Raw genomic sequence first — 111,770 nt, forward strand, 5'->3', positions numbered from 1 at the left:
GCGAGTTATTGCCCGAAGAGAAAGATTGGCGGGATGCTTGACTACAATTCTCTTCTGCTCGCCCTGGGCTTTTCGGCGACCTGCATGATGGTCACCCTTCTGGGGACCTGGGTGTCGCGCCGGACGGATTCCTTCCTTCTGACGCTGGTCGTTGCACTCTGCCTCGTCGTTTCCGGCATCTTCATCTACAGTTCCTATACCGTCCGGGCCAACCCTCTCACGGTCTCGATCGCCTACGTCTTCCTCATGGTCGGCTTCAGCACGATCTATGCGGCCTCGGTCCAGTTCCGCACCGGTGTGAAGCCGTGGAGGCTGGCGGCTATCTTCTCGATCGCCACGGTCGTGCCGGGCCTTCCCCTGATGGCCGGCGGTCTCGACGGGTTGGGTTTCATCTTCATGAACATCGCGACCGCCCTGCTGCTTATCGGCACGGCGCGCCAATACTGGCTTGCGCGGGAGGAAGCGCCGGGACCGCTGAGCTGGATGGCGGTACTCTATGTCGTGAGCGGGTTTTCCTTCGCCCTCTGCGCCGCCGTATTGATCGCCGAGGGGCAATTGGTTCTCGGCCATGCACCGGATAATTGGGCGGAAAACCTCAATATCGGCATCTGCATCGCTGGCATGTCCGGCATCGGTGCTCTCTCGCTCGCATTGCATCAGTGGCGGCTGGCCGCCCATCATCGCCGTGAGGCAAATACCGATTCCCTGACCGGGCTCTTGAACCGCCGGGCGCTCTTCGACCAGCATGCCAGCCGCACGATCGGCCCGTCCACCGCCGTGATCGTCTTCGACATCGACCGCTTCAAGTCCATCAACGACCAACATGGTCATGCCGCCGGAGACGCCGTTCTCAAGGTCTTTGCCGAAGAGCTGATCGCAGGCACGGAGGGCAGGGAGACCGTGGCGCGGCTGGGGGGCGAGGAGTTCGCCATGATCCTCGCCAACACGATGCCCGGCCGGGCCGAGCGGATCACCGGCGATATCGCCCGGCGGTTCGCGGAGCGGCAGATCGCGGCGGGCGAAGCGTGCTTCCGCTGCACCGTCAGCGCCGGCATCGCCTTCGGTACGCCGGAAAGGCGGAATTTCGAAGCCGTTCTCAACCTCGCCGATAGCGCGCTCTACGAGGCCAAGCGCGCCGGCCGCAACCGGGTCGAGATCGCCGGCTTCCTGCGGTCGGTCGAAACGGCGGAAACCCGCACCTCCGCCTGACACTTGTAGGGTCTGGCGTCCGCCGCCGCTTGCTGCTATTCGCGCTTAGTAGGTGAGCAGAAGGAGCGGGCGCATGATCCAGACGACATTTCCCGAACGCGGCGTTATGGCCGAACTGATGGCAAGGATGCTCTGGGAAATCGGAGCCGTCCATTTCAGCGCGGAAAAACCCTACAAGTTTGCCTCAGGCATGATGAGCCCGGTCTATATCGATTGCCGCAAGCTGCTTTCCTATCCGCGCATCCGCTCGGCGATCATGGATTTCGCGTCCGCCACCATCATGCGCAATGCGGGTTTTGAAAAATTCGACTGCATTGCCGGCGGCGAAACGGCCGGCATACCCTTTGCAGCACTTCTGGCGGAGCGGCTCAGCCTGCCGATGATCTATGTCCGCAAGGCTCCGAAGGGGCATGGCCGCAATGCCCAGATCGAGGGCCACATGCCGGAAGGCGCGCGCGTGCTGGTGATCGAGGATCTGACGACGGCCGGCGGCAGCATGTTCAAGTTCATCGATGCGGTCCGCGCCGCGGGCGGCGTCGTCGATCACGGCATCGCTCTCTTCTACTACGATATCTTCGATGAAGGCGCGCTCCGCTTTGCCGACGGCAAGGTGAAGCTGCACTACATCGCCACCTGGCGGAACGTGCTTGAAGTGGCCAAGGAGCAGAAGCTTTTCGACCAGAAAACCCTCTCCGAAGTCGAATCCTTCCTGGATGCGCCGCTTGCCTGGTCGGGTCGCAACGGCGGCATAAGCGAGCTTTCGCTCTAGATATTTTACAAAAGCTCGTTTAAGCGATGAAGCCAGCCAGGGAGCATGGCGGGAGGACTTCGGATGATCTTGTGCTGTGGTGAAGCTCTTATCGACATGCTTCCGCGCGAAACGACCGCGGGCGAGAAGGGCTTTGCCCCCTATGCCGGCGGCGCGGTGTTCAACACCGCGATCGCACTTGGTCGGCTGGGCGTTCCCACGGGCTTCTTCACCGGCCTTTCCGACGACATGATGGGCGATATCCTGCGCGACACGCTGCGTAACAGCAATGTCGACTTCAGCTATTGCGCAACCCTGTCGCGACCGACGACGATCGCCTTCGTGAAGCTCACGAATGGCCACGCCTCCTATGCCTTTTATGATGAGAACACCGCCGGCCGCATGATTACCGAGGCCGATCTGCCGGCGCTCGGCGACGATTGCGAAGCTCTGCATTTCGGCGCGATCAGCCTGATCCCCGAACCTTGCGGTTCGACCTACGAGGCATTGATGAAACGCGAGAACGCCGCCCGCGTGATCTCGCTCGATCCGAATATCCGGCCGGGTTTCATCAAGGACAAGGCCTCGCATCTTGCCCGCATCCGCCGCATGGCGGCGATGTCCGACATCATCAAGTTCTCGGACGAGGATCTCGCCTGGTTCGGCCTCGAGGGCGACGAGGATACGCTCGCCCGCCATTGGCTTCACCATGGGGCCAAACTGGTGGTCGTCACCCGCGGGGCGGACGGCGCCATCGGCTACACCTCAGGCCACAAGGTAACGGTGCCGAGCGAACGCGTGACGGTGGTCGATACGGTCGGCGCCGGCGATACTTTCGACGCCGGCGTGCTGGCCTCGCTCAAGATGCAGAACCTGCTCACCAAGGCGCAGATCGCAAGCCTCACCGAGGATCAGATCGCCAGCGCCCTGGCGCTCGGTGCCAAGGCGGCGGCGGTTACTGTTTCCCGCGCTGGCGCCAATCCGCCCTTCGCACGCGAGATCGGCCTCTGATCCCGCATAGCAGCTGACACATCGATGATGCGCTCAGGTGGTGCCGGCTTTCCGCGCACTGCTGCGGCATTGCCGCCGTTTCCCTAGCCTCGCAGGCCTCTCACAAAAACGTGTGTCCCGGCATCGTAACCAATGCCGATCGACAGCGAACTACCGATCGTGTGCCATCCGGTACACGAGAGGAGTCCATGAGAGGCAAAATCATGTCAACACGTTCCATAGTCACAGCATCAGTTCTGGCGACTGCTGTCGCGTCCGCATTGTCGTCGCTGGCGTTTGCTGCGCCGCTATCCGAGGCGGCGGTCAAGGCAGCAATGGATGCCGGAAAGGAAAAATGCTTCGGCGTCGCCCTTAAAGGCCAAAACGATTGTGCGGCGGGTCCCGGCACGACCTGCCAGGGCACCTCGACGGTCGACTATCAGGGCAATGCCTGGAAATTCGTGGATGGCGGCACCTGCGCCAGCATGGAATTGCCGGGCGACCGCAAGGGCTCGATGACCGAACTGAATCGCGATCTGCCGGCCTGATCATTGCAACCGGGAAAGTGGAGGTACTGATGATGCAAGCGAGCAAGCGAACGGTTGGGTCCGATGTTCTTCGCTTTCCCGACTATCCTGTCCAGGGGCTGGCGGGAACCAGCTTCAAGCCGGAACATCTGCCGGCGATCCTCGCTGAGGGATCGAGGCATGGGTTCTTTGAGGTCCATGCGGAAAACTACATGGGGGCTGGCGGGGCGCCGCATCTCGCCCTGTCGAGGATACGGCAGGATTATCCGGTTTCCCTGCATGGAGTATGCATGTCGATCGGCGGCCCAAGGCCTCTGGATCGGGATCATTTGGCCCGGTTCAAGGGCGTGGTCGACCGTTACGAGCCGGCGCTCGTCTCCGAACATCTGGCATGGTCCACCCACGATACAACGTATTTCAACGACCTCCTGCCGCTGCCTTACAACCGTTCCACGCTGGAACTGGTCGCTAGCCACATCGATCAGGTCCAGGAGACGATTGGCCGAAAAATCCTTCTTGAGAACCCGTCGAGCTATCTGGTTTTCGAGGAATCGACGATGCCAGAAACCGAGTTCATACGACAGATTTCGGAGCGGACCGGCTGCGGTCTCCTGCTGGACGTCAACAACGTCTTCGTATCCGCCGCGAACATAGGCTCGTCCGCCATGGAATATCTTGCGGATTACCCTCTGAATTTGGTCGAGGAGATACATCTTGCCGGCCATTCGGAGCAGGAGACGGAGGAGGGCGAGCTCCTTTTGATCGACAGCCATGACGGACCCGTGTCCGATGCCGTCTGGAAGCTCTTTGAGATCGTCATCGCGCGAAGCGGACCCATTGCGACACTGATCGAGTGGGACAGCGCGGTGCCCGATTGGCCCATTCTGCACCGGGAGGCGATAGCTGCGCAGGCGATACTTGATCGCGGCCAGCACATTGAAATGCCTCATGGAGACGCCTATGCGATTTCCCGCTGAGAACCCGGCCATGGAAGAAAAACTCGATTTCGCCGCGTATTTCGCAGGGGGCCTGCTGGATCCTCATCGCGAGATTCCGGAATGCGTTTCGGATCCAAGAGGTAAGTCGGCCGAGCGACGCTACAATATCTATCGCAACAACGTAATCGTCAGCCTGATCGACGCTCTTGCGGCAATCTTTCCGGCAACGCAACGCATCACCGGCCCGGAGTTCTTTCGGGCGATGGCCAGGTTTCATATCCGCGCTACCCCGCCCTCGTCGCCGCTGCTCTTCGAGTACGGGCATGACTTTCCGGCGTTCATCGAACGCTACGAGTATGCCCGCGATATGCCTTGGCTTGCGGACGTGGCCCGTTTGGAGCGCGCCTGGCTCGACGCCTATCATGCGGCCGATGAGCCGCCACTCGCAAAAGAGGCGCTGTCGCAGGTTCCGCCGGAACTGCTGGGCTGCTTGCGTTTCAGACGGCATCCAGCAGCGCGTCTGGTTTGCTCCAACTATCCGGTGGTGGACATTTTCAATGCAAACCGGAGCGATGCCGCAGTCGGCAAGATAGCCGCGGCCACCGCACAAAGTGCCCTGATCACGAGACCTGCCTTCGACGTCGAATTACGCGGCCTTCCGAAAGATGCGGAGGTCTTTCTCTCGCGCCTGTTGGAGGGTGGTTCGCTGGAGGTGGCAGCCGCTTCAGCCTTCGAGGTCTCTTCCGAGTTCGACCTGGCATCGACCATTTCCATGATGATCGAGGCCGGAGTTTTCACCGCAACATTTCCGGGAGAAGTTCAGCATGGCTATTGAAGCAAAAATCAACACTCGACCGGACCAAACGGGAGTCGCTGCGGCAATCGGATGGGTGAACGGGCAGATTGCAGGAGTGGCCTTCCCATCACTCACTCAGTTTGCGCTACGCCTTGCTTTAGGAGTGCCGTTCTGGCGCTCGGGTATCAACAAGTGGGAGGGTTTCCTGCAACTGAACGACGTTGCGGTTCTGCTCTTTGCCTCCGAGTTCAGATTGCATCTGCCGGGCGGTCCCTATTCTTACCCGTTTCCGGCAGCGACGGCCTTTCTTTCAGGTTCCGCTGAAATTCTGCTTCCGATCCTGCTTGTGGCTGGACTTTTCACGCGTGTCGCCGCGGTAGCCTTGCTCCTGATGACCATCATCATCCAGTTGACCGTACCTGATGGCTGGCCGATCCACCTGACCTGGGTGGCAATGGCACTTGCGATCATGGCATGGGGGCCTGGCAGATGGTCGCTGGACCACGCCCTTTTCCGCCGAAATGCCTAATGGAACCAAATAGAGGCGAAGCCCGCGGAAGGGCTTCGCCTCCCGCGTTACTTCGCCAGCGTCGCAAGCACCGCCACAAGCCCCTGGGTGGAGCTGTCATGGCCTTTGGCGCTCTCCGTGCCCTGAACGACCGGCAGCAGTCCCGTCGCCAGTTCCTTGCCGAGCTCGACGCCCCATTGGTCGAAGGAATTGATGCGGAAGAGCACGCCTTCGACGAAGACGCGGTGTTCGTAGAGCGCGATCAGGCGGCCGAGTGCGAATGGCGTCAGCTTGTCGTAGACGAAGGTGATGGACGGCCGGTTGCCGGTGAAGACGCGGTGTGGCGCGATGAAATCGGCCTGCTTGTCGTCCATTCCCTTCGAGGTGAGCTGCGCCTTGGCCTCCGCCAGCGTACGGCCCTTCATCAACGCTTCGGACTGCGCCAGGCAGTTGGCGATCAGAAGTTCGTGCTGGTGGCGCAGATGCGGCTCGAAACCGTTTGCGGCGATCATGAACTCGGCGGGAATGATGCTCGTGCCCTGGTGGATGAGCTGGTAGAAGGCGTGCTGGCCGTTGGTGCCCGGCTCGCCCCAGACGACTGGTCCGGAATTGCCTTCCACCGGCGTGCCGTCGATCGTCACGCCCTTGCCGTTCGATTCCATGTCCAGCTGCTGCAGGTAAGCGGGGAAGCGCAGCAGGCGCTGGTCGTAGGGGAGGATTGCGCGGGTCGGGTAGCCCAGAACATTGCGATGATAGAAGCCGATGAGGCCGAGCAGCATCGGCAGGTTTTCACGCACGGGCGCGGTGCGGAAGTGGTTGTCCATCGCATGCGCGCCATCCAGGAACTTGCCGAAGTTCTCCGGACCGACTGCGATCATCAGCGGCAGGCCGATCGCCGACCAGATGGAATAGCGCCCGCCGACCCAGTCCCAGAAGCCGAAGACGCGTTCGGTTTCGATGCCGAAGGCGGCAACCTTGTCCAGCGCCGTGGATACGGCTGCGAAATGATGCTTGACGGCGGCCTCGCCGAGCTTGTCGGCCACGAACGCGCGCGCAGACGCGGCATTGGTCATTGTTTCGATTGTCGTGAAGGTCTTCGATGCGATGATGAAAAGCGTCGTTTCGGCTTCGAGCAACTTCAGCGTATCGGCAATATGCGCGCCGTCGACATTCGAGACGAAATGCGCCCGCGGGCCGTCATGGAAGGGGGCGAGCGCCAGCGTCGCCATCACCGGACCGAGATCGGAGCCGCCGATGCCGATATTGACGACGTCGGTAATCGCCTTGCCGGTCGCGCCCTTCAATGTGCCGGACCGGATGCCGTCGGCGAATTTGCCCATGGCCGCCAGAACCGCGTTGACCTCCGGCATCACATCCTTGCCGTCCACCAGCACCGGCGTGTTGGAGCGGTTGCGCAGCGCCGTGTGGAGAACCGAGCGCCCCTCGGTGAAATTGATCGGTGCGCCGGAGAACATCTCGTCGCGTTTGCCGGCAACGCCGCCGGCTTCCGCAAGCTTTTCGAGAAGAGCCAGGATCTCGGCGTTCACCGCGGTCTTGGAATAGTCCATCAGCAGGTCGTCGAAGGATGCGCTGAATTTATCGAAGCGGCTGGAATCGCCCGCGAAGGCGGCACGGATATCCGTAGCTTTGGTAGCGGCGGCGGTGGATTTCAGCTCTTGAACGATGGCCTGCATGGCTGCTCCTTGCATTCCGGGGAAGGATGCTGGGGAACCTATTCGCTTTCTGGGTCAAATCAAGGCACAAGAGGCTGCGAGGAGCGTTTCCTGACGAGGCTTGAAGAGAGAGGTCCCGGCAGGTATATTATAGGAGTGGCAAGCGGAGTTCGCGCTCCGCTCGCCGTTTGCTTATCTGTTGAGCGTTACCCGGACGGCGACTGACCAGCCCGTCCGGGTTCTCCTCAAGGTAAGCGCGATGCTAAGCGGCCGAAACCACATCACATCACCTCCATTTTCGAAGGCAAGGCCTCTGCCAAGGTCGGTGCGGCCCATCCTCACCGACACGCCGGCTGGTCGCGGCGCATGCTGCTTTCGCCCCCGAAAACGGAAGCGATAGCAGCACACTTCATGGTTGTTTGCAATTGGCGGGTGAGCTACCCGCGCAGCTCGCGCCGGAGAATCTTCCCGACATTCGATTTCGGCAGTTCGCTGCGGAATTCGATGAAGCGCGGCCGCTTGTAATTGGTGAGATTGGCGGCGCAATGGGCCTTGAGATCGGCCTCCGTCAGGTTCGGGTCCTTCCTGACCACGAAGAGCTTCACGGCCTCGCCGGAATGCTCGTCGGCAATGCCGATCGCGGCGCATTCCAGCACGCCGGGATGCATCGCCGCGACTTCCTCCACCTCGTTCGGATAGACGTTGAAGCCGGAGACGATGATCATGTCCTTCTTGCGATCGACGATCTTGGTATAGCCCTGGCGGTCCATGTAGCCCATATCGCCGGTGCGGAAAAAGCCGTCCGCGGTTATCGCCCGGGCGGTCTCGTCCGGCCGGTTCCAGTAGCCGGCCATTACCTGCGGACCGCGAATGCAGATTTCGCCGATATCCCCCAGCGACACCTCGTTGCCATCGTCATCGCGGATGGAAATCTCGGTGGAGGAGATCGGCAGGCCGATCATGCCGGTGAATTCGGTCGTGTCCAGCCGGTTCGCGGTGGCGACCGGCGACGTCTCGGAAAGCCCATAGCCCTCGGTGATCGGGCAGCCGGTCATCTTGTACCAGCGCTCGGCCACCAGCCGCTGCACAGACATGCCGCCGCCGAAGACGAGGATCATCGAAGAGAAATCCAGCTTCTGGAAATCGGCATTGTTCATCAGCGCATTGAACAGCGTGTTCAGGCCGGGGAACACGTGGATCTTGTACTTCTGGATCTCCTTGACGAGCGCCGGGATGTCGCGCGGATTGGCGATCAGGATGTTGTGGCTGCCGGTCGCGACCCCCATCAGCGAGTTCACTGTCAGTGCGAAGATGTGGTAGAGCGGCAGCGCGCAGAGGAAGGTCAAAGCCTCCGGCCGCGGCTTGTTCAGGAAGGCGGTGGCCAGCCAGATGGCCATCTGCTCCTTGTTGGCGAGCAGGTTGCTATGGGTCAGCACGGCGCCCTTGGAGACGCCGGTCGTCCCGCCGGTATATTGCAGGAAGGCCACGTCCGAACTCGAAACCTCGACCGGTTTCAGCGTCTGCCGCGCGCCTTCGGCCATGACCTGCCTGAAATTCTTGGCCGAGGGAATGGACCACACCGGAACGAGCTTCTTGACCTTGCGGACGACGAGATTGACGATGTGGCCCTTGAGGCCGAGCATGTCGCCCATGGTCGCGACGACCACATGCCGGATATCGGTTCGGGGCAGCGCTTGCTGCACGGTATGGGCGAAGTTCTCGAGCACGAAGATGACCTTGGCGCCCGAATCCTTCAGCTGATGCTCGAGTTCGCGCGGGGTGTAGAGCGGATTGACGTTCACCACCGCGACGCCGGCGCGCAGGATGCCATAGACGATCACCGGGTTCTGCAGGATGTTGGGCATCATCACCGCCACGCGGTCGCCCTTTGCAAGCCCCTGCGCCTGCAGCCAGGCGCCGATCTTGCGGCTCTCGGCTTCAAGCTCGCGGAAGGTGAGAACTTTCCCCATGCTTGAAAAAGCTGGGCGATCGGCAAATTTTGCGCAGCTTTCCTCGAAAAGGGCGCCGAGGGACTGGTGGGCAAGTGGCGGAATCTCGGCCGGCACGTTTGGCGGGTAGGAGGCGAGCCAGGGCTTGTCGGATGCGCTGCCATCCATGCGCGCGGGCAGTTCTGTCATAGTGTTCCTCCTCCTTGTTTTTAGCCTTTCGGCGAGCTTTTCGCGGTGAAGTCCTCCACTTTGCCGCGAAAACCAGATTACGCCATGCCCCTTCTGCTTCCAATAGCAGGTTACATGATTTCAAGAGCTATATAACCTTGACGTAAACGTCAATATAGCGGTGCACGCCAGTGACTGCCAACCATCGGAACCATCACCTGAGGAGGACGTTTCCCGACGGTAGCGATCACAAGCAAATCACAAAGGAGGAACACCATGGTACATCATGAACCGCGAGCCGGGCAGGACCCCTATGTCAAGGATACGCCGATGCTTATCGCCAGCGACAAGGTCGAGGGCACGGCTGTCTACGGAGCCGATGGCCGAAGGATCGGCTCGATCGAGCGCATCCTTCTCGAAAAGCGCGGCGGTCGCGTCGGCTATGCGGTGCTGAGCTTCGGGGGCTTCCTTGGGATCGGCGATGACTATTATCCGCTGCCCTGGGAAAAACTCCACTACGACGAAGAACTCGACGGCTATCGGATCGATCTGACCAAGGAGCAGATCACCGGTGCGCCGCGCTATCGTGATCGGGATGACGAGAGCTGGTATCGCGAAAACGACCGGACGATCTACGATTACTACGGCGTGCCTCCCTACTGGATGTAGGCTGAATGAACCGGGTTTCGGAGGCTCCGCGAGCGCGGGGCCTCTTTTCGTTTGCTTAAGCCTATTCTGGCAAGCTCGGTTCCCGCACAACCTGGGGCCGGAGAGCGGGAAATGGGCATGATGAGCGACCGCGGCGGCGGTGTCCGAGATCTGGAACGGGAGGATCTGCCCTCCGTCGCCCGGCTTTTCCAGAAGACATTTCGAAATTCCGAACCTCCGCGGCCTTCGATGATCCAGTATTTTCGGGAAGTCTTCTTCGAACATCCCTGGTACGACGAGGAGATAAGATCGAAGGTCTTCGTCAATGCCGCCGGCGAAGTCGAAGGCTTCATCGGTGTCTTTCCCTCGCGGCTCGAATGGAATGGCAGGCCGATCCGTGCCGCTTTCGCGGGCTCGATGATGGTCGAAAGGCCGGAGCAGAACCCGCTGGCCGGAGCGCGCCTCCTGCGCGCCTTTCTCACCGGTCCGCAGGACCTCTCCTTGACGGAAACCGCCAATTCGCTTGCGCTCGGCATGTGGCAGAAGCTCGCCCTGCCGCTGGATATTGCCTACAGCCTGAACTGGTTGCGCGTCCTGCGTCCCGCGGCAACCGCCGTCCAGGTCATGGAGCTTTCGCTCGGAGCCGCCCGCCTTCTGAGACCGGTCGGCCGGCTTGCGGATGGCATCATGGAAAAGACCGGCCTGTCCACTTTTCGCGCTCCGGAAATCCAGGGCGGGCGCCGGGCGAATTTCTGGGATGCCTCGCGCCAGGAATTCGCCGAGACGGTGCTGAAGCTTGCGGATACCTTCCCGCTCAGGCCGCGTTGGGACAGTCAGTCGCTGCAATGGTTCATGGACCAGGCCGAGCAGAAGCGCCAATATGGCAAGCCGGTCTGGCGCATCGCTGAGTCCCGCAGCGGAGAACTTGTCGGCTGCTATGCCTATTTCGGCAGGCCCGGCGGCATCGCATGGCTGCTACAGGCGCTGTGTTCGCCGGTCGTCGCCGGCGATCTCGTCGAGGACATGTTCGCCCATGCGGATGCCGAGGGCTGCGTGGCGATCCGCGGCGCCGGCCATCCCTGGCTGACGCCGGAACTCATCAGCCGCAAGACCATGTTCTATGGCAGGGCCTTCTTCGTCGCCCATGCCAAGGATCATGCGCTGCTGGAGCCGGTCCGCAGCGGACAGGGCCTCATCAGCGGCCTTGCGGGGGAAAACTGGATGCGGCTGATCGGCGATACCTTCGACTGACCTTAGCCGAGCATGGTCACCGCCGGGCTGTGCAGGTACTCGGCCACCTTACGTTTCGAGGCGATGTTGCGCCACACGGCGTCCACCTGTTCGGGCGTAAGTCCGGCCGCGATACCCACAGCTTCGCGGGAAATCCCGTTGTCGAGGCCGTATAGGCAGAGATCCATACGGTCGTAGGAGATCGAGAAGTAATATTCGTCCTGCCCCTGCGGCAGAGACCAGGTATCGGTGGTGGGTGGCCGGCGGCGGATTTCGGCAGGCACGCCCAATGCCTCCGCAAGCTGGTAGACCTGGCTCTTGTAGAGATGGGCGATCGGCTTGAAATCGGCCGCGCCATCGCCGTTCTTGACGAAGAAGCCCTGGTCGTATTCCAGCCGGTTGGGGGTGCCGGCGACGGCGAAGTTCAGACGGTCGGCGTGATAATATTCGATCTGCTTGCGGGTCCGCTGCTTCATGTTGGCGGCGGCGATCATGCCGAGATAGACCTCGAGCGGCATGCGGTGGCGGCTCTGCTCGCCGGCGGGATTGGCGACCACCAGCCAGGAGATATTGTAGCCGCGACCCGCGAGCGCGTCCTCCAGCACCACCTTGCAGCCCCAGCCTTCGCCAAATTCCGGCACCACCTGGCGGATGAAGCCGTCGCGCCGGGCATAGCAGCCGGCGGCGGCGAGCGCGGGGCCGATATCCTCCAGCACGGTATCGACACCGACAGCTTCGGCAAGTGCACGACCCAGCCGCAGGCTTTCCGGATCGGAATCATGCTCCGGCATGAAGATGCCGGTCACCCTGTTCTGCCCGAGAGCACGGGCGCAAAGCGCCGCGGTAACGCTGGAATCGATGCCGCCGGAAAGGCCGAGCACGACGCCGCGTTTGCGAAGCCCTTTCAGCACGGTTTCCCGGATCCAGCCGCAGATGCGCTCGATCTCCGCCTCCGCATCGAGCTTCAGCGTATCGGCCGAAAAGTCTTCCGACTTCACGGCAAGCTTCACATTTCCCGTCATGCGGCATTCCCCCGTAATGTCGTTGCGTTGCCGTCTTCGGCGCTGAGGCGGATTTTCCCGGTCGTCGTCCTGGGCAGGGCATCGCGGAATTCGACGCTCTTCGGCACCATGTAATCTTCGAGCTGGCGGGCACAGTGGCGGATGATCTCACGTTCGCTGAGCAAGGCATTGTCCTCGAGCACCACATAGGCGCGGATCGCCTGGCCGAAATGCGGGTCCTCGATGCCGCCCACAGCCGCCTCGCGAATGCCCGGCAGAGCGTAAAGTGCGCGCTCCACCTCCTGCGGGCTCACCTTTTCGCCGCGTGTCTTGATAATGTCGTCGCGGCGGCTGACGAAATAGAGAAAGCCGTCGCTGTCCTCGCGGAAGAGATCGCCGGTATGGAGCCGCCGCCCATTGGCCGCCGGCGAGAGATTGAGGACGCTCGAAAGCTCGTCGCCCCAATAGCCTGCCATGACATGCGGCCCCTCGATGACCAGTTCGCCGATCGTGCCCGGCGGTACGGGAAGCCCTTCCTCGTCCACCACGAAGGCCCGCGTGCCGGGAATGGCCTTGCCGACCGAAAGCGGCCGGCGGGCAATTTCCTCCGGCGGCAGATAGGTGCCGCGCAGGCACTCCGTCTGGCCGTACATCAGGAAAATCTGCGTCGTCGGAAGCAGGTGCCGCAGCCGTTCTGTAAAGGCTGGCGGCATGGCGGCGGCCGCGCTGGTGATATATCGCAGATGCGGCAGGAAACCGGGCTCCAGGTCCTTGATGCCGGTAATGAGCGCCGCCATCGACGGCACGAGCGGGAAGCCGGTCGCTTTTTCCTCCGCCAGCCGCTCCAGGATTTTCCGGGGGAAGGCGAAGCTTTTTTCCAGCACCAGCGTTCCGCCCACCATGGCCATGGTCACGATCTGCGTAATGCCGTAGCCGAAGGAAAGCGGCAGAACGCTGAGCACGATATCGTCGGCGGTGTTGCCAAGATAGCCGCGGATCGAAAGGCAGGCGGCCTCCACATTGGCGTGCGAAAGCATCACTCCCTTGGGCCGCCCGGTCGAGCCGGACGTGTGGATCAGCAGCGCCAGCGTTTCCCCGTCCTCCAAGGCCGGCAGCTCTGCCGATGGCGTCACGGCCAGCAGGTCTTCGTAACGCAGTGTGCCATCCGGCAGCGCCTCCGCGCCGGCCACAATGACGAAAGGCCTCGTCCTGGCGAGATCAAGCGCCGCTTCCGCCGTGGCAACGAGCCGCGCCTGCGTGATGACCGCCGATGCTTCGGTACTGTCGAGGATGGCGGCGAGCTTTTCGGCCTTGATCGTCGGGTGGAGCGGGCAGGGCACGGCGCCGGCCTTCCAGGCGGCGAAGAAGGTCACCACCGCCTCATGGCCGTTTTCCAGCAGCATGAGGATACGCTCACCCGGCCGGATGCCGAGATCGATCAGGCTGCGGGCGAAGCGGTCGGAGATCTGGTCCAGTTCGGCATAGGTCAGCTGTCTGCCGCCGGCCACCAGCGCGGTCTTGCCGCCGAAGCGCCGGGCACTGTCCCTGAGCCTTGCCTCTATGCGCATCGCCCGGCCACCGTTTCGAAGGTCAGGCTGCGGCGGGCAGCTTGGAGGCCAGATAGCCGGTCATGCTGTCGATACTGTCGAGGTTTTCCGGAATGATCTCCTCATCGGCGACCGTGATGCCATAGGTCGTTTCCAGGAAGGCGATGAGTTCGAGGACGCCGGTAGAGTCGATCACCCCGCTTTCCAGCAGCGACTGGCTGTTGGAAACCTCCGCATCGGCGCGAAACAGGAAATTCTCGGCGATGAATTCGCGCACGGCGGCCTCAAAGCGTTCGGTCATCGAACAGTCCTCTCCAAAAGAAATCGTCCGCGCATGCTCATGCCGGTGAAGCGGCAAATACATGCGCGGCTTTTTACTGTGTTCATCTTGCGCGACAGTCCTGAATCTTTCGCTAATCCATCCCGTTTGTTTTGAGGGATTCCCGATTTTGCATCCAAAGACGCCCTCGCGCGTTGTTTCGCGAACTCAGTCAGCCGGGACAGGCATGAAGATCGCGACCTTCAACGTGAACGGCGTCAACGGCCGCCTCGATCTCCTGCTCGAATGGCTGGAAGAGGCCAGGCCCGATGTCGTCTGCCTGCAGGAACTGAAGGCGCCGCAGGAGAGGTTTCCCGCCGCGGCGATCGATAGGGCAGGCTACGGTGCGGTCTGGCACGGGCAGAAGAGCTGGAACGGCGTTGCGATCCTTGCCCGCGATGCCGATCCGATCGAAACCCGCCGGGAGCTTGCCGGCGATCCCGAGGACAGCCATAGCCGTTATATCGAGGCGGCAGTGCGCGGCGTTCTCGTCGCCTGCCTCTATGCGCCGAACGGCAATCCCGCACCCGGACCGAAGTTCGATTACAAGCTGCGCTGGTTCGAGCGTTTCCTCCTCCATGCGGCCGCACTTCTGGAAACCGGCGCGCCTGTGGTGCTTGCCGGCGATTTCAACATCATGCCGACCGATCTCGACGTCTATGCGCCGGAGCGCTGGCGGGACGACGCGCTGTTCCGGCTGGAGGTCCGCGCGGCCTTCGCAATGCTTCTCGCGCAAGGCTGGACCGATGCCATCCGCACGCTCCACCCGGATGAACGCATCTACACGTTCTGGGATTATTTCCGGAACGCCTGGGGCCGCAATGCGGGTCTGAGGCTTGATCACCTGCTTCTCAGCCCGTCACTCGTGCCGAACCTGCGGAGCGCTGGCGTCGATCGGCATATGCGCGGGCGGGACCGTGCCAGCGATCATGCGCCCGCCTGGATCGAACTCGATGCTGTCTAAACGAGGCTGAGCGCCATTTCCGATTGGGTCATCCTGCTCTTGCGCCAGCCGATGCGGCGCATGAACCGATCGAAGAGGCCTTCCGGCAGGTTCTCGATGATATAGAGCTTGCGCCCGGGATAGAGCCCGGCAATCCCATCGGCCAGTGTCCGCCCCATGCCCTGCCTGCGGTATGCGGGATCGACGGCGAGGCCGTAAAGCCGCACGTCCTTGCCGCTGTCGTCCAAGAGCGCCGCCGCCTTGCCGTCGAAGGTGAAGCCCTTCAGCGGCGCCGCCCCCTTGCGGAAGCAGCGGGGATCGGTCTGCCAGGTGGGATTTGCATCCGCGAAGCGCTGGAGCATGTCCACCGCCATCTCGATGCCGCATTCGGCGGCTCGTCCCGCCTCCTGTGCGGCAAGCTTGCCGCTACGGCCGAAGCCCACCAGCTTGCGCGTCACCTCAAAGCCGAGGCCTCTGTAAAGTGCAGCGGCGCGCTCGTTGGAATTGATGACTTCCAGCACGAGCTTCCGCTCGCCGCGCTTTCGTGCCGCTTCGATCGTTTCCAGCATCACCTGCCGCCCGAAGCCCTTGCCGCGGATCGACGGGCCGACGCCAAGCGCGCTGATGCGGGAGATGTCGCCACGTCTCGCCACGAGCAGGATGCCGGCGGGTTTTTCGCCGTCGAAGAAGACTTCGCTGGCATCTAGGTCGATATCCTCGCGCTGGATGCGGAGGCGCAGCGCTTCCGGCTTTACGTTCACTGGCACCACATAGCCGGCGAAACCCTCGGTGAAACCGGCGGCGGCTTCCTCCAGGCTGCAGCCGGAAAGAAGGCGGCTTGCGCCTGACACTCTATCCATGTCCGAGCTCCTCTCACAGGGCGTTGGAAGGACTGCCTTTCTCGAAATTCTCGATATTGCCGACCACCTGCGCCCAGAGCGCCTGCATGGCCTCATCGCTCGCCCAGGCGACATGCGGGGTGACGATTACGTTCGGCCGCTCCAGCACTTTCAGCAGAGGATTGTCAGGGGCCGGCGGTTCTTTGGTCAAAACGTCGAAACCCGCTCCGGCGATGAGGCCTTCGTCGAGCGCCTGCACCAGCGCTGCCTCGTTCACCAGCCCGCCGCGCGCCGTGTTGATGATGAGCGGCTTCCGCTTCATCCTCTGGAATTCCGGCATGCCGATCAGGTCGCGCGTCGCAGGCGTCAGCGGCATGTGCAGGGTGATGATGTCGGCCGTCTCGATAACCTCGTGGAAGGGCGTGTAACCGGTCTCGATCGAGCTGGCGTCCTTGCGGGCCGCGAAGACCGGCTTTATGCCGAAGGCCTCGCCGATCCGAGCCACCGATTTGCCGAGCGCGCCGCGTCCGAAAATGCCGAGCACCGAGCCGGATAGATCGCGGATGGGATGATTGAAGAAGCAGAACTGGTTGGCGCGCTGCCACTCGCCGGCGATCACGTCCTGCCGGTAGCCGGTGATCGAGCGCCTGAGCGCGAAGATCAGCGCGAAAGTATGTTCCGGCACGGTGTTGACTGCATAGCCCCGGACGTTCGAAACGGTGATGCCGCGCTCCTTGGCGGCGGCAAGGTCGATCACGTCGTAGCCCGTCGCCGTCACGGCGATCATCTTCAGGCGGCTCGCCCCGGCAATCGCATCGGCCCGGATCGGCGCCTTGTTGGTGACCGCGATATCGGCATCCGCTATGCGCGCGGCCACGTCCTCGGGAGCCGTCTTGCCGTATTCCACCCATTCATGGGGAAAATCCGGCCGGTCGATCGAAACCGACGGGCCGATCGTGTCCCGATCCAGGAATACGATTTTCAGCATTCTCCACCCCGCATCACCGTCTTATGCGGTCGATCTGTAGATCATCCAGAAGAGACAGGAAATAGGGGAACGGCTTCGCGGCCTGTCTGGCTGGTGGGGAAGATGGAATTGGAGAATGGTGCCGCTTACGTGACTCGAACACGTGACCCCATCATTACGAATGATGTGCTCTACCGACTGAGCTAAAGCGGCCCTGGCAGCGCCGGGGGCCGGGCTGCAATGTGATGCGGCTGATACAGGCAATGTCTTGCGATTTCAAGATGGGATTCGCCTGTAAGAATGATTTTCCCGATGAAGGCGGTCATCCTCCGAATGCCCGTCAGGTGACAAGCCGCTTGCGCGCCGCGAGATATTCCCGTTCCAGCCGGTCCACGAGCGCCGAAACCGGAACGATCTCGTTGACCGCGCCCACGCCCTGGCCCGCGCCCCAGATTTCCTTCCAGGCCTTGGCGCCGGTCGTGGCCTTCTCGAAATCCATCTTGGAGGGATCGGCAAGCGGCAGGGCGTCCGGGTCCATGCCCATCGCCCGGATCGAGCCTTTCAGATAGTTGCCGTGGATACCGGTGAAATAGTTCGAGTAGACGACGTCGGCCGCATTGCTGTCGACGATCATCTGCTTGTAGCCGTCGATGGCGCGCGCCTCGTCGGTGGCGATGAAGGGCGAGCCGATATAGGCCATGTCGGCCCCCATGGCTTCCGCCGCCAGGATCGCCCCGCCCGTGGCGATCGCCCCGGCAAGCAGCACCGGCCCGTCAAACCACTGGCGGATTTCCTGCACCAGCGCGAAGGGCGAAAGCGTACCGGCGTGGCCGCCCGCGCCGGCCGCCACCGCGATCAGCCCGTCGGCGCCCTTGCGGATCGCCGAATTGGCGTGCCGGTTGTTGATGACGTCGTGCAGCACGATGCCGCCATAGGAATGCACCGCCGCGTTCACCTCCGGCACCGCGCCGAGCGAGGAGATGACGATCGGCACCTTGTATTTCACACACAACATCAGGTCGTGTTCCAGCCTCTTGTTGGAGGTATGGACGATCTGGTTGACGGCAAACGGCGCCGCCGGACGCTCGGGATGGTTTGCATCATGGGCGGCAAGCTCTTCCGTGATCATCGCCAGCCATTCGTCGAGCTGGCTTTCCGGCCGGGCGTTGAGCGCGGGAAAGGAGCCGACGACGCCCGCCTTGCACTGCGCGAGCGTCAGTGCGGGGTGCGAGATGATGAACAGCGGCGAGGCGACGACCGGCAGGCGCAGCCTCTCTTTCAGTACCGGCGGAAGCATGGCGGAATGAACCCTCCCGAATTACGTTTACGCAAACGTAAGAATGACTAGCAGATGCATCGCTCCACGAAAAGCCGGTGGAAAAAATTCTAGTGCGCCGCATTGCCAACAACATCGCCGGCTTTGTGCTTTCAAGGCGGGGCCATGGAGGGTACGGAAAAGCTTGCGGAAAATGCCTCGCGCTTGCAGTTCCGCGGAGGAAAGATTAACCAATCGTGAATGTCCGTGATCCTGCGGAACACGAAGAGAAGAATGAAGGACCGGCAGTGAGCGGTTTGGAAACGGCCATCAGGAATGCGCTGGAGCGTTCGGACCGGACGGACGCGGAGACCCGCGCCCGTATCTATCAGTCCGCGCGCGAGGCGCTGGATGCGGGGTTGCGTAAGCAGGGCGTGACGGATACCCAGGTGGTGGCCGCCCAGCGGCAGCGGCTGGAAGGAAAGATCCGCGAGATCGAGATGGAGGAGCGAGGCCGCGTGGCGCAGCCTGTGGCGCCGCAACCGCCCGTTCCGCAGCAGCCTGCCGCTCAGTTCTCCGTCGATCCGCCCGTGGCGCCTGTCACCAGGGTGCCCGAGCCGCATGGAGGCGTGCTCCTTGGCGGGCAGACCCGCGACGCGAGCCCGAAACCGGCAGGTCCCGCCGCCGCACCAGTACTCGCACCCGCCGGCGATCTCGGCAGCCTCGGTGCCGCACGCCCGGAACGGGCAGAGCCGGCGCCGGAACCGAAGGCTGCCGACCGCAAGAGAAGCGGGCGTACCGCCGATCGCGACCTCGATGTTCCCCCCGAACGGGCCGCCAAGCCGCGCCGCCGGCGTGGCTGGGTGTCGCGGCTTGCGGTCTGGGGCCTTTGCCTTGCCGTTCTCGGCGGTGCTGCCTGGTGGGTCTACAGTTCCGAGATCGTGCAGGGAGTGATCCGGCAGGCCACCAATGCCGGCGGGCAACCGGCAACCGGCAACGGCGCGCCGGAACTCGATCCGCAGCAGGGCTTTTCCGCCGATTGGGCCGAGGTTTTCGTGCCGGAGAACATGGCGGCACTTCAGCCGGCCGCTCAGGCGAGGCTGGAAGCCGTCGCCGCTTCGGAAGGCCCGGCTGTTCGCATCCTTTCCGCTACGCCGAACGAGGCCGGCGATGTTGCGGTCCAGGTGCCGGTGGAGCTCCTGAGGGAGATGGCCGGCAAGAGCTCGACCGTTGCGTTGACGCTGCAGTCCGGCGCGAACCGTTCGGTGCACCTGGCGGTGCGCTGCGATTTCGGAAGTCTCGGAGACTGCTCGCGCCACCGCTTCACCGCAACGCAGGAAAAGACGGACGCTCTCTTCCAGGTGAGCTTCGATCGCTCGCTCGTGCCCAACAGCCCCGGCCGCATCCTCATCAATACGGGGCTGGACGGCCCGGACCAGCCGCTCCTGCTCTATTCGGTCCGCATCCTGCCCGGCCAGTAAGCCCGGTTGCCAGGTAAGCCGGTTACTTGAGGAAGCCCAGTTACTTGAGGAAACCAGGGCCCGTTCCGAGAATCTTGCCGTCGATCTCGCCGATCGCCTGCTTGTCCTTCCCCTCGTAGTCCAGCGAGCGGAGAATGTGGCGGATGACATTGATGCGGGCCCGGCGCTTGTCGTTGGCCCGCACCACCACCCAGGGAGCCTGGTCCTTGTGGGTCCTTTCCAGCATCACGTCGCGCTTCTCGGTGTAGTCGTCCCACTTGTTCAGCGCGGCGATGTCCATCGGCGAAAGCTTCCACACCTTCAGGGGATCGTGCCGGCGGTCGTGGAAGCGCTTCAGCTGCATCTCGCGGCCGATGCTCAGATAGAACTTGTGGAAGAGAATGCCCTCATCCACGATCGTATCCTCGAAGCGGGGCGTTGCCTTCAGGAAATCCTTGTACTGCTGGGGCGTGCAGAACCCCATGACCGGCTCTACGCCCGCGCGATTGTACCAGGAGCGGTCGAAGAGCACGATTTCGCCGGCTGTCGGGAAATGCGCGATATAACGCTGGAAATACCACTCGCCGGCTTCCGTCTCGGTCGGCTTGTTGAGTGCGACCACCCGCGCCGAACGAGGGTTGAGATAGGCGTGGATCGAGAAGATCGTGCCGCCCTTGCCGGCCGCATCGCGGCCCTCGAAGAGCGCCATGAGCCGCTTGCCGGTAGCCTTCAGCCAGAACTGGACCTTGACGAGCTCGATCTGGAGTTTTTCCAGTTCCTTGTTGTATTTGTCCTTGTCCATCTTGTCGTCGTAAGGGTAGTCGCCCGAGGCGAGCGCCTTGTCCTCAATCCAGCCGGGAAGCTTGGGGTCGTCGATGTCGAAGAGGCGCGTCTTGCCGCCGATCTCCAGTTCTACCGTTCGGCTCTGGCCGCTTGCATCCATGATTGTCCTCTCCCTTTCTTCCTCGATGGCGGGCGCCGCTGCCCCGGCCTTACCGGGCGTTTCGCGAATGCAATTTATACTCTATCCCCACTCGGACAATGTATATCTGTCATGATAGGGCTATATGAGCGCCCGTTCATCGGTCGAGATGTGGGATTGCGGCTTTGGAAAGAGTGCTGACGAGATGGCGGCAGGCCGGGAGGGAGTTTCTCCTCCATTTGGCCGAAAGGGTGGAGAGGGAACGGATTCTTCTCCTCCTCGTCTCGCTCCTGGCATTGCTGGCTTTCGTCCTGGGGCTGACGGGCATCGAGGCCGCGCTCGGCTGGCTTTTGCTGGGGACGGCCATTCTCGCCCGCGCGCCCGCCGCCGAGCCTGATGAGGCGCCGGCCGTGGAGCCTTTCGAACCGCGGCGGATTTCCGATCCGCTGCCGGATGTCGCCGCAACGCTCGGCGCACTCGATGCGCCCGCTTTCGTGCTCGGCCGCGATGCGACCGTTCTCTTCCAGAACCGCGCCGCCGAAAAGGCGTTCGGCACCCTGCCGCCCGGCTCGCATATCTCCGCCCGGCTCCGTTCGCCGGGTATTCTCGACATGGTGCGCGAAACCATGGCGACCGGCGAACCCAATCAGATCGAGCATTCCGAGCGCCTGCCTTCCGAGCGGGTCTTCGTCCTGCGGATCGCCCCCATCGAGCTTGCCGAACCGCCACCGACGGCGGGAAAGCTCTATCTCCTGTCCTTCCGCGACGTATCGGAATTGCGCCGCATCGACCGTATGCGTTCGGATTTCGTCGCCAATGCCAGCCATGAACTGCGCACGCCGCTCGCATCCTTGCGCGGCTTCATCGAAACCCTGCAGGGGCCGGCGCGTGCCGATCCTGCCGCGCAGGATCGCTTTCTCGGCATCATGCTCGATCAGGCCACCCGCATGAGCAGGCTCGTGGACGATCTGCTTTCGCTCTCGCGGCTGGAGCTGAAATCGCACATCGCTCCGGATGAGAGCGTCGATCTGGTGCCACTGCTCGGCCATGTGAGGGACTCGCTCGTGCCCTTGGCCGACGATCTCGGGGTCGAGATCCGCATGCATCTGCCCGAAGGCAAGGTCGAGGTGCTCGGAGATCGCGACGAACTCGTTCAGGTCTTTGAAAACCTTATCGAGAACGCCTGCAAATACGGGCAGGAGGGAAAGGCCGTCGACGTGTACCTGCGCAACGACGCGTCTCAGCCCGTCGAGGTGAGCGTCGTCGATCAGGGACCCGGCATTCCGGCCGAACATGTGCCGCGCCTCACCGAGCGGTTTTACAGGGTCAGCGTGGCCGACAGCCGGTCCAAAAAAGGCACGGGATTGGGGCTTGCGATCGTCAAGCATATCCTCACCCGCCATCGCGCCAGGCTGCTCGTCAGGTCCGAAATCGGCAGGGGAACGGACTTCACGGTGCGCTTTTGACATGAAACCGTGAAGGTTCCACGGGTAACTGAAATTTTTACTTATAAATCAAATGCTTATGTTGTCACAAATGTTTCATCGAACTGACATAAAAGGGAGATGCAACAGCGGCTAAGAGAGGCGAGCCGAAGTGTCGGCGAGAGCGAGAGCCGGTAACGGCCGCATTCACACAAGCCCATAATGGGAGATTTCTGATGAACATCGTGAAACTTTCTGCAGCAGCCCTCGTGGCCTCCGTCGCGTTTGCCGGCGCTGCCGCCGCGCGCGATCAGGTCCAGATCGCTGGCTCCTCCACCGTTCTTCCCTATGCAAAGATCGTCGCAGAAACCTTTTCCGAGACTTTCCCGGACTTCAAGGCTCCGGTCGTCGAGTCCGGCGGCACCGGCGGTGGCCTGAAGTCCTTCTGCTCGGGCGTGGGCGAAGGCACGATCGACATCGCCAATGCCTCGCGCGCCATCAAGGCAGACGAGCTGGCCGCCTGCAAGGCAGCCGGCGTGGCCGACGTCCAGGAAGTCAAGATCGGCTATGACGGCATCGTCTTCGCGACCGACGCCAGCAATGGCGACATGAAGATCGAGCCGAAGGACCTCTACACGGCTCTCGCCGCTGAAGTGGTCGTCGATGGCAAGCTCGTCGCCAACCCCTACAAGAACTGGTCCGAGATCAACCCGACCCTGCCGAACGGCCCGATTGCCGCTTACATTCCGGGTTCCAAGCACGGCACCCGCGAAGTCTTCGAAGAGAAGATCATGGCTGAAGGCTGCAAGGAAGCCGGCGCGCCGGAAGTCATCAAGGCCGCCATCACCGATGCCAAGCAGGCTGCCGCCAAGTGCGTTGCAGTCCGTAAGGATGGCGCGGCTGTCGACATCGACGGCGACTACACCGAAACGCTGGCTCGTATCGCCGCCAACAAGACCGGCCTCGGCGTATTCGGCCTGGCTTTCTATGAGAACAACAAGGACAAGCTGAAGGTCGCAACCGTTTCGGAAGTCGTTCCGACGACCGAAACCATCGCCAATGGCGAATATCCGGTTTCCCGCCCGCTGTTCTTCTACGTGAAGAAGGCTCACCTGGGCGTCATTCCGGGCCTCAAGGAATATGTCGAGTTCTTCCTGTCTGACGACATGGTCGGCCCCGACTCTCCGCTGGCGGAATACGGCCTGGTTGCTGCTCCCGAAGATCAGCGCGAAGCTGCTCGCGCTGCCTTCGAAGCAGGCACCACGATGTAATCAACAACCCGGCGGGCGCCTTGACCGGCGCCCGCCGGGTTTTGCCGGCTGCGGCACGATAAAGATCTCAAGTATTGTCATCGCCGGCTGTGCTCCGGAAACAGCTATTGACGCGCCATGGCATCGTGAATGTCGGCGCATGGCATGCCGAGGAAGCTTCTTATGAATACTTCGATCCTTTTGCTGATCCTGGCGTTGATCGGCATTGCCAGTTATCTCGCGGGCACGCGCCGGGCGGTTGCGCTTGCCGGAGGCCGTTCGTCCGACATGCATTCGCGGCCGGGCTATTACGGTTCCTATGTCCTGATCTGGGCGCTTCTCCCGGCAGCTCTTGTTCTTGCCCTGTGGTTGGCCATCAGCCCGCTGCTCGTCAACTCGGCCGTCCGCAGCGAATTTCCCGAAGAAGTGCGTGCGCAGCCGCAAGCGTCCCAGAGCCTCGCTTATGGCATGGTCAGCACGATCGCGCGCGGGCTGCAGGTTCTGACGCCCGAGGAGCGGGAGCAGGTGACGGCGGGTACGGCGGATGTCCGGCCGCTTCTGGCGAGCAGGGGCGTGGCGATCGCCGGCGATCCCGAGCCCTATATGATGGAGGCTGCGCAGACCCTAAATGGCCTGAGTGCCACGAGCCGCTTCGGCATGATCGCCACCGTGCTGGCTGTTGCGATCGGCGGGCTGCTGCTTGCCTATCGAAGAATCGCGCCCCGTTTCCGCGCCCGTAATCAGGTCGAAAAGGTCATTCTCGGTGCGCTGGTCGTCGCCTCCTCCATCGCCATCCTGACGACCGTCGGCATCGTCTTCTCGATGCTGTCCGAGGCGATCCAGTTCTTCACCATGGTGCCGGCCTCCGAATTCTTCTTCGGCACCGTCTGGGACCCGCGCTTCGCGGCTGCCGGCGCGGCCGACTCCGCAGGCCAGTTTGGTTTGATCCCGCTCTTGGCCGGCACGCTCTATATCGGCGCCGTGGCCATGGCGGTCGCCGTTCCGGTCGGCCTTTTCTCGGCGATCTACATGGCGGAATACGCATCCCCGCGGTTCCGCTCGGTGGCAAAACCGCTGCTCGAAGTGCTCGCCGGCATCCCGACCATCGTCTACGGCTTTTTCGCGCTCACCACGGTCGGCCCGTTCCTGCGCGATATCTCCGCGCAGATCAACGAGCTTGCGACCGGCAACTACCAGAACTTCATCCAGGCCCAGAGCGTCATCACGGCGGGCTTCGTGATGGGCATCATGCTGATCCCCTATGTGTCCTCGCTTTCGGACGACATCATCACGGCGGTCCCCCGCGCGCTCCGCGACGGTTCGCTGGGGCTCGGCGCCACCAAGTCGGAGACCATCAAGCGCGTCGTGCTTCCGGCGGCCCTGCCGGGCATCGTCGGCGCCATCCTGATGACGGCCTCGCGCGCCATCGGCGAAACCATGATCGTGGTTCTTGCCGCGGGCGTTGCCGCGCGCATGCAGTTCGATCCCTTCGAGCCGATGACGACCGTGACGGTCAAGATCGTCAGCCAGTTGACGGGCGACCTCGAGTTCACCTCGCCGCAGACGCTGGTTGCCTTCGCACTGGGCATCACGCTCTTCACCATCACGCTCTGCCTCAACATCTATGCGCTCTATATCGTCCGCAAATACCGGGAGCAGTACGAATGACCGACGCAATCACTCCCGCAGCGATACCGGCCAGCGCGGCACCCCCGCGGCGCGATATCGGCATCAAGCGCCGCTACGCCGCCGAGCGACGTTTCCGCGCCTATGGAATTGCGGCCATTTCCTTTGGCCTCCTCTTCCTCTTCCTGCTCCTGTGGTCGGTTGTTTCGAAGGGCTATACGGCCTTCCAGCAGACCACGATCACCATTCCGGTGGAGTTCTCCGAGCAGATCATCGATCCGGATAACGAGCGGCAGACCGATCCCCGCAAGCTGATGACCGCCAACTATCCGAACGTGGCGCGCAACGCGCTCGCCAAGGTACTCGGAGTTTCGACCGATGACCGCGCGGCGCTTCGCGAGGTGAACGGTCTGATCTCGGACAGCATCCGCACGCAGCTCCGTGATATGGTCATCGCCAATCCGGCCATCATCGGCACCACGCAGACCGTTTCCCTGCTTGCGCACGGCAATGTAGACTCGATCTTCAAGGGGCAGGTCGATCTGACGGTCGGCGAGCAGAACCGCCGTATCAGCGATCGCCAGGTCGGCTGGATGAACGAGCTTTCGGCGAGCGGCGCGCTCGCCAAGCAGTTCAACGCCGGCATCTTCGTGAACGGCGCCTCCAGCCGTCCGGAAGCCGCCGGCGTCGGCGTGGCGCTGATCGGCTCCTTCTACATGATGCTGATCGTCCTGGTGCTCGCGCTGCCGATCGGGGTTGCCGCCTCGATCTATCTTGAGGAGTTCGCCCCGAAGAACAGGTTCACCGATCTGATCGAGGTGAACATCAACAATCTCGCGGCCGTTCCCTCGATCGTCTACGGTCTTCTCGGCCTCGCCGTCTTCATCAACTTCATGGGGCTGCCGCGCTCGGCTTCGCTGGTCGGCGGCCTCGTCCTGACGCTGATGACGTTGCCGACCATCATCATCGCCACCCGCGCGGCGCTGAAGGCAGTGCCGCCGTCGATCCGCGCTGCGGCTCTCGGCCTCGGCGCGTCGAAGATGCAGACGATCTTCCACCACGTGCTGCCGCTCGCCATGCCAGGCATCCTGACCGGCACGATCATCGGCCTTGCGCATGCGCTCGGCGAAACTGCGCCCCTGCTCTTGATCGGCATGGTGGCGTTCGTGGCAAACTATCCGACCACGCCGCTCGATCCTTCGACGGCGCTGCCGGTGCAGATCTACATGTGGGCGAACGAGGCGGAACGTGCCTTCGTGGAACGGACCTCCGGAGCGATCATCATCCTGCTCCTGTTCCTCCTGGTTATGAATGTCGGCGCAATTCTCTTGCGGCGCCGGTTTGAGCGGCGCTGGTAGAAGGAGTAGACACGATGAACATGATGTCGGAAGCCGCAGTTGAGAAGGCGTTGGAACAGAAGATGAGTGATGTTTCCCACAAGATGATCGGCAAGGATGTTTCTGTGTATTACGGCGAGAAGCGCGCGCTTTTCGACGTGAACCTGAACGTCCGGGAAAATACGGTGACGGCGCTGATCGGCCCCTCCGGTTGTGGCAAGTCCACCTTCCTGCGCTGCCTCAACCGCATGAATGACACGATCGAAAACTGCCGGGTGACGGGTAAGATCACGCTCGATACGGACGATATCTACGACAAGGAAATCGATGTCGTCGAACTTCGTGCCCGCGTCGGCATGGTCTTCCAGAAGCCTAACCCGTTCCCGAAGTCGATCTACGAGAACATCGCCTATGGTCCGCGCATCCATGGGCTTGCCAGAAACAAGGCGGATATGGACCAGGTGGTCGAGGCGAGCCTGCAGCGTGCCGGCCTCTGGTCGGAAGTGAAGGATCGCCTGCACGAATCCGGTACGGGCCTTTCGGGCGGTCAGCAGCAGCGTCTTTGCATCGCCCGCGCCGTCGCCGTCTCGCCGGAAGTCATCCTGATGGACGAGCCCTGCTCGGCGCTCGACCCGATCGCCACCGCCAAGGTCGAGGAACTGATCCACGAGCTTCGCGCCAACTACACGATCGTCATCGTGACGCACTCCATGCAGCAGGCTGCGCGCGTTTCCCAGCGCACCGCGATGTTCCATCTCGGCCAGCTCGTCGAGGAGAACGATACCGACAAGATGTTCACCAATCCGGATGACCAGCGCACCCAGGATTACATCATGGGCCGCTTCGGCTGATCGGGCGCTGGTGGTGACCCCCGAATTTTGAGGATAAGACCATGGCTTCGACACATATCCTGTCGGCTTATGACGAAGAGCTGAAATACCTGACGCGCCGCATCTCCGAAATGGGCGGCCTTGCCGAGCAGATGTGCGCGGATGCCGTCCGCGCGCTCGTCAATTCCGATACGGCGCTCGCCCAGAAGGTCATCTCGGACGACGTGATCCTCGATCACGCCGAGCGGGAGATCCAGGACAAGGCGATCGTCACGATCGCCAAGCGCCAGCCGATGGCCGCCGATCTGCGCGAAATCGTCGGCACGCTGCGCATCGCTGCCGACCTGGAGCGCGTCGGCGATCTCGGCAAGAATACCGCCAAGCGCGTCATCGCGGTTCAAGGCACCGGGGTCCCGCGCAAGCTCGCCCGCGGTATCGAGCACCTTTCCGAACTCGCGCTCGTTCAATTGAAGGAAGTGCTCGACGTCTTCTCCAATCGCTCCGTGCAGAAGGCCGAGGCCATCCGCCAGCGCGACGAGGAGATCGACGCGATGTATACGTCGCTGTTCCGCGAACTCCTCACCTACATGATGGAAGACCCGCGCAACATCACCACCTGCACGCACCTCCTGTTCTGCGCCAAGAACATCGAGCGCATCGGCGACCATGCGACCAACATTGCCGAGACCATCTACTACATGGCCACCGGCGCCCAGCCGGAGGGAGAACGTCCGAAGGATGACACGTCGAATACCGTCGGCGCAGTCCTGACCAATGAGTGAATGCTGACGGAGTAGAGGTGAGAATGCAGCCCAAGATCGTGGTCGTGGAAGACGAAGAAGCGCTGAGCGTGCTTCTTCGCTACAATCTCGAAGCCGAGGGCTACGAGGTCGATACCATCCTGCGCGGTGACGAAGCCGAGTTGAGATTGCAGGAACGTGTGCCGGACCTCCTGGTCCTCGATTGGATGCTGCCGGGCGTTTCCGGCATCGAGCTTTGCCGCCGGCTGCGCATGCGGCCGGAAACGGAGCGGCTTCCGATCATCATGCTGACGGCCCGCGGTGAGGAAAGCGAGCGGGTGCGCGGCCTCGCGACGGGAGCGGACGATTATGTCGTGAAGCCGTTCTCGACGCCCGAACTGATGGCCCGCGTAAAGGCCATGTTGCGTCGCGCCCGCCCGGAAGTGCTCTCCAGCGTCCTGCGCTGCGGCGATATCGAGCTCGACCGGGAGACACATCGCGTCCACCGCAAGAGCCGCGAAGTGCGCCTCGGTCCGACGGAATTCCGCCTCCTGGAATTCCTGATGGCATCGCCCGGCCGCGTCTTCTCGCGCTCCCAGCTTCTCGATGGCGTCTGGGGGCACGATATCTACGTGGATGAGCGGACCGTGGACGTGCATGTCGGCCGCCTGCGCAAGGCGCTCAATTTTTCCAACATGCAGGATGTCATCCGCACCGTCCGCGGCGCGGGCTATTCCATGGAGGCTTGAGCCTCGCCCGGCTGCTTACAGCGGCCGGGTGTTTGACTTGAAGCCCATGACGGACCTTGCCCAGAATTCCGCGCTCCGGATCATCGTCGGGGCGTGCTCGGGGTCGTCGGCAAGTTCGGCGAGCTCGGAAAGCCGGTGCATGCCGGAAAGGACCGCGACCCGCTTGCGGTCGATCCTCCGTCCCGTCTCCGCCTCGTAGGCGGTAATGATCCGCTCCGTCAGGTCCGATGAGACGAGATTGGAATAGATGAACTCCTGGTGCAGCGGTCCGAAGCCGGAATCGGCGAAGTCGTAGATGCCGTTCAGTTCCTGGTGCTCGTGGTCGAAGGCCATGTTCCAGCCATGGCCGTCGAAAAAGCCGTAAGTCTCGCCGTAGGGGTCCGGCTCCAGGGCTTCGAAAGCGTCGATTGTCGAGGCACCAAGCGCGCGCAGTTCCTCCGGCAAGGCGGGCAGGGCCTTGGCGCGGATTTCGGCAGGCGGGAACCAGGGCTTGATGGGCCTTGCGCCGGCCTCGGTCATGCGCCGGTCGTCGATCCTATGGAGCTCCGCATAGAAAAGCCCGAGCGCCTGGCCGAGTTTCTCCCTGGCCGCTTCGGGAAGCGCGTCATATTCCGCCGTCACCAGATGCTCGCCCGAAAGCTTTTCGTGTCTCGAGAAAAGCGGCGGGCTGGGGTGGATGCGTAAATCCGGCACAGGCAGCGAAACGGCGTGCCGGATCACCGCCAGCAATCCGGCTTCGCGCAACAGCCCCTCTTTTCCGGCCTCGTGTCGCGGAAACTTGAAGATCCAGCGATCGTCGACATCCACCGCCACGGAATCCCACCCGGCCATGGCGAGCCGAAAGGAGGAGCCGGCGAGATCGGGAAAGGCCGCGATGATAGCGGCGCGGTATGTGTCGAGGTCGGTCACTTCCATCTTTCAGGTCCCTTGCAAGTCCTCGAAAGAAAAAGCCGTCCAAACGGGTTTGGACGGCTTCGATGTCGCATTCGGTTCGGTAGTGCCAAGCTTAGAGCATGTCGCGCAAAAGTGTGAAGCGGTTTTGCGAAAACGACATAAGCAAAAACTTAGGCCCGGGCCGCTGCCTTGCGGCGATCATGCACTGGCTGGTAGGCAAGGCGGGCATGATAGTTGCAATAGGGCGAGGAATCCGGGCTGTCGCAACCGCAGAAGTGGAAACCTTCCTTGAGCGGGTCGCCGACCGGCCATTTGCAGGTGCGTTCCGTCAGCTCCGTCAGCGAGAGCCTGCGGGAGATCGGCACCACCACGTTGCGCGCGGGGATGAATTCCATCTCCTCGGCCGTATCGATCTCGATCTCTTCCTTCAGCATGGTCGCGCCGACAGCGCGGGCAACCGTGCGGGTGGTAACCCGGGACGCATAGTTCGGAGCGCGCGGAGCGGATGTGGTGCGCTTGGTGGCGCGGTTCGTGGCCACGGTGCCGCCGGCCTTTGCGCGGCCGGGCAGGCTGAGCCGGTGAACCTTGCCGATCACCGCGTTGCGGCTTACTCCGCCGAGCTGCGCCGCGATCTGGCTTGCGCTCAGGCCTTCCGACCACAGTCTCTTGAGTTTCTCGACGCGTTCGTCTGTCCAGTTCATGCCCGTTCTCCGCCTTTGGACGTTGCCGGCAGGCAGAATCCTTCACCCTTGGCTCGAAGTCATTCGAGCCAGCCACTACATCTATACGTTGGGTGACTAGTTCCGCCGCATGCAGTCTAGTAATTGATGTTTAACCTAGTGTGAGGCTGACTCCGTGGCAAGAGTCGGAGGAATCTGCGGGAATCGATTTCGGGGTTTTCCCCAACTTGCTTTCGGGGAGAGTCTTTTTTGTCACAGGTGGCGGTTGCGGCATGTGCCGCCGATAGCCCGAAAATGCCGAGCTTTTATTGACATCAATCCCCGAAATGGGGATAGTGCCCGCGCCGCCCTCCGGGCGGCATTTTTGATTTTTTTGCCACCGAGATCGCCTGATACGAAACGCGATTGCCGAAGGAGAAATGTCGCCATGGCCGAAGCCGCGCTCTACGACACCTATGCACGGGCGCCTCTGCGCTTCGAGCGAGGCGAAGGGGTCTGGCTGTTCACGGAGACGGGCGAGCGCTATCTCGATTTTGCGGCTGGCGTCGCGGTGAACTCGCTGGGCCACGCCCATCCTCACTTGGTGGAGACCTTGAAGAGCCAGGCGGAGAAGGTCTGGCACCTGTCGAACCTCTATGAGGTTCCGGGCCAGGAAACGCTCTCCCGCCGGCTGACCGCCGCGACCTTCGCGGATAAGGTCTTCTTCACCAATTCCGGCGCGGAAGCCCTGGAATGCGCGATCAAGACGGCGCGCCGCTACCAGTATTCCAAGGGGCACCCGGAGAGGTTCCATATCGTCACCTTCGAGGGCGCCTTCCACGGCCGCACTCTGGCGACGATCGCCGCCGGCGGTCAGGCGAAATATCTCGAAGGCTTCGGCCCGAAGGTCCAGGGCTTCGACCAGGTTCCCTTCGACGATCTCCCGGCTTTGAAGGCGGCTGTCACCGAGGCGACCGCGGCCATCCTCATCGAGCCGGTGCAGGGCGAGGGCGGTCTGCGCACGGTTTCCAAGGATTTCCTGCGGGCGCTGCGCGCACTTTGCGACGATAATGGCGTTCTTCTGATCTTCGACGAGGTGCAGTGCGGCGTCGGCCGCACCGGCAAGCTCTTCGCCCATGAGTGGGCAGGCGTGACGCCGGATATCATGGCGGTCGCCAAGGGTATCGGCGGCGGCTTTCCGCTCGGCACCTGCCTCGCGACGGCGGATGCCGCTTCCGGCATGGTCGCCGGTACGCACGGCACGACCTATGGCGGCAACCCGCTCGCCATGGCGGTCGGCAATGCTGTCCTGGATGTCGTGCTGGAAGATGGTTTCCTCGATCACGTCCGGGATGTGGCGCTGGTCTTTCGCCAGGGCCTGGCAAGCCTCAAGGACCGCTTTCCGGATATCGTGGAGGAAATCCGCGGCGAAGGGCTGATGCTCGGCATCAAGGCCAAGGTGCCGTCCTCCGAACTCCTGCTGGCGATGCGCGACGAGCACATCCTCGGCGTTCCGGCAGGCGACAACGTCATCCGGCTTCTGCCGCCGCTGGTGGTAACGGCGGAGGAGGCTCGCGAGGGTCTTGCCCGTATCGAAAAAGCGGCGGAAAAGCTCTCCGCCGCCCGCATGAAGAAATCGGCCTGAGGGCATTCGGAGGGGAGCATTTTCTGTTCCCTCTTCAAGGGAACAATTGGAAATGGCAGCACCGAAGCACTTTATCGATCTTTCCGCCATGTCCTCGCCGGACCTGCGCTCCATCCTCGAGGATGCCAAGAGCCGCAAGCAGGCGACCAAGGCGGGTACGGCTGAAAAGCCGCTGGCCGGCAAGATGCTGGCGATGATCTTCGAAAAGCCTTCCACCCGCACCCGTGTCTCCTTCGATGTCGGCATGCGCCAGCTCGGCGGCGAGACCCTCTTCCTGTCCGGCACGGAAATGCAGCTCGGCCGGGCCGAGACCATCGGCGATACGGCGAAAGTGCTTTCGCGCTACGTCGATGCGATCATGATCCGCACCACCGATCACTCCCGCCTCCTTGAAATGGCGGAGCACGCCACGGTGCCGGTCATCAATGCGCTGACGGACGATACGCATCCCTGCCAGATCATGGCCGATATCATGACCTTCGAGGAGCATCGCGGTCCGATCGCCGGCAAGACGATCGCCTGGACCGGCGACGGCAACAATGTGCTGCACTCCCTGGTGGAAGGTTCCGCCCGCTTCGGTTACCGCATGAACATGGCCGTGCCGATGGGCTCCGAACCGCATGACAAGTTCCTGAACTGGGCGCGCGACAACGGCGGCGATATCATGCTCTGCCATGATGCCGAGCGCGCCGTCGAGGGAGCCCATTGCGTGGTCACCGATACCTGGGTGTCGATGAACCAGGAGCACCGGGCGCGGGGCCACAACATCTTCCAGCCCTATCAGGTCAACGACGCCCTGATGAAGCATGCGGACAAGGACGCCCTCTTCATGCACTGCCTGCCCGCTCACCGCGGCGAAGAGGTCACCGACGAGGTGATCGATGGTCCGCAGTCGGTGGTTTTCGATGAGGCGGAGAACCGGCTGCACGCGCAGAAATCCATTCTCGCGTGGTGCTTCGGCCTGGTTTGACCCTGGGTTTGGCCGCGTCTTGAATTTTTTGGCCGCAGGTCCCATCTGACGGCTTTCCGAACCCGCCGTGCTTGGAAGAGCCGGCGGCGTTCCATCAATCGACATCGTCGACCCTTTTTCGTGCCGCTTGGCGGGTTCCGCTCGGCTTTGCGCATGTGTAAAACTCGGATTCGGGTCGGCGGCAAGGAGTAGAGTCATGGCGGAAGCGACTGTGGAACTGAACGATCTGAACCTCGCCGGAGACGACCGTGTCGTTCCCTTTCAGGTTGAGGGGCTCGACGTGCGTGGGCGGGCGGTGCAGCTTGGGCCGCTGTTGAACGCGATCCTCGGCCGTCACGATTATCCGCCGCCGGTTGCGCGCCTGCTGGCCGAGGCCGTGGTGCTGACCGCGCTTCTCGGCACGTCCCTGAAGTTCGATGGCAAGTTCACGGTGCAGACCAAGGGCGATGGCCCGGTCGATCTGCTGGTCGCCGATTTTTCCACGCCCGATGCCCTGCGCGCCTATGCCCGCTATGACGAGGAAGCGCTTGGCACTGCCATCGAGGAGGGCAAGATCTCCCCGCCGGAGCTGCTCGGCCGTGGCGTGCTCGCCTTCACCATCGATCAGGGGCGGGGCATGCAGCCCTATCAGGGCATCGTGCCGCTCGACGGTTCCTCGCTGGAAGAGATCGCCGGCGTTTATTTTCGCCAGTCGGAGCAGATCCCGACCAAGGTGCGCCTCGGGGTCGCCGAGCTTTTCGATCGCGATGAGGAAGGCCGGCCGCGTCATAACTGGCGTGCCGGCGGCCTGGTCGCGCAATTCCTGCCGCAGGCGCCGGAGCGGATGCGCCAGCCGGACCTGCACGGTGGGGACGGCGACGAGCGCGATAGCGATCTTGCGACCGACGATGCCTGGGCGGAAGCCAGCACGCTGGTGGAAACCATCGATACGGATGAGCTGACGGACCCGCAGGTCGCGATCGAACGCCTGCTCTTCCGCCTGTTCCACGAGCGCGGGGTAAGGGTCTATGAGCCGCAGACGGTCCATGACCGTTGCAGCTGCTCGCGCGAGAAGATCAAGAGCGTGCTCGAAGGCTTCACGGCCGAAGAGATCGAGGCGAGCCAGGAAGACGGCCAGATCGCCGTCACCTGCGAATTCTGCTCGACCACCTACCGCTACGATACGGCGGAATTCGCCGCCGCGTGATTTCCAATGGCGGCGATGATGTGTGATTGCCCCTCACCCTAACCCTCTCCCCGTTTTGACGGGGAGAGGGGACTTGCCCCACGACCCCTTGAGGACACGAAGATGGTGCGGCATATCCCTTCTCCCCGTCAAAACGGGGAGAAGGTGGCGGCAGCCGGATGAGGGGCGTTCTTCTGTATTCCGGTCGGAGAAGAGAACTGTCACGGTATCCTGCACTCGAAATTCGCTCCGTCGTTCACATCTCCGGTGCCGGAGTATTTCGCCACCTGCGGATAGGGGCATAGCGGCCGGGTGCGGATCGAGCTGCCGTCCTTCATCTGGCTCGCCTTTATCATTTCCGGCGCCTTGCCGTTCTCCACCCAGTCCATCAGCGGCGTGAAGGCGTCGAACCTGTCGGTGCCGTAGCCCTCGCGGCAATGGAACATGCCGGGCACCATGAAGAGCCGGTAGAATTCGGCCGCCTTCTCCTCGCCCATCTCCTTGCGCACCGCCTCGTAGTAGTTGACGCCCATCATCGGGTTCAGCGCCGGATCGGCCCAGCCGAAATAGCTGATCATTTTTCCGCCGCGCTTCTGGAATTCGCTGAGGTCTGGATCGGTCGCATTCAGGATGTCGCGGATCATCCCGATCTTCGAATATTCCTTGTCGAAATCGAAGGTCTTCCAGTCTATGTCCTTTCCGGAAGCCGGCAGCAGCGCCATGTTCTTGAGAAAGGTCTCGCCATAGGCGAGCTGACGGCTCGGGCCGTCCTCGGAAACGATCCACAGATCCCAGCCGCTTGCGCCGGTTCCGTCCAATCCCTCCGTGCCCCATGGGATGCCGGGAAAAACCGTCTCGCCGTTTATCTTCACGCCTTCGGCAAGCGTCTTGATCGTCCCTGCCTGCGCCGGGGTGAAGCAATCGTTGCCGCCGGCCTCGCAGATCTTGAGATCTCGTTGAGGGTCGAAATCGCACTGGCGCGGGTCGGCGATCAGCCCGTCCGTCACCCCGTCTATGGCGTCGCATTTGTCCATCACGGCCTTGGCGAGTGCCGGAAGCTGCGCCTTGCTGATAGGCGCCTTCTCCAGCACGCGGGCATTCCATACGCCCCAGACCTGGGTATTGGTGAAATCGAGCACCGGCGCGCCGGCGAGAATCCCGTCGAAATCGCCCGGATAGCGCTGCGCGGCCATCAGCCCTTGCCGGCCGCCGGTCGAGCAGCCGTCCCAGTAGGAAAAGGCCGGATTGCGGTCGTAGTAGCGCGCGGCCATCGCCTTTGCCGTCTGGGCGGTGACGTGCACCGCGCGGGAGGCGTAGTCGATCAGCAGGCTCATGTCCCCGGCGAACTCGCCGAGCCTGTAAGTTGCGGCATCGTGCCCGGTATTCTGCTGCACCGTGAGGAAGCCGCGGGAAAGGGCGGCGTTGCGGGTGGCGATGCGCGGGGGCGCTGCAAGATCCTCGCCCGCATAGCCGCCATTGCCGAACATGTAGAGCCTGCGGTTCCAGTGGTCTGGCAGGGTTACCTCGAAGCGGACCTGCGGGCGGATATAACCCGTCACCTGGCAATGGCCGGGAACATCCGGCGTCTCTTCCACATGCGCAGCCTTGATCGCAGAAATATCGGGGAATGTGGCATTGTTGAGCATCGCACAGGCGATGCGCGGCTCGACCGAGGCAGCGGAAAACTCCCCTCGGTCCTTCTGGTCGATGAAGCTGCTTCGGTTCTGCGCCAATGAAGGCGTGGCGGCGGAGAGTGCGAGAAGAGTGCAGGATGCCAGCAGAAGGGATCGTCTCATCGGGGCTCCTCCCAAAGACCGTGCGTGAGATCTTCAGGATGCCGGTGAGTTCATGCGGCGACAAATAATAATATGGAAGCCGTCCATAAGGAGACGGTTATCGACGGTGTTCAGTTCAGGACCCGCAGCAGGCCGGGGCTGTCGAGCGAGAAGGCGGGAATTTCGACGTCGAAGGTCTCTCCGCTGTCCGTCACCATCTGATAGTGGCCGAACATCATGCCGGAGGGTGTGTCGAGCGGGCAGCCGGAGGAGTATTCATAGGAATCGCCGGGCTTCAGCCTCGGCTGCTCGCCCACCACGCCCGGCCCGTCCACCTCGTCCACCTGGCCGTTCTGGTCGGTGATATGCCAGTAGCGATGCGTCAGCCGCACGGCGACGGCCGAGTGGTTCTCGATGACGATATGGTAACCCCAGACATAGCGGCTTTCCTCCGGATTGGATTGCTCCTCCAGATAGTAAGGCTCGACCGCCACTTCGATGTCTCTTGTCCGGGCGCGATACATGCGAAACCTCGAATGCTCGTGCTTCTGGTATCCCGCAAGAGCGATGGAACGTCAATAAAACTCGCGGGTGGCGCGCCGCCGTTCTGTCGTTGTTGATAACCGGGAGAGTTAACGCGGGGTGATGCGCTTACTCTCCCGATATCATTGCCCCGGTCAGGCCGGGATTTTGGCAAGCGCCTGGGCGAAATCCTCGATCAGGTCCTGCGTGTCCTCAATGCCCGCCGAAAGGCGCACCGTGCCCGCCGAGATGCCGAGTTCGGCGCGGGCCTCGTCGCTGAGGTTCTTGTGCGTCGTGGTGGCCGGATGGGTGATCAGGCTGCGCGTATCGCCGAGATTGTTGGAGATCGTCGCCACCTTCAGCGCGTTCTGGAGCGCGAAGGCCGCCTCCTTGCCGCCCTTGAGCTCGAAGCAGATGAGCGTGGAACCGCCCGTCATCTGCCTGGCGATGATATCTGCCTGCGGATGGTCCTTGCGGCCCGGATAGGTGACTTGCGCCACCTGCTTCTGCTCGGCCAGGAAATCGGCGATCTTCGCGGCGTTCTCCGTCTGCTGCTTGACCCGAAGCGGCAGCGTCTCGACGCCTTTCAGAAGCGTCCAGGCATTGAACGGCGACATGGCCGGCCCGGTATGGCGGAAATAATCGTGCAGGTGCTCGTCGATCCAGGCCTTGTCGGAAAGCACGACGCCGCCGAGGCAGCGGCCCTGGCCGTCGATATGCTTCGTCGCCGAATAGACGACCACATGGGCGCCGAGCTCCAGCGGCCGCTGGAAGAGAGGGGTCGCGAAGACGTTGTCCACCACCACCTTGGCGCCGATCTGATTGGCGAGCTTGGCGACACCCGCGATATCGATCACTTCCAGGGTGGGGTTGGTCGGGCTCTCGAGGAAGAAGACCTTGGTGTTCTTCTGGATCGCCCTTTCCCAGTTCCCGAGATCGCGGCCATCGACCAGCGTGCATTCGATGCCGTATTTGGGGGCGAGCGTCTCGACCACCCAGCGGCAGGAACCGAACAGCGCCCGCGCCGCCACGATGTGGTCGCCCGCCTTGAGCTGGCAGAGGATGGCGGCCGAGACGGCGGCCATGCCGGAGGCGGTGGCGCGGGCATCTTCCGCGCCTTCCAGCATGCACATGCGCTTCTCGAACATGTCGTTGGTAGGGCTGCCGTAGCGGGCGTAGATGAAGCCGTCGGTCTCTCCCTTGAAGCGGGCTTCCGCCGCTTCGGAGTTCTCGTAGACGAAGCCCTGCGTAAGGTAGATCGCTTCCGACATCTCGCCATATTGCGAGCGCAGCGTGCCACCGTGAACGAGTTGAGTTGCGGGGCGCCAGGAATTGGACGGCTTGCTCATGCTTTTTCCCACCTTCAAACAACAAAAAAACCGGCCGCGAAAGCAGACCGGTTTCCATCAACCCGGTCTCTTTAGCCACTTGTTTTACGTGGCTGCAAGCCGACCGGCCAAATCACCACGGGATAAAGCTGCCATACGCCTGCTCTTGGCTTGCGTCAATGGCATCTATTTGGTTTTGTCCGGCAGCATAGGAAAGAAGGCATGACGAGAACCACGGGAATTCTGGCTGACCGCGCGATCGCGGCGCTGTTCGAAACGGGACGCCTCACGTCGGAGAAGGAACTGGATCGCGACCAGATCCAGCCCGCGAGCCTCGACCTGCGCTTGGGCGCAAAGGCCTTCCGCGTGCGTGCGAGCTTCATGCCCGGCCCGGACCATCTGGTGGCCGACAAGCTCGACCGGCTGAAGCTGCATGTGGTCGATCTTTCCGAGGGCGCGGTGCTGGAGACGGGCTGCGTCTACATCGTGCCGCTGATGGAGCGGCTCGACCTGCCGCAGGATATGTCCGCTTCCGCAAACCCGAAGAGCTCCACCGGCCGCCTCGATATCTTCACCCGCGTCATCACCGATTACGCGCAGGAATTCGACAAGATCCCCGCCGGCTATTCCGGCCCGCTCTATCTCGAGATCAGCCCGCGCACTTTCCCGATCGTCGTGCGCCGCGGCTCGCGTCTGTCGCAGATCCGCTTTCGCGTCGGCAATGCGCTTCTCGGCGAACCGGAGCTTCTCAAGCTTCATCGGGAAGAGACGCTGGTCGCCGCCAAGCAGCCGAACGTCAGCGGCGGGGGGATCGCGCTGTCGATCGATCTCACCGGTGATAGGGAAGGGTTGATCGGCTATCGCGGCAAGCACCACACGGCCGTCGTCGATGTCGACAAGAAGGGCGAGCACGATATCTTCGATTTCTGGGAGCCGCTTTATAGCCGCGGCCGCAACGAGCTGATCCTCGATCCGGACGAGTTCTACATTCTCGTCTCGCGGGAAGCCGTGCACGTCCCGCCGCTCTACGCGGCCGAGATGACCCCCTTCGACCCGCTGGTGGGCGAATTCCGCGTGCATTATGCCGGCTTCTTCGACCCCGGTTTCGGCCATGAGGCCGCCGGCGGCCGCGGCAGCCGCGCCGTGCTGGAAGTCCGCAGCCATGAAGTGCCGTTCATCCTGGAAGACGGCCAGATCGTCGGGCGTCTCGTCTACGAGCACATGCTGGAAAAGCCCGAAGGGCTTTACGGCGCCGGCCTCGGTTCCAACTACCAGGCGCAGGGCCTGAAGCTCTCGAAGCATTTCCGCGCCTGATCCCTGGTCTGTCCCTTGGCCTGCTCCCTGACCCTTGACAGAGCGCGCCAACTGTTGGAAGTCTGGCGCTTGAGAGGCGGGTGTAGCTCAATGGTAGAGCAGAAGCTTCCCAAGCTTACGACGAGGGTTCGATTCCCTTCACCCGCTCCATTTCCATACATTTCAGCCAGCTTCCAGCGCGGCGCAAATCCTGGCTTGCGGGGAAGTTTTGACCGTCCGCCACTCTTTCACGCGAGCATTCCCCAGGCGGGGTTCCACTCCACGCCTTCCGACAGCTCGATGAAGATCGGGTGCCTGTCCGCTCCGCGGTTCTTGTTTTCCGCCATGCGCAGCGCGGTCTCGGGGGCCATCTCCTCGCCCGGAAAGATCGTATCGTCCTCGGCGGGATCGGCGACCTTGCGGATGAAGCCGCGGATTTCCTCGCCGGAATGATAGAGCTTGATGATGAGCGAGCCGGGCTCGGGCAGGCCTTGCCTGTAGCGATGATAGATATGCATCTTCTCCTCCGTGGTTGACCCGCCTTACCTGACCTCGGAGGTATGAAAATGTTCCGCGTCTAACCGCTTCTCGCGGGAGCGGTCGGCGCATGCGGCGTCTTGTTCCAGAAGAAGGGCTTGGAGCGCAGCTCCGCCACGGCGCGCCATGCCGCATAGGATACCATCAGCCAGTAAAGCGGCATGACGAGCCAGCGCCGCCCGATAAGCTGTCTTTCATGCGGGATCATGGGGAAGTAGCCGAGCCCCAGGAAGACAAGATAGCTGCCCACGATGTTCATGAAGTCCATGGCAAGAAGCGTGAGCCGGAGAGGGGACAGCTCTTCCTCCGCCTGGAAGATATGTATGATCCCGCTCGTCACGAGCAGCACGATCGAGGGATGGATCAGCGCGGAAAGCAGCATTCCGCCGATGAGCATGTGGAAGGTCATGAAGGCTGCAAGGCCCATTTCGCGCGCCGATCGGCGCGGATCGCGCATCATCACCAGCCAGGTCTGCAGCCAGCCCTTGTACCAGCGGGTCCTCTGACCGGTCCAGACGCGCCAGCCTGTCGGCGCGTCTTCGAGTGTCTGCCGCTTCAGCGTCTCGGTCCGGTATCCAAGACGGTAGAGCCGCATGCCGAGATCGGCGTCTTCCGTGACGTTGAACGGGTCCCAGCCGCCCGCCGCCTTGAGGATACGGGTCCGGAAATGGTTGGATGTGCCGCCGAGGGGAAGCGGCAAGCGGAAATTCGCAAGAACGGGCAATGTCGCGCGGAAATGCGAGGCATATTCCATCGCGAACAGGGCGGAGATCGGCGATTGCTCGATATTGCTGATGATGAGCGGTGATTGCAGGCAGGCGACCTCATCGGGAGAATTGCGGAAGCGGGCATAGGCCTCCCGCAATTGCTTGGGATGCGGCCGGTCCTCCGCGTCGTAGATCGCCAGGAATTCGCCGCGGGCGCCGCTCAGCGCATAGGAAAGCGCCTTGGGCTTGGTGCGGGGGCCGAAATCCGGCACCTCGACGATCTCGAATTGCGGGCCGAGCGCCTGCGCCTTCAGGGCCTCGATCGTTTCCCGGTCGTCAGCCTCGCAGACCAGCTTGATATCGAGCTTGGATGCCGGCCAATCGAGCCGCTTGAGAACTCCGGCCAGTTGTTCGGCGACCGCCGCCTCGCGATAGAGCGCCACCATCACGGTGTAAACGGGCACCGGGCCGTCTGGGGCAGGCTCCTCCTTCGGCGCCTTCAGGCGGAAATGTAAAAGGAAAGTGCCGAGCCGAAGCAGGAGCAGAGCGAAATAGAGAAAGGTGGCGGTCACATGCAGCGCGAGCAGGGTCGGGGAGGGGATGATGGCGAGCGCCGCAAGCAGGGTGAAGAGCACCACGCCGCACCAGAAACCCTGCCGGCCGGAGATCACGATCCGTGCCGAGAGGCCGGGAGAATCATCAAAAAGGCCTGAAACCACGGCGCGCACGCGGCGCTTCGCGCCGGCTGCCCAAACCGCCTGCCTTACCGCCCGCCGTCCCGTCACCACCATGCCCGACCGCAGGTCGGGCATGGCGTCCAGCATGCCGGCAAGAGTGGCGAGCTTCGCGGCTTCGGGAACGATCGCGATCTCCGGCGAGCGGGACGCGTGCTCGAGCCGGATTTGCCGGGGCTCGCGCAATTGCGAATCCTGCCAGGGCATGTCGCGGACGCATTCGGGGTCCAGTTCCGGCAGGAAGGGAAGGCGAAGCAGCCGCGCGACCGCGCCGTAATAAGCCTCCTCGCTCACCTGGCCGTCGCTCAGCAGCTCGGTCTCAAGTGTCGTTCCATTGCGCCGCGCTCTTTCGCGCAGCGTCGCGATCAGTGGTTTCGAAAAGCCGAGCGCCGCAAGCACTGCGCCCTCATCGGCGGCGGGCGCTGTCGCGATGTTCTTTTTGTGCGTGGGGATGCTGAACTCGTGGCGGCGCGACGGCCGAAATGCCTGAGAATATTCCCCTATACGCATGACTCTGATAAACCCCTGGCCATAGAGGCCGCCTGTCCCGTTTCGGATCATAGAGATGCACGTTATGGTTTCACCCCTGGGAACACGGGGGTTATTGAAGTTTTTACTGTGCCTTTCGGCGCTGGCGATTTTGCCCGTTGCCGCACTCGGCCAGGTAGCCGGCAATCTGCCCGTCCTGTTCGACGCGCGTGAGCGATTGGCCCGCCCGGACCTCTCGACCGTCATGCGGGTGCGGATCCTGACCACCGTCGATTTCCCGCCCTTCAATTTTGCCGATCAGAATGGCCGGCTTTCCGGCTTTCACGTGGATCTCGCCCGCGAAATCTGCGCGGAACTGAAGATCGAAGCCAAGTGCCAGATCCAGGCTCTGCCCTTCGAGGAGCTGGAAAAGACGCTGGAGGAAGGGGGCGGCGAAGCGGTGATGGCGGGCATCGCGATCACCCCGGAACGGCGCAGCCGCTTCGCCTTTTCCCGGCCCTACATCACGGTTCCGGCGCGCTTTGCCCGCAATCGTTCGGCCCGGATCGAGGGTGAGACTGCCGCCGCTCTTGCGGGCAGGCCTGTGGGGGTCGTGAAGGATACCGCCCATGAACTGATGCTGAAAGCCTTCTTCCCGAAGCTGGTCGCGACACCCTTCGAGACCAACGAGGCCATGCTTGCCGCCCTGAAGGCAGGCCGGGTCGATGCGGTCTTTTCCGATGGCTTGAGATTGCCCTTCTGGGTGGTCGGCGAGGCTTCCGAAAACTGCTGTGCCCTGTTCGATGGGCCCTATATGTCGGAGAAGTTCCTAGGCGAAGGGCTTACGGTCATGCTGCGCGGGAACGAGCCCGATCTCGCGCTGGCCTTCGATCATGCCCTTGCAACCCTGTCGCGCAATGGCCGATTGCAGGAGATTTACCTGCGCTATTTCCCTTACGGACTTTATTAACCGAGCCGGAGCAGGAAATTAATCCTACTCACTACTCACTACTCACTACTCACTACTCACTACTCACTACCCACTACTCGCTACTCACGTCACTGGCTCGCCCATATGATCCGGGCCACCCACTCCACCTCGGTCATGTCGAAGCTGCGGTTTGGATGCTCGGAATTGAGCGATGTGAGTTCGATCGCGCGCGCGCTCTGCCGCATGAGGATTTTCGCCATAACCTCGCCCTCGCGCGTCTTGACGACCACGCGGTCGCCGCGCCGCACCTGCGCGCCCGGATCGATGATGAGCACATCGCCGTCCCGGTAGAGCGGCATCATCGAATCCCCCTGTACCTCCAGCGCGTAGACGCCGGTCTTGTGGGAGGGAGCCGCGGGAAATTCAACCACGTCCCAGCCCTGTCCGGCGGGAAAGCCGCCATCGTCGAAAAAACCGCCGGCTCCCGCCTGGGCGAAGCCAAGCAGGGGGATCGCGCTCCTCTGCGGCGGGAAGGCGCCTTCCGGAATTCGCGAACGTCCCGATGCGGAAGTGAGATAGCCGGTGAACTGCTCCATGGTGGTGCCGGTGGCGTCCAGCACCTTCGAGATGGACTCGGTCGATGGCCAGCGCAGCCGGCCATCCGTGCCGAACCGCTTCGATTTGTTGAACGAGGTCGGGTCGAGACCGGCACGCCGCGCCAAGCCCGAGGGAGTGAGCTGATGACGTTCGGCAAGCAGGTCGATCGTCTTCCAGATATCCTCATGTTTCAGCATCATCATCGCGCTCCGGTGCGGGGACCTTCCCGCGCGCCTGTTCACGGCCGAAAACCGCGGACGGGACTTGTCCGTCGGTCATGTACCCGCAGCCTGGTGCGGGGATGCCTCGGTCATCCTTTATTTACCTTGGATATTATCCAAACCGGAATTGCGCGTAAAGACGGGAGAGGAATAAAATCCTCTCCACTTCGGACTCTGAAAGTCGATCGGTTTTAGGCCACCAGCGCCATGTTGATCTTGCCGAGCTTGATGACGGCCTGCGTGCGGCTGTCGACATTGAGCTTCAGAAGGATCGCCGAGACATGGGCCTTGATCGTGGCTTCCGATACCCCGAGCTCATAGGCGATCTGCTTGTTGAGCAGCCCTTCGCCCAACATGGTGAGCACGCGGCTCTGCTGAGGCGTCAGCGTCTTCAGCCGGTCGATGATTTCGGTGAGCCCCGCATCTTCCTCGGAAACGGAGAGATCGCATTTCGGCGCCCAGATATCGCCCTCCAGCACCGCCTGGATGCCGGCGCGGATATCGTCGAGGCCCGAGGATTTGGAAATGAAGCCCGAAGCGCCGAGCTCCAGCGCCCGGCGGATCGTGCTGCCGTCGTCGCTTGCCGAAACGATCACGATCGGCAGGCTGGAAAACTCCGCCCGGAGCGACATCAGGCCGGAAAAGCCGCTGACGCCGGGCATTGCGAGATCGAGCAGCATCAGGTCGGCGTCCGGGTTTTCCGCTGCCGCCTGCCGCGCCGCCTCGAAGTCTCCCGCCTCGATGATGACCTGACGCTCGGCAATGCCCTGCACCGCCTGGCTCAGCGCGCCGCGAAAAAGAGGATGGTCGTCTGCGATGATGATAGTGAGTGTCTGCATTCCCACGCCCCCTCCCAAGAGCATAGTCGTGCTAATTCCTTGCGGTTAGCCGCATAAAGAATTTGTAACCCTCTCCGCCCGCCGAGACAAGAGCGGGAAATCAGGTCCGGTTCGGCTGCGGTTCTTGAGCATTCCGCTCGCTGGTGAAGTCCTGGACGATCGCCATGAAGCGCCGCATGAACCGTTCCATGATGGAGAGCGTCTGCTCGATCTCTTCTTCGCCGGGCACCCGGCTGGCCGGCGGATTGGCGCCCTTCTGCTCCAGCGCCGCCACCCGTTTTTCGAGAAGCTCCAGCTCCCGCTCATAGGCTGCCCGCTCGTCCGCCGCCATGCGGCAGGTGAGGTTTCCGCCTTCGTCGCGGCAGAGCGTCATCGCGCCGGTTTCGGTGTCGAGTCGCACGAAGCCGCCGTTTTCCGTTTTCTCCAGCCGGAAACGTGTTTCCGGCGCCTCCTGGGCAAGGCCGGTGCCCGGCAGAAGGAGGGCTCCCATGAGAAGCGCTTTTGTCGTGAATGCCGGTCTTTTCATGTCGTGATCCTCTTGACCCCGGTGGACAAGCGCCGGTCTTTGCGGCAAACCGCTGCCGACAAGCCCCACCAGTCTACTCCCGCTCCGAGAGCCTGATATGACGAATATAGTGTACAAGATCGTGCCGGAAATGCTCTGGCAGGAAGCCCGGCAAAAAGGCGTGTTCGAAGGCGCGGAAATCGATTTGCGCGACGGCTATATCCACTTCTCGACCTCCTCGCAGGCAAGGGAGACGGCAAGGCTGCATTTTTCCGGCGCCACCGGTCTTCTCCTCGTCGCGATCGAAGGAGACCGCCTCGGAGAAGCGCTGAAATTCGAACCCTCGCGCGGCGGCGATCTTTTCCCGCATCTTTATGGAAACCTGCCGCTTTCGGCCGTGCTCTGGGAAATGCCGCTGCGTCTCGGCGTCGATGGCCAGCACGCCTTTCCGGAGATCATGCCATGATCGGCCGCTTCTCCGATCTTGCCCGGCAGGGGCTCTTCCTCTTCGATCCGGAAACGGCCCACGGCCTTTCCATCGCCGCGCTGAAATCCGGCGTCGTGCCGGCCTGCCGGGTGCCGCGCGATCCCCGTCTTGCCCAGACGATTGCCGGTATCCGCTTCGAAAATCCGCTCGGCATGGCTGCCGGCTACGACAAGAACGCCGAAGTGCCGGATGCGCTCTTGAAGCTCGGCTTCGGCTTTGCCGAAATCGGCACGGTGACGCCGAAACCGCAGGCGGGCAACGACAAGCCGCGGATTTTCCGCCTGACGGCCGATCGCGCCGTCATCAACCGGCTCGGCTTCAACAATGAGGGCCATGACGCGGCCTTGGCCCGGCTGTCCGCCCGGCGCAATGCGCCCGGCGTGGTCGGCGTCAACATCGGCGCCAACAAGGACAGTGCCGATCGCGTCGCCGATTACGTCCTCGGCATCCGCAAGTTCTATGCGGTGGCCACCTATTTCACCGTCAACATCTCCTCGCCCAATACGCCCGGCCTGCGCGACCTGCAGGCGCGCGAAAGCCTCCGCGGTCTGCTGGAAGCCGTGCTTGCGGCCCGCGCTGAAGAGGCCGTGCGTCACGGCCGCTCCGTGCCAGTCTTCCTGAAGATCGCGCCCGATCTTGCCGAGGAAGGGCTGGACGATGTGGCGGCGGAAGCGCTGGATCACCCTCTGGATGGGCTCATCGTTTCCAATACGACTCTTTCCCGAGATGGCTTGAGCGACCGCGCTCAGGCGGGCGAGGCGGGAGGCCTGTCCGGCGCGCCGCTCTTCAAGCGCTCGACGGCCGTCCTTGCGAAGATGCGCAAGCGCGTCGGCCCCGCCTTGCCGATCGTCGGCGTCGGTGGCGTCGGCAGCGCCGAGGATGTGCTGGAAAAGATCCGGGCCGGGGCCGATCTGGTGCAGCTCTATTCCTGCATGGTCTATGAAGGGCCGGGGCTTCCGGCCAGGATATTGCGCGGGCTTCCCCGCCTTCTCGATGCGGAGAAGGTCTCCTCCATCCGGGACCTGCGCGACACTGCCGTGGATCGCTGGGCGGGCGAGAAGCTCTAAGCCGAAAGCACCATGGCCCAATAGGGCTCCGATGCCGGCGAGGCGCGGGCGACCGCGACGCCGAGGCCCCGATAGCCGCCGCCGAGCATGTTCTTCAGGTGGCTCGGCGAATCGATCCAGGCCTGCACGGCGGCTTCCACGCTCGTCTGGCCTGCCGCGATGTTTTCGGCCGCCGGCAGCGCCACGCCGTTGCGCTTCATCCTTCCGCCAAAATCGTCGCCGAAGCCGATCAGGTGCTTCATCTCGTTGGCCTTGGCCATGCGCATGGCCTGCTGGACCGCGGCCTTTCGGGCTGGAGTATTAGGAGAAAGGCTTGCAAGCCCGCTTCCCTGGCGAACCCTGTTGACCATGGGAAGGGCCGCCGTCGTTTCGTCCTCGGCGCCGGGCGTGGGCGTCAGCACCCTGGTGGCGGAGCAGCCGGAAAGCAGCAGGCCCATGCCGGAAAGCACGAGGAAACCCCGCCGGGAAGGTGTCAGGATATGGCTCATGGTTAGCGGCGGTAGCTCAGGAGACGCAGGATGAGGAAGATCGGGATGACGATGACCGCGCCCAGCACCAGATAGTTGCCGACCCGTCCCAGCGCCCTGAAGCCGTTATACCAGAGGTCCAGGAACCAATAGCGGATGCTGTCGACGATATTGTCCGGCGTGAAGCCGAAAAACGCCAGCACGAAGCCCACGATCAGGCATACCACGATCAGCTTGATGATGGTCCGTCCAGGGGTATCTCCGAGAAACCTGTTCACCGGGTCCGACATGCTCTTCCTTCTCCGAATTGCCTGAAAGCCAGATAATCACGGCTTTCCCGCGCCGCAAGCATTTCGAGCCCCACCTCAGATAGAACTTGAGTTTTTTTGTGGCTTCGGCCAAGAACCCGCACCCTTCTTCTGGAACGCGCATGACGCCCAATCAGTTTTCCTCCGGCGATGTCATCGCCGATCGCCGCGCCGATTATGCCCGCATGCTCGACGAGGGCGGTGATGCGCCGGCTGCGGCGGAATTGATGGAGCAGGCGCTCGAACTGGCGCCCGGCTGGGCGGCCGGCTGGTTCCGGCTCGGCGAATACCGGGAAAAGGCAGACCTGAAGACGGGCGCCGTTGCGGCCTTCCGCCAGGCGCTCTCCCTCGATCCCGAGGATGTCTTCGGTGCCACGCTGAAGCTCGCGCTTCTCGGCGCGGAGGAGGTTCCCGTCACACCCCCGAGCCGTTACGTGGAGGGTCTCTTCGACGATTATGCCGACCGCTTCGATACGGCCCTTGTCGAAAAGCTCGACTACAGCGTTCCGCCGAAGCTCGCCGCGCTGGTCAGCCCGCATGGCCCGTTCCGCCTGGTGGTGGACCTCGGCTGCGGCACCGGGCTCTTCGGCGAGGAGATCCGTGCATCGGCCGGGCGGCTCGAAGGTTTCGATCTTTCGGCGAACATGCTGGCCAAGGCGGAAGCGAAGGGGTTTTACGATCATCTCGGCCAGGCGGACCTGAGCCTGCCCGCGGAAGGATCGGGATTGTTTGCAGAAGGGCTTGCCGCCCAGCGCGCCGATCTCGTCTCGGCCGCCGACGTGCTGATGTATCTCGGCTCTCTCGAAACGGTGTTCCCGCTCGTGATTGAACTGCTGGCGCCGGGAGGGCTCTTCGCCTTCTCGGTGGAAGAGGCAGGGGAGGGTTTCACCCTGCGGGACTCGCTGCGCTATGCGCACTCGGAAACCTATATCCGCGCTCTCCTCGAGCGTTACGGCCTCTCCCTTCTGGCGCTGGAAAAGACCGTCATTCGCACCGACGCCGGAAAACCCATTCGCGGTATTCTGTTTCTGTCGCGCCGTAAGGTTTGAGTTGGCGGTTTTCCGCTTTCTTTTTCCTATCTCGTCACTCGGCCGCCGCCGGAACTTGCTCCGAGGGCGAACCGGCCTGCGCGATGACGAAATCGAGAAATACCCGTAAAGCCGCCGGCATGTGCCGGTTGCTGGGATAAATGATGTTCATCGAGCCGCCGTCAACGCCGTAGTCGGGCAGGACCTGTTCGAGCGCGCCGGCCTCCAGATCGTGGCGGATGAGTGCCAGCGGCAGCAATGCGATGCCGAGCCCTGCGAGCGCTGCCTGGACCTCGGCATAGGAGCCGTCGACAGCGATGCGAGCCCGTACCGCGACCTCTCGCCAGCCATCCGGCCCCTTGAGGCGCCACACCTCGTTGTCGAGCGTGGGGCCGAAGGCCACGCAATCGTGGTCTTTTAGGTCTTCGAGACGGTCGGGACGGCCGCGCCGGGCGAGATAGCCGGGACTGGCCACAAGAGCCAGCCGGCTGGTGCCCAGCCGGCGCGTGATCAGGCTTGAATCGGGCAGCCGACCAGTGCGAAAGGCGAGATCGAAGCCTTCGCCGATCAAGTCCACGGGATCGTCCGTCAGCTTCAGTTCGATCTTCACCTTCTCGTGGTTCTGCAGGAATTCCGCGATCCACCGCATCAGCTTGCGCGTACCGAAGCCCACGGGCGCGGCAATCCGCAGCATGCCGGCGGGCTCGGCCTGAGCGGCGGCAATTCTTTCTCTGGCCCTTTCGATGCTGGATAGTCCGGCAATCGCATCCTCGTAATAGGCGCGGCCAAGGGCGGTCAGCGTGACGCGCCGTGTCGTGCGCTGCAGAAGCCGTGCGTCGAGCGCGGCCTCGAGCTGCGCGATCTTGCGGCTGAGCGTAGCCTTCGGCATGCCGATCGCGCGTGCGGCGGCGGAAAAGCTGCCCGTCTCCACCACCTTGGCGAAGAGCGCGATGTGGTTCAGGTCGAGAGCCATTGTTGTTATAGCCAAGACAGTTATTTGCAATTGTCCTGACTACCACAACGAGCGCGCGAACGCCATTCTGTTTCCGAAGAGACCTTTCGGAACAGAGGAGTGTGACCATGCTGGACAGGATGAACATCTCGCGCCGGTCGATGCTTGCGGGCAGTGCCGCCGTCGCTGCCCTTGCCATGACCGGCAACGGCTGGGCTCAGGCACCGGCCGGTGAGCGGCCCGTCGTGCTGATCACCGGGACCAGTTCCGGCTTCGGCAGGCTGATGGCGGAGGGCTTCGCGCGGAAAGGCGCATATGTGATTGCCACCATGCGCGAAATGGAGGGCCGGAATGCTCCGGCCGCCGGAGAGTTGCGGGCGCTTTCCGGCGATGACGTGACCATCGATGTGCTGGAGATCGACGTGCTGGATGACCGATCGGTCAGCGAAGGCGTGGCGCGCGCGATCGCAAACGCCGGACGCATCGACATTCTGGTGAGCAATGCTGGCATCGTCGTGCCCGGACCCGTCGAACTGCAAACGCCGGCCGATTTCGCCTCGAACATCGAAACGAACCTCGGTGGGGCGCTCAGGATGTACCGGGCCGTCGTGCCCCATATGCGCGAACAGGGCCGGGGAGCCATCATTCAGATGTCGAGTGCGCTCGGGCGCGCGATCGATCCGATGCTGGGCGGTTACTGTGCCTCCAAGCTGGCGGTGGAGGCGGCGGCCGACGCGCTTGCCTACGAAGTGGCGGCCTCGAATATCGAGGTTTCGATCGTCCAGCCGGCGGGGGCTTATCCGACGCGGCTTCAGGAAAATGCGATACGCTATTGGGAAGAGATGCTGGCTCGCCTCGGTCCGGCCGGACAGGCGAAACGCGATCTCTATGCGCGGCACATCGAAGCGATGCTTGGAGGTCTCGAGCCCGACCGCAGCCTCGATCCCCGGGAAGTTTCCGAAGCCGTGATCGAGCTTGCCTCGCTGCCCTTCGGCGAACGGCCGGGTCGTCTCACCGTCGGACCTTACAAGGATGGTATCGATCCCGTGAACGCCGCGCATGACCGGCTGCAAGGCGAGATGATGCAGCACAATCCGATGGCAGATATTCTGACGCCCGGCTAAGCCGTCGCCGAAGTCGCCGAAGTCGCCGAAAAAGCAGGCCGCCGCGGCATCGATCCTTCAAGGCCGTTGAACTCGCTTGATGAAGATTATATTGCAGCGCAATATTCATCGAGGCGACAAGGAAATACGGGATTGCAACAGCGGGCTGAGGTGCAGAAGCGAAGTTTCGGTTTTTATAGTGCCGATCCTTCGCAGCACACATATCTTGAAGATAGCCAGGGGCTCCTCACCGGCGCCCTGGTCGCCGCCCTCGGCTTCTATTTCCTGAACCATGTCGGCCTGTTGACGGGCGGCACGGCGGGCGTCGCCTTCCTGCTGCATTACGCGTCGGGCATATCGTTCGGCCTCTTGTTCTTCATCGTCAACCTGCCGTTCTACTATCTCTCCTTCCGCCGCCTCGGCTGGGCCTTTTCGTTGAAGACCTTCATCGCCATCGGCCTCGTCTCGGTCATCACGGAAATGGAAAGCCGCTTCTTCCTGATCGACTACCTCAACCCCTTCTGGGCGGCGCTGCTCGGCGGTCTTCTTCTCGGCTACGGCCTGCTGGCGCTCTATCGCCACCGGGCGAGCCTCGGCGGCGTCGGCATCCTGGCGATCTACATCCAGGATCGCTTCGGCATCCAGGCGGGGCTCGTCCAGCTCGCCTTCGATCTCTTCGTGATGATCTCGGCCTTTGCGGTGGTTTCGCCCACCACCGTTCTCTGGTCCGTGGTGGGCGCCGTCGTCCTCAACCTGTTCCTCGCCATCAATCACCGCTCAGACCGTTATATCGTCGTGCGGTGATCGAAGTCTGACGGTCAGGCTGCTTTGGCCGGCTTGTCGATCGGATGCATTGCGCGGAAGCCGACGCAGAGCCGGTTCCAGACATTGATGACGCCGATCGCCACCGTGAACTTGACCATTTCCTCGTCCGTGAAATGGGCTTTCAGCCCTTCATAGACGCTGTCCGGCACGTGGGTATCGGCAACGCGGGTGACTGCGTCCACCCAGGCGAGCAGCGCACGTTCCTTCTCGTCGTAGATCGGTGACTCCTCCCAGGCGCTCATCAGGTTGATCCACTGTTCCGAAAGCCCGTCATGCCGGCTTTCCTTGACATGCATGTCGATGCAGTAGGCGCAGTGGTTGATGATCGAGGCGCGCAGCTTGATGAGGTGGATGAAGCGGCGCTCGATCCCACATTGCTGCACGTAGATCTCCAGAGCCTTGACGGCTTCATAGGACTCCGGCGAGGCCGTGAAGAAATTCAAACGTTGCTGCATGCTCTTCTCCTTGGTTGCGCCCGTCTACCGGGCTGTCTTGCGTTCATGGATTTCGAGGAAGGCGCATCCGCGGGCGGCGATAGCGCCGTCGTCGAATGCATTCAGGTCCGCCATGATGTCGGCGATCGATACCTTGGCGAGTTCGGCGCGATAGGCCTTTTCGGCCCGCAGCATCGCGGCGTTGATGCCGCATGGTTTTGCCGTATACCGCCCCGGCAGTGGGTTCGGTCCGCGCCGGCGTATCTCCGCGCAGCGGAAGGCGGGCGCCGGGCCTTCGACCGCCAGCACGATATCGAGCAGCGTTATTTTCTCCGGCGGTTTCGCCAGCCTGTAGCCGCCCTTCGGCCCCGGCACGGTGTCCAGCAATCCGGCGCCGGAAAGCGCCTGCAGATGTTTCAGAAGATAGCTCGTCGAAAGGCCGTGGAATTCCGCCAGCGCCGCCGCCGAAAGCACGCCGCCTTCCGAAAGCGTGGAAAGCATGGTGACGCTGTGGATCGCTTGTTCGACGCCGTCGCCGAGTTTCATCGTTCTCTCCTAATCACGGATAATTTTTATCCATGATTCTGCGATGCTGTCAATCAGGCTTCTTTTTCTCGCGCTACCGCTTATCTTGGCCCTCGTGGATATTGCTGAAACCCAAACCTCCGGCCGTGATGCCGCGCTTCTGCCCCGGCCGTTCCTGAACTGGTTCGCCGAGAAGGGCTGGCAGCCCCGCGCCCATCAGTTGGAACTCCTTGCCCGGGCCCAAGGGGGTGAGAAGGCCGGCGAGAACATGCTGCTGATCGCGCCGACGGGCGCCGGCAAGACGCTTGCCGGCTTCCTGCCCTCGCTCACCGATCTGACGCGGCGCGGAAAAATCCCACCGGGCTCGGCCTTCACCGGCATCCACACGCTCTACATCTCTCCGCTGAAGGCGCTGGCGGTCGATATCGAGCGCAACCTCACGAAGCCCGTCTCCGAAATGGGCTTATCCGTCACCATCGAAAACCGTACCGGAGATACGCCGCAGGCCAAGCGCCAGCGCCAGCGGCTGAACCCGCCCGATATTCTTCTCACGACGCCCGAGCAGGTGGCGCTGCTGCTCGCCAACAGGGAGGCGGAGCGCTTCTTCAAGGATCTCAAATACGTGGTGCTGGATGAGCTGCACTCGCTCGTCACCTCGAAGCGCGGCCACCTCCTGTCGCTGGGGCTCGCCCGCATCCGCCGCCACGCGCCGCACATGCGCACCATCGGGCTCTCGGCCACGGTGGCCGATCCCATGGACCTGCAGAAATGGCTCGTGTCCCAAGGGGGGCGAGAGGGCGAACACCCCGCGCCGCCGGCCGGGCTGGTGCATGTCACGGGCGGTGCCGCGCCCGATATCTCGATCCTCCGCACCCAGGCTCATATCCCCTGGTCCGGCCATGTCTCGACCTATGCGATCCCGGAAATCTACGAGGAGATCAGGCGCCACAAGACGACGCTGATTTTCGTCAACACGCGCTTCCAGGCCGAGCTTCTGTTCCAGACGCTCTGGACCGTCAACGAAGACAATCTGCCGATTGCCCTGCATCACGGCTCGCTCGATGCCGGCCAGCGGCGGAAGGTTGAGGCCGCCATGGCCGCCAACCGGCTGCGCGCGGTCGTCGCCACATCGACGCTCGATCTCGGCATGGATTGGGGCGATGTCGACCTCGTCGTGCATGTCGGCGCGCCGAAAGGAGCGTCGCGCCTTGCCCAGCGCATCGGCCGCGCCAATCACCGCATGGACGAGCCCTCGAAGGCGATTCTGGTGCCCGCCAACCGTTTCGAGGTGATGGAGTGCCAGGCGGCGCTCGATGCCAACTATCTCGGCGCGCAGGATACGCCGCCGGTCGGGGAGGGCGCTCTCGATGTGCTCGCTCAGCACGTGCTCGGCATGGCTTGCGCCGAGCCCTTCGATGCCCTCCAGCTCTATGACGAGATAACCTCCGCCTCGCCCTATGCCGGCCTTTCCTGGGAAACCTTCGAGCGCATCGTCGATTTCGTCGCGACCGGCGGCTATGCGCTGCGTTCCTACGAGCGCTACGCCAAGATCAGGAAGACGAAGGAAGGGCTCTGGCGTGTCTCCAATCCGCAGGTGGCGCAGCAATACCGCCTCAATCTCGGAACGATCGTGGAGGCGACCGAGCTCAATGTGCGATTGGTCAGGCGCAATGCCAGGGGCACGCTTGGCCGTGGAGGCCTCTCGCTCGGCAAGGTCGAGGAATATTTCCTCGAACAGCTCGTGCAGGGCGATACCTTCCTCTTCGCCGGCAAGGTGCTGCGCTTCGAAGGTATCCGGGAGAACGAATGTCTCGTATCCAACGCCTTCTCGCTCGATCCGAAAATTCCCGCCTATGCGGGCGGCAAGTTCCCGCTCTCCACCTATCTGGCGGATCAGGTTCGCGGCATGCTCGCCGATCCCGATCGCTGGCAGGCGCTGCCGGATCAGGTGCGCGACTGGCTGGCGATCCAGAAGGACCGCTCCCTGCTACCGCAAAAGGATGAGCTGCTGATCGAGACCTTCCCGCGCGGCAAGCGGTTCTTCATGATCGCCTATTGCTTCGAGGGAAGGCTGGCACACCAGACACTCGGCATGCTGCTCACCCGCCGGCTGGAGCGGGCTGGCGCTCACCCGCTCGGCTTCGTCGCCACCGATTATTCGCTTGCCGTCTGGGGGCTGAACGATATCGGCGGGATGGTGAAATCCGGCCGGCTCAAGCTCTCCGATCTCTTCGATGAGGATATGCTGGGTGACGATCTGGAGGCATGGCTTGCCGAAAGCTATATGCTCAAGCGCACCTTCCGCAATTGCGCCGTGATTTCCGGCTTGATCGAGCGCCGTCACCCTGGGAAGGAAAAGACCGGCCGGCAGGTGACGGTCTCGACCGACCTGATTTACGACGTGCTGCGCACCCACGAGCCGGACCATATCCTGCTGGAGGCGACGCGGCGGGATGCGGCGTCAGGTCTTTTGGACATCGGCCGCTTAGGCGATATGCTCAGGCGAATCAGGGGGCACATCACCCACCGCGATCTCGATCATGTCTCGCCGCTTGCGATCCCCATCATGCTGGAGATCGGCAAGGAGCCGGTGCCGGGCGGCGAGGCGCAGGAAGCGGTGCTGCAAGAGGCCGCCGAGGAACTGATCGCGGAGGCTATGTCGTAAAGGGCTTGGAGCGGCATTGCCCCTCACCCCGCCTCCGCTTCGCTCGGCGCACCCTCTCCCCGTTAACGGGGCGAGGGGGAACCGAGATGGTGCGACAAGTTTCCTTCTCCCCGTCAGAACGGGGAGAAGGTGCCCGGCAGGGCGGATGAGGGGCTGTAGTCCCGAATTGGAGAGAAACGAAATTGATGCACCGCCTCGGCCTCGCGGCCCGGACACAGACAATGGGAGCAGCCACCGGCACGGAAGAGATCGTGGTGAACGGCGTCGTCGCCGTTTGCGATCCGTTGGGCGGGCTCTACCTGCCGGAAACCGGCATGCTCGTCGTTTCCGATCTGCATCTGGAAAAGGGCGCGGCCTTCGCCCGCAGAGGCATGCTGCTGCCGCCCTATGACACCGTCGCGACCCTCAATATCCTCGCGGCCGTCGTCAACCGTTACGATCCGAAGATCGTCGTTTCGCTTGGCGACAATTTCCATGATCGCAAGGGTTCCGCCCATCTGCCCGGCGAGCTGCGCTCGGTGATCGCCGCCATGGCGCGCGGCCGCGACTGGATCTGGATCAACGGCAACCACGATCCGGACGGAACGGTCGATCTTCCCGGTACCTGCGCCGACGAGCTCGTCTATGGGGGCCTCGTTTTCCGGCACGAGCCGAGCTTGATTTCCGGCAAGGGGGAGATTGCCGGCCACCTGCATCCCGCCGCCACCGTCCGCCGGCGGGAGAAGTCCGTCCGCCGCGCCTGTTTCGCGACCGACGGCAGCCGCCTTCTGATGCCCGCCTTCGGGGTGTTGTCCGGCGGGCTCGACCTGCGCCACAAGGCCATGCACGGCCTCTTCGACCGGGAAGCCCTGGTCGCGCACCTGCTCGGCCGCGACCGCATCTATTCCGTCAGATATGCCAACCTGATGGGATAGACTACCGATAAATCAGCACCGGCGTCTTGGAGTTGGCGAGCACCTTCATCGCCACGCTGCCGAGCATGAAGGCCTTGAAGCCGGAACGCCCATGGGAGGCCATGGCGATCAGGTCGCATCCAGCCTTTTCCGCCGTCTCGATGATCGCGCTTGCCGGATCCGTGTGCGTCGCCTTGAGGCCCTTGTAGGGGACGGACCGCTTCTCCGCCTCTTCCCGCGCTTTTTTCAGGATGCCGTCGGCAACGATGTTGTTGGTCTTGTCGTATTCGGCATAGGCGATCTCCATGCCGGAGGGATTGACCGTGAAGACCTGTAGCGGCTCCATCACGGTCAGCGCCGTTGCTTCGGCGCCGATGTCGCGGGCGAAGTCGAGCGCTTTCTCCAGGGCTCCTGTCGAAAGCGGGGAACCGTCCGTGGCAATCAGAATGTGCTTGGGCATGTTCATCCTCCTCCTTGTCGACGCAAGTTTCCAAGGAGAATGATTGTGCGGCCTTGATCTGCGTCAAGGCCGCCACACACCTCGTTCACGAGGGATTGCGCGGTTCATAGCGCAGAATCACCGCGCCCTTGGCGGTCGTGGTGGAATCGATCAGCCTCAATTCCGTCCGCTCCTCCGCCGTCTTGAACAGCGGATTGCCCTTGCCAAGCAGGACCGGCACGATGCAGAGGCGGATTTCGTCGATCAGTCCTTCTTTCATCAGCGAGGCCGTGAGCTCCGCGCTGCCGAAGATGAAGATCGCCTTGCCCTTTTCCTGCTTCAGCTTCCTGAGCTCGGAAACCGGATCGGAGACGACGCGGGTATTGTTCCATTCCGCATCCTTCATCGTGCGCGAGACGGCGATCTTCGCGATATTGTTCATGCTGTCCTTGGTTTTGCCGCTCTCCTCCGCTGTCGGCCAGTAGGCAGCCATGCCCTCATAGGTCTTGCGGCCGAAAACGAGCAGGTCACCTTCTTCATCGAACGATTCCGAAATGGCCTCCAGCTCCGGCCCCCAGGCGAGATTGTGAAAATCGATGTCCCAGGGTTTCTCGCCTTCGAAATAGCCGTCCAGCGTCATCAGGTTCCAGACGATCAGCTTTCTCATGTCCTCATCCTCCATTAACCAGTTGCAAAATACAAGCAGTTGAAAATTACGGCAACTGATTTTATAATGCAAGCGGTTTTTGGAGAATGACATGGACGAAGCACATCGCTCGGGCTGCCCGATCAACCTGACACTGGAAGTTCTGGGGGATCGCTGGAGCCTCATCGTCATCCGCGACATCATGTTCGGCAATCGCCGCCACTTCCGCGAGCTCTTGCAGAAGTCGGATGAGGGGATCGCCTCGAACATCCTGGCCGACCGGCTGAAGCGGCTCGTCGAAAAGGGCCTGCTCTACCGCGAGGACGATCCGAGCCATAAGCAGAAGACCATTTACAGCCTGACCGAGATGGCGATCCAGCTCGTGCCGCTGCTTGCGGAAATGGGCGCCTGGGGCCGGCGTTTCCTCCCCGTTTCGGAGGAGCTCGCCATCCGCGCCGAACTACTGGAAAAGGGCGGCCGTCCGCTCTGGGAGGATTTCATGGAGGAATTGCGCGTCCTGCACCTGCATGGTGAGCCCGATCCCTCGAAGCCTTCCGTCTTCGAGCGGCTGACGGCGGCATACCAGGAAGTGCTTGCCAGAAAGCAGGCCGCGGCGGCGGAGTGATCAATCTCTCCGGAACAGGAGGCTGGCGCCCCAGCCGGTGACGACGGCGATCAGCACGCAGAACATGCCGTAGACGATCGGCCGGTTATGCGCCGCATCGGTGATCGCCTGTTCGAGACCGGTCTTGACCACGCGCAACGGCTGCTCCCGTTCCAGAAGCAGCTCCCCGCCCTTGAAGAGATAGGCGCGCACCATATGCACCCCGTCCGGGATGTTGGCCGGCAGCCTCAGCGAGGCGCGGAACAGGTTGGAGGAGAGGAAGCGCACCCCGCTCGTGTCGTTCTGGTAGAGCCCGCCCGAAAGCTTGAGCCGCCGGTAGGCCTCCCGGAATTCGTTGAGGCTTGCCGCATTCCCCACATAGCCGATCGGCGAGAGCGTCATGTGGCTGATGCCGATGCCGATATTGTTGAGCGCGGGCGCGGAATCGATGCTGTCGATCTGCCGCGTGCTGGCGATCGAATAGCTCTCCGGCACCTGCTCGAAAGTCATGGACTCCGTGTTCATCCATATGCCGAGCACGCGTTCCTTCCTGCGCACCGTCGCATAGTCCTTCGGGCCTTCGAGCGTCACCACGATGTCGTATTGGCCGATCGCCAGGAACAGCTCGTCCGCATTGGTTACCGCGCCGAAGACGGTCAGGTCCGCGCCCCGGAAATCGGAGGTGATGGCGATTTCGCTGGTCGAGGTGCCGATCTCCAGCCCCTCCTTCACGGTCGAGGCTTCCCCGAAGGGCACCTGCGCGGCGGCCGGCGAGCCGAGCGCGAGGATGAGTGCGAGAAGGATCGGCGAAAGCAGGCGGGCCATCAGTAGGAAAGCCCTCCCACCGCGATCGAATAGACGTCCTGCGGCTTGACGACCAGCGCGATTGCAAGGCGGATGCCGACGGCCAGGACCAGAAGCGCAAGCAGCGCGCGCAACTGTTCGCCGCGCAGTTTCTGCCCCACGCGCACGCCGTATTGGGCGCCGATCACACCGGCGATCATCAGTATGGTGGCGAGCACGATATCGACCGCGTAGTTGGTCGCCGCCTGCACCATGGTCGTATAGGCCGTCACGAAGATGATCTGGAAGAGCGATGTCCCCACCACGACATTGGTGGGGATGCGCAGCAGATAGATCATCGCCGGCACCATGATGAAGCCGCCGCCCACGCCCATGATCGAGGTCAGCACGCCGATCACGAAACCGAGCACGACGATGGGAATGGCGCTGAGATAGATCCGCGATTTCTTGAACCGCATCTTCAAGGGCAGCCGGTGCACCCAGTTGTGCTGGCCGGGGCGCTTCAGCGGAAGCGGCTGGTTCTGCTTCGCCCGGCGCATGGCGCGCAGGCTTTCCATCAGCATCAGCGTGCCGATCGCGCCGAGCAGAACCACGTAAAGCAGCGAAATGAAGAGATCGAGCTGGCCGACCCGCCTCAGCCAGGAAAATATCCACACGCCCACCGTGGCGCCCAGAAGGCCGCCCACCAGAAGCACCGTGCCGAGTTTCATGTCCAGCGTGCCGCGCCTGAAATGCGTGATCGCGCCCGAGATCGAGGAAGCGACCACCTGGTTGGCGCCGGTCGCCACCGCCACCACCGGCGGGATGTTGTAGAAGATCAGGAGCGGCGTGATGAGAAAGCCGCCGCCCACCCCGAACATGCCGGAGAGGAAGCCCACGGCCGCACCCATGCCGAGAATGATGAAAATGTTCACCGATAGCTCTGCGATCGGCAGATAGACAGTCACGGCCGAACCTCGAAAAGGCAAGAATCTTCGCCCTTGCGGGCGGTTCGCGACCGCGTCCCGTCCGCTGCGGCGGTCTCGTTCAAAACATGCCACACGTGAGGTGAACAAGGCATGAAGATAGGATCGGTCATGCGCCCCGGTATCGGCCCGAGTCAATCCGCAAGTACCGGACAATCCGGCAATTTCGCCCTTTTTGTCCGGGCGTGATTAATATCACGCAACGCCGCATACCCGGTCGGGTAAGTAGACTTAGAGCCTTTTGAACCCGCCTCTAAGCGTTGCGGGCCAGCAGTTCCTTCACCAGCGCGTCGTCGATCCTGCCGGTCGGTTTCTGGCCGACCGAGGTCTGGAAGGCCTTGATGGCGGCCGTGGTCTTGGCGCCGATCTTGCCGTCCGCGGCGCCGGCGTCGAATCCGGCCTTGTTCAGGATCGCCTGGATGTTGCGGACCGCCTTTTCCATGTCGACCGATGCCGTGGTGAGCGGCTTCGCGCCGGCCCATTCCTCAGGCACGTTAATGGAATTGGCGTTGGCGTTCAGCGGCTGCACCTTCCAGGCCTCCACCTTGGCGCGGGCGCTGTCGAGCTGTTCCTTGCGCATGGCTTTGGCCACCTCGTCGCGCTTGTCGGCGGCATCCTTGTCGCCGCCCCTGGCGGCGATCGAGAACCACTTGTAGGATTCCTCCAGGTTCTGCTGCGCGCCATTGCCGCGCGCATAGAGGATCGCGAGGTTGAACTGGCTGTCGGCGACGCCGAGTTCGGCCGCTTTCGTGAACCATTCCACAGCGGCGACATAGTTCGGCTCTCCCTGCGCGCCGGAGGCGTAGAGTACGGCCAGATTGTGCATGGCGCTGGCATTGCCGGCTTCGGCGGCTTGGGCGTAGTAGGCCACGGCCTTGTCGAGGTCGCGCGAGACGCCGGTGCCCTTTTCGAAGAGATTGGCGAGACGGTACTGCGCCGGTGCGAGGCCGCGGTCGGCGGCAAGCTTGTACCAGTTGGCGGCCTCGGAAAGGTCGGTGCCGACGCCACGGCCTTCCGTATAGCATGCGCCGATCTCGAAGAGCGCGGCCGGATCGCCGGCAGCGGCGGCGTCGGCAAGCGACTTCGGCTCGATGCCGGGCGGCACGACGATCGCGGCGGGCTGCTGCTCGACGGCGGTATCGGCAGCCGGGCTCTCTGCGGCCGGGATCATGTTTTCCGGCGGCGTGAAGCCTGCTGCGGCCAAATCCGCCTGAACAGGCGGTTCGATCGCCGCCGGCATATCTTCGGCCGGTGCGGGATCGGTCAGGTGGTTCGCGGTGCTTTCCTCCGGCTGCGGGGCAGCGGGCGCGGCTTCGCCGGTCGTGCCGTCGCCGGGGATCGCACCGCCGTCCATCGCGGGCGCAGCCGGGTCCATGAGGGGCAGTTCGCCACCCGGAATGCCGTTTTCGGCGGGGGCCTCGATTGCCTGCGGCGCGGGCTCGCCAAGCGTCAGGGTCTTGACCAGCGGCATGGCCATCAGCGCCAGCAGCACGGCGCCGACCGCCATCAGGATCGGCCGCTTGTGCCGGGAGAAGGCGCCTGCGCGTCCGGCGTCGCTCGAAGGCTTCACCGTCTTGCCCATGAGCCTCGCCATCGGCTCGCTCTGGGAAGGATCGGTCTCCTGCGCGGCGGCCTTGGCGGCGCGGCGGGCGGCGGCGATGTAGTCCGCCCGCTCGGCGGTCGCCGCCCGGTCGCTCTCGAAATCGCCGGCGGCCTGGCTGGCGCGCACCCGTTCGAGGATCTTCTTCACGTCCGGAACGCCGGAACCGGGCTCCAGCAGGTCGTTTTCCCGCTCGGGCGGCAGCAGCATGTCGACCGGGTCTATGGAGGGCGTCGGCTCCACGAGCGTGCGGGCATGCTTGGAGGGCTCGCTTTTGTTGCCGGGCAGCAGGCGGGAAAACCCTGCGAGCAGGCTCGACTTGGATTCGATTGCCGCATTGTCGGCAAAAGCGGTTTCCGCGGTCGGCCGCTGAAGTGAGGCTTCACCCTCGACCGACATCGGATCGTTCCGCACGGCCGCGGACGTGCTTGCCATGAGGCTGGCTTGCGACGTCTGCATGGCCGGTGCCGGCTGAGCGGCCTCGGGCGGGCGTAGCTCCGCCCGCTCTCCGGGCGATGCCAGCCGGTCCTCCATGCTGTCCAGTCGGTCGGCGATCTGCACCAGCGTGCCGTGCAGCGCCTCGAAAGTGTGCTGGGTCCGCTCTTCGGAACCGCGGGTCAGGTCCTGCAGATGCTTGAGATCATCGGCAAGGGCGGTGAGAGCGGCGATATCGGCCGCGGCGAGCGGTGTTCCCGCCATTGCGTTGCGGGAATAGGCTTCGACCACCGCTTCCGCCGCCTGCCGCGCCGCTTCCAGAATATATTCGTCGCTGGTCGCCACGTAGCTCTCGAGCGTCGTCAGGCGGTCCTCTACATGGCTCGGCAGCATGGCCGCATTGCGCGGTTCGCTCATCAGCGAGGAAAGATGGGCGATCTGGGCCTCCAGGCCGCGCAGAGCCTCGCTGTCGCCCTGCGGTGCGATGGCCGCCTCGTCGAGCTTCAGGGCGATATCGCTCAGCCGCTCCTCTATTCGGCCGAAAGCCGCCTGGTCGGTGGACTGGCGGTTCGGGTGGAATTCCATCTCTTCGATCCGCCGGGAGAGCAGGTCGAGCCGCTCGGCGAGCGTGTCGTTGATCGTCCCTTGAGCCAGGCCGTCGATCTTGCGAGAAATGTCGGCGAGATAGCCGGTGAGCTCCGGCTGTAGGGCAGCTTTCTGCGCCTTGTCGAGAACCTGCGAGAGCTGGTCGAGCCGCTCTTCCAGCCGCAGCGCCGCCCGCTCTTCCGAGAACTCCTCGATCCGGGCCGTCAATGCCTCGATCCGGGTGGAAAGACCGCCGGCGGGGTCAACCTGGTTGGTGGCGCGGCCCATGGCCTCGATTTGGTCCGCCATCGTTCCGAGGCGGCCTTCCAGGCGCTGCAGCGCGGATTGGTCGATGCTGGAGGCGGGGGAGGCACGGCCGCTGACGGCAATTGCGCGGCTGATCTCGTCCAGCCGCTCGTCCAGCGTGGCGAATTGTTCGGTCAGGCCGGTTGCGGCGGGCTGCATCCGTGAGCCGAACTGTTCCATCGTTCCGGCAAGCGCGATCAGTTTCTGTTCCAGCGCGCGGATGACCGGGTTGTCGCTCATCGCGCCGAGCTGGCTCTTGATCTCGTCGATCCGATAGGCGAGCGCCACCAGTTCCTCGCGCACGGCAGCGGAGTCGAGTTCCAGCATCCGCTCTTCCAGGCTCTGCCAGTGGCTTTCCATCCGCTGCACGGATTCCTCGCGTGCAAGCCCGTCCATCACGGCGCGCAGTTCCTCGAACTCGGCGCGCAGGCCCTCGGCTTCCGGCGTCGCCTGGCTGTTGAGCTGGCTGATGCTTTGGGCAAGGCGGGCGAGGTCGCCGCGCAGATCCTCGGTGAAGTGCTGATCTTCCGCCATGGAGCGGATGCTGCGGATTTCCGTTCTGAGCGTGTTCATCTCCCGCGCGACACCCTCGGAGATATCGCGTTTCAGCTCCTGACGCAGGCTGACGAGCGCTTGCGCGATGTCGCGCATCGCCGCGTCGGTCTGCTGGGCGAGGGCCTGCTCCCTGGGCGGGGTCTGAAGCGCCGTTGCGGCAGCCGCCGGCCTGGCGGATGCGTCGAAGGTTGTCCGTGCGCCCTGGGCCTGGGTAGGGGTAGGGGCAGCGTCGGGGCGATAGGCTTCCGGGGGCTGAACCCTGGGGCGCAGGGCTTCCTGCCGGCCGCCGGCATAGCCGGGTTCGGCACGGGTTGGTTCTGCGTAACGAGGCTGAGGGCGTACCGGTTCTGCTGTCGCAACCGGCCGCTCGGTGCGGGAGGCGTGGTCGCGCGCGGCATCCAGCATACGCTGCCGTTCGCGGATTTCCTGAAGCGGGTTGGCGGAAGTTGCAGCGGTCGGCCGGGCGGCCGCGGAAGGCTGCGCCTCGGCGCTCCGATGCCGGGCCTCGCGCGAGGCCGCGCTCATCAGGCCTTCGATGCGCGCCTCCAGCCCTTCGATCGTGCGGCTGAGCGCGTCCAGTGACGACCGATCGCCGGGGCGGGAAGGATTTGGTCGTGATCCGTTCATCTTCTTTGCTCGCTTCGACGTCGTATCGGCCGGCTGCCTGGTCCCCGCTGAACCGGCCGATGCGGCCTCTTCAGCGCTGCAGACGTGGTTTGGAGGCGTCTTGAGCAAGCCTTGCACGGTCGGGTGACGCTGTGATGCCGAAACCGGTGCAACGCGGGTCGCCCCTCCAACGCACCACTATTTTCAGAAACATGGTCAACAATTGGTTAACGCGGACCCTAAATTCTGACTTTTTCAGCGATTTTCGTCTTGAGCCACGACTGTTTCACATGCGTGCGCTGTGGTTTGAGGCGAGACTGGCCGGCCTTGAACTCCACTTTGGCGCGCGCAAGCGTCTGCAACCTGGGAGCCGGCGCCCGGATGGCTCACGCAAAAATGTGAAGAGCGATATCATCCCGTGTTTGACGTTTACGCAAACGTCAATTATTCATGTTGTTCAAGAGTGGACGATTGCGTCCGGTGAGGATTACGGAGGAAGTTCGGATATGCCCGTTTACAAGGCGCCCGTAGAAGATACGCTTTTCATCCTGAACGATGTGCTGGGGCTCGAGCGCTACGGCAATCTGCCCGGCTTTGCCGATGCCACGCCGGATATGCTGGAAGCCATCGTGGGCGAAGCCGCCAAGGTGGCGGAAGAGGCGCTTTTCCCGCTCAATCTTTCCGGGGATCAGGAAGGCTGCACCCGAAACGATGATGGGTCGGTCTCGGTGCCGAAGGGCTTCAAGGAAGCCTACGACCAGTATTGCCAGGGCGGCTGGATCGGGCTTGCCGTGCCGGAGGAATTCGGCGGGCAGGGGCTTCCCTACACGCTTCACGCCGCCGTCGGCGAATACATGTCGTCGGCCAACATGTCGCTGATGATGTATCCGGGCCTGACGCAAGGCGCGATCGCCGCGATCCTCGTGCACGGTTCGGACGAGCAGAAAAAGACCTATCTGCCGAAGATGGTGGAGGGCACCTGGGCCGGTACCATGAACCTGACCGAGCCCCATTGCGGCACCGATCTCGGCCTTCTGCGCACCCGCGCCGTGCCGAACGGCGACGGCTCCTACAAGATCTCCGGCCAGAAGATATTCATCTCCGCCGGCGAGCACGGCATGACGGACAACATCATCCATCTGGTTCTCGCCCGCATCGAGGGCGCGCCGGAAGGCACCAAGGGCATCTCGCTCTTCATCGTGCCGAAGTTCATGGTTGGGGCCGATGGTTCGCTGGGCGAGCGCAACGGCGTTACCTGCGGCGCGATCGAGCACAAGATGGGCATTCACGGCAACGCCACCTGCGTCATGAACTACGACGAGGCGACCGGCTATCTGATCGGTGCCGAGAACAAGGGCCTCGCCGCCATGTTCGTGATGATGAACGAGGCGCGTTTGGGCGTCGGTCTGCAGGGCCTGTCGATCGCCGAGACCGCCTATCAGAACGCCGTCATGTATGCCCGCGAGCGCATCCAGGGCCGTTCGCTTTCCGGTCCTAAGAACCCGAACGGCAAGGCCGACCCGATCATCGTCCACCCGGATATTCGCCGCACGCTGATGACCATCAAGGCCTTCAACGAGGCCGGCCGCGCCTTCCTGCTCTGGACCGCGCTGAAATCCGATATCGCCCACCGCTCGGAAGACGCCGCCGAGCGGCAGAACGCCGACGATCTCCTCGGCCTCGCCACCCCCATCCTCAAGGGTGTCTTGACCGACAAGGGCTTCGATCACGCCGTCATGGCCCAGCAGGTCTTCGGCGGCCACGGCTATATCGAAGAGCACGGCATGAGCCAGTATGTGCGCGATGCCCGCATCACCATGATCTACGAAGGCGCCAACGGCATCCAGGCGCTCGATCTCGTCGGCCGCAAGCTGGCGCTGAACGGCGGCCGCGCCGTCATGGCCATGTTCAAGGAGATCGGCGATTTCTGCGAGGAGAACCGCGCCGACGAGAACATGGTCCTCTTCACCAAGGGCCTCAAGAAAGGCTTGAACGACCTGCAGGCCGCAACCATGTGGTTCATGCAGAACGCCATGGCCAAGCCCGACAATGCTGGCGCCGGCTCGACCGATTACATGCACCTCTTCGGCATCGTGACGCTCGGCTACATGTGGGCGAAGATCGCCAAGGCCGCACAGGAGAAGCTTGCCGCGGGCGACGCCCGGGAGGATTATCTGAAGAACAAGCTCGTCACCGCGAAGTTCTTCATGGAGCGCATCATGCCGGAAACGGCGCTGCGCAAGGCCCGCATCGAAACCGGCGCCGATACGATGATGGAACTGGCGGCGGAAGCGTTTTGATTGAATACCCCCTCTGGCCTGCCGGCCATCTCCCCCACAAGGGGGGAGAAGACAAGCGGCAGCCGCTTGCCTTGAGCGAGCGTCGGCGGAGCGGCGGGGTTAAGCCCACCCCCTTGTGGGGAGGTTGGGGGTGAGAAGCGGTCGGCGCAGCCGACGAAACGATCCAGTGAATCGTTTCGAGCGCCGAACGCCCTGAGCTTGAGCGAAGGGCCGGGCCGCCGGTCCACAGAATTTCTTAGGCAACCTCGTTGCCACCCAGGGAGATGACACCATGACCGAAGTCTTCATTTACGACCATGTGCGCACCCCGCGGGGTCGCGGCAAGAAGGACGGTTCGCTGCACGAAGTGCCGTCGGTCCGCCTCGCCGCCAAGACGCTGGAAGCGATCCGCGACAGGAATGGTCTCGACACCACCACCGTCGATGACATCATCATGGGCTGCGTCGACCCGGTCATGGATGCCGGCGCCGTCATCCCCAAGGCCGCGGCCTTCGAGGCGGGCTACTCCACCCGTGCCCCCGGTATGCAGATCTCCCGCTTCTGCGCCTCCGGCCTCGATGCGGTGAATTTCGCGGCCGGCAAGGTCGCCGCCGGCTCCGACGACATCGTGATTGCCGGCGGCGTCGAGTCGATGTCGCGCGTCGGCATGGGCATGTCCGGCGGCGCCTGGTACATGGACCCGTCGGTGAACTTCCCCGCTTTCTTCATGCCGCAGGGCGTATCGGCCGATCTCATCGCCACCAAATACGGCTTCTCCCGTGATGACGTGGATGCCTATGCCGTCGAGAGCCAGAAGCGCGCCGGCAAGGCCTGGGACGCCGGCTATTTCAAGAATTCCGTCATTCCGGTGAAGGACCAGAACGGGCTCACCATCCTCGACCGCGACGAGCACATGCGCCCGACAACCGACATGCAGGCGCTGGCGAGCCTCAACCCCTCCTTCCAGATGCCGGGCGAGATGGGCGGGTTCGAAGCCGTCGGAATTCACGCCCATCCGGAAATCGAACGCATCAACTACGTCCATCACGCCGGCAATTCGTCGGGCATCGTCGATGGCGCGGCCGCCGTCCTCATCGGCTCCAGGGCGGGCGGCGAGAGCATGAACTTGAAGCCGCGCGCCCGCATCAGGGCCTTCGCCAATATCGGCTCCGACCCGGCGCTGATGCTGACCGGCCCGGTCGATGTCACCGAAAAGCTCCTGAAGCGCTCCGGCATGAAGATTTCCGATATCGACCTCTTCGAGCTCAACGAAGCCTTCGCCGCCGTGGTTCTGCGCTATATGCAGGCCTTCGACATCAGCCATGACAGGATCAACGTCAACGGCGGCGCGATCGCCATGGGCCATCCGCTCGGCGCCACCGGCGCGATGATCCTCGGCACGGTGCTGGACGAGCTGGAACGCCGCGATTTGAACACCGCGCTGGTCACGCTCTGCATCGGCGCCGGCATGGGCACGGCGACGATCATCGAACGGGTTTGAGGGCCAACCCTCCCCCTTGTGGGGAGGGTCGAGCGAAGCGAGGGGAGGGGTCTTTGGCCACGAATTCCCCTCCCCAACCCCTCCCCGCAAGGGGGAGGGGCTAGCCGCCAGAATTTCTAAGGGAAGAGGAATCCCGACATGAGCACCTACAAGAACTTCACCGTCGAAACCGACGCAGACGGCATCGCCCTCGTCACCTGGGACATGCCGGAAAAATCGATGAACGTCTTCACCATGGAGGTGATGGACGAGATCGAAAAGATCGTTGACGCCACGGTGGCCGACAGCGCCGTCAAGGGCGTGGTCTTCACCTCCGGCAAGTCGTCCTTTTCGGGCGGCGCCGATCTCACCATGATCAAGGGCATGTTCTCCATGCTCGCCGAGGAACAGGCGAAGGACCCGGCCAGCGCCACGCAGAAGCTCTTCGATGCCGCCGGCCGCATGTCCTGGCTCTGGCGCAAGATCGAGACCAACGGCAAGCCCTGGGTCTCGGCGATCAACGGCACCTGCATGGGCGGCGCGTTCGAGCTGTCGCTCGCCTGCCACGGCCGCGTCGCCGCCAATTCCAAGTCGGTCAAGATCGCGCTTCCGGAAGTGAAGGTCGGCATCTTCCCCGGCGCCGGCGGCACCCAGCGCGTGCCGCGCCTGGCGAACGCCCAGGATGCCCTTCAGATGATGACCACCGGCCAGAGCCTGACCGCCCAGCGCGCCAAGGCCATGGGCCTCGTGCATCAGGTGGTCGAGCCCGCCGAACTCGTCAACGCCGCGAAGCAGATGATCAAGGATGGCCTGAAGCCCGTCGCTCCGTGGGATGAGAAGGGCTTCAAGGCGCCGGGCGGCGGTGTGTGGACCCCTGCCGCGGCCCAGCTCTTCCCGGCAGCCCCCGCCATCCTCCGCCGCGAAACCGGCGGCAATTATCCGGGCGCGCTCGCCATCCTCAAATGCGTCTATGAGGGTCTGCAGCTTCCCTTCGATACCGCCCTCAAGGTCGAGCAGCGTTATTTCACGGAAATCCTGCAGACCACCGAAGCCTTCTCGATGATCCGCTCGCTCTTCGTCTCCATGCAGGAGCTCGGCAAGGGCGCTCGCCGCCCGGCCGGCATCCCGAAGACGGAGTTCAAAAAGGTGGGCGTCGTCGGCGCCGGCTTCATGGGCGCCTCGATCGCCTATGTCACGGCCGCCGCCGGCATCCCCGTCACCCTTATCGACCAAACCCAAGAAGCCGCCGACAAGGGCAAGGCCGTCTCGGAAAAGCTGGTGGCCGATTCAATTGGTAAGGGAAGGATGACCAAGGATGAGGGCGAAAAGCTCCTCTCCCTCATCACCCCCACGCCGGATTACGCCGCCCTTTCCGATGCCTCGCTCGTCGTCGAAGCGGTCTTCGAGGACCGCGCGGTCAAGAAGGCTGTCATCGAGACGGTCGAAGCCGTCATCCCGGAAACCACGATCTTCGCCTCCAACACCTCGACGCTGCCGATCACCGGCCTTGCCGGAAATTCCAAGCGGCCGGACCAGTTCATCGGCGTGCATTTCTTCTCGCCGGTTGAAAAGATGATGCTGACCGAGGTCATCCTCGGCGAAAAGTCGGGCGACAAGGCGCTCGCCGCAGCGCTGGATTATGTCGCGGCCATCAAGAAGACGCCCATCGTCGTCAACGATACCCGCGGCTTCTATGTCAACCGCTGCGTCTTCCGCTACATCAACGAAGCCTATGACATGCTGATCGAGGGCGTGCCGGCGGCGATGATCGAGAACGCCGCCAAGATGGCCGGCATGCCGGTCGGCCCGCTCTCCTTGAACGACGAGGTTGCCGTCGATCTCTCCCAGAAGATCATGAAGGCCTCGATCGCCGATCTCGGCCCCAACGCCGTCAAGGTGGAGCACATGGCGCTCATCGATCAGATGGTGGATGTATTCGACCGCCGCGGCCGCAAGAACGCCAAGGGCTTTTACGAATACCCGCCCAAGCCCGCCAAGAAATATCTCTGGCCGGAGCTTAAAAACCTCTTCCCGCAGAAAAAGGCCGAAGAGGTGGACGTCAACACCCTCAAGCAGCGCCTGCTGGTGACGATCGCGCTCGAAGCCGCCCGCACCATGGAAGAAGGCATCGTGACGGACCCGCGCGAGGCCGATGTCGGCTCCATCCTCGGCTTCGGCTTCGCTCCCTATACCGGCGGCACGCTCTCCTACATCGACGGCATGGGCGTGAAGAATTTCGTGGAACTCTGCGAAAAGCTGGCCGCCACCTACGGCGACCACTTCAAGCCGACGGAGCTGTTGAAGGACATGGCGGCCAACGGCGAGACGTTCTACGGTCGGTTCGACCCATATGGAGAGGGGAAGAAGGCGGCGTGAGATTGATCAGCTATAGAATGCTACGTGAAAGGCCCTTCGGGGCCTTTCGTTTGGTCGAATGAAGCAATTTAAGATGTAAGTGTTGGTTGAAAGGGGATTGCGGCGAAAATATTCGCTGACACTGTTGCTAATGTCTTGGCGGCGAGTATCTTCCTAGCCGTCCCCTTAAAAGCTCCGTTCTCAGCGAATTTTGCTGCGAAAACCAAGGAGCGTTTGAATGGAATTCTACAAAATCCATCAGTTTTTTGAGATGCTGTCAGTATATAGCGGGCTACTTGGGTTTTCTTTGCAGGGTTTGATTGCTCTCGTCTTGAGACGCAGGAGACGCCGAAGCCTCAGGCCCAAAGAGGGAGAGCATTAATGAGCCGTGGGATGGGCGCCGTGGAGAGGCGAGCCTTGTATTGGCTACAGCGCGACAGTAGCGACTTACGCGGCTTCGGCTCCTCATTTGAAACGGTGACACGTCTAAGTACACCTGACCTTGCTTACCTTATTTATTTCGGATTGCCAAAAGAGCCGAGAAATTCATTCTTCCGTACGAGAGAGATTGCCGTATCAAGGGGGCAGCTAAATTCCACCAATCGCGCCCTCAACCGGCTTCTCCAAAAACAACTGGTATTCAAGGAAGAGGAAAAAGCGGCCTACAGAGCGCGAGTTTGGACTGCAGCCCCACTTGTTGAGGAGCCGTTGTAGCTAATAGAAAAATGCTGTGCTTGGATCCTCGGGTCAAGCCCGAGGATGACGAAAATGGAGGTGATGCCTCAGGATGCCATACGTGATGTCCTGCCGCCAATTTTCATTGTTTATACGTTGTTGTTTTAGCTCTGTTCGCTACTCGAGGATCCAATCACAAGTCCAACTCTCACCACAGCTCGTAATACAAATCCCGCCAGTGCGGGTTCATCGTCTCGATCAGGTCGATTTTCCATTTCCGATACCAGCGCTTCAGCGACTTCTCCCGCTGGATGGCGTCGCGGATGTCCCAATGCTCTTCATACCAGACGAGCTGCTTGCATCCGTATTTCGAGGTGAAGCCGGGTGTTATCCCTTCGCGATGTTCCCAGATGCGGCGCTCGAGATCGGACGTTACGCCGATATAGAGCGTGCCGTGCTTGTGGTTGGTGACGATGTAGACATATCCCGTCATGCGAGCAGGATCGTTGTGTCGGATGCGCTTCGTCAATCCGCTGGTTTTGAGGGGCTATTCCGCGTTTGCGCTTGGATCCTCGGCTCAAGGCCGAGGATGACGAAAGAGAGGGAAGAGCAAGGGTGCCTAAAGCAGCCGCTGAATATGCCTTACCGAAACCAAGCCATGGTGAACTGAACTACTGCGATGATGCGTAAACAACGAGAACTCACGGCAGGACATCACGTGTGGCACCTTAGGGCACCACTTCCATTTTCGTCATCCTCGGCCTTGAGCCGAGGATCCAAGCGCAAACAATGCCGGATCGGCATATGAGCGCTCCACCTTCTCGCGAACCAACTTTTCTGCGAGGACAACACCACCACCCCTCCCCAATCCCATCAATCACTTACCCCATTTCTCATCCCCGCTCTCCAAACCTGTGCCTATAATCTCCCCGTTCCGCCCTCGGATACACCGGGAGGCGTCCCGGCGAGGCGGAACCGGCGCGGGTCATGAGGGTAGGACGCAAAACCTCATGATCCGGGTTCGCGGAAAATGGTCTCCCTCCGGCGACACGGGGAGAGATGACGGGTTTCGGACCGGCCCATCATCTCTTGATGCCCGAAAGCGCGCGCCGGGCGTGCCTGTGCGGCACACATGGTGGCGACAGTGAATGGGTGGCGCGGGTGGTCCGTCCGGAAACGGCAAATCCTTAGCCTTAATGTCCCTTGCGCGGCCACGGCAGAGAGACTGAAGTCGCGGATAAAAACCGCCGAACGGGGCGCTGAGAGGTGTCACCTAAACTAAAACTTACGAGGCAGCTTTCAGCGCCCCGTCCGACTTGAAAATCTCGAGAACGCCAAGGGAGGAGTGTGCCCAAATGTCACCTGCCGATCGCCGTGCCCCTGAGAGCTTTCGCCTTTCTTCCCTCACGCCCCATCCAGCGCCATCGTCAGGTCGGCGATCAGGTCGCCCGGATGCTCGATGCCGATCGAAAGCCGGATGGTCGAGTCCAGCACGCCGATCCGCTCGCGTACGTCCGCGGGCACGCCGGAATGCGTCATGGTCGCCGGGTGGCTGGCAAGCGATTCCGTGCCGCCGAGGCTCACCGCCAGCTTGAAGATCGAAAGCGCATTGAGGAAGCGGAAGGAGGCCGGCTGACCGCCCTCGATGTCGAAGGAGAAGGTCGAGCCGCCGCCGGTGCACTGCCGGGCGAAGACTTTCCCCGTCGGCGAGGCCGGGTCGTCGAAGGGCAGGTAATGCAGCTTCTCCACCTTCGGATGATCCCGCAGGAAGGCGGCGACGGCGGCCGCATTGGCGTTCGCCTTTTCCATCCGCAGCGAAAGCGTCTCCAGCGAGCGGCCGAGCATCCAGCAGGAATGCGGGTCGAGCTGCGTGCCGATCGCGCCCCGCAGCGCCTTCACCTGTTTGATGATGGCCTTGGAGCCGAGTGCTGCGCCCGCGATCAGGTCCGAATGGCCGCCGACATATTTGGTCAGCGAATAGAGCGAGATATCCGCCCCGTGTTCGATCGGCCGCTGGAAGACAGGGCCGAGCAGCGTGTTGTCGCAGACGATGATCGGGCGGTGCCCCTGGACCTCGAGGATCAGCTCCGCCACCCGGCGGGTCATCGCCACATCCACCAGGCTGTTGGTGGGGTTGGCCGGCGTCTCGATCAGGATCACCGAAACGCGGCCCTTGCCCATCGCCTCCTCGGCCGCCGCCGCGACCGTCTCCTCGTTGACGCCGTCCGAAAAGCCGACCGCCGCGACCCCGAAATTGAGAAAGGTTTTCGCCAGCAGCGTCTCGGTGCCGCCATAGAGTGGCTGGGAGTGAAGGATGCTGTCGCCGGGCTTCACGAAGGTCATCAGCGTCGTGGCGATCGCCGACATGCCGGAGGAGAAGAGCGCGCAGCTTTCCGCCTGTTCGTAGACCGCCATCCGGTCCTCGACGATCTCGCTGTTCGGGTGGTTGAAACGGGAATAGACGAGCCCCGCGCCGGTGCCGGGCGGCGGCTCGCGGCGGCCGGAAACGAAGTCGAAGAAGTCTCGGCCCTCTTCCGCCGAATGGAAGACGAAGGTGGAGGTGAGAAAGACCGGTGGCTTGACCGCGCCTTCCGAAAGCTCAGGATCGTAACCGTAATTCAGCATCTGGGTTTCGGGGTGGAGCTTGTGGTTGCCGATATGTGTCTTGGAAGGATGCGGCGCGGTCATGTCTCTCTCCTGCGGTGAGGAAGCTGCACACTACTCAAGGGAAATAAGGGAGCGGCCACGTCTGCCAAGGTCAGGCCGTGGTTGGGGCGGAGAAGGGCCGCGCGGCGGATAATGTCCAATGCATACCATTGACAACCTGTCGCCCCCGGATATATGAATTTCAAAACTGGTAAGGCCAGCTTACCAGTTCGATGCCGAAGGAGAGCGGCGTCCGAGGAGGGTTCATGTTCACGGTGGTGGAATCGCGCCGCCTTTACCGGCACGTCGCGGAGCAGATGCGCAGCCTGATCGAGCGGGGAGAATTCGCCGTGGGCGAGAAGCTGCCCGCCGAGCGCGACCTTGCCGAAATGCTTTCCGTCTCCCGCCCGACCGTCCGGGAAGCCCTGATCGTACTGGAAGTCGAGGGTTTCGTGCAGATCCGTATGGGCTCCGGCGTCTATGTGCTGCGCCGGGCCGCACCTGTGGCGCTGTTCCAGCCGGAGGATGTCGAAGGCCCCTTCGAGCTTCTGCGCGCCCGCGCCGTGGTGGAATGCGCGATCGCGGAGGAGGCTGCCCGTGTCGCGCGGCCTGACCACATTGCCGTTCTCGATGAAAATCTCGCCCGCATGGCTGCCTCGCTCCATGACCGTCCGGCCGCCCTTGCGCTCGACCGCGCCTTCCACGTCGCCGTTGCCGGCATCATCGCCAATGCGACGCTCAACCGTTTCGTCGGCGAAATCCACGACTTGAGGCTGACGGCCTATTTCGAGCGCCTCGCCAGCCATTTCGAAAACCCGGAGACCTGGCGCGAGGCCATGGAGGAACACCGGGCCGTGCGCGATGCGATCGCCGCCGGCGACGCGCAAGGTGCGCGAAAGGCGATGCGCATCCATCTCGACAAATCGCAGTCGAGGCTGTCCGAAAGTTTCGGCGAGGAGCCGGCGGACAGCATCAAGCCTGCCGGACAGCAGAAGCTTGCCGGCGGGTAATGACCCCGCGTGAAATGAAACTGACTTCAACCTTGGGAGGATTTGAAAATGAAGTTCAGATTGACGAGCATTCTCGGCGCAACCGCCGCCGTTCTGGTTACCGCGCTTGCCGCGCATGCCCAGACGACGCTGAAATGGGCGCATGTCTACGAGACGTCCGAACCGTTCCACACGGAATCGGTCTGGGCGGCGGAAGAGATCGCCAAGCGCACCGAAGGCCGCTACAAGGTAGACGTCTTCCCGGCCTCGCAGCTCGGCAAGGAAGCCGATATCAACCAGGGCCTCAAACTCGGCACCGTCGATATCATCATCTCGGGCTCGAGCTTCGCATCGCGTGAATATCCGCCGATCGGCGTCACCTATTTCCCCTATATTTTCCGCGATCCGAGCCACCTGATCGCCTATACCAAGAGCGACGTCTTCAAGCGCCTCGCTGAAGGATATGAGGAAGCCTCCGGCAACCACATCACCGCCGTCACCTATTACGGCACGCGCCACACGACGGCGAACAAGCCGATCGAGAAATGCGCCGACATGGCCGGCCTGAAGATCCGCGTGCCGGATGTGCCTGCCTATCTCGCCATGCCGCGCGCCTGCGGCGCCAACACCACGCCGATCGCCTTTGCGGAGGTCTACCTCGCGCTGCAGAACGGCACGGTCGAGGCCCAGGAAAACCCGCTCACCACCATCGAAGCGAAGAAGTTCTACGAGGTCCAGAAGAACATCATCCTCTCCGGCCACATCGTCGATCACCTCAATACGGTGGTCTCGAAGACGCTCTGGTCGAGCCTTTCGGACGAGGACAAGAAGATCTTCTCCGAAGTGATGGCTGAAGCCGCCGAACGCGCCACCAAGATCATCGAGGAGCGTGAAGCCGCGCTCGTTGCCAAGTTCAAGGAGCAGGGCCTGACGGTGACGGAAGTCGATAAGTCCGATTTCGAGAAGACGGTTCTGGAGAAGGTCACCTTCGAGGAGTTCGGCTACAAGAAGGAAGACTGGGAAGCCATCCGCGCCGTTCAGTAAAATCGTCCATGCCCGGCATCAGGCGATGCCGGGCATTTCCAGTGTTTTCGATTTCAGCGGAGCTTTGCGAATGACGGAGCAGCAACACGCGCCGATCAGCGTCGAAGAAATGGCCCATGCCTTCGAGGAGGATGTCGGTCCGGCCGATCTCTCTCCCTATGCCGTGGAGGACTGGCTGACCCTTGCCATTTTCTGGGGCATGGCAATCTGCGTCTTCCTCCAGTTCTTCACCCGTTACGCCTTGAACAACAGCCTGGCCTGGACGGAGGAAATCGCCGCGAACTGTCTCGTCGTCATCGTCTTCTTAGGTTCGGTGATGTGCGTGCGCATGGCGCGCCACATCCAAGTGGACCTTCTCTACCGGTTCCTGCCGCCGAGGGTCGGGCGTGCGCTCGAGCTTCTGGTCGATTTCATCGTCATCGGCTTCTTCGCCTACACCACCTGGCTCATGTGGCGTTACATCGCCATCGTCGGCAACGAGCGCATGGTGACGGTCAACCTGCCGCGCGGCTACGTCTTCTATGCCGTGTTCGCAGCCTTCGCGCTGATGCTGGCGCGCTCCGTGCAGAATTTCGTCAAGGACATGATCAACGAAAAATCCGTTCGCGAAAAGGCGAGCGAAACCGGCGTTCAGGGGGTCTGACCAGTGCTTCTTCTTATCGGATCCTTTTTGCTCCTCATGATCATCGGCACACCGATTGCTGTGTCGCTCGGTGTGTCATCGCTGCTCTATCTGGTGATCTACGGCGTCGCGCCCGATATCATCGCCGCCCAGCGCATGATCGCCGGCGTCGAAAGCTTTCCGCTGATCGCTGTCCCGTTCTTCATCCTCGTCGGCAATCTGATGAACATCGCCGGGGTGACGAGCCGCATCTATAAATTCGCCCTGTCGCTCGTCGGCTGGATGAGGGGCGGCCTGGCGCAGGTCAACATCATCGGCTCGGTCGTCTTCTCGGGCATGTCCGGAACGGCGCTCGCCGATGCCGCGGGCATCGGCACGATCGAGATCAAGGCCATGAAGGATCACGGCTATCCGGTCGAGGCCGCTGTCGGGGTCACCGCCGCGTCCGCGACCCTCGGGCCGATCTTCCCGCCGTCGCTGCCCTTCGTCATCTACGGCATGATGGCGAATGTCTCGATCGGCGCCCTGTTCATGGCCGGCATCCTGCCGGGCATCGTCATGACGCTCCTGATGATGCTGACCGTCTTCATCTTTGCCTACCGCAAGGGCTGGGGATCGGACACGCCGTTCGAGTTGAAGAAACTCGCGTCCGCGTCTCTGGAAGTGGCCATCGTTCTCTGCTTCCCGGTGGCGGTCTACCTGCTGATCCTGGCGGGCCTGTCGATCAACGTGGCCGTGCTGGTCGCACTCGTCGCACTCATCGCGCTGGACTGGTATTACGATTTCTCCGCCGTCATGGCGCTGATGACGCCGGTGCTCCTGATCGGCGGCATGACCATGGGCTGGTTCACCCCGACCGAAGCTGCGGTTGCGGCGGTCATCTGGTCGCTCTTCCTCGGCCTCGTGCGGTATCGTACGATGACCTTGAAGACGCTCGCCAAGGCGAGTTTCGATACGATCGAGACCACGGCGTCGGTGCTGTTCATCGTCACCACCGCCTCGATCTTCGCATGGCTCCTGACGGTCAGCCAGGCGGCCCAGCTGTTCTCCGACTTCATGTTCTCGCTGACGGACAATTGGTGGACCTTCCTGATCATCGTCAACATCTTGCTGCTGATCGTCGGTGCCTTCCTCGATACGATCGCCGCGATCAGTATTCTGGTTCCGATCCTGATGCCGATCGCTGCCCGCTATGGGATCGATCCGGTGCATATGGGCCTGATCTTCACGCTGAACCTGATGATCGGTCTCTTGACGCCGCCGGTCGGCATGGTGCTGTTCGTGCTTTCGCGGATATCGAAACTGTCGGTAGAGCGGACGACGATGGCCATCCTGCCATGGATGATTCCGCTCTTCCTGGCTCTGATCCTCATCACCTTTATTCCGACGATCACGCTCTGGCTGCCGACGCAGCTCGGCCTGATCAAATAAGGATGGGGCAGATGCAAACGAGACTGGCACGCCTCTATGGCCAGCGGGATCTCAAGGTCGAGGAGGCGCCGGTTGCGGCGCCTCGCGAAGGCGAGGTGCTGCTGAGGATGGCGGCGGGCGGCATTTGCGGCTCAGACCTGCATTATTACCAGGACGGCGGCTTCGGCCCCGTCCGGGTGCGGGAGCCGATCATTCCGGGCCATGAGGCGGCGGGCTATGTGGAGGCATTGGGGCCGGGCGTCTCAGGCCTCGCGATCGGCGATCTTGTCTCGGTCAATCCGAGCCAGCCCTGCGGCCATTGCCGCTTCTGCGAGGAGGGCTTGCCCATCCACTGCCTCAACATGCAGTTCATGGGCAGCGCCATGCGTCTTCCCCATGCGCAGGGCATGTTCCGCGATTGGCTCGTGGTGCCGGCGATCCAGTGCCATCCGGCCGGTAAGACGGTGAGCGCCGGTGAGGCGGCCTGCGCCGAGCCGCTGGCCGTCTGCCTGCATGCGGTATCGCGGGCCGGCGATCTCAAAGGCAAGCGCGTGCTGGTCACGGGCGCCGGGCCGATCGGCGTGCTCGTCGTGGCCGCTGCCCGTCATGCCGGAGCCGGCGAGATCGTCGTGACCGATCTCACGGATGCGGCTCTGGAAAGAGCTGCTGCCATGGGCGCTGACAGAACGGTGAACGTGGCGACGAATGCCACCGATCTGGCGACATTCGAGGCGGAGAAGGGCTATTTCGACGTGGCCTTCGAATGCTCGGCGGCAGCACCGGCGATCAGGACGGCCGTGGCGGCGGTGAAGCCGCGCGGGATGATCGTCCAGGTGGGCGTTACCGGAGACGTGCCGGTGCCCTTGAACGCGCTGGTCGGCAAGGAATTGCAGTGGATCGGGTCGCAGCGCTTCGACGACGAATTCGCGATCGCCGCCGACCTGATCGGGCGACGCGAAATCGATGTGCGGCCGATCATCTCCCACACCTTTCCGATCGATCAGGCCGTGGCGGCCTTCGAACAGGCAGGCGACCGCACGGCCGCCTGCAAGGTGCAACTGACTTTTCTCTCCTGAGGGGTTTTCATGCGGCATACATGGCGTTGGTTCGGCCCGGTCGATAAGGTAACCGTTGAGGATGCGGCGCAGGCCGGTGCCAAGGGCATCGTCAGCGCGCTTCACCATATTCCGACAGGGGATGTCTGGCCTGTCGAGGAGATCGCCAAGCGCCACGAGGAGATCAAGGCGGGCGGCCTTTTTTGGGACGTGGTGGAAAGCGTGCCCGTCTCCGAAAGCATCAAGACGCAGACCGGCGAATGGCGGAGCCACATCGCCAACTGGCAGGAATCGCTGCGCCGTCTTTCGGCCTCGGGCATTCGCACCGTCTGCTACAATTTCATGCCGGTGCTGGACTGGACCCGCACGGACCTGCGCTGGACGGCCCGCCACGGCGCCAAGGCCATGCGCTTCGATCTCATCGATTTCGTAGCCTTCGACATCCACCTTCTGCAGCGCCCCGGCGCGCCGGAAGATTATGACCAGGCGACGCGCGAAAAGGCTGCGAAGCGTTTTGCCGAAATGCCGGACGAGCGCCGCTTAGCGCTGTCGAAGAATATAGGCGCCGGCCTTCCGGGTTCGGCCGACGGATACACCCTGCCGCAGTTGCGAGAACACCTGGCGACCTATGACGGCATCAGCCGCGAAAAGCTGCAACAGCACCTCATAGATTTCCTCTCGGAAGTGACGCCGGTGGCGGAACAGGTCGGCATCAATATCTGCGCTCATCCCGACGATCCGCCGTGGGCGCTGCTCGGCCTGCCGCGTATTCTTTCGACCGAGGAAGACTACGCGCACATGCTGCGGCAGGTGGATAGCTCCGCCAATGGCGTCACCTTCTGCACCGGCTCGCTCGGGGCCCGCGCCGAAAACGACCTGCCGGGCATGGTCGAGCGCCTTGCGCCCCGCATTCACTTCGTCCATCTGCGCAACGTTCATCGGGAAGAGGAGGGAACGCCTTGCTCCTTCTATGAGGACGAGCATCTCGAGGGCCACACGGACATGGTGGCGGTGATCGCCGAGCTGCTGAAGGAAGAAACGCGCCGCAGGGCGGAAGGCCGCGCGGATCACGAAATCCCGATGCGTCCGGATCACGGCCAGGAAATCCTCGACGACCTGAAGCGTGGCGCGCAACCCGGCTATCCGGCCATCGGCCGATTGAAGGGTTTGGCGGAACTGCGCGGTATCGAGCGGGCGCTCTCCCACAGCCAATATGGGCTTTGATCATGGACCGCCTTTCCGCTTCGACCCAATTCTCCGGCCCGGTCGTGCTGCCGGCCTATGATCGCAAGGCGCTGGAACCGGGCATCCTGCATATCGGCCTCGGTGCCTTCCACCGTGCCCATCAGGCGGTCTATACCGATGCGGCGCTGACCGAGGAGTTCGGCCCATGGGGCATCATCGGCGTCAGCCTGCGCTCGGCGGATATCGTCCGCGAACTCAACGAGCAGGACGGGCTCTATTCGGTCGTCACCCGCAGCGGCGCGGGCGAAAGCGTGCAGGTAGTCGGCTCGATCATCAAAGGGCTGGCGGCGGTAGAAGAACGCGATGAACTGCTGAGGCTGCTTGCCGATCCCGAAATCAGGATCGTCACCATCACGGTCACGGAAAAGGCCTATGGGCTCGACCCGGTGAGCGGCGGGCTCGATCGTGGCCATCCGTCGGTGAAGGCCGATCTCGAAAACCCTGCAGCGCCGATCGGCATTCTCGGCTATCTCGTGGCCGGCCTCGCAAGCCGCAAGAATGCAGGCCTGCCGCCGTTCACGGTGCTCTGCTGCGACAACCTGCCGACCAATGGCCGCATCGTCCGGGGTCTGGTGATCGAGATGGCTGGCGCCAACGATCCCGCGCTCGCCACCTGGATATCGGAAAAGGGAGCCTTCCCATCCAGCATGGTGGACCGCATCGTGCCGGCCGCGACGGAGGAAAGCCGCGCCCGCGCAACCGCAATGCTCGGCGTCGAGGACCGGCAGTCGCTGGAAACCGAGCCCTTCATGCAATGGGTGATCGAGGATCATTTCATCTCCGGCCGCCCGAAATGGGAAGCCGGCGGCGCACTCTTTGTCGATGACGTGGAGCCCTATGAGAAGATGAAGCTCCGGCTTCTCAACGGCGCGCATTCGATGATCGCCTATCTCGGGCAATTGAAGGGCCTGGAATTCGTGCGCGACGTCATGGCCGTGCCGGAATATGCGCAATTGGCGCGGCGGCATATGCAGGCGGCGGTGAAGACGCTTGATCCGGTGCCCGGCATCGACCTCAAGCACTATATCGACCAGTTGATCGAGCGCTTCGCTAATCCGACCATCGCGCACCGGACGCGCCAGATCGCCATGGACGGCACGCAGAAGCTGCCGCAGCGCATCTTCGCCGGCACGGTGGACGATCTCGCGGCGGGCCGCGATGCCGCCTCCTTCGCCTATGCGACGGCGCTCTGGATCGCCTATGCGAAACGCACGCCGGATATCGACGATCCGCGGCGGGAGGAAGTCCGGGCGGCGGCCGCGCAAGCATCCCCGGATGATCCCTCGGCGCCGTTCTTCGCCATTCCGGGGCTGTTTCCGCAGGCGCTTGTCGGGAACCGCGGATGGCGGGATCGGGTCAATGCGAAGCTCGAAGAGATCGAGGCGGGGCGCATCTGACTGCTACCGGGATTAGCCCCTCACCCTAACCCTCTCCCCGCAGGCGGGGAGAGGAGACGTGCCCTGCGGCACGGTCGCGGTCGTGGCAGAACGGTGCGGCATATCCCTTCTCGGAAGAGATTAGCCATCCTCGACGTCGGAGAAGGAGTTGAGCGAGTGCCACGCGCGTCCTTCTCCCCGTCAGAACGGGGAGAAGGTGCCGGCAGGCGGATGAGGGGCAGACCCCGAAACTACCCCCTGAATGTATAGTCCGCGATCGACTGCGGCTTCATCTCGATCGAGAAGCCCGGCCGCGAGGGCGGCATGTAGGCGGCGTTGCGGATGACGCAGGGATCGACGAAGTGCTCGTGCAGGTGATCGACATATTCGATGACGCGGCCTTCCTTGGTGCCGGAAACCGCGACATAGTCGATCATCGAAAGATGCTGGACATATTCGCAAAGCCCGACGCCGCCCGCATGCGGCCAGACCGGGAGATTGTATTTCGCCGCGATCAGCAGCACCGCCAGCACCTCGTTCAGCCCGCCCATGCGGCATGAATCGATCTGCACGATATCGATCGCGCCTTCGGCGATGAACTGCTTGAACATGATGCGGTTCTGGCACATCTCGCCGGTCGCGACCTTCACCGGACCGATCGCCTGGCGGATCTTGCGGTGGCCGGCGACATCGTCGGGGCTCGTCGGCTCCTCGATGAAGAAGGGATTGGCGAAGGCGAGCTTCTTGACCCAATCGATCGCCTGATCGACTTCCCATACCTGGTTGGCGTCGATCATCAGGTAACGGTCGGGGCCGATCACCTCGCGGGCGATGGTCAGCCTGCGGATATCGTCCTCCAGATCGCGGCCGACCTTCATCTTGACGTGGTTGAAGCCGGCATCGACGGCTTGCCTGCAGAGACGGCGCAGCTTTTCTTCCGGATAGCCGAGCCAGCCGGCCGAAGTCGTGTAGCAGGCATAGCCTTCGCGCTTCAGCGTCTCGATCCGCTCCGTCTTGCCGGCCTCGGCTTTTTTCAAGATCGCGACGGCCTCCTCACGGGTCAGCACGTCGGTGAGGTAGCGGAAATCGACGATATCGGCGATTTCTTCCGCCGAAAGCTCGGAGACGAGCTGCCAGACAGGCTTTTCTTGTTGCTTGGCAAGAAGGTCCCAGAAGGCGTTGACGACCGCTCCGGTGGCAAGGTGCATGGCGCCCTTGTCCGGGCCGATCCAGCGGAGCTGGCTGTCGCTGGTCAGATGCCGCCAGAACTTGCCGGGGCTGGCGCGGAAGGCTTCGAGTTCCTGGCCGACGACCAGGTGCCGCATGGCCTTGATCGCCATGCAGCAGATGTCGTTGCCGCGGCCGATGGTGAAGGTAAGCCCATGGCCCGTAAGCCCCTCGCTATCGGTATCGAGGATGACGTAAGCCGCCGAATAGTCGGGGTCCGGGTTCATCGCATCCGAACCGTCGAGGCTTTGCGAGGTCGGAAAGCGCAGATCGAAAACGCGAAGATCGGTGATGCGGGTCATGGGTCTCTCTTTATGGTGTGACTCAAATGGTCCAGCCGCCGTCGATCGCGAAGGCCTGGCCGGAAGTGTAGGTAGCGCCGGCGATGTAGACGGCGAGATCGGCGATCTCCTCCGGCGTGCCGAGCCGGCCCATAGGCTGGCGGGCGATGAAGGCGGCGCGGGCTTCGTCGTAATTGCCCTGGGCGCGCATGCGGTCCTGCAGCGAAGGGCTTTCGACCGTGCCGGGGCAGATGCAGTTGCAGCGGATGCCCTGCGCCACGTAGTCGGCGGCAACCGCCTTTGTAAGCCCGACGACGGCCGCCTTGGTGACGCCGTAGGCGAAGCGGTTCGGCACGCCCTTCACGCTGGAGGCGACCGAGGACATGTTGATGATCGAGCCGTCCTTGCGCTCCAGCATGCCGGGCAGCACGGCGCGGATGGTGCGGATCATCGCCTTGACGTTGAGATCGAAGGCGAATTCGAGATCGCTGTCCTTCATTTCGAGGATCGAGCCGCCATGTACGACGCCGGCGCAATTGAAGAGGATATCGACCTTGCCGATCTTTTCGACCGCGGCCGTGACCGCGGCTTCGTCCAGAACGTCCAGCTTCGTCGCCGTCAGGTTGGGAAGCTTCGGGAGTTCGGCGAGCGCCTTTTCGTTGATGTCGGTCGCATGAACCGTGGCGCCGGCCTTGGCAAACGCGACGGCGCTGGCCCCGCCGATGCCTTGCGCGGCGGCGGTGATGAGTACGGTCTTTCCTTCGAGCGTCTTGGTCATTCTATCCTCGATCTTGTCCAGTCGGTCCGGCGGTCAGTCGTGATGGAAAACCTCCTCCATCATCGCCCACCATTCCCCTTCCTTACGGCTTTCGAGCGGCTTTTGGCAGGGGATCGTGAAGGACCACCATTCCTGATTTTTCGGGTCGGCGGCGATTGTCGCCATGTCGGCCTCGAAATCCGTGCCGTGATACTCCCAGGTGCCGAAGAGCAGGTTTTCCGGCTCGCGCAGGAAGATCGTGTAGTTCTTGATGTTGGCGCGGCTGATGAGGTCGAGCACTTCCGGCCAGACGGCGGCATGCAGCCGCTTGTATTCGGCGATCATTTCCGGCCGCACACCGATCACCATGCCCATGCGTTGCATCGTGTTCTCCTCAGACTTCCACCAGCGCCTTGACCACGCCGGCAGCGGGGTCGGTGAGGCCCGCGAAGCGTTCCGGCACCTCGGCAAGCGTCATCCGGTGGGTGATGAGCGCTTCCGGCACCTCGCCGGCGCGCATCGCCTCCATCACCCGCTCGAAATCCGCGACCGTCGCATTGCGGCTGCCGAGCAGGGTCGTTTCCCGCTTGTGGAATTCCGGATCGGAGAAGGTGATGTCGCTCGCGACGATCGAGACCAGCACATAGGTGCCGCCATGGCCGACGAGCGAGAAGCCGCGCTCGATGGCCTTCGGATTGCCGGTCGCATCGAAAACGACGTCGAAGAAATCGCCGCCGGTGATCCTGGAAAGCTCCTCCGTATCGCCGGAGCCGAGCTGCACGGTATGCGCTACGCCGAGATGCCGCCTGCCGAACTCCAGCCGGTCGGCGCGGCCGTCGATCAGCGTCACTTCGCCGCCGTTGAGGCGGGCGAAGATTGCCACCGCCATGCCGATCGGTCCGGCGCCGACAATCAACACCTTCTGGCCGGGTTCGACCTTGGCGCGGGCGACCGCATGGGCGCCGATCGCCAAGAATTCGACCATCGCGGCCTGATCGACGGACAGACCCTCCGCCTTCAGCACGAATTGCTCGGGCAGGGAGAGATATTCCGTCATGCCGCCGTCGCGGTGGACGCCGAGCACGCCGATATTGCGGCAGCAGTTGGTCTTGCCCTTGAGGCAGGCGCTGCAATGGCCGCAGGAGATATAGGGAATGACCGAAACCGTGTCGCCGGCCTTGAGTCGGCTGCCGGCGGGTGCTTCCTCGACGGTCGCCGAAAGTTCGTGCCCCATCACCCGCGGATAGGAGAGGTAGGGCTGGTTGCCGGTGAAGATGTGGAGATCGGTGCCGCAGACGCCGATCCGCCGGAGCTTTACCAGAACCTCGCCTTCGCCACGCGCTGGCTTGGGTCGGTCGATGGCGGAAAGCTTGCCGGGGGAATCGCAGATGATGGTCAGCATGATTTCAACCTGTCAGGAAGCGGATGGGTGGGAGGCGCCCAGCCGGTAGAAGGATTTGGCGTTGCCGCCGAAGACGGCGTCGTGTTGTTCGGCCGGCACGATATCGAGGCATTGCGCGAGCCAGGCTTGGTAGTCGCCGGCAAGCCGGAGCACCGGCCAGTCGCTGCCCCAGATCACTCGTTCCGGACCGAAGAGATCGAGAATGGTCTCGGCATAGGGCCGCACAGCCTGCGGCTTCTGGTCCCCGGCTTCGGTCAGCAGGCCGGAAAGCTTGCAGTGGAGGTTCGGCAATTGGGCGAGCGCCTTCATCCGCGAATACCAGCCGACAAACCGGCCCTCCGCGATCAGCGGCTTGGCGCCGTGATCGGTGACGATCGGCAGCTCGGGATGCCGCCCGGCGAAGGCGATGAGCGGGTCGAGATGGCGGGGCAGAACCAGCGCATCGAAGACAAGCCCATGCTCCTGCATGGCTGCGATGGCCGGATCGAGCGCCGGATCGTCGATCCAATTGTCGTCGGCGATGTCCTGCAGCATCGGCCGAAAACCTTTCAGCTTCGGATGCTGCGCCAGCCGGGCGATATTGGCCGGGGCATCGGCCGCCTTGAGGTCCGTCCAGCCTACGACGCCGAGAATGAAGGGATGGCGGTCGGCAAGGTCGAGCATGAAATCGGTGTCGGCCTCGCTCTCCATGGTCTGCACCAGCACGGTGCCATCGACTTTTGCCTCGGCAAGGATCGGTTCGAGATCCTCCGGTATGAAGTCGCGATGGATCGCGGCAAGTTCGGCTGGAGGCCATTGGCCCACCCGGTCGGCGATCCGCCAGAAATGCTGGTGCGCATCGATCCGCATGGGATCAGGCTCCTTCGCCCGGCACCGGCGCGCCTTCGGCGATCAGCCCGCGTTCCTTGAGCCGTGTCCAGAAGGAGGCAGGGATGGTTTCGGAAAACCAGTCGACATTCGACTTGATCTGTTCGGCGGTGCGGGCGCCGGAAACGATCGTGACGACGGCCGGATGCGCGAGCGGGAATTGCAGGGCCGCGGCTTGCATGCTGACGCCTTCTTCTTCGCAGGCGGCGTGCAGCGCATCGACGCGGGCGATCATTTCGGCCGGCGCGTCGGCATAGTTGAATTTTCGGTTGCCGGCGAGGATGCCGGAATTGAAGGGACCGGCGACGACGATCGCCACGCCCTTTTCGGCGCAATCGTCCATGAAGGCGAGGCTCTGCTGCTCGAGCAGCGTATAGCGGCCGGCAAGCATCGAGACGTCGATATCGAAGACCTGCATGGCGTCGCGGATGATTTCCCATTCGTTGACGCCGAGGCCTATGGCCTTGGTCGAACCCTCGTTGCGCAGTTTGCCGAGCGCGCGGAAGCCGCCGCCTGCCATCAACTGGTTCCAATAGTGTTCGTGGCGGTCGCCATGGGTCATGCGGCCGATATCATGGATATAGAGAATATCGGGCTTCAAGATGCCGAGACGCTGCTGGCTCGCCTCGAAGGACCGCATGATGCCGTCATAGCTGTAGTCGTAGACCGGCCGGAACGGCAGCGGCTCGACATAGCCGTCTTCCTCGGGGCCGACCGTCTCGTCCGGCGTCATCACACGGCCGACCTTGGTGCTCAGCGTATAGCTCTCGCGCGGCAGATCGGTCAGCATCGTGCCGAGCCGGCGTTCCGATCGCGTGAAGCCGTAGAAGGGAGCGGTATCGAAATAGCGGATGCCCGCATCCCAGGATGCCTTGAAAGCGCCGGCCGATTCCTCATAAGCGGTCTTGCGATAGAGGTTTCCCATCTGCGCGCAGCCGAGACCCATGAGGGTGACTTCGACCGGGCGATGGGGCAGGGCGCGTTTATCGGCGACGTTCATCTGCAAATCCTTGAAGTCATAAAAGGGACGCGCACCATTCGCGATGCGCGCCAGCGGGAGGATCAGTAAAGGACGTTCTTAGCTTCCGGCTTGTCGATATTGTCCTTGGTGACGACGACCACGCCGGTATCGACGAACTTCTCGACCTTTTCCTTGCCGATCACCTTCTTGACGGTCTGGATGCCGAGTTCGCCCATCTGGAAGGAACCCTGCACCGCGATGCCGGCGAGCGTTCCGTCCTTGACGAATTCCTGGAGATCTTGGTTGCCGTCGAAGCCGATCGCGACCACCTGACCAGCCTTGCCGGACTGCTTCAGCGCGCGGCCCATGCCGATCGCAGTCGGCTCGTTGGCGCCGAAGATGCCCTTGAGGTCGGAATTGGCGGCGAGAACATCGGTCGTCTGGTTGAGTGCGGTCGCCATCTGGGACTGCGAATAGAACGGGCCGACGATTTCGAGCTTCGAGTTCGCCTTGATGTAGTCGGTGAAGCCGCCGACGCGGCCGATCTCGGAACCGGCACCTGCCACATAAGACATGACGGCGATCTTGCCTTCCGTGCCGACCTTTTCGATCAACGCCTGGGCGGCCAGTTCGCCGGCCTTCTTGTTATCGGTGGCGAGGAACGATTGGTAATACTGCTCCGAGCCCTCGGCCAGCATGGAATCGATGATGATGACCGGGATGCGGGCTTCCCAGGCCTTCTTTACGGCCGGGACAAGCGCATCCGGATCGGATGGGGCGAGCACGATGCCGGAGACGCCGCGGTTGACGGCATTCTCGACCATGTTGACCTGATCGGCGATCGCCGATTCCGCGGCCGGACCCTGGAAGGTCATCGTGTCCTCGCCGCCGGCCTCCTTCATGGCGGCATCAGCGCCCTTCTGGACGTTCTGCCAGAAGGTGGAGTTCACGGTCTTGACGATGACGGCGATCTCGCCGGCCTGAGCCGGGATCGCGGCAAGCGCGATCGCGGATGTCAGCAGCGCGGCTGCAAGTTTCTTCATTTCTTCCTCCTACTTCGATTGGCCTGACCGGCCGGTTTTCGGGAGCTCCTCACTCCCTGTCACTCTTTCTGTATGCCGCGGAAAAAGGTCCGCGCTGCCTTCTCTTCATCGGCGGTTGCGTAGCTGGTCGATCCAGACGGTGACCAGGATGACGAGGCCGATGATGATCTGCTGCGTGAAGGCGGAGACGCCATTCATGTTGAGGCCGTTCCGGAGAATGCCGATGACGAAGGCGCCGATCGCCGTGCCGGAAATCGTGCCGACGCCGCCGATCAGCGAGGTGCCGCCGATGACGGCGCTGGCGATCGCATCGAGCTCGTACATCACGCCCTCGTTCGGCTGAGCGGTGACGAGGCGCGACATCAGCACGCAGCCGGTCAGCCCCGCGAGCGTGCCCGACAAGATATAGGTGAAGCTGACGACGCGGCTGACATTGACGCCGGAAAGGCGCGCGGCATCGGCATTCGAGCCGACCGCATAGATATGCCGCCCGAGTACTGAACGGTTCAGCATGAAGGAGACGGCAATCGCGATCACCACCATCAGGATGACCGGGTAGGGAATGCCCGGGAATACGACGGTCGGAAAGCCGTCGTCGCCGATGTTGACGATGCGCAGGAACGAGCCGTTGCCGAGCACGCCGAAGGACTCTCCGAGACCGGAGACGGCGCGGGCGCCGGTGATTTCGAGCGCCACACCGCGGGCGATCAGCATCATGCCGAGGGTGGCGATGAAGGGCGGCAGTTTCAGTCGCGTCACCACAAACCCGTTGATCCAGCCGCAGAGCGAGCCGGTCAGGATGCCGAGCAGCATGCCGACGGGAACCGGCATGCTCCATTCCTTGACGGCCAGCGCCGCAACCACGCCGGAAAGCGCCAGTACCGAGCCGACGGAAAGATCGATGCCGCCGGTGATGATGACGCAGGTGGCGCCGATGCCGAGAAGGGCGATCGAGGTGACCTGCAGCGCCACCGTCATGCCGTTGTTGACGGTGAAGAAGGCGCTGCTCGTGAACGAGAAGACGGCGATCAGCACGAAAAGGCTGCCGAGTGCGGCAAACTTCTGGATGATGTCCTTCTGCCGGTCGTTCAGCGAAACGCTCTTCTGCTTCGGAGTTTCGGTAATCTCAGCCATGCTATGCCTCAATTCGATCGCGCGTAGCCGGACGCGTATCGCATGATTTCTTCCTGGTCGGTCTTGCGGGTCTCGAGGATGCCGGTGATGCGTCCGTTATGGAAAACCGCGACCCTATCGGTCATTCCGAGGGTTTCCGGCAGTTCCGAACTGATGAGAACGACGCCGATGCCCTCGGCGGCAAGCTCATCCATGATCTTGTAGATCGCGAATTTCGCGCCGACATCGATGCCGCGGGTGGGTTCGTCGAAGAACAGCACCTTCGACTTGCGGAACAGCCATTTGCCGATGATGATCTTCTGCTGGTTGCCGCCCGAAAGCAGCCGCACCGGCTGCTTGATGGAAGGCGTGCGGATATTGAGAAGGCTCACATAATCCTTGGTGGCCTTCTCATGCTTGGCAAAATCGATGAGGCCGAAACCGTTCGAGACCTCGTCCATGTTGGCGAGCGTCATGTTGGCGTCGACCGGCATCTTCACCGCCAATCCTTGCGCCTTGCGGTCTTCGGAAAGGTAGGCGATGCCGGCGGAAATCGCGTCACGCGGCGAGCTGATCGAAAGCGTCTCGCCGTGCAGGGTCACGGTGCCGGTATCGAGCGGATCGGCGCCGAAGATGGCGCGCGCGACTTCTGTGCGTCCCGCGCCCATCAGCCCGGCAAAACCGAGGATTTCGCCGCGGCGGAGCGTGAAGGAGACATCGCGGAAAAGCCCGGAGCGGGTAAGCCCCTCGGCCTTGAAGATGATGTCGTCGGAAGGTGTGGAAGTCCGGTCGGGAAACTTGTCTTCGAGCGAGCGGCCAACCATGCGCGCGACGATGGCGTCCACCGTGGTGGCGGCAAAATCGTCCGTCGCGATATAGCGGCCGTCACGCAAGACCGTGACGCGATCGACGATTTCCGCCATCTCGTCCAGCCGGTGGGAGATGTAGACGATGCCGACGCCGGCGGCTTTCAGGTCGCGGATCACCTTGAAGAGAAGGCGGGTTTCCTGCTCGGTGAGCGAAGAGGTCGGCTCGTCCATGATGAGCACTTCCGCATCGAGCGACAGCGCCTTGGCGATCTCCACCATCTGGCACTGGGCAACCGAAAGGCTGCGCACCGGCGCATCGGGATCGATATCGACGCCGAGCCTATCGAGACAGCGCTTCGCATCGGCCTTCAGCTTCTTGCGATCGACGAGGAATCCGCGACGCGGCTCGCGGGCGAGATAGATGTTTTCCGCCACCGAGAGATGCGGAACGAGGTTGAGTTCCTGATGGATGATGGCGATGCCGGCAGCTTCCGACTCCAGCGGAGAGGAGAAGCTGCGTTCCTCGCCCTTGTAGACGATCCTGCCGGCATTGGCCTGATAGACGCCGCTGATGATCTTCATGAGCGTCGACTTACCGGCGCCGTTTTCGCCGCAGACCGCATGCACTTCGCCGCGCCGCAGGTCGAAATGGACGTCGGAGAGAGCGCGGACGCCCGGAAATTCCTTGGTGATGCCGTCGAGCCTCAGCAGCGGCTCGCCGGCCTTGGATCTCTCCTCGGAGCCAAGGCCATGGGCTGGCGCATGCATGCCGTGTCCGGCTGATCCTCCCATGGAACTCCTCCCGTGCCGCGATGGCCTTGAACAGCCGGACTAGCTCCACCCGCCGGCTTTGATCCTATTGGTTAAACCCGATGACTGAACTGGTCAAGCCAATTATCTCCGCGAGGAGGATGGGTGACGCGAGGCCGGTCCATGATGATTGGGTGTCTGGATAAATATCCTTGTAAATCAATCATATGTTTTCCTCCTTGCTCTCGTCCGACACAATGACTATGGTAAGGCCACGTTATCCAGCGCGGCAAAAAGATGAACGGATCAATCAAGGCGGCGGAGCCGCGAAGGCTGTACCAGCAGATCGCGGACCAGATACGCACCCTCATCAATGGCGGGCATTTTCCGGCCGGCGCGCGGCTGCCGGCGGAGCGTGAGCTTGCCCAGCAATTGGGCGTTTCCCGGCCTTCGCTGCGCGAGGCGCTGATCGCGCTCGAAATCGACGGCAGCGTCGAAATCCGCATGGGATCGGGCATCTACGTGACGGCCGAGTCCGAGCGCCGCACCTGGCAGACCGGCTCCATGGGCGAAAGCCCGGTGGAGCTGATGGAGGCGCGCGCCGCCGTCGAGGGAGCCGTGATCCTGGCCGCGGCGGCGAGGGTCACGGGTGAGGGGCTGAAATCGCTTCGCCAGATCCTCGATACCATGCGCGTCGAGATCGAGGCGGGCCGCAAGCCGCTCGATCAGGACCGGCTCTTTCATCTGACGGTCGCCACCCAGAGCGGCAATTCCGTGCTGGCCCATATCGTCGGCGATCTGTTCGACGAGCGGCACAGCCCGATTTCGGCGCAGATCAGGACGCGTTTCGAGACGCCGGATACCTGGCACCGCGCGCTGGAAGAGCATGAGGCGATCTATGCGGCGCTGGAGGCGCACGATCCGCTTCTCGCCCAGGCGATGATGCATGCGCATCTGGAGGAATCGAAGCGCCGCTGGATGGAAAACGAGCCGCGCTGAGCTGCGTTCGAGACGAATAGACAGATTAAAATCCTCCGGGGGAGGAGGGAGTGAACATGGACGTCATGGTATCGCCGATCATCATTCTCAACGCAGCCGACGATGTCGGCGTGGTGCGCCGCTCCGTGCAGCCCGGCCAACCGGTCGGCTACGGTGATCTGACGGCGTGCGAGTTGATCGGCCGCGGCCACAAGGTCGCGATCAAGCGCATCCCGGCTGGCCATGAAGTGAAGAAATACGGCCAGGTGATCGGCCTTGCCACGCAGGATATCGAGCCGGGCAGCCATGTGCATCTGCACAACCTCGCCATGCTGCCGTCCGAACACGAACATCAGTTCAGCGTCGATATCGAGGAAAAGGGCATGCTGCCGGAAGGCGAGCGGCGCACTTTCATGGGTTACGACCGCGGCATCGGCGGCGCCGGCACCCGCAATTATATCGGCATCATTTCCTCGGTGAACTGTTCCGCCACCGTCTCGCGCTACATCGCCGATTATTTCAACCGCATGGGCGGGCTGGAAGGTTTCGGCAATGTCGATGGCGTCGTGGCGCTCACCCATGGCGGCGGCTGCGCGCTCAACAACAAGTCGGAAGGCTACCGGCTGCTGATCCGCACCATCCAGGGCTATGCGCGGCATCCGAATTTCGGCGGCATCCTGATGATCGGGCTCGGCTGCGAGACCAACCAGATCGCGCCGATCCTCGAACATTACCGGATGGAGGAGGGCGACCGGCTGCGCACCATGACCATCCAGCAATATGGCGGCACGAAGAAGACGATCGATGCGGCGATCGAAATCATCAAGGAAATGCTGCCGGCGGTGAATGCCGCAAGGCGCACGCCGCAGCCCCTCTCGAAGCTGAAGCTGGCGCTCGAATGCGGCGGCTCGGACGGCTATTCCGGCATTTCCGCCAATCCGGCGCTTGGGCATGCTTCCGATCTGATCGTGCGCCATGGCGGCACGACGGTGCTTTCCGAAACCCCTGAAATCTATGGGGCTGAACATCTGCTTACCCGCCGCGCGGTGACGCCGGAAGTGGCCCAGAAGCTGCTGCAGCGCATCGAATGGTGGCGGGATTACACCGCCCGCAACGGTGACGAGCTCAACAACAACCCTTCGCACGGCAACAAGCTCGGTGGGCTGACCACAATTCTCGAAAAGTCGCTCGGCGCGGTCGCCAAGGGCGGCTCCATGCCGCTGAAGGCGGTCTACGAGTTCGCCGAGACGGTGACGGAGCCCGGCTTCGTCTTCATGGATACGCCGGGCTACGATCCGGTCGCAGTGACCGGACAGGTCGCCGGCGGCTGCAACGTCATCTGCTTCACCACCGGCCGCGGCTCGGTCTCGGGCTTCAAGCCGGCCCCCTGCATCAAGATCGCCACCAACTCCGAAATGTACGAGCACATGAAGGAGGACATGGATCTCAACTGCGGCGGCATCGTCACCGGCGAGGAGACGATCGAGCAGTCCGGGACGAGGATTTTCGAGCAGGTGATCGCAGTCGCCTCGGGCGAAAAGACGCTGAGCGAGATCTACGACTACGGCGACAACGAATTCGTGCCGTGGCAGGTGGGCGCGGTGACGTGACACCGTCGCTCTCTCTGTTCCCGTCATCCTCGGGCTTGTCCCGAGGATCTACTCACGATCAATTCATGGGAGTGGTTAGACGCTCAGGCCTGTCCCGCGCATCTGCCAACATCAGACGTGGATAGATCCTCGGGACAAGCCCGAGGATGACGGAAGAGAGCGGTGATCTGAGCTCACCTCCCCAAGTTTGTTTTACCTGATGACCATCTGCTGCGGCTTGGCATGCTCCGTGCGCGCCTCGCCCGACTGCTGACCGCCGATGCCGAAGAGCTTGTCGCGTTCCCGCCAGAGCGCGGGCAGCGCGAGAAGCGCGACCCCGACCAGGGCGATGGCCGTCTTGGTCATCTGGCTGAGTTCCGGCGAGCGGCCGTCGAAATAATAGACGGCATAGACGATCGCCACGTGCCAGACATAGACGTAGAGCGAATGGCGGCCGAGAAGCTGCAGGAACCGGATCGAGAAGACCCAGGTGATCGCCGCGGCCACTTTCTGCACCCAGGCGCTCGGATGCTTCGGACCGGCGACCAGAAGCCAGGTGACGAGCGCTGCCACGGCGGCGAAGTTCAAGAGATAGACCGGACCGAAATCGGCGCGGATTTCCATCGTGGCGAACTTGCCCACCATGAAGCCGGGCATCAGGTTATGCGCCGTGATGATGCGCAGCGGCAGGAAGAACAGCACGATCAACAGCGCCATCTTCGGGATGAAGGTGTTTTCCGGTGTCAGGATCTTCTTCCAGTCGATCTTGCCGGTCGTGGTCATCGCACCCAGCACGAGCGCCGAATAGAAGACGATCTGCCAGCCGAGGAGGTTGAACGACACGCGGATGCCCTGGTCGTCCGCTCCCATGACGAGTTGGTTCAACGGGCCGGTGACGACCTGCTGCAGGCCGAGCTGGCCCGCCATCCAGACGATGATCGAACCGGCGAGCACATAAGCCCATTTGTCTTCGAGCACGAGCTTCACCAGCATCGGTGCGAAGAGCATGTAGATGACGTATTGCGGCAGGATGTCCATGAAGGTCGGCTGGAACAGGAAGGTCGCGATCGCGGCGAGCCGCAGCGGATCGTCGAACGTCGTATAGCCGAGCCAGTTGAACCAGATCGTATAGGCGCCGGGCAGGAACATCTGCGCCACCATGACGGCGATCACGATGCCCATCGCATAGCGATAGAGCTCGAAGGCGCGCCCATAGATCAGCTGCTTGCCCACGGCATAGCCGTTCTTCGCCATTTTCTTGGCGTAGACCATGCCGATCAGCAGGCCGGACAGGAAAACGAACCCTTGAGCATCCTCCACGAAGGCGAGCTGGTTGTGATTGATGCTCACCAGCCAATAGCCGCCAGCAAAGACGAGATGGTTTATCAACATGAAAACGAGGAAGTAGCCTCGCATACCGTCAATAATATCAAAGCGCTTCATCGTTTCGCGGTCTCCATTTTTGCCGTACCGAAGGCTTTGGGAGCGCCGCTCGGTTCGTAAGGCCTCTGTGGGCCAGGGTTACGCGCCTAAACGTCACGAAACCGGGAGGGTTCCGCCATACGACGGTTTAGGCAGGATCGGTCGTAAACACTACGTGATGACTGTGGGATGAACAGGGCAGGCGGGGCTGTGGACTGCGTTATTCCGCCGCAACCCGTTTGACGCTCGCGACCTGCGTCAGGTAGGCGCGAAGTGCTGCCGGGCGAACCGGCTTGTGCTGAACGCCGATATCGTGCTTTTCCGCCTCGGCCCGCACTTCCGGCGTTCTGTCGGCGGTAATGACGAGTGCCGGGATTTCCGCGCCGTAAAGCGAGCGCAGCATCAGGATGGCCTCGATGCCGTCGCCGTCGTCGAGGTGGTAGTCGGCAATGATGACCTCCGGCGGCGGTTCCCGCCGGGCTGCGATCTGGTCGATGGCCGCAAGCGATTCGGCCTGGCCCACGGTGCAGCCCCAGCCCGAGACGAGCAGCGCCATGCCTTCGAGTATCCTCGGCTCGTTGTCGATGCAGAGCACGCGAAGCCCGTTGAGCGGCTGCGAACGGCTCCTGCCTTCCGTCATTTCGGCGCCGCGAACCGCCTTGGGTGCGGCGAGATCGACCGGCACCCGCACGCGGAAGATCGTGCCCTTGCCGGGGCTCGAGGAAAGCTGCACCGGATGGTTCAGGACGCGGGAAATGCGGTCGACGATCGAAAGCCCGAGCCCGAGGCCGGATGCAGTCTTCGCGCCCTCGTCCAGCCGGGCGAATTCCTTGAAGACGGTCCGGAACTTGGAGGGCGGTATGCCGATGCCGGAATCGAGCACCTCGATCATGACATGGTCGCCGCGCCGTCTGGCGCCGATGAGCACCTTGCCGTCGATCGTGTATTTGATCGCGTTGGAGACGAGGTTCTGGATGAGGCGGCGCAGCAGGTTGGCGTCCGAGCGTACCTTCACCGAACTCGGCACGACGGTGAATTTCAGCTTCCTCTCGCGCGCCATGGGCGAAAAATCGGTCTCGATCCGTTTCAGGAGATCATCGAGTGGCACGGATGTGAAGCGCGGCTTCATGGCGCCGGTGTCGAGCCGGGAGATATCCAGCACGGCGCCCAGGATGGTTTCGACCGATTCGAGCGAGGAATCGATATTGCGCACGAGCGGGCTGTTCTCCGAAGCGCCGAGCCGTTCGACGAGCGCCGAGGAATAGAGGCGGGCGGCGTTCAGCGGCTGCAGGATGTCATGGCCGGCGGCGGCAAAGAAGCGCGTCTTGCCGATATTGGCCTCCTCCGCCGAGGCGCGCGCTTCCCCCAGTTCGCGATTGACGCGGGTAAGTTCTGCCGTGCGTTCCTCCACCCGCTGTTCGAGCGTTTCGTTCGCCTGCTTCAGCGCCCGGTCGGCTGCGACGCGTTCGGTAATATCGGTGAAGGTCGCGACGATCCCCTTGTCCGGCATGGCGTTCGACCGCACCTCGATGATCCGCTCGCCGCCGGAAAGTACCAGCGCGAAAGGCGCATCGAGGGTCTGGAAATGACGGATGACCTCTGTCTGGTCTTCGGCCGGGACATCCCCGCGCTCGGAAAGGATGGAGACGATATCGGAGAGCGGAAAACCCACCTGGCCCACCTGTTCCGGCAGGTCGAGGAGATTGCGGAACCGGCGGTTCCAGATCGTCAGCCGATGGTCGCTGTCGAAGACGGCGATGCCCTGGTCCATCTGCGAGAGCGCCGTCTGCAGCATGTCCTGATTGTATTGCAGGGCCTCGCTCGCCTGATCCAGCAGCCAGGCCGTATCGGCATTGGTATCCTCGGCCTTCTGCAGAATCAGCGAGAGCACGAGCCTGGCCGAGGACGAGCCGATCGCGCTGCCGAGGAGCTGTTCGGAAAAGTGCACCAGCGCCATGTCGGCGGGCTGGTCGTCGTCGATCCTGCGCCCGGCCGTGCTTTCGTAATTGGCGAAGGAACGCCGCATGCGCTCCTCGCCGAGATAACGGGCGATCGCGGCTTTCAGGTCGCCGACGCTGACGCGGGTCTTCCAGCCGCGCGTGGCGAATTGCGAGCGGGTGTGACGCTTGACGAAAATGCCGGCCTGGATGCGCTCCACCGGCCGCGGGTTGCGGGACAGCGAGCCGACCACAAAGGCGAGCGTGTTGAGCATCAGGCTGAAGAGCGTGACGTTGACGAAAGGATCGGTTTCCGGACCGGAGAAGATCGAACTCCCCGGAAACAGGAAGGCCAGCACGGTGGCGGCGATGGGAGAATTGTCCGGTCCGCCGAGGCTCGGCACGAAAAGCAGGTAGGCCCAGACGAAGAAGCCGAAGGACATGCCGAGGATGGCGCCGCGCGCATTGGCCCTGCGCCAGAAAAGGCCACCCAGGAGGGCTGGCGCGATCTGCGCGATCGCCGCGAAGGCGAGCAGCCCGATCGAGGCGAGCCCCGATTGGCTGTCTGCGCCGCGATAGTAGCCATAGCCGAGGATCAGCACCACGAAGATCGCCGTGCGCCGGATGCGCAGCAGCACCTTGGCGAAATCCTCACGATGCCCGGAGCGCCGCATCAGCTTGTGGCGAAGGAAGACCGGCATCACGATGTCGTTGGAAACCATGATCGAGAGCGCCACCGATTCGACGATCACCATGGCGGTGGCGGCCGATACCCCGCCGATGAAGGTGATGAGGGTGACGACCGGAAGCTCGCCGGCGAGCGGCAGCGTCAGCACGTAGAGATCGGCATCTCCGACTCCCCCGAAGGTGATGAGGCCGGCGATCGCGGCGGGCAGCACGAAGAGATTGATGGCGATGAGGTAGAGCGGCAGGAGCAGGCCCGCGACCTTCCGCTCCTGCGGCGTGCGGTTTTCCACCACCGTCACATGGAACTGCCGCGGCAGCATGATGATCGCGAAGGCCGACAGCACGATCAGCACCGCCCAGCGGCTGAGCGGCGTCTCGTAGGAGAGCGCGGAGGTGACGAGCAGGTTTTCCGATGCCTTGGCGAACAGGTCGGCCGGGCCGTCGAAGAGGACGAAGACGACCGAGTATCCGACCGTCGCGAAGGCGAGCAGCTTGACGACGGATTCCATCGCGACGGCCAGGATCAGCCCGTCCTGATGCTCGGTCGCATCCGTATGGCGGGTGCCGAACATCACCGCGAAACAGGCCATCAGCAGCGTGATAATCAGCGCGAGATCGAGGAAATAGAGATTGCCGCTGCCGATGCCGTAGTCGGACGGATCGACCATGACGGCAACGGAACTCGAAACCGCCTTCAATTGCAGGGCGATGTATGGGATCGCCCCGACGAGCGCGATAACGGAGACGATCATCGCCACGGTCGAGTTCTTCCCGTAGCGGGCAGCCACGAAATCCGCGACCGAGGTCAGTTTCTCCGCCTTGGCGAGTTCCACGATCCGGCGGATGAGCGGCATGCCGAGCGTGAAGGCGAGGATCGGCCCGATATAGATGCCGAGAAATTCGAGGCCACGCTGGGAAGCGAGGCCCACGCCGCCGAAATAGGTCCAGGACGTGCAGTAGATCGCAATGCTGAGCGCATAGACCACCGGCCGGCCGTTCACCGGCACGCCGAGCCGACGGCTCCGCCGGTCCCCATAGCTCGCCACCGCGAAAAGCAGCAGGATATAGGCGAATGCCGACACCAGGATAACCCAGCCTGGAAGCATGGTTCCTCCGCCAAGAAAAGGCTGACGGGTGGACTCTAAGGGAAAATCGAAGGCTTGGAAATCGGCGCCTTCTTGGCAAAAAGTCCTATAACATCCGGTTTTTAGTGCGGTTGCGGCCTTTCAACCGCGCACAACTGCGTTATGTTGCGACCTGGAACTTTTTACCATCTAGGAAGGGGCAAGCATGTCAGTGATCAGCGAATTCAGGTCATTCATCGCCAAGGGCAATGTCATCGATCTCGCGGTCGGTATCATCATCGGCGGGGCTTTCACCGGTATCGTCAATTCGCTGGTGAACGATATCGTGATGCCGATCGTCGGTGCGATCACGGGCGGCGGTTTCGATTTCTCCAATTACTTCCTGCCGCTTTCCGGCAACGTAACCGCGCAGAGCCTTGCCGCCGCCCGCGAACAGGGCGCCGTCTTCGCCTATGGCAGCTTCATTACCGTATTCATCAATTTCCTGATCCTGGCCTGGATCATCTTCCTGATGGTGAAGGCCGTGAACAGGCTGCGCGCGATGGAAGAGAAGAAGCCGGAACCGGACGCTCCGCCGCCGGCCGACGTGCAGCTCCTCACCGAGATCCGCGATCTCCTGAAGACCCGCTGATCGGCGGAATGATCACATATATCAATATTGGCCTCACGGATTCTCATGGGAATTCGTGAGGCGGCTGCGCTAAAAGACATGAAAACCTTGAAGGGATTTTCCATGTCGATCGTCAGCAGCCTCAGCCCCCGTGCCCTCGCAGCGCCCGAAAGCGGCATCGTGGAGGTCATCACCTATGCCCGGGGTCGGGAGGGGCTGATCCCGCTCTGGGCGGGCGAGGGCGATCTGCCGAGCCCCGATTTCATCAATCGGGCCGCAAGCGATGCGCTGCTGGCCGGCGAAACCTTCTACACCTGGCAGCGCGGCATTCCGGAGCTTCGCGAGGCGCTTTCGCGCTATTACGCCCGCCACTTCTCCGTCTCGCTGCCGGTCGAACATTTCTATGTCACAGGTTCCGGCATGCACGCCATCATGCTGGCGGTGCAGGCCGTGACCTCTCCGGGCGACGAACTGATCTATCTTTCGCCCGCTTGGCCGAACATCGTTTCCGCCGTGGAGATTTCCGGAGCCAGGGCCGTCGGCCTGCCGCTCGACTTCAAGGACGGGGGGTGGTCGCTCGACCTCCAAAAGCTGGAAGCGCTGGTGACGCCGCGCACCAGGGCGCTCTTCATCAACACGCCCTCCAACCCCACCGGCTGGACGGCCACTCGGGAAGACCTCGAGAATATCCTGGCGCTCGCCCGCAAGCATGGCCTCTGGATCATCGCCGACGAGATCTACGCTCTCTACTATTACGGCGATGCGCCGCGCGCGCCTTCCTTCATGGATATCATGGAGGAGGGAGACCGGGTGCTCTTCGCCAATTCCTTTTCCAAGAACTGGTCGATGACCGGCTGGCGCGTGGGCTGGATCGTCGCCCCGCCCGAACTCGGCCAGGTGATCGAAAACCTCATCCAGTATTCCAATTCCGGCGTGGCGCAGTTCATGCAACGCGGCGCGGTGGTGGCGCTTGATCAAGGCGACGATTTCGTACGCGGCAATATCGACAGGGCGACCCGCTCGCGCGACATCCTCTGCGATGCGCTGATCGCCACCAACCGGGTCGAGACGTTGAAGCCCGATGGCGCTCTCTATGCCTTCCTCAAGGTGGACGGCGTGACGGACAGCCGCCGCACGGCGCTCGACATCATCGACAGGACGGGCGTGGTGCTGGCGCCGGGCTCCGCCTTCGGCAAGGGAGGCGAGCTCTTCCTGCGGGCCTGCTTCCTGCGTGATCCGCGTCAGGTGGAAGAGGCTGCCGGCCGACTCCGCGACTATATTCTGAAGCTTTAGGGTCAAAATTCAATTAGGTTTCGGGCGCGGCGCGAGCCGGATTTCGTGGATGGCAAGGAGAAGGAACCGACGTGGAGCATAACTCCACTAGGAGCCTTCGACGCAGCAAGGCGCGAAATCCGCCGCGTCCCGAAGGGATATGGTGAAAATCGCCCATTTCCGCGTCGCCAAATCTCGACGGGGTTGAGCCCCGCCATCGATTTGCCTCCTAGAACTGAACGATTTTCCCTCATACCGCGCTCCAAACTCTAATTGAGTTTTGACCCTAGGGCGGATCGCTAAAATCCGAACGATTCCGGAAATCGGCGGTTAGCCCTGCCTTCAGATATACTTGAGCGGCACCCGCCGGAGTAATCATTGCTGCACGGACCGCATGCTTCGATGCCTCGACGACAAGAGGCGGGGAAGCATCGAAATGGCGGTTCTGGTTACCGGAGGCGCGGGTTACATCGGCAGTCACATGGCCTGGGCATTGCTGGATGCCGGCGAGGAAGTGGTCGTGCTCGACCGGCTCTCCACCGGCTTTCGCTGGGCGGTGCCCGCGGAAGCGCGCTTCTATCTCGGCGATGTCGGCGATCGCGAGGTCCTGAACCGGATATTTACGGAGAACGGGATCGACGCGATCCTGCATTTCGCAGGCTCCATCGTCGTTCCGCAGTCGGTCGCCCAGCCGCTCGACTATTATGAGAACAATACCGGCAACACCCGTCTTCTGGCGGCCGCCGCCGTCGAGGCCGGCATCCGCCACTTCGTCTTCTCCTCGACCGCCGCCGTCTACGGCGACCAGAAGGACGACGCCCCGGTGCTGGAAAGCGCGCCGCTTCTTCCCAAGAACCCTTACGGCCAATCGAAGCTGATGTCCGAGCTGATGCTGCGCGATGCGGCCCAGGCCCATGATTTCCGCTTCGTGGCGCTGCGCTATTTCAACGTGGCGGGCGCCGATCCGGTCGGCCGCACGGGACTTTCCACGGAAGGCGCCACCCATCTCCTCAAGATCGCCTGCGAGGCGGCGCTCGGGAAACGTCGCGGCGTGGATGTCTACGGCACGGATTATCCGACGCCGGACGGCACCGGCATCCGCGACTATATCCACGTCGCCGACCTCGTGAACGCACATCTGAAGGCGTTGAGCTATCTGCGGCGCGGCGGCGAGCCGCTGGTCGCCAATTGCGGCTATGGCCGGGGCTATTCCGTGCTGGAAGTGCTGGAGGCGGTGATGAAGGGCGCGGGCCGCAAGTTCGAAATCCGCTATGGGCCGCGCCGTCCGGGCGATGCGGCGAGCGTGGTGGCGAATTCCACCCTGGCCCGCCGCCTGCTCGACTGGACGCCGCGTCATGACGATCTCGATTTTATCGTCGAAACGGCGATCGCCTGGGAGAAGGGTCTGGCGGCGAAAAAGGCCGAAGATCTCAGGACGCTTCAGAACCGGCTCGCCTCGGCGAGGTTCTGAGGGGCGTCACCTGCCGGTCAGGGCGTCGAAGGCCGCCATGGCGCCATCGGCCACATGCTTGAGCGCCCTGTAATCTCCCCCGTCACGGGCGAGGATGGACATTCCGTTCTGCACGGTTGCGTAGAAGGTCGCGATCGCTTCCGCGTCGATCGACGCAGGCAATTCCCCCTCCGCCACGGCGCGCTGCAACCGTTGGCGGAGTTTCACGATGCTGTCCGCGCGATGCTTGCAAAACGCGCCGCAGATCGGCTTCGTCACTTCGCCGGAATGTAGGCCGCCGAGTGCGATCAAACAGCCGTGCGGCTGGTTCGGCTGCGAATAAGCCTTAGCTGTCGCGAGCAGAAAGCCGTTCAGGGCTTCCTTGATGGTCGCAATGGTCTCCAGCGAGGACCAGATTTCCATGCCGATGGTGCGGCTATAGAGTTCCATCACTTCCAGATAGAGCGCTTCCTTGCACCCGAATGCGGCATAGAGGCTGGGCGGATTGATGCCCATGGCGGCGGTGAGGTCCGCCAGAGACGCGCCTTCATATCCCTTCTCCCAAAAGACCTGCATCGCGCTCTCCAGCGCGGCGTTACGGTCGAAACTGCGGGGACGGCCTCTTTCGGGCATGGCTCAGCTCTTTTTTGTAATGATCGATAAATAAATCTCTTGACGCGGTCTGGCAAGCGCTACAGTTAATTATGTATTGCTCACTACAAAAAAAAGGAAGTTTTGCATGACCTCGATCAACTTGGATGGCAAGGTTGCCCTCGTGACCGGCGGCAGCCGGGGCATCGGCGCGGCGATCGCCAAAAGGCTTGCGGCAGAGGGTGCCACGGTGGCGCTGACCTATGTGAATTCAGCAGACAAGGCGGAGCAGGTGGTCCGCGAAATCGAGAAGGCGGGCGGTCGCGCGGCTGCGATCCGGGCGGACAACCGTGAGGCCGAAGCGATCGAACAGGCGGTCCGCAAGACGGTCGAGACCTTCGGCAAACTGGATATTCTGGTAAACAGCGCCGGCATCTGGCACGCCGCGCCGCTCGGAGAAACGAGCGTTGCGGATTTCGATGAAGTGATGGCCGTCAACCTGCGTGCGCCTTTCGTGGCCGTTCGCGCGGCGGCGGGCCACCTTGGCGAAGGCGGGCGGATCATCTCGATCGGCAGCAATCTGGCCGAACTGGTGCCCTGGCCGGGCATCAGCCTCTACTCGGCGAGCAAGGCCGCGCTGATCGGCCTGACGAAGGGGCTGGCGCGAGACCTCGGCCCGCGCGGCATCACGGTCAACGTCGTCCATCCCGGTTCGACGAATACCGACATGAACCCCGCAGGCGGCGATCATTCCGAACCGCAGCGGGAGCGTATCGCGACCGGCAGCTTCGGCGAGCCGGAGGATATTGCCGGCCTGGTCGCCTGGCTCGCTGGGCCTGAAGGAAAATTCGTCTCCGGCGCATCGCTGACCATAGACGGCGGCGCCAACGCCTGATCGGATTGGACCACGGCCGCCTCGCGCGGCCGTGGTTTTTTGCGGCAAGACGCAATGGTCCCACAGCCCGGATGACTTGCTGGAGCGGAACATGGAAGGGGATAGGAAAAAATGGTGCTGCTAGAGAGATTTGAACTCTCGGCCTCTCCCTTACCAAGGGAGTGCTCTACCCCTGAGCTATAGCAGCTTCGGCCTCGCCCGGATCGGGGCGTGTCGTCAGGCGAGGGGGCTATTGCCATAGCTTGGCGGAGAGCGCAAGCCGCAAATTGGAAGTTATTTTGATGAGGCGCGGGAAAACCCGCATGGCACTTTGAGAAATCCGGTTTTTTCGCTAAGGAAAGAGGCATGGTGAAAGACGACGAGACGAAGATTTCCGAGGCTGAGGGCGGTCATTCCGGCGATCGGGAAGCGCGGCGGCGCGCGGCGGACGAACGCGAGCAGGCCCGCAAGGCGCGCGCCTCCGCAAAGCTTCGGGAAACCCTCCAGCGACGCAAAGGCCAGGCCCGCGCCCGCCGCGCCGGCGAGGCCGATATGGCGAACGGGCTTCCTGCCGCAAAAACGGACGAATCATCCTGACCAATGCCGGCCACCACCAGAACTGCCCATTCATACCTCCTGTTAACCTGGATCATCAAAGATTGATGCCGCGCGGGAATTCGTCTAAGGACGCCCTTTCCTTTCGCGCTCGACAAGAAAGAGAGGCGGGCCCCGCCCGTTGAACCCCCATGGATCGCATCAGAATTACCGGCGGCAACCAACTTAACGGCACGATCCCGATCTCGGGCGCCAAGAACGCGGCGCTGCCCTTGATGATTGCCTCGCTTTTGACGAGCGATACGCTGACGCTCGAAAACGTGCCGCATCTTGCCGATGTCGAGCTGCTTTTGCGCATCCTCGGCAATCACGGCGTCGATTTCACCGTCAACGGCCGCCGCGAAAACCAGAGCGGCAGCTATGCCCGCACCATCCACTTCACCTGCCGCACCATCGCCGATACGACCGCGCCCTATGCGCTGGTTTCGAAGATGCGCGCGAGCTTCTGGGTGATCGGCCCGCTTCTGGCCCGCGAGGGCAGGGCGCGCGTTTCGCTGCCCGGCGGCTGCGCCATCGGCACGCGTCCGGTCGATCTCTTCCTTGAAGGCCTGCAGGCGCTGGGCGCCGAGATCGAGATCGACGGCGGCTATGTGAACGCCACCGCTCCCAAGGGTGGCCTCACCGGTGGGCGCTACACGTTCCCGAAGGTTTCGGTCGGCGCCACCCATGTGCTGCTGATGGCGGCGACGCTCGCCAACGGCACGACGGTGATCGAAAATGCCGCCCGCGAGCCGGAAGTGGTCGATCTCGCCCGCTGCCTCACCTCCATGGGAGCGAAGATCGAAGGCGCCGGCACGAGCACGATCACCATCGAGGGCGTTCCCTCGCTTTCCGGCGCGCGCCACCGCGTGCTGCCCGATCGCATCGAGACCGGCACCTATGCCATGGCGGTTGCCATGGCCGGCGGCGACGTGACGCTCGAGGGCACGAATGCGACGCTTCTCGACAGCGCGCTCGGCACGCTGCGGCAGGCCGGCGCCCACATCACCGAAACGGAAAGCGGGCTGCGCATCGTGCGCAACGGCAATGGCATCCAGCCGGTCGACATCACGACCGAGCCTTTCCCGGGCTTCCCGACGGACCTGCAGGCGCAGTTCATGGCGCTGATGACCCGCTCTTCGGGCGTTTCCAATATCACCGAGACGATCTTCGAGAACCGCTTCATGCATGTGCAGGAGCTTGCCCGCCTCGGCGCGAAGATTTCGCTTTCAGGCCAGACGGCCCGCGTCGAGGGTGTCGCGCGGCTGAAGGGCGCGCCCGTGATGGCGACCGACCTGCGCGCCTCCGTATCGCTGGTGATCGCCGGCCTTGCCGCGGAAGGCGAGACCATGGTCAACCGCGTCTACCATCTCGATCGCGGTTTCGAGCGTCTGGAAGAGAAGCTCACCCGTTGCGGCGCTGTCGTCGAACGCGTCAGCGACTGACCACCTCCTCAGAGGACGTTTAAAGTAACAGGACGGCGAGGCGATGCCTTGCCGTCCTTTTTTGCGTTCCTATCTTTCCCGTATCTCACCTGCCATTCCCTTCTCGATCCGCCCCCTCGTACGGAGAATCTCCCATGACTGACGTTTCCGCACCCGTCTGGTTCATCACCGGCTGCTCCACCGGCTTCGGCCGGGAACTGGCGAAGCTCACGATCGCCCGAGGCTGGCCGACAGTGGTGACCGCGCGCGACAAAAGCCGTGTCGCCGATCTTGCAGAAGGCAGCGGGAATGCGCTGGCCCTCGATCTCGACGTCACGAATGCCGGCGAGATCGCCGCGGCGGCGAAGGCCGCCGAGGAAAAGTTCGGCCGTATCGACGTTCTGGTGAACAATGCCGGCTACGGCTACCAGGCGGCGCTCGAGGAGGGCGAAGAAGATGAGATCCGCGCCCAGTTCGATGCCAACGTTTTCGGACTTTTCGCCATGACGCGCGCCGTGCTGCCGGGCATGCGGGCGCGCCGGCGCGGCCACGTCATCAACATCACCTCGCAGGCCGGCTTCATCGGTTTTGCCGGCTCCGGCTATTACGCGGCGAGCAAGCATGCCGTCGAAGGCTTTTCCGATGCGCTTGCCGCCGAGGGCGCGCCGATCGGCATCAAGGTGACCTGCGTGGAGCCGGGCCCGTTCCGCACCGACTGGGCCGGCCGCTCGCTGAGGCAGACGCCGAGCCGCATTACCGAATATGCCGAGACCGCCGGTGCGCGGTTGAAATCCACTGCCGAGATCAGCGGCAGGCAGGCGGGCGATCCGGTTCGCGCCGGCGAGGCGATCATCGCGGCGGCCGAGGCGGAGAACCCGCCCCGCCATCTGGTGCTCGGCGCGATCGCCTATAACGGCGTCACGCAGAAGCTGAAGGAGAGGCTGGCGCAGATCGAGGCTTGGAAGGAAACCAGCATTTCCGCCGATTTTCCGAGTTGAGCGGAAACAACCGGTTGTTGCTTCTTTGCGGTCGGCATCCTATTTCCAGCATGTAATCTTTCGGCGCGGGACACGCGCCATCACTGGAAAGCGAAACGATGACCGAGCTGAAGCTGCTGGCCCTGGACAAGGACGACCTGGAGATCATTTCCGCCCATATGCAGGATAGTGTCTTCAAAGTGGGCGACGTGCATTGGTCGCCCGCAAGCCGGTCGTTCTCGTTCGAGGCCAACCGCTTCGTCTGGGAAAACGCCGGGGGCCGGCGCAAGACCTATGAGCGGCGGCGCGGCGCGCTCGTCTTCAAGCGCGTGGAGGCCGTGCGCTCGACCGGCATCGACCCCAAGAAGAAGGAGGAGGTGCTCTCCCTTCTCGCCATCCGCTTCGTCCAGAAGGGCGAAGGGCCGGAAGGCACGGTGGAACTGATCCTCGCCGGCACCGCCACGATAGCGCTCGATGTCGAATGTCTCGAAGTAGCGCTTGCAGATATCGGCGGCGCATGGGAAACGGCCTCGAGGCCGCGTCACCCGTAAGGATCCGGCCGGCATCAAGGTTTTCGAACTGGAAGGATTATCTCCTTGGCGATCTGGCTGGAGCAGGCAGCGGAAGACTTCGAGGCGCGGTTTTCCGCTTTTCTTTCGACGAAGCGTGAGGTTTCGGAAGATGTGAACGCCGTGGTGCGGGCCATCATCGATGATGTGCGGGCGCGCGGCGACCAGGCCCTCATCGATTATTCCGCCCGTTTCGAAGGCATAGACCTCGGCAATGCCGGCATTCGCGTCAGCGATGCGGAAATCGATGCCGCTGTGGCCGAGACGGACCCGAAGGTGCTCGACGCCCTGAAGTTCGCCGCTGCGCGTATCGAGAAGCACCATGCCCGGCAGATGCCGAAGGACGATATCTACGAGGACGCGATCGGCGTGGGGCTCGGCTCCCGCTGGACGGCGATCGAGGCGGTCGGTCTCTACGTGCCGGGCGGCACGGCGAGCTATCCGAGCTCGGTGCTGATGAACGCCGTGCCGGCGAGCGTCGCCGGCGTGCCGCGCGTCGTCATGGTCGTGCCGGCCGGCGGCGGGCGCATCAATCCCGCCGTGCTTGCGGCGGCCCGGATTGCCGGGGTGAGCGAAATCTACCGCATCGGCGGCGCGCAGGCGGTCGCAGCCCTTGCCTATGGCACGGAGACCATCGCTCCGGTCGCCAAGATCGTCGGGCCGGGCAATGCCTATGTCGCGGCCGCCAAGCGGCAGGTCTTCGGCACGGTCGGGATCGACATGATCGCCGGGCCCTCCGAAGTGCTGGTGATAGCGGACAAGGAAAACGATCCGGACTGGATCGCCGCCGATCTGCTCGCCCAGGCCGAGCACGATGCCGGCGCGCAGTCGATCCTCATGACCGATGACGCGGCGTTCGGCAAATCCGTGGAAGCCGCGGTCGAGCGGCAGTTGAAGACGCTTTCGCGGTCTGAAACGGCATCGGCAAGCTGGCGGGATTTCGGTGCCGTCATCCTCGTGCCGGAACTTTCGGCCGCTCTGCCGCTCGCAAACCGTATCGCGGCCGAGCACCTGGAGCTCGCGGTTGCCGATCCCGATGCGCTGATGCCGGGCATCCGAAACGCAGGCGCGATCTTCATCGGCCGGCATACGCCCGAGGTCATCGGCGATTATGTGGGCGGCTCGAACCACGTGCTGCCGACGGCGCGCTCGGCCCGGTTCTCCTCCGGGCTTTCGGTGCTCGATTTCGTCAAGCGCACTTCCATCCTGCGGCTGGGCCCCGACCAGCTCCGCGAACTTGCACCCGCGGCGATCACGCTCGCTCATTCCGAAGGGCTCGATGCCCATGCGCGCTCGGTGGCGATCCGGCTGAACGATGGGAGTTGACGGATGGGCCGGCCGGACTTCCGTCTCTGCGAGGTCGTTCTGGACGATTCCATCGGGCGTTCGACCCCCGATGTCGAGCATGAGCGGGCGGTTGCCATCTTCGACCTCGTCGAGGAAAACTCCTTCGAGCCGATCGGCCATTCCGGCGGGCCCTACCGGCTGAGGCTTTCGCTGGTGGATTCCAAGCTGATGTTCGGCATCACCACGCAGGCGGATGAGGACGTCGCCACCCATATCCTGTCGCTCACGCCCTTCCGGCGGATCATCAAGGACTACTTCATGATCTGCGAGAGCTATTACGAGGCGATCCGCTCGGCCACCCCGAGCCGCATCGAGGCGATCGACATGGGCCGGCGCGGCATCCACAACGAAGGTTCCCGGACGCTGATGGACCGGCTCGACGGCAAGATCCGCATCGATTTCGACACGGCGCGGCGGCTGTTCACGCTGGTCTGCGTGCTCTATTGGCGGGGGTAGCGGCCGTGGAGGAGTTTCCCGCCTCGCAAGCGAACAGCGGCAGGCCGGGCGCCATCCTCTTCCTGTGCGGCTGGAACGTCATTCGTTCGCCGATGGCGGAGGTCATTGCAAAACGGATCCTGCCACCCGATATCTATGTTCGTTCCGCAGGCGTGAGATCCGGCGAGCGCGACGCTTTCGTGGATGTCGTGCTGGAGGAGATCGGCCTTTCGCTCGGCCGTCATCACCCGCAGACGCTGGAAGAGCTCGAGGACGATTTCTTCGATCTCATCGTGACGCTGACCCCGGAAGCCCATCATGCGGCGCTGGAGCTGACGCGCTCCAGCGCGGTCGATGTCGTCTACTGGCCGACCATGGACCCGACGGCGGCAACAGGCAGCCGCGAACAGATGCTGGATGCCTACCGGGAGGTGCGCGACCACCTCTGGCGCCTGGTGGACGAGCGGCTTGGCGGAGGGCATCGGCACCCCGCGGAGACGGCCTGAACGGAATCGCAAATATGCGAGTTCACAAAGCGGACATGATTGTGTAGTTTCCGCGCAAATTTACGGGCGGCGGTCTCGATGACCCCGCCCGAAAACCAACCATAGGAAGAAAACCCTTAGATGGCTAAAGAAGAAGTCCTCGAATTCCCGGGCGTCGTGACGGAACTGCTGCCCAATGCGACGTTCCGCGTGAAGCTCGAAAACGAACATGAGATTATCGCACATACCGCCGGCCGCATGCGCAAGAACCGCATCCGCGTTCTCGCCGGCGACAAGGTCCTGGTCGAGATGACGCCCTACGACCTGACCAAGGGCCGCATCACCTACCGCTTCAAGTAAGCCCGGCTAGCGGCAAGGCCTCCTCATGGCGCTGGAACAAAAGCTTATCCTGGCCTCCGGTTCGCCGCGCCGCCTCGACCTTCTCAATCAGGCGGGCATCAAGCCGGCAAAGCTGATGCCGATGGATATCGACGAGACGCCGAAGCGGTCCGAGCATCCGCGCTCGCTCGCTCGCCGCCTCTCGACCGAGAAGGCGGAAGCGGCGCTCGCCGCGTTGCGGGACGATCCGGCCTGGCGTCACAGCTATGTCCTGTCCGCCGATACGGTAGTCGCGGTCGGCCGGCGTATTCTCGAGAAGACCGAATATACCGACGAGGCGCACGCAGCGCTGCATCTCCTCTCCGGGCGCGGCCACTGGGTCTATACCGGCATCTGCCTGGTCACCCCCGGCGGCAAGTTCCGCCAGAAGGTCGTGCAGACCAAGGTTCGCTTCAAAAGGCTTTCCAGCGGCGAGATCGAGAACTATATCGCGTCTGGACAATGGCGCGGCAAGGCGGGAGCCTATGCGATCCAGGGGATCGCCGGCTCCTTCGTTCAGAAGCTCGTGGGTTCCTATACGAACGTCGTCGGGCTGCCGCTTTACGAAGTGATGGCGCTGCTGGCCGGTGAAGGCTTCGACGTGGCGGCGGGCTGGCCGGAAGGATAAATAAGGTCCTAACCATGGCACAACCGATCAAGACAGGCGGCAAGGTGGAGCCGCTTCGCAAGACCAGGCCCTGCCCGGAATGCGGCAAGCCTTCGGCGCGCGACCACTATCCTTTCTGCTCCGACCGCTGCCGCACGCTCGATCTTTCGCGCTGGCTGAAGGGCTCCTATGCCATTCCCGTGGCGGAAGACGAGACCAAGGCCGAACCCTCCGACGACGAGCGGCGCGACGGCTGATTTTGCTGGCGAATTCGCGATTTTTGCAAACCTGTCAAAAAAGTCGGTTTCGGTGCTGGACAAGGGCGAGCAAGATGCTATAACCCCGCTCGCTTCCGGGGGAGACTACCCCCGCCGGCCTTGCCGGAAGGCTTTTCAAGCCTCGATGCCCGGATAGCTCAGTTGGTAGAGCAGCGGATTGAAAATCCGCGTGTCGGTGGTTCAAATCCGCCTCCGGGCACCATTTTTCCAGTCAAATGCTAGGAAGATTTCCAACCCAGCAATGGGTTTTTTCGCATTGCGCTGTGGCGCGCTTTGCTCCCCTTGATTTTCCTCGGTTTCTCGCCACACTCGGCAACCCTAAGTAACATGCGGAGCGGGAGCAGTATGGCAGATTATCGCGAAATCTCACAGGAGTACGCCCAGCAGGGCATTAAAGGAGCCTTTCTGCTCAATGGCGGCGCAGCGGTGGCGCTTCTGAGCCAGGCTGCCGACCTAAAAGCTAACGGTCTCGCATCATCCGTCTCTGGCGGTCTGCAAATATGGGCGCTCGGGACTGCACTCGCAGCCGCAACTTGGGTTCTCGCATTCCTTTCGACGCGGTACGTGGATAAGAGCGAACGCGAAGCCGATAAGAAAGGCGGACACTTAAGGATTTCGGATGGGCTCATGCTTGCCGGCATAATCACAGTCGGCCTTTCGATCTTATTCTTTTTGCTCGGGTGCATAGTTTTGGCGAGTGCATTCGCATGACTGAGCATCGCAAATTAACATCGACCGATTCAGAAGATCCCGATAACTCCGTCTTTGTCGCAAAATGGACTGATCCCGACCGTCGCGAGCGGTGGCAGTATTATACTCGTGAGAAATACGAGTTTTTCAAATCGGCTCGTGAGATGATGTTCAAAGCTAACATCGATTATGGGAAGTGGCTTCTTGCATCAGGGTTGGCCGTGCATGGCGGCGCGATCTACGCGATAAACCTACTCAAGGACCCTACTCGGCCCGACTTGCTGATTGCGTTGCTTCAGGCCGCGAAATGGAATGTCGCCGGCATTGTCTTCGTTCTGACAGCGGGTTTTGCCGCATGGATCAATTTTCAAGCCGCCGCGAATATATACCACGATTGGGCGGACCCGCGAATGGTTCACCGCACAGACTACTTCCCTAGCCGCGACTCACAGAAGCGCGATGTTGTGGGTGCTACCCGAGTCTTTGCTATGGGGATGGGTTTCCTGTCGCTTTGGGCTTTGGTGGCTAGCGCCGCGAATGTCTTCTCTGCTCTCGGGCCGAAGTAAATGAGATGACGAAATTGTCCGAAAGGAAGACAATTAAAACCAGGCAGATATGCTTGCTGATCGCGGCCCGCAACCTGCGCCGCTAGAGGCGCAGTCCGAAGTGGATCGATCTTCTCGCCGATCATCTCTGGTTAAGTGCGGGGGCGCTTCGTGGTCGCGCGATCCGGCCGCAAAGCTACCCATCCCCCTTACCCTGCCACGCGAGCCGCATGGCGATCGCGAGCGCAAGGCCGATGCCTATTCCCATGCCGATATTGTCCATCGCCGCGCCGATCGCGACCCCGAGCACGATGCCGAGGAGGACGGGAATGCCGTTCTTCTTCTCCATGGGGCAATCATAGCGGCGGAATGCGTCGGGCCCATGGCCTGCTCGGTAGGCTCTACAGAACTTGCCGGCTCTCTGGTCTTCCCGTAAGTCATGGCCATGAGCGACAAGGCTAAAGCATCGCGGCAGGGCGGGTTCTTCGAGCGGAGCGCCGTCGAGGTGGCGCGCGACCTGATTGGGGCCGAACTCGAATTCGATGGCGCCGGCGGCATTATCGTCGAGACCGAGGCCTATGAGCCGGACGATCCGGCTTCCCACAGTTTTCGCGGGCCGACGCCCCGCAACCGCACCATGTTCGGGCCGGCGGGCCATGTCTATGTCTATCGCTCCTACGGCATCCACTGGTGCGTGAACCTCGTCTGCCGTCCGGGCAGCGCGGTCCTCATCCGCGCCCTGGAGCCGGTCTGGGGGATTGCCGCGATGGAAGCGCGCCGGGGCCGTTCCGATCCGCTTCTGCTCTCAGCCGGTCCGGGGCGGGTCTGCCAGGCGCTCGGCATCACCGGGGGGCACGATGGGCTTTCCCTCTTTAAGCCGCCGTTCCGCTTCAGGCCGGCGGAAGAAGCGCCGCTGGTCGTCACCGGCAGGCGGATCGGCATCAGCCAGGCGGTCGATCTGCCCTGGCGCTTCGGCCTTGCCGGTTCCGTGCATGTGAGCAAGCGGTTCGCCTTAGAGGCGAAACGGAAGAAGGCCTGACGCCTCGGTGCTCCCGTCCGTGCGATTACGGAGCAAAAGCCGCTGCCGGCGGACGCTCCATTAACCTTCGAGCAAGGAATTAACCATACAAATTGGGGACCACGGCGAAATGGGGCGACTGCCGTCTCCCTCAGGCATGAAGCCGCACTGCCGTACCGGTTTCGATCCGGTATCCGCTCATGACAATCCAGCAAAAGACTGCGGTCGTCGCGCCGCCGACGCGAGGCGTCGGACCGCGCGGGGCACCCCGCATTCCTCGTGCCTGGCTGGCAGGGGCTCTTTCTCGCCGATCCTCCAGGGGAGGTAGGCCCATGATTTTGGGGATGGATTTTGGGGCAGGAAACGCCATTGGATCAGGCGCGGCGGGCGCAGGCGGGCAGCCTGGGCGAGCGGCTGGCTTTTGCCGGCCTCGACGGCGAGTTCTGCGATCTCCTGCGGCGCTTCCGCCCGATGCTGGAACCGCATCTGAAGGCCGGGCTTCGCGACCTTTTCCAGCGTTACCAGTCTTCCCCGGAAGCGGCCCGCAATTTCCAGAGCGAGAACCAGGTCGACCGGCTCCACGATCTCCAGGCCTCCCATTGGAGCGTGCTGACCGACGCGCGCTTCGACGCGCTCTATGCCGAGCGCGTGAAGATGCTTTCCGATACGGAAAGCCGCATGGGGCTCGATCCGCGCTGGCATGTGGCGGGTCATGCCGTGGTGCTCGAACATCTGATTTCCGGCGCGCTTTCCGAGATCGGCGGAAAGGCGATGCTGCCGGCGGCGCGCCGCCGAGAGCGCGAGATCATGGAACTGGTCAGCGCCGTCATTCGCCTGGTGATGGTGGATGTCGAGATCGC

Annotated in this window: 105 protein-coding genes, 4 tRNA genes and 1 riboswitch (1 of these 110 only partly in view); of the genes, 63 read left to right on the forward strand and 46 right to left on the reverse strand. The window is 62.8% G+C overall.

Annotated elements, in window-relative coordinates; translation table 11 throughout:
* The first annotated feature begins 33 nt into the window (after positions 1-33).
* The 7 genes from YH62_RS10545 (at position 34) to YH62_RS10575 (ending at position 5,737) form a co-directional block, all read left to right on the forward strand.
* Positions 34-1,209: a GGDEF domain-containing protein gene (locus YH62_RS10545; protein ID WP_046794135.1), complete on the forward strand. Its 1,176-nt coding sequence runs from the start codon at positions 34-36 to the stop codon at positions 1,207-1,209.
* Between the two features lie 73 nt (positions 1,210-1,282).
* Positions 1,283-1,978, forward strand: a complete 696-nt coding sequence (locus tag YH62_RS10550; protein ID WP_046794136.1) for an orotate phosphoribosyltransferase — start codon at positions 1,283-1,285, stop codon at positions 1,976-1,978.
* 63 nt (positions 1,979-2,041) lie between these two features.
* Complete coding sequence (locus YH62_RS10555) at positions 2,042-2,968, forward strand: carbohydrate kinase (protein ID WP_046794137.1); 927 nt, start codon at positions 2,042-2,044, stop codon at positions 2,966-2,968.
* A gap of 203 nt (positions 2,969-3,171) precedes the next feature.
* The gene (locus YH62_RS10560; RefSeq protein ID WP_046794343.1) at positions 3,172-3,495 is read left to right on the forward strand and encodes a DUF2282 domain-containing protein; all 324 of its coding nucleotides are present in this window, start codon (positions 3,172-3,174) and stop codon (positions 3,493-3,495) included.
* A 29-nt stretch (positions 3,496-3,524) separates the two neighbouring features.
* A complete protein-coding gene (locus YH62_RS10565; protein ID WP_046794138.1) occupies positions 3,525-4,451 on the forward strand; it encodes a DUF692 domain-containing protein in 927 nt (308 codons plus the stop codon).
* Positions 4,435-5,247 (forward strand): DNA-binding domain-containing protein, encoded by an 813-nt coding sequence (locus YH62_RS10570; RefSeq protein ID WP_245282073.1) that lies wholly within the window; start codon positions 4,435-4,437, stop codon positions 5,245-5,247. Before YH62_RS10565 ends, YH62_RS10570 begins: the two co-directional genes overlap by 17 nt.
* Entirely contained in the window at positions 5,237-5,737 is a 501-nt protein-coding gene (locus tag YH62_RS10575; RefSeq protein WP_052760384.1) for a DoxX family protein, read from the forward strand. The genes YH62_RS10570 and YH62_RS10575 overlap by 11 nt, the downstream gene beginning before the upstream one ends.
* A gap of 47 nt (positions 5,738-5,784) precedes the next feature.
* Here YH62_RS10575 and pgi read toward each other — a convergent pair whose 3' ends face one another.
* Positions 5,785-7,410 carry a glucose-6-phosphate isomerase gene (gene pgi / locus YH62_RS10580; RefSeq protein ID WP_046794140.1) on the reverse strand — a complete coding sequence of 542 codons (1,626 nt, stop codon included), beginning with the start codon at positions 7,408-7,410 and terminating at the stop codon, positions 5,785-5,787.
* A 416-nt stretch (positions 7,411-7,826) separates the two neighbouring features.
* Positions 7,827-9,527 (reverse strand): long-chain fatty acid--CoA ligase, encoded by a 1,701-nt coding sequence (locus tag YH62_RS10585; RefSeq protein ID WP_046794141.1) that lies wholly within the window; start codon positions 9,525-9,527, stop codon positions 7,827-7,829.
* Positions 9,528-9,782: 255 nt separating this feature from the next.
* Between YH62_RS10585 and YH62_RS10590 the strand changes: the two genes are divergently transcribed.
* Both YH62_RS10590 and YH62_RS10595 read left to right on the forward strand, forming a co-directional pair.
* A complete protein-coding gene (locus YH62_RS10590) occupies positions 9,783-10,175 on the forward strand; it encodes a PRC-barrel domain-containing protein (RefSeq protein ID WP_046794142.1) in 393 nt (130 codons plus the stop codon).
* A 117-nt stretch (positions 10,176-10,292) separates the two neighbouring features.
* Positions 10,293-11,405, forward strand: a complete 1,113-nt coding sequence (locus tag YH62_RS10595) for a hypothetical protein (RefSeq protein WP_137326730.1) — start codon at positions 10,293-10,295, stop codon at positions 11,403-11,405.
* 2 nt (positions 11,406-11,407) lie between these two features.
* On the opposite strand, the gene nadE is transcribed toward YH62_RS10595, so the two are convergent.
* The 3 genes from nadE to YH62_RS10610 are packed head-to-tail and all read right to left on the reverse strand — an operon-like array spanning position 11,408 to position 14,233.
* Positions 11,408-12,406, reverse strand: a complete 999-nt coding sequence (gene nadE, locus YH62_RS10600; RefSeq protein WP_046794143.1) for an NAD(+) synthase — start codon at positions 12,404-12,406, stop codon at positions 11,408-11,410.
* Positions 12,403-13,953, reverse strand: coding sequence for a class I adenylate-forming enzyme family protein (locus YH62_RS10605; RefSeq protein WP_046794144.1), 1,551 nt, complete (start codon positions 13,951-13,953; stop codon positions 12,403-12,405). The genes nadE and YH62_RS10605 overlap by 4 nt, the downstream gene beginning before the upstream one ends.
* A gap of 22 nt (positions 13,954-13,975) precedes the next feature.
* Positions 13,976-14,233 (reverse strand): acyl carrier protein, encoded by a 258-nt coding sequence (locus tag YH62_RS10610; RefSeq protein WP_046794145.1) that lies wholly within the window; start codon positions 14,231-14,233, stop codon positions 13,976-13,978.
* A gap of 205 nt (positions 14,234-14,438) precedes the next feature.
* Between YH62_RS10610 and xth the strand changes: the two genes are divergently transcribed.
* Complete coding sequence (xth, locus tag YH62_RS10615) at positions 14,439-15,215, forward strand: exodeoxyribonuclease III (protein WP_046794146.1); 777 nt, start codon at positions 14,439-14,441, stop codon at positions 15,213-15,215.
* On the opposite strand, the gene YH62_RS10620 is transcribed toward xth, so the two are convergent.
* The 4 genes from YH62_RS10620 to YH62_RS10635 all read right to left on the reverse strand — a co-directional run bounded on the left by YH62_RS10620 (position 15,212) and on the right by YH62_RS10635 (position 18,297).
* A complete protein-coding gene (locus YH62_RS10620; protein WP_046794147.1) occupies positions 15,212-16,054 on the reverse strand; it encodes a GNAT family N-acetyltransferase in 843 nt (280 codons plus the stop codon). The two genes, xth and YH62_RS10620, sit on opposite strands and share 4 nt — an antisense overlap.
* 13 nt (positions 16,055-16,067) lie before the next feature.
* Entirely contained in the window at positions 16,068-17,021 is a 954-nt protein-coding gene (locus tag YH62_RS10625; protein ID WP_046794148.1) for a D-2-hydroxyacid dehydrogenase, read from the reverse strand.
* 116 nt (positions 17,022-17,137) lie between these two features.
* Positions 17,138-17,213: transfer RNA gene (locus YH62_RS10630), tRNA-Thr, on the reverse strand.
* A gap of 127 nt (positions 17,214-17,340) precedes the next feature.
* Complete coding sequence (locus YH62_RS10635; RefSeq protein ID WP_046794149.1) at positions 17,341-18,297, reverse strand: nitronate monooxygenase family protein; 957 nt, start codon at positions 18,295-18,297, stop codon at positions 17,341-17,343.
* A gap of 266 nt (positions 18,298-18,563) precedes the next feature.
* Between YH62_RS10635 and YH62_RS10640 the strand changes: the two genes are divergently transcribed.
* On the forward strand, positions 18,564-19,736 hold the full coding sequence (locus tag YH62_RS10640) for a hypothetical protein (RefSeq protein ID WP_046794346.1): 1,173 nt from the start codon (positions 18,564-18,566) through the stop codon (positions 19,734-19,736).
* Positions 19,737-19,776: 40 nt separating this feature from the next.
* Here the strand turns inward: YH62_RS10640 and ppk2 are convergent, their stop codons facing one another.
* Positions 19,777-20,658 (reverse strand): polyphosphate kinase 2, encoded by an 882-nt coding sequence (gene ppk2 / locus YH62_RS10645; protein WP_046794150.1) that lies wholly within the window; start codon positions 20,656-20,658, stop codon positions 19,777-19,779.
* Between the two features lie 218 nt (positions 20,659-20,876).
* Here ppk2 and phoR point away from each other — a divergent pair, with 218 nt between their 5' ends.
* The 7 genes from phoR (at position 20,877) to phoB (ending at position 28,593) form a co-directional block, all read left to right on the forward strand.
* Positions 20,877-22,103 carry a phosphate regulon sensor histidine kinase PhoR gene (gene phoR / locus YH62_RS10650; RefSeq protein ID WP_046794151.1) on the forward strand — a complete coding sequence of 409 codons (1,227 nt, stop codon included), beginning with the start codon at positions 20,877-20,879 and terminating at the stop codon, positions 22,101-22,103.
* Between the two features lie 194 nt (positions 22,104-22,297).
* On the forward strand, positions 22,298-23,332 hold the full coding sequence (locus YH62_RS10655) for a substrate-binding domain-containing protein (protein WP_046794152.1): 1,035 nt from the start codon (positions 22,298-22,300) through the stop codon (positions 23,330-23,332).
* 162 nt (positions 23,333-23,494) lie between these two features.
* Positions 23,495-24,979 carry a phosphate ABC transporter permease subunit PstC gene (gene pstC / locus YH62_RS10660; RefSeq protein ID WP_046794347.1) on the forward strand — a complete coding sequence of 495 codons (1,485 nt, stop codon included), beginning with the start codon at positions 23,495-23,497 and terminating at the stop codon, positions 24,977-24,979.
* Positions 24,976-26,295 carry a phosphate ABC transporter permease PstA gene (gene pstA / locus YH62_RS10665; protein ID WP_046794153.1) on the forward strand — a complete coding sequence of 440 codons (1,320 nt, stop codon included), beginning with the start codon at positions 24,976-24,978 and terminating at the stop codon, positions 26,293-26,295. Before pstC ends, pstA begins: the two co-directional genes overlap by 4 nt.
* A 14-nt stretch (positions 26,296-26,309) precedes the next feature.
* Complete coding sequence (gene pstB, locus YH62_RS10670; protein WP_046794154.1) at positions 26,310-27,125, forward strand: phosphate ABC transporter ATP-binding protein PstB; 816 nt, start codon at positions 26,310-26,312, stop codon at positions 27,123-27,125.
* 41 nt (positions 27,126-27,166) lie between these two features.
* The gene (phoU, locus tag YH62_RS10675) at positions 27,167-27,886 is read left to right on the forward strand and encodes a phosphate signaling complex protein PhoU (protein WP_046794155.1); all 720 of its coding nucleotides are present in this window, start codon (positions 27,167-27,169) and stop codon (positions 27,884-27,886) included.
* A 23-nt stretch (positions 27,887-27,909) separates the two neighbouring features.
* Positions 27,910-28,593, forward strand: coding sequence for a phosphate regulon transcriptional regulator PhoB (phoB, locus tag YH62_RS10680; RefSeq protein WP_046794156.1), 684 nt, complete (start codon positions 27,910-27,912; stop codon positions 28,591-28,593).
* A gap of 15 nt (positions 28,594-28,608) precedes the next feature.
* Here phoB and YH62_RS10685 read toward each other — a convergent pair whose 3' ends face one another.
* Positions 28,609-29,502, reverse strand: coding sequence for an aminoglycoside phosphotransferase family protein (locus YH62_RS10685; RefSeq protein WP_046794348.1), 894 nt, complete (start codon positions 29,500-29,502; stop codon positions 28,609-28,611).
* A 155-nt stretch (positions 29,503-29,657) separates the two neighbouring features.
* Positions 29,658-30,188 carry a GcrA family cell cycle regulator gene (locus YH62_RS10690; RefSeq protein WP_046794157.1) on the reverse strand — a complete coding sequence of 177 codons (531 nt, stop codon included), beginning with the start codon at positions 30,186-30,188 and terminating at the stop codon, positions 29,658-29,660.
* Between the two features lie 406 nt (positions 30,189-30,594).
* On the opposite strand from YH62_RS10690, the gene YH62_RS10695 reads away from it, so the two are divergent.
* The 3 genes from YH62_RS10695 (at position 30,595) to YH62_RS10705 (ending at position 33,947) form a co-directional block, all read left to right on the forward strand.
* Positions 30,595-31,791 (forward strand): aspartate aminotransferase family protein, encoded by a 1,197-nt coding sequence (locus tag YH62_RS10695; RefSeq protein ID WP_046794158.1) that lies wholly within the window; start codon positions 30,595-30,597, stop codon positions 31,789-31,791.
* A 52-nt stretch (positions 31,792-31,843) separates the two neighbouring features.
* Entirely contained in the window at positions 31,844-32,761 is a 918-nt protein-coding gene (gene argF, locus YH62_RS10700; protein WP_046794159.1) for an ornithine carbamoyltransferase, read from the forward strand.
* A 196-nt stretch (positions 32,762-32,957) separates the two neighbouring features.
* Positions 32,958-33,947, forward strand: coding sequence for an Hsp33 family molecular chaperone (locus YH62_RS10705; RefSeq protein WP_046794160.1), 990 nt, complete (start codon positions 32,958-32,960; stop codon positions 33,945-33,947).
* 200 nt (positions 33,948-34,147) lie between these two features.
* On the opposite strand, the gene YH62_RS10710 is transcribed toward YH62_RS10705, so the two are convergent.
* From YH62_RS10710 to YH62_RS10720, 3 genes are all read right to left on the reverse strand, one after another.
* On the reverse strand, positions 34,148-35,722 hold the full coding sequence (locus tag YH62_RS10710) for a DUF6351 family protein (RefSeq protein WP_046794161.1): 1,575 nt from the start codon (positions 35,720-35,722) through the stop codon (positions 34,148-34,150).
* 110 nt (positions 35,723-35,832) lie between these two features.
* Positions 35,833-36,225, reverse strand: coding sequence for a Co2+/Mg2+ efflux protein ApaG (gene apaG, locus YH62_RS10715; protein ID WP_046794162.1), 393 nt, complete (start codon positions 36,223-36,225; stop codon positions 35,833-35,835).
* Between the two features lie 153 nt (positions 36,226-36,378).
* A complete protein-coding gene (locus YH62_RS10720) occupies positions 36,379-37,572 on the reverse strand; it encodes an O-succinylhomoserine sulfhydrylase (RefSeq protein WP_046794163.1) in 1,194 nt (397 codons plus the stop codon).
* Between the two features lie 50 nt (positions 37,573-37,622).
* Positions 37,623-37,701, reverse strand: a riboswitch (SAM riboswitch).
* A gap of 72 nt (positions 37,702-37,773) precedes the next feature.
* Here YH62_RS10720 and YH62_RS10725 point away from each other — a divergent pair.
* The gene (locus YH62_RS10725; RefSeq protein WP_046794164.1) at positions 37,774-38,865 is read left to right on the forward strand and encodes a 2'-deoxycytidine 5'-triphosphate deaminase; all 1,092 of its coding nucleotides are present in this window, start codon (positions 37,774-37,776) and stop codon (positions 38,863-38,865) included.
* Between the two features lie 76 nt (positions 38,866-38,941).
* Positions 38,942-39,015 (forward strand) — tRNA-Gly (locus tag YH62_RS10730).
* 77 nt (positions 39,016-39,092) lie between these two features.
* Here the strand turns inward: YH62_RS10730 and YH62_RS10735 are convergent.
* Positions 39,093-39,362: a hypothetical protein gene (locus YH62_RS10735; protein ID WP_046794165.1), complete on the reverse strand. Its 270-nt coding sequence runs from the start codon at positions 39,360-39,362 to the stop codon at positions 39,093-39,095.
* A gap of 59 nt (positions 39,363-39,421) precedes the next feature.
* Positions 39,422-41,332: a glycosyltransferase gene (locus YH62_RS10740; protein ID WP_046794349.1), complete on the reverse strand. Its 1,911-nt coding sequence runs from the start codon at positions 41,330-41,332 to the stop codon at positions 39,422-39,424.
* A 55-nt stretch (positions 41,333-41,387) separates the two neighbouring features.
* On the opposite strand from YH62_RS10740, the gene YH62_RS10745 reads away from it, so the two are divergent.
* Positions 41,388-42,260: a transporter substrate-binding domain-containing protein gene (locus tag YH62_RS10745; RefSeq protein ID WP_046794166.1), complete on the forward strand. Its 873-nt coding sequence runs from the start codon at positions 41,388-41,390 to the stop codon at positions 42,258-42,260.
* Positions 42,261-42,349: 89 nt separating this feature from the next.
* On the opposite strand, the gene YH62_RS10750 is transcribed toward YH62_RS10745, so the two are convergent.
* The 3 genes from YH62_RS10750 to YH62_RS10760 form a co-directional block, all read right to left on the reverse strand.
* A complete protein-coding gene (locus tag YH62_RS10750) occupies positions 42,350-43,015 on the reverse strand; it encodes a helix-turn-helix transcriptional regulator (protein WP_046794350.1) in 666 nt (221 codons plus the stop codon).
* 215 nt (positions 43,016-43,230) lie between these two features.
* Positions 43,231-43,878, reverse strand: a complete 648-nt coding sequence (locus YH62_RS10755) for a response regulator transcription factor (protein WP_046794167.1) — start codon at positions 43,876-43,878, stop codon at positions 43,231-43,233.
* A 100-nt stretch (positions 43,879-43,978) separates the two neighbouring features.
* On the reverse strand, positions 43,979-44,404 hold the full coding sequence (locus tag YH62_RS10760) for a hypothetical protein (RefSeq protein ID WP_046794168.1): 426 nt from the start codon (positions 44,402-44,404) through the stop codon (positions 43,979-43,981).
* A gap of 97 nt (positions 44,405-44,501) precedes the next feature.
* Here YH62_RS10760 and YH62_RS10765 point away from each other — a divergent pair, with 97 nt between their 5' ends.
* A complete protein-coding gene (locus YH62_RS10765; protein WP_052760387.1) occupies positions 44,502-44,849 on the forward strand; it encodes a DUF952 domain-containing protein in 348 nt (115 codons plus the stop codon).
* Positions 44,846-45,937, forward strand: coding sequence for a quinone-dependent dihydroorotate dehydrogenase (locus YH62_RS10770; RefSeq protein ID WP_046794170.1), 1,092 nt, complete (start codon positions 44,846-44,848; stop codon positions 45,935-45,937). The genes YH62_RS10765 and YH62_RS10770 overlap by 4 nt, the downstream gene beginning before the upstream one ends.
* On the opposite strand, the gene YH62_RS10775 is transcribed toward YH62_RS10770, so the two are convergent.
* Together YH62_RS10775 and YH62_RS10780 are read right to left on the reverse strand one after the other, a co-directional pair.
* Positions 45,934-46,425, reverse strand: a complete 492-nt coding sequence (locus YH62_RS10775; protein WP_046794171.1) for a CAP domain-containing protein — start codon at positions 46,423-46,425, stop codon at positions 45,934-45,936. The two genes, YH62_RS10770 and YH62_RS10775, sit on opposite strands and share 4 nt — an antisense overlap.
* Positions 46,426-46,427: 2 nt before the next feature.
* A complete protein-coding gene (locus tag YH62_RS10780; RefSeq protein ID WP_046794172.1) occupies positions 46,428-46,694 on the reverse strand; it encodes a DUF6460 domain-containing protein in 267 nt (88 codons plus the stop codon).
* A 140-nt stretch (positions 46,695-46,834) separates the two neighbouring features.
* Between YH62_RS10780 and YH62_RS10785 the strand changes: the two genes are divergently transcribed.
* Positions 46,835-47,761 carry a methyltransferase domain-containing protein gene (locus YH62_RS10785; RefSeq protein WP_046794173.1) on the forward strand — a complete coding sequence of 309 codons (927 nt, stop codon included), beginning with the start codon at positions 46,835-46,837 and terminating at the stop codon, positions 47,759-47,761.
* Between the two features lie 34 nt (positions 47,762-47,795).
* On the opposite strand, the gene YH62_RS10790 is transcribed toward YH62_RS10785, so the two are convergent.
* Positions 47,796-48,713, reverse strand: a complete 918-nt coding sequence (locus YH62_RS10790) for a LysR family transcriptional regulator (RefSeq protein ID WP_046794174.1) — start codon at positions 48,711-48,713, stop codon at positions 47,796-47,798.
* A 107-nt stretch (positions 48,714-48,820) separates the two neighbouring features.
* Here YH62_RS10790 and YH62_RS10795 point away from each other — a divergent pair, with 107 nt between their 5' ends.
* Both YH62_RS10795 and YH62_RS10800 read left to right on the forward strand, forming a co-directional pair.
* A complete protein-coding gene (locus YH62_RS10795; RefSeq protein WP_046794175.1) occupies positions 48,821-49,816 on the forward strand; it encodes an SDR family NAD(P)-dependent oxidoreductase in 996 nt (331 codons plus the stop codon).
* A gap of 132 nt (positions 49,817-49,948) precedes the next feature.
* Complete coding sequence (locus YH62_RS10800; RefSeq protein ID WP_245282074.1) at positions 49,949-50,599, forward strand: YitT family protein; 651 nt, start codon at positions 49,949-49,951, stop codon at positions 50,597-50,599.
* Positions 50,600-50,613: 14 nt separating this feature from the next.
* Here the strand turns inward: YH62_RS10800 and YH62_RS10805 are convergent, their stop codons facing one another.
* Both YH62_RS10805 and YH62_RS10810 read right to left on the reverse strand, forming a co-directional pair.
* The gene (locus YH62_RS10805; protein ID WP_046794176.1) at positions 50,614-51,075 is read right to left on the reverse strand and encodes a carboxymuconolactone decarboxylase family protein; all 462 of its coding nucleotides are present in this window, start codon (positions 51,073-51,075) and stop codon (positions 50,614-50,616) included.
* A gap of 24 nt (positions 51,076-51,099) precedes the next feature.
* Positions 51,100-51,600: an Rrf2 family transcriptional regulator gene (locus YH62_RS10810; protein WP_046794177.1), complete on the reverse strand. Its 501-nt coding sequence runs from the start codon at positions 51,598-51,600 to the stop codon at positions 51,100-51,102.
* 43 nt (positions 51,601-51,643) lie between these two features.
* On the opposite strand from YH62_RS10810, the gene YH62_RS10815 reads away from it, so the two are divergent.
* The gene (locus YH62_RS10815; protein WP_082118317.1) at positions 51,644-54,244 is read left to right on the forward strand and encodes a ligase-associated DNA damage response DEXH box helicase; all 2,601 of its coding nucleotides are present in this window, start codon (positions 51,644-51,646) and stop codon (positions 54,242-54,244) included.
* A gap of 221 nt (positions 54,245-54,465) precedes the next feature.
* Positions 54,466-55,158 carry a ligase-associated DNA damage response endonuclease PdeM gene (gene pdeM / locus YH62_RS10820; protein WP_245282075.1) on the forward strand — a complete coding sequence of 231 codons (693 nt, stop codon included), beginning with the start codon at positions 54,466-54,468 and terminating at the stop codon, positions 55,156-55,158.
* A 1-nt stretch (position 55,159) separates the two neighbouring features.
* On the opposite strand, the gene YH62_RS10825 is transcribed toward pdeM, so the two are convergent.
* Both YH62_RS10825 and YH62_RS10830 read right to left on the reverse strand, forming a co-directional pair.
* Positions 55,160-55,597: a universal stress protein gene (locus YH62_RS10825; RefSeq protein WP_046794353.1), complete on the reverse strand. Its 438-nt coding sequence runs from the start codon at positions 55,595-55,597 to the stop codon at positions 55,160-55,162.
* Between the two features lie 85 nt (positions 55,598-55,682).
* Entirely contained in the window at positions 55,683-56,243 is a 561-nt protein-coding gene (locus YH62_RS10830) for a dihydrofolate reductase family protein (protein WP_046794179.1), read from the reverse strand.
* 91 nt (positions 56,244-56,334) lie between these two features.
* Between YH62_RS10830 and YH62_RS10835 the strand changes: the two genes are divergently transcribed.
* Positions 56,335-56,847, forward strand: coding sequence for a helix-turn-helix domain-containing protein (locus YH62_RS10835; protein WP_046794180.1), 513 nt, complete (start codon positions 56,335-56,337; stop codon positions 56,845-56,847).
* On the opposite strand, the gene YH62_RS10840 is transcribed toward YH62_RS10835, so the two are convergent.
* The 3 genes from YH62_RS10840 to YH62_RS10850 all read right to left on the reverse strand — a co-directional run bounded on the left by YH62_RS10840 (position 56,848) and on the right by YH62_RS10850 (position 62,703).
* A complete protein-coding gene (locus tag YH62_RS10840) occupies positions 56,848-57,651 on the reverse strand; it encodes a TIGR02186 family protein (RefSeq protein WP_046794181.1) in 804 nt (267 codons plus the stop codon).
* A complete protein-coding gene (locus tag YH62_RS10845; protein WP_046794354.1) occupies positions 57,651-58,577 on the reverse strand; it encodes a sulfite exporter TauE/SafE family protein in 927 nt (308 codons plus the stop codon). The genes YH62_RS10840 and YH62_RS10845 overlap by 1 nt, the downstream gene beginning before the upstream one ends.
* Positions 58,578-58,848: 271 nt before the next feature.
* Positions 58,849-62,703, reverse strand: coding sequence for an SEL1-like repeat protein (locus tag YH62_RS10850; RefSeq protein WP_046794182.1), 3,855 nt, complete (start codon positions 62,701-62,703; stop codon positions 58,849-58,851).
* A 485-nt stretch (positions 62,704-63,188) separates the two neighbouring features.
* Between YH62_RS10850 and YH62_RS10855 the strand changes: the two genes are divergently transcribed.
* The 3 genes from YH62_RS10855 (at position 63,189) to YH62_RS10865 (ending at position 68,817) form a co-directional block, all read left to right on the forward strand.
* Positions 63,189-64,982 (forward strand): acyl-CoA dehydrogenase C-terminal domain-containing protein, encoded by a 1,794-nt coding sequence (locus tag YH62_RS10855; protein WP_046794183.1) that lies wholly within the window; start codon positions 63,189-63,191, stop codon positions 64,980-64,982.
* A gap of 271 nt (positions 64,983-65,253) precedes the next feature.
* Positions 65,254-66,462 (forward strand): acetyl-CoA C-acetyltransferase, encoded by a 1,209-nt coding sequence (locus YH62_RS10860; RefSeq protein WP_046794184.1) that lies wholly within the window; start codon positions 65,254-65,256, stop codon positions 66,460-66,462.
* 138 nt (positions 66,463-66,600) lie between these two features.
* Entirely contained in the window at positions 66,601-68,817 is a 2,217-nt protein-coding gene (locus YH62_RS10865) for a 3-hydroxyacyl-CoA dehydrogenase NAD-binding domain-containing protein (protein ID WP_046794185.1), read from the forward strand.
* A gap of 862 nt (positions 68,818-69,679) precedes the next feature.
* Here the strand turns inward: YH62_RS10865 and YH62_RS10875 are convergent.
* A complete protein-coding gene (locus YH62_RS10875; RefSeq protein ID WP_046794355.1) occupies positions 69,680-69,964 on the reverse strand; it encodes a GIY-YIG nuclease family protein in 285 nt (94 codons plus the stop codon).
* 911 nt (positions 69,965-70,875) lie between these two features.
* A complete protein-coding gene (locus tag YH62_RS10880; protein WP_046794187.1) occupies positions 70,876-72,159 on the reverse strand; it encodes a cystathionine gamma-synthase family protein in 1,284 nt (427 codons plus the stop codon).
* Positions 72,160-72,383: 224 nt separating this feature from the next.
* Between YH62_RS10880 and YH62_RS10885 the strand changes: the two genes are divergently transcribed.
* The 7 genes from YH62_RS10885 to YH62_RS10915 all read left to right on the forward strand — a co-directional run bounded on the left by YH62_RS10885 (position 72,384) and on the right by YH62_RS10915 (position 79,879).
* The gene (locus tag YH62_RS10885; protein WP_082118318.1) at positions 72,384-73,127 is read left to right on the forward strand and encodes a FadR/GntR family transcriptional regulator; all 744 of its coding nucleotides are present in this window, start codon (positions 72,384-72,386) and stop codon (positions 73,125-73,127) included.
* A gap of 48 nt (positions 73,128-73,175) precedes the next feature.
* Entirely contained in the window at positions 73,176-74,150 is a 975-nt protein-coding gene (locus YH62_RS10890; protein ID WP_046794189.1) for a sialic acid TRAP transporter substrate-binding protein SiaP, read from the forward strand.
* 70 nt (positions 74,151-74,220) lie between these two features.
* Positions 74,221-74,793: a TRAP transporter small permease gene (locus YH62_RS10895; protein ID WP_046794190.1), complete on the forward strand. Its 573-nt coding sequence runs from the start codon at positions 74,221-74,223 to the stop codon at positions 74,791-74,793.
* 3 nt (positions 74,794-74,796) lie between these two features.
* Positions 74,797-76,203: a TRAP transporter large permease gene (locus tag YH62_RS10900; protein ID WP_046794191.1), complete on the forward strand. Its 1,407-nt coding sequence runs from the start codon at positions 74,797-74,799 to the stop codon at positions 76,201-76,203.
* Positions 76,204-76,214: 11 nt separating this feature from the next.
* Positions 76,215-77,258, forward strand: a complete 1,044-nt coding sequence (locus tag YH62_RS10905) for an L-idonate 5-dehydrogenase (RefSeq protein WP_046794356.1) — start codon at positions 76,215-76,217, stop codon at positions 77,256-77,258.
* A 9-nt stretch (positions 77,259-77,267) separates the two neighbouring features.
* Positions 77,268-78,461 carry a mannonate dehydratase gene (gene uxuA, locus YH62_RS10910; RefSeq protein WP_046794192.1) on the forward strand — a complete coding sequence of 398 codons (1,194 nt, stop codon included), beginning with the start codon at positions 77,268-77,270 and terminating at the stop codon, positions 78,459-78,461.
* Positions 78,462-78,463: 2 nt separating this feature from the next.
* Entirely contained in the window at positions 78,464-79,879 is a 1,416-nt protein-coding gene (locus tag YH62_RS10915; protein ID WP_137326652.1) for a mannitol dehydrogenase family protein, read from the forward strand.
* Between the two features lie 230 nt (positions 79,880-80,109).
* On the opposite strand, the gene YH62_RS10920 is transcribed toward YH62_RS10915, so the two are convergent.
* The 9 genes from YH62_RS10920 to YH62_RS10960 form a co-directional block, all read right to left on the reverse strand.
* The gene (locus YH62_RS10920; RefSeq protein WP_046794193.1) at positions 80,110-81,387 is read right to left on the reverse strand and encodes an L-fuconate dehydratase; all 1,278 of its coding nucleotides are present in this window, start codon (positions 81,385-81,387) and stop codon (positions 80,110-80,112) included.
* Positions 81,388-81,409: 22 nt separating this feature from the next.
* A complete protein-coding gene (locus YH62_RS10925; protein WP_046794194.1) occupies positions 81,410-82,144 on the reverse strand; it encodes an SDR family oxidoreductase in 735 nt (244 codons plus the stop codon).
* 33 nt (positions 82,145-82,177) lie between these two features.
* On the reverse strand, positions 82,178-82,507 hold the full coding sequence (locus YH62_RS10930) for an L-rhamnose mutarotase (protein WP_046794195.1): 330 nt from the start codon (positions 82,505-82,507) through the stop codon (positions 82,178-82,180).
* A gap of 10 nt (positions 82,508-82,517) precedes the next feature.
* On the reverse strand, positions 82,518-83,525 hold the full coding sequence (locus YH62_RS10935; protein WP_046794196.1) for a zinc-binding alcohol dehydrogenase family protein: 1,008 nt from the start codon (positions 83,523-83,525) through the stop codon (positions 82,518-82,520).
* A 12-nt stretch (positions 83,526-83,537) separates the two neighbouring features.
* Positions 83,538-84,374 (reverse strand): amidohydrolase family protein, encoded by an 837-nt coding sequence (locus YH62_RS10940; protein WP_046794197.1) that lies wholly within the window; start codon positions 84,372-84,374, stop codon positions 83,538-83,540.
* A 4-nt stretch (positions 84,375-84,378) separates the two neighbouring features.
* Positions 84,379-85,392: an aldo/keto reductase gene (locus YH62_RS10945; protein ID WP_046794198.1), complete on the reverse strand. Its 1,014-nt coding sequence runs from the start codon at positions 85,390-85,392 to the stop codon at positions 84,379-84,381.
* A 62-nt stretch (positions 85,393-85,454) separates the two neighbouring features.
* Positions 85,455-86,396, reverse strand: a complete 942-nt coding sequence (locus YH62_RS10950; protein WP_046794199.1) for an ABC transporter substrate-binding protein — start codon at positions 86,394-86,396, stop codon at positions 85,455-85,457.
* A 105-nt stretch (positions 86,397-86,501) separates the two neighbouring features.
* On the reverse strand, positions 86,502-87,530 hold the full coding sequence (locus tag YH62_RS10955; protein WP_046794200.1) for an ABC transporter permease: 1,029 nt from the start codon (positions 87,528-87,530) through the stop codon (positions 86,502-86,504).
* An 8-nt stretch (positions 87,531-87,538) separates the two neighbouring features.
* Positions 87,539-89,086 (reverse strand): sugar ABC transporter ATP-binding protein, encoded by a 1,548-nt coding sequence (locus YH62_RS10960; protein WP_046794201.1) that lies wholly within the window; start codon positions 89,084-89,086, stop codon positions 87,539-87,541.
* Between the two features lie 279 nt (positions 89,087-89,365).
* Between YH62_RS10960 and YH62_RS10965 the strand changes: the two genes are divergently transcribed.
* Both YH62_RS10965 and YH62_RS10970 read left to right on the forward strand, forming a co-directional pair.
* A complete protein-coding gene (locus YH62_RS10965; protein WP_046794202.1) occupies positions 89,366-90,067 on the forward strand; it encodes a FadR/GntR family transcriptional regulator in 702 nt (233 codons plus the stop codon).
* Between the two features lie 56 nt (positions 90,068-90,123).
* Positions 90,124-91,656, forward strand: a complete 1,533-nt coding sequence (locus YH62_RS10970) for an altronate dehydratase family protein (RefSeq protein WP_046794203.1) — start codon at positions 90,124-90,126, stop codon at positions 91,654-91,656.
* Between the two features lie 192 nt (positions 91,657-91,848).
* Here YH62_RS10970 and opgC read toward each other — a convergent pair whose 3' ends face one another.
* Positions 91,849-93,078 (reverse strand): OpgC domain-containing protein, encoded by a 1,230-nt coding sequence (gene opgC, locus YH62_RS10975; protein WP_046794204.1) that lies wholly within the window; start codon positions 93,076-93,078, stop codon positions 91,849-91,851.
* A gap of 199 nt (positions 93,079-93,277) precedes the next feature.
* Positions 93,278-96,787, reverse strand: coding sequence for a PAS domain-containing hybrid sensor histidine kinase/response regulator (locus YH62_RS10980; protein WP_046794205.1), 3,510 nt, complete (start codon positions 96,785-96,787; stop codon positions 93,278-93,280).
* A 190-nt stretch (positions 96,788-96,977) separates the two neighbouring features.
* Between YH62_RS10980 and mscL the strand changes: the two genes are divergently transcribed.
* From mscL to galE, 3 genes are all read left to right on the forward strand, one after another.
* Positions 96,978-97,397, forward strand: coding sequence for a large conductance mechanosensitive channel protein MscL (gene mscL, locus YH62_RS10985; protein ID WP_046794358.1), 420 nt, complete (start codon positions 96,978-96,980; stop codon positions 97,395-97,397).
* Positions 97,398-97,499: 102 nt separating this feature from the next.
* The gene (locus tag YH62_RS10990; RefSeq protein ID WP_046794359.1) at positions 97,500-98,669 is read left to right on the forward strand and encodes a pyridoxal phosphate-dependent aminotransferase; all 1,170 of its coding nucleotides are present in this window, start codon (positions 97,500-97,502) and stop codon (positions 98,667-98,669) included.
* A gap of 415 nt (positions 98,670-99,084) precedes the next feature.
* Positions 99,085-100,119 carry a UDP-glucose 4-epimerase GalE gene (galE, locus tag YH62_RS10995; RefSeq protein WP_046794360.1) on the forward strand — a complete coding sequence of 345 codons (1,035 nt, stop codon included), beginning with the start codon at positions 99,085-99,087 and terminating at the stop codon, positions 100,117-100,119.
* Between the two features lie 6 nt (positions 100,120-100,125).
* Here the strand turns inward: galE and YH62_RS11000 are convergent, their stop codons facing one another.
* On the reverse strand, positions 100,126-100,731 hold the full coding sequence (locus YH62_RS11000) for a TetR/AcrR family transcriptional regulator (protein ID WP_046794206.1): 606 nt from the start codon (positions 100,729-100,731) through the stop codon (positions 100,126-100,128).
* A gap of 106 nt (positions 100,732-100,837) precedes the next feature.
* Between YH62_RS11000 and YH62_RS11005 the strand changes: the two genes are divergently transcribed.
* Positions 100,838-101,584, forward strand: a complete 747-nt coding sequence (locus YH62_RS11005) for a 3-oxoacyl-ACP reductase family protein (RefSeq protein WP_046794207.1) — start codon at positions 100,838-100,840, stop codon at positions 101,582-101,584.
* A 112-nt stretch (positions 101,585-101,696) separates the two neighbouring features.
* Here YH62_RS11005 and YH62_RS11010 read toward each other — a convergent pair.
* Positions 101,697-101,771 (reverse strand) — tRNA-Thr (locus tag YH62_RS11010).
* A gap of 158 nt (positions 101,772-101,929) precedes the next feature.
* Between YH62_RS11010 and YH62_RS11015 the strand changes: the two genes are divergently transcribed.
* The 13 genes from YH62_RS11015 (at position 101,930) to YH62_RS11075 (ending at position 109,913) form a co-directional block, all read left to right on the forward strand.
* Positions 101,930-102,160 carry a hypothetical protein gene (locus tag YH62_RS11015; RefSeq protein ID WP_046794208.1) on the forward strand — a complete coding sequence of 77 codons (231 nt, stop codon included), beginning with the start codon at positions 101,930-101,932 and terminating at the stop codon, positions 102,158-102,160.
* A 149-nt stretch (positions 102,161-102,309) separates the two neighbouring features.
* Entirely contained in the window at positions 102,310-103,602 is a 1,293-nt protein-coding gene (gene murA, locus YH62_RS11020) for a UDP-N-acetylglucosamine 1-carboxyvinyltransferase (RefSeq protein WP_046794209.1), read from the forward strand.
* Between the two features lie 134 nt (positions 103,603-103,736).
* Positions 103,737-104,579, forward strand: a complete 843-nt coding sequence (locus YH62_RS11025) for an oxidoreductase (protein WP_046794210.1) — start codon at positions 103,737-103,739, stop codon at positions 104,577-104,579.
* 98 nt (positions 104,580-104,677) lie between these two features.
* Positions 104,678-105,109, forward strand: coding sequence for a DUF2948 family protein (locus YH62_RS11030; RefSeq protein ID WP_046794211.1), 432 nt, complete (start codon positions 104,678-104,680; stop codon positions 105,107-105,109).
* 45 nt (positions 105,110-105,154) lie between these two features.
* A complete protein-coding gene (hisD, locus tag YH62_RS11035; RefSeq protein WP_046794212.1) occupies positions 105,155-106,453 on the forward strand; it encodes a histidinol dehydrogenase in 1,299 nt (432 codons plus the stop codon).
* A 3-nt stretch (positions 106,454-106,456) separates the two neighbouring features.
* Positions 106,457-106,930: a UPF0262 family protein gene (locus tag YH62_RS11040; RefSeq protein WP_046794213.1), complete on the forward strand. Its 474-nt coding sequence runs from the start codon at positions 106,457-106,459 to the stop codon at positions 106,928-106,930.
* A 5-nt stretch (positions 106,931-106,935) separates the two neighbouring features.
* Complete coding sequence (locus tag YH62_RS11045) at positions 106,936-107,415, forward strand: low molecular weight phosphatase family protein (protein WP_046794214.1); 480 nt, start codon at positions 106,936-106,938, stop codon at positions 107,413-107,415.
* 120 nt (positions 107,416-107,535) lie between these two features.
* Positions 107,536-107,754, forward strand: coding sequence for a translation initiation factor IF-1 (gene infA / locus YH62_RS11050; RefSeq protein ID WP_004435948.1), 219 nt, complete (start codon positions 107,536-107,538; stop codon positions 107,752-107,754).
* 25 nt (positions 107,755-107,779) lie between these two features.
* The gene (locus YH62_RS11055; protein WP_046794215.1) at positions 107,780-108,400 is read left to right on the forward strand and encodes a Maf-like protein; all 621 of its coding nucleotides are present in this window, start codon (positions 107,780-107,782) and stop codon (positions 108,398-108,400) included.
* A gap of 14 nt (positions 108,401-108,414) precedes the next feature.
* Complete coding sequence (gene yacG / locus YH62_RS11060) at positions 108,415-108,636, forward strand: DNA gyrase inhibitor YacG (protein WP_046794216.1); 222 nt, start codon at positions 108,415-108,417, stop codon at positions 108,634-108,636.
* A gap of 147 nt (positions 108,637-108,783) precedes the next feature.
* Positions 108,784-108,859: transfer RNA gene (locus tag YH62_RS11065), tRNA-Phe, on the forward strand.
* 143 nt (positions 108,860-109,002) lie between these two features.
* Positions 109,003-109,368, forward strand: coding sequence for a hypothetical protein (locus YH62_RS11070; protein WP_046794217.1), 366 nt, complete (start codon positions 109,003-109,005; stop codon positions 109,366-109,368).
* Complete coding sequence (locus YH62_RS11075; protein ID WP_046794218.1) at positions 109,365-109,913, forward strand: hypothetical protein; 549 nt, start codon at positions 109,365-109,367, stop codon at positions 109,911-109,913. Before YH62_RS11070 ends, YH62_RS11075 begins: the two co-directional genes overlap by 4 nt.
* Before the next feature lie 175 nt (positions 109,914-110,088).
* On the opposite strand, the gene YH62_RS30480 is transcribed toward YH62_RS11075, so the two are convergent.
* Complete coding sequence (locus tag YH62_RS30480; protein ID WP_170986305.1) at positions 110,089-110,241, reverse strand: hypothetical protein; 153 nt, start codon at positions 110,239-110,241, stop codon at positions 110,089-110,091.
* Between the two features lie 96 nt (positions 110,242-110,337).
* Here YH62_RS30480 and YH62_RS11080 point away from each other — a divergent pair, with 96 nt between their 5' ends.
* Positions 110,338-110,931 (forward strand): DNA-3-methyladenine glycosylase, encoded by a 594-nt coding sequence (locus YH62_RS11080; protein ID WP_046794361.1) that lies wholly within the window; start codon positions 110,338-110,340, stop codon positions 110,929-110,931.
* Between the two features lie 330 nt (positions 110,932-111,261).
* Positions 111,262-111,770 carry the 5' portion of a globin-coupled sensor protein gene (locus tag YH62_RS11085; RefSeq protein WP_046794219.1) on the forward strand. Its footprint extends 1,114 nt past the window's final position, so the window shows 509 of its 1,623 coding nt (coding positions 1-509); it begins with the start codon at positions 111,262-111,264; its stop codon lies beyond the right edge, outside the window.

Origin of the sequence: Rhizobium sp. LC145, assembly GCF_001005825.1 — a bacterium.
Classification (GTDB): Bacteria; Pseudomonadota; Alphaproteobacteria; order Rhizobiales; family Rhizobiaceae; genus Neorhizobium.

What these genes read in the sequence shown, in the direction of transcription:
- YH62_RS10545 (WP_046794135.1), top strand. Translation starts at nt 34, where the DNA reads ATGCTTGACTACAATTCTCTTCTGCTCGCCCTGGGCTTTTCGGCGACC.
- YH62_RS10550 (WP_046794136.1), top strand. Translation starts at nt 1,283, where the DNA reads ATGATCCAGACGACATTTCCCGAACGCGGCGTTATGGCCGAACTGATG.
- YH62_RS10555 (WP_046794137.1), top strand. Translation starts at nt 2,042, where the DNA reads ATGATCTTGTGCTGTGGTGAAGCTCTTATCGACATGCTTCCGCGCGAA.
- YH62_RS10560 (WP_046794343.1), top strand. Translation starts at nt 3,172, where the DNA reads ATGTCAACACGTTCCATAGTCACAGCATCAGTTCTGGCGACTGCTGTC.
- YH62_RS10565 (WP_046794138.1), top strand. Translation starts at nt 3,525, where the DNA reads ATGATGCAAGCGAGCAAGCGAACGGTTGGGTCCGATGTTCTTCGCTTT.
- YH62_RS10570 (WP_245282073.1), top strand. Translation starts at nt 4,435, where the DNA reads ATGCGATTTCCCGCTGAGAACCCGGCCATGGAAGAAAAACTCGATTTC.
- YH62_RS10575 (WP_052760384.1), top strand. Translation starts at nt 5,237, where the DNA reads ATGGCTATTGAAGCAAAAATCAACACTCGACCGGACCAAACGGGAGTC.
- pgi (WP_046794140.1), bottom strand. Translation starts at nt 7,410, where the DNA reads ATGCAGGCCATCGTTCAAGAGCTGAAATCCACCGCCGCCGCTACCAAA.
- YH62_RS10585 (WP_046794141.1), bottom strand. Translation starts at nt 9,527, where the DNA reads ATGACAGAACTGCCCGCGCGCATGGATGGCAGCGCATCCGACAAGCCC.
- YH62_RS10590 (WP_046794142.1), top strand. Translation starts at nt 9,783, where the DNA reads ATGGTACATCATGAACCGCGAGCCGGGCAGGACCCCTATGTCAAGGAT.
- YH62_RS10595 (WP_137326730.1), top strand. Translation starts at nt 10,293, where the DNA reads ATGATGAGCGACCGCGGCGGCGGTGTCCGAGATCTGGAACGGGAGGAT.
- nadE (WP_046794143.1), bottom strand. Translation starts at nt 12,406, where the DNA reads ATGACGGGAAATGTGAAGCTTGCCGTGAAGTCGGAAGACTTTTCGGCC.
- YH62_RS10605 (WP_046794144.1), bottom strand. Translation starts at nt 13,953, where the DNA reads ATGCGCATAGAGGCAAGGCTCAGGGACAGTGCCCGGCGCTTCGGCGGC.
- YH62_RS10610 (WP_046794145.1), bottom strand. Translation starts at nt 14,233, where the DNA reads ATGACCGAACGCTTTGAGGCCGCCGTGCGCGAATTCATCGCCGAGAAT.
- xth (WP_046794146.1), top strand. Translation starts at nt 14,439, where the DNA reads ATGAAGATCGCGACCTTCAACGTGAACGGCGTCAACGGCCGCCTCGAT.
- YH62_RS10620 (WP_046794147.1), bottom strand. Translation starts at nt 16,054, where the DNA reads ATGGATAGAGTGTCAGGCGCAAGCCGCCTTCTTTCCGGCTGCAGCCTG.
- YH62_RS10625 (WP_046794148.1), bottom strand. Translation starts at nt 17,021, where the DNA reads ATGCTGAAAATCGTATTCCTGGATCGGGACACGATCGGCCCGTCGGTT.
- YH62_RS10635 (WP_046794149.1), bottom strand. Translation starts at nt 18,297, where the DNA reads ATGCTTCCGCCGGTACTGAAAGAGAGGCTGCGCCTGCCGGTCGTCGCC.
- ppk2 (WP_046794150.1), bottom strand. Translation starts at nt 20,658, where the DNA reads ATGGATGCAAGCGGCCAGAGCCGAACGGTAGAACTGGAGATCGGCGGC.
- YH62_RS10655 (WP_046794152.1), top strand. Translation starts at nt 22,298, where the DNA reads ATGAACATCGTGAAACTTTCTGCAGCAGCCCTCGTGGCCTCCGTCGCG.
- pstC (WP_046794347.1), top strand. Translation starts at nt 23,495, where the DNA reads ATGAATACTTCGATCCTTTTGCTGATCCTGGCGTTGATCGGCATTGCC.
- pstA (WP_046794153.1), top strand. Translation starts at nt 24,976, where the DNA reads ATGACCGACGCAATCACTCCCGCAGCGATACCGGCCAGCGCGGCACCC.
- pstB (WP_046794154.1), top strand. Translation starts at nt 26,310, where the DNA reads ATGAACATGATGTCGGAAGCCGCAGTTGAGAAGGCGTTGGAACAGAAG.
- phoU (WP_046794155.1), top strand. Translation starts at nt 27,167, where the DNA reads ATGGCTTCGACACATATCCTGTCGGCTTATGACGAAGAGCTGAAATAC.
- phoB (WP_046794156.1), top strand. Translation starts at nt 27,910, where the DNA reads ATGCAGCCCAAGATCGTGGTCGTGGAAGACGAAGAAGCGCTGAGCGTG.
- YH62_RS10690 (WP_046794157.1), bottom strand. Translation starts at nt 30,188, where the DNA reads ATGAACTGGACAGACGAACGCGTCGAGAAACTCAAGAGACTGTGGTCG.
- YH62_RS10695 (WP_046794158.1), top strand. Translation starts at nt 30,595, where the DNA reads ATGGCCGAAGCCGCGCTCTACGACACCTATGCACGGGCGCCTCTGCGC.
- argF (WP_046794159.1), top strand. Translation starts at nt 31,844, where the DNA reads ATGGCAGCACCGAAGCACTTTATCGATCTTTCCGCCATGTCCTCGCCG.
- YH62_RS10705 (WP_046794160.1), top strand. Translation starts at nt 32,958, where the DNA reads ATGGCGGAAGCGACTGTGGAACTGAACGATCTGAACCTCGCCGGAGAC.
- YH62_RS10710 (WP_046794161.1), bottom strand. Translation starts at nt 35,722, where the DNA reads ATGAGACGATCCCTTCTGCTGGCATCCTGCACTCTTCTCGCACTCTCC.
- apaG (WP_046794162.1), bottom strand. Translation starts at nt 36,225, where the DNA reads ATGTATCGCGCCCGGACAAGAGACATCGAAGTGGCGGTCGAGCCTTAC.
- YH62_RS10720 (WP_046794163.1), bottom strand. Translation starts at nt 37,572, where the DNA reads ATGAGCAAGCCGTCCAATTCCTGGCGCCCCGCAACTCAACTCGTTCAC.
- YH62_RS10725 (WP_046794164.1), top strand. Translation starts at nt 37,774, where the DNA reads ATGACGAGAACCACGGGAATTCTGGCTGACCGCGCGATCGCGGCGCTG.
- YH62_RS10735 (WP_046794165.1), bottom strand. Translation starts at nt 39,362, where the DNA reads ATGCATATCTATCATCGCTACAGGCAAGGCCTGCCCGAGCCCGGCTCG.
- YH62_RS10740 (WP_046794349.1), bottom strand. Translation starts at nt 41,332, where the DNA reads ATGCGTATAGGGGAATATTCTCAGGCATTTCGGCCGTCGCGCCGCCAC.
- YH62_RS10745 (WP_046794166.1), top strand. Translation starts at nt 41,388, where the DNA reads ATGCACGTTATGGTTTCACCCCTGGGAACACGGGGGTTATTGAAGTTT.
- YH62_RS10750 (WP_046794350.1), bottom strand. Translation starts at nt 43,015, where the DNA reads ATGCTGAAACATGAGGATATCTGGAAGACGATCGACCTGCTTGCCGAA.
- YH62_RS10755 (WP_046794167.1), bottom strand. Translation starts at nt 43,878, where the DNA reads ATGCAGACACTCACTATCATCATCGCAGACGACCATCCTCTTTTTCGC.
- YH62_RS10760 (WP_046794168.1), bottom strand. Translation starts at nt 44,404, where the DNA reads ATGAAAAGACCGGCATTCACGACAAAAGCGCTTCTCATGGGAGCCCTC.
- YH62_RS10765 (WP_052760387.1), top strand. Translation starts at nt 44,502, where the DNA reads ATGACGAATATAGTGTACAAGATCGTGCCGGAAATGCTCTGGCAGGAA.
- YH62_RS10770 (WP_046794170.1), top strand. Translation starts at nt 44,846, where the DNA reads ATGATCGGCCGCTTCTCCGATCTTGCCCGGCAGGGGCTCTTCCTCTTC.
- YH62_RS10775 (WP_046794171.1), bottom strand. Translation starts at nt 46,425, where the DNA reads ATGAGCCATATCCTGACACCTTCCCGGCGGGGTTTCCTCGTGCTTTCC.
- YH62_RS10780 (WP_046794172.1), bottom strand. Translation starts at nt 46,694, where the DNA reads ATGTCGGACCCGGTGAACAGGTTTCTCGGAGATACCCCTGGACGGACC.
- YH62_RS10785 (WP_046794173.1), top strand. Translation starts at nt 46,835, where the DNA reads ATGACGCCCAATCAGTTTTCCTCCGGCGATGTCATCGCCGATCGCCGC.
- YH62_RS10790 (WP_046794174.1), bottom strand. Translation starts at nt 48,713, where the DNA reads ATGGCTCTCGACCTGAACCACATCGCGCTCTTCGCCAAGGTGGTGGAG.
- YH62_RS10795 (WP_046794175.1), top strand. Translation starts at nt 48,821, where the DNA reads ATGCTGGACAGGATGAACATCTCGCGCCGGTCGATGCTTGCGGGCAGT.
- YH62_RS10805 (WP_046794176.1), bottom strand. Translation starts at nt 51,075, where the DNA reads ATGCAGCAACGTTTGAATTTCTTCACGGCCTCGCCGGAGTCCTATGAA.
- YH62_RS10810 (WP_046794177.1), bottom strand. Translation starts at nt 51,600, where the DNA reads ATGAAACTCGGCGACGGCGTCGAACAAGCGATCCACAGCGTCACCATG.
- YH62_RS10815 (WP_082118317.1), top strand. Translation starts at nt 51,644, where the DNA reads ATGCTGTCAATCAGGCTTCTTTTTCTCGCGCTACCGCTTATCTTGGCC.
- pdeM (WP_245282075.1), top strand. Translation starts at nt 54,466, where the DNA reads ATGGGAGCAGCCACCGGCACGGAAGAGATCGTGGTGAACGGCGTCGTC.
- YH62_RS10825 (WP_046794353.1), bottom strand. Translation starts at nt 55,597, where the DNA reads ATGCCCAAGCACATTCTGATTGCCACGGACGGTTCCCCGCTTTCGACA.
- YH62_RS10830 (WP_046794179.1), bottom strand. Translation starts at nt 56,243, where the DNA reads ATGAGAAAGCTGATCGTCTGGAACCTGATGACGCTGGACGGCTATTTC.
- YH62_RS10835 (WP_046794180.1), top strand. Translation starts at nt 56,335, where the DNA reads ATGGACGAAGCACATCGCTCGGGCTGCCCGATCAACCTGACACTGGAA.
- YH62_RS10840 (WP_046794181.1), bottom strand. Translation starts at nt 57,651, where the DNA reads ATGGCCCGCCTGCTTTCGCCGATCCTTCTCGCACTCATCCTCGCGCTC.
- YH62_RS10850 (WP_046794182.1), bottom strand. Translation starts at nt 62,703, where the DNA reads ATGAACGGATCACGACCAAATCCTTCCCGCCCCGGCGATCGGTCGTCA.
- YH62_RS10855 (WP_046794183.1), top strand. Translation starts at nt 63,189, where the DNA reads ATGCCCGTTTACAAGGCGCCCGTAGAAGATACGCTTTTCATCCTGAAC.
- YH62_RS10860 (WP_046794184.1), top strand. Translation starts at nt 65,254, where the DNA reads ATGACCGAAGTCTTCATTTACGACCATGTGCGCACCCCGCGGGGTCGC.
- YH62_RS10865 (WP_046794185.1), top strand. Translation starts at nt 66,601, where the DNA reads ATGAGCACCTACAAGAACTTCACCGTCGAAACCGACGCAGACGGCATC.
- YH62_RS10875 (WP_046794355.1), bottom strand. Translation starts at nt 69,964, where the DNA reads ATGACGGGATATGTCTACATCGTCACCAACCACAAGCACGGCACGCTC.
- YH62_RS10880 (WP_046794187.1), bottom strand. Translation starts at nt 72,159, where the DNA reads ATGACCGCGCCGCATCCTTCCAAGACACATATCGGCAACCACAAGCTC.
- YH62_RS10885 (WP_082118318.1), top strand. Translation starts at nt 72,384, where the DNA reads ATGTTCACGGTGGTGGAATCGCGCCGCCTTTACCGGCACGTCGCGGAG.
- YH62_RS10890 (WP_046794189.1), top strand. Translation starts at nt 73,176, where the DNA reads ATGAAGTTCAGATTGACGAGCATTCTCGGCGCAACCGCCGCCGTTCTG.
- YH62_RS10895 (WP_046794190.1), top strand. Translation starts at nt 74,221, where the DNA reads ATGACGGAGCAGCAACACGCGCCGATCAGCGTCGAAGAAATGGCCCAT.
- YH62_RS10905 (WP_046794356.1), top strand. Translation starts at nt 76,215, where the DNA reads ATGCAAACGAGACTGGCACGCCTCTATGGCCAGCGGGATCTCAAGGTC.
- uxuA (WP_046794192.1), top strand. Translation starts at nt 77,268, where the DNA reads ATGCGGCATACATGGCGTTGGTTCGGCCCGGTCGATAAGGTAACCGTT.
- YH62_RS10915 (WP_137326652.1), top strand. Translation starts at nt 78,464, where the DNA reads ATGGACCGCCTTTCCGCTTCGACCCAATTCTCCGGCCCGGTCGTGCTG.
- YH62_RS10920 (WP_046794193.1), bottom strand. Translation starts at nt 81,387, where the DNA reads ATGACCCGCATCACCGATCTTCGCGTTTTCGATCTGCGCTTTCCGACC.
- YH62_RS10925 (WP_046794194.1), bottom strand. Translation starts at nt 82,144, where the DNA reads ATGACCAAGACGCTCGAAGGAAAGACCGTACTCATCACCGCCGCCGCG.
- YH62_RS10930 (WP_046794195.1), bottom strand. Translation starts at nt 82,507, where the DNA reads ATGCAACGCATGGGCATGGTGATCGGTGTGCGGCCGGAAATGATCGCC.
- YH62_RS10935 (WP_046794196.1), bottom strand. Translation starts at nt 83,525, where the DNA reads ATGCTGACCATCATCTGCGATTCCCCCGGCAAGCTTTCCGCCATCGAC.
- YH62_RS10940 (WP_046794197.1), bottom strand. Translation starts at nt 84,374, where the DNA reads ATGCGGATCGATGCGCACCAGCATTTCTGGCGGATCGCCGACCGGGTG.
- YH62_RS10945 (WP_046794198.1), bottom strand. Translation starts at nt 85,392, where the DNA reads ATGAACGTCGCCGATAAACGCGCCCTGCCCCATCGCCCGGTCGAAGTC.
- YH62_RS10950 (WP_046794199.1), bottom strand. Translation starts at nt 86,396, where the DNA reads ATGAAGAAACTTGCAGCCGCGCTGCTGACATCCGCGATCGCGCTTGCC.
- YH62_RS10955 (WP_046794200.1), bottom strand. Translation starts at nt 87,530, where the DNA reads ATGGCTGAGATTACCGAAACTCCGAAGCAGAAGAGCGTTTCGCTGAAC.
- YH62_RS10960 (WP_046794201.1), bottom strand. Translation starts at nt 89,086, where the DNA reads ATGCATGCGCCAGCCCATGGCCTTGGCTCCGAGGAGAGATCCAAGGCC.
- YH62_RS10965 (WP_046794202.1), top strand. Translation starts at nt 89,366, where the DNA reads ATGAACGGATCAATCAAGGCGGCGGAGCCGCGAAGGCTGTACCAGCAG.
- YH62_RS10970 (WP_046794203.1), top strand. Translation starts at nt 90,124, where the DNA reads ATGGACGTCATGGTATCGCCGATCATCATTCTCAACGCAGCCGACGAT.
- opgC (WP_046794204.1), bottom strand. Translation starts at nt 93,078, where the DNA reads ATGAAGCGCTTTGATATTATTGACGGTATGCGAGGCTACTTCCTCGTT.
- YH62_RS10980 (WP_046794205.1), bottom strand. Translation starts at nt 96,787, where the DNA reads ATGCTTCCAGGCTGGGTTATCCTGGTGTCGGCATTCGCCTATATCCTG.
- YH62_RS10990 (WP_046794359.1), top strand. Translation starts at nt 97,500, where the DNA reads ATGTCGATCGTCAGCAGCCTCAGCCCCCGTGCCCTCGCAGCGCCCGAA.
- galE (WP_046794360.1), top strand. Translation starts at nt 99,085, where the DNA reads ATGGCGGTTCTGGTTACCGGAGGCGCGGGTTACATCGGCAGTCACATG.
- YH62_RS11000 (WP_046794206.1), bottom strand. Translation starts at nt 100,731, where the DNA reads ATGCCCGAAAGAGGCCGTCCCCGCAGTTTCGACCGTAACGCCGCGCTG.
- YH62_RS11005 (WP_046794207.1), top strand. Translation starts at nt 100,838, where the DNA reads ATGACCTCGATCAACTTGGATGGCAAGGTTGCCCTCGTGACCGGCGGC.
- YH62_RS11015 (WP_046794208.1), top strand. Translation starts at nt 101,930, where the DNA reads ATGGTGAAAGACGACGAGACGAAGATTTCCGAGGCTGAGGGCGGTCAT.
- murA (WP_046794209.1), top strand. Translation starts at nt 102,310, where the DNA reads ATGGATCGCATCAGAATTACCGGCGGCAACCAACTTAACGGCACGATC.
- YH62_RS11025 (WP_046794210.1), top strand. Translation starts at nt 103,737, where the DNA reads ATGACTGACGTTTCCGCACCCGTCTGGTTCATCACCGGCTGCTCCACC.
- YH62_RS11030 (WP_046794211.1), top strand. Translation starts at nt 104,678, where the DNA reads ATGACCGAGCTGAAGCTGCTGGCCCTGGACAAGGACGACCTGGAGATC.
- YH62_RS11040 (WP_046794213.1), top strand. Translation starts at nt 106,457, where the DNA reads ATGGGCCGGCCGGACTTCCGTCTCTGCGAGGTCGTTCTGGACGATTCC.
- infA (WP_004435948.1), top strand. Translation starts at nt 107,536, where the DNA reads ATGGCTAAAGAAGAAGTCCTCGAATTCCCGGGCGTCGTGACGGAACTG.
- YH62_RS11055 (WP_046794215.1), top strand. Translation starts at nt 107,780, where the DNA reads ATGGCGCTGGAACAAAAGCTTATCCTGGCCTCCGGTTCGCCGCGCCGC.
- yacG (WP_046794216.1), top strand. Translation starts at nt 108,415, where the DNA reads ATGGCACAACCGATCAAGACAGGCGGCAAGGTGGAGCCGCTTCGCAAG.
- YH62_RS11070 (WP_046794217.1), top strand. Translation starts at nt 109,003, where the DNA reads ATGGCAGATTATCGCGAAATCTCACAGGAGTACGCCCAGCAGGGCATT.
- YH62_RS11075 (WP_046794218.1), top strand. Translation starts at nt 109,365, where the DNA reads ATGACTGAGCATCGCAAATTAACATCGACCGATTCAGAAGATCCCGAT.
- YH62_RS30480 (WP_170986305.1), bottom strand. Translation starts at nt 110,241, where the DNA reads ATGGAGAAGAAGAACGGCATTCCCGTCCTCCTCGGCATCGTGCTCGGG.
- YH62_RS11080 (WP_046794361.1), top strand. Translation starts at nt 110,338, where the DNA reads ATGAGCGACAAGGCTAAAGCATCGCGGCAGGGCGGGTTCTTCGAGCGG.